Source organism: Shewanella gaetbuli (assembly GCF_023284065.1).
GTDB classification, from domain to species: domain Bacteria; phylum Pseudomonadota; class Gammaproteobacteria; order Enterobacterales; family Shewanellaceae; genus Shewanella; species Shewanella gaetbuli.
On the sequence record NZ_JAKIKP010000010.1, the window covers coordinates 1 to 115,343 of the forward strand.

72 protein-coding genes, 8 tRNA genes, 1 other RNA gene and 2 pseudogenes (1 of these 83 running past the window's edge) are annotated in these 115,343 nt (G+C 39.9%); 49 read left to right on the plus strand and 34 right to left on the minus strand.

The genetic code is table 11. The features are described 5' to 3' along the window. The 3 genes and pseudogenes from L2672_RS12815 to L2672_RS12825 all read right to left on the minus strand — a co-directional run. Nucleotides 1–382, minus strand: a pseudogene (locus L2672_RS12815) (hypothetical protein); the annotation flags it as partial. Between the two features lie 97 nt (nucleotides 383–479). Beyond that, complete coding sequence (locus L2672_RS12820) at nucleotides 480–4,805, minus strand: EAL domain-containing protein (RefSeq protein WP_248996250.1); 4,326 nt, start codon at nucleotides 4,803–4,805, stop codon at nucleotides 480–482. A 275-nt stretch (nucleotides 4,806–5,080) separates the two neighbouring features. Beyond that, on the minus strand, nucleotides 5,081–7,867 hold the full coding sequence (locus L2672_RS12825; protein WP_248996251.1) for an insulinase family protein: 2,787 nt from the start codon (nucleotides 7,865–7,867) through the stop codon (nucleotides 5,081–5,083). 191 nt (nucleotides 7,868–8,058) lie between these two features. On the opposite strand from L2672_RS12825, the gene sixA reads away from it, so the two are divergent. Continuing rightward, on the plus strand, nucleotides 8,059–8,526 hold the full coding sequence (gene sixA / locus L2672_RS12830) for a phosphohistidine phosphatase SixA (protein WP_248996252.1): 468 nt from the start codon (nucleotides 8,059–8,061) through the stop codon (nucleotides 8,524–8,526). A gap of 409 nt (nucleotides 8,527–8,935) precedes the next feature. On the opposite strand, the gene smrB is transcribed toward sixA, so the two are convergent. Continuing rightward, the gene (gene smrB / locus L2672_RS12835) at nucleotides 8,936–9,463 is read right to left on the minus strand and encodes an endonuclease SmrB (RefSeq protein WP_248996253.1); all 528 of its coding nucleotides are present in this window, start codon (nucleotides 9,461–9,463) and stop codon (nucleotides 8,936–8,938) included. 79 nt (nucleotides 9,464–9,542) lie between these two features. On the opposite strand from smrB, the gene prmB reads away from it, so the two are divergent. The 6 genes from prmB to L2672_RS12865 are packed head-to-tail and all read left to right on the plus strand — an operon-like array spanning nucleotide 9,543 to nucleotide 14,881. Next, nucleotides 9,543–10,487: a 50S ribosomal protein L3 N(5)-glutamine methyltransferase gene (gene prmB / locus L2672_RS12840; RefSeq protein ID WP_248996254.1), complete on the plus strand. Its 945-nt coding sequence runs from the start codon at nucleotides 9,543–9,545 to the stop codon at nucleotides 10,485–10,487. 60 nt (nucleotides 10,488–10,547) lie between these two features. After that, nucleotides 10,548–11,642 (plus strand): chorismate synthase, encoded by a 1,095-nt coding sequence (aroC, locus tag L2672_RS12845; protein WP_248996255.1) that lies wholly within the window; start codon nucleotides 10,548–10,550, stop codon nucleotides 11,640–11,642. Then, the gene (locus L2672_RS12850) at nucleotides 11,643–12,851 is read left to right on the plus strand and encodes an MFS transporter (protein WP_248996256.1); all 1,209 of its coding nucleotides are present in this window, start codon (nucleotides 11,643–11,645) and stop codon (nucleotides 12,849–12,851) included. It begins immediately after the preceding gene. After that, complete coding sequence (locus L2672_RS12855) at nucleotides 12,848–13,993, plus strand: ATP-NAD kinase family protein (RefSeq protein WP_248996257.1); 1,146 nt, start codon at nucleotides 12,848–12,850, stop codon at nucleotides 13,991–13,993. Before L2672_RS12850 ends, L2672_RS12855 begins: the two co-directional genes overlap by 4 nt. A gap of 4 nt (nucleotides 13,994–13,997) precedes the next feature. Beyond that, nucleotides 13,998–14,276, plus strand: a complete 279-nt coding sequence (locus L2672_RS12860; RefSeq protein ID WP_248996258.1) for a YfcL family protein — start codon at nucleotides 13,998–14,000, stop codon at nucleotides 14,274–14,276. 14 nt (nucleotides 14,277–14,290) lie between these two features. Further along, entirely contained in the window at nucleotides 14,291–14,881 is a 591-nt protein-coding gene (locus L2672_RS12865; protein WP_248996259.1) for an RNA methyltransferase, read from the plus strand. Between the two features lie 678 nt (nucleotides 14,882–15,559). Here L2672_RS12865 and L2672_RS12870 read toward each other — a convergent pair. The 3 genes from L2672_RS12870 to L2672_RS12880 all read right to left on the minus strand — a co-directional run bounded on the left by L2672_RS12870 (nucleotide 15,560) and on the right by L2672_RS12880 (nucleotide 15,901). Next, nucleotides 15,560–15,636, minus strand: a tRNA-Met gene (locus tag L2672_RS12870). A 32-nt stretch (nucleotides 15,637–15,668) separates the two neighbouring features. Next, nucleotides 15,669–15,745 (minus strand) — tRNA-Met (locus L2672_RS12875). A 79-nt stretch (nucleotides 15,746–15,824) separates the two neighbouring features. Continuing rightward, nucleotides 15,825–15,901: transfer RNA gene (locus L2672_RS12880), tRNA-Met, on the minus strand. 310 nt (nucleotides 15,902–16,211) lie between these two features. Here L2672_RS12880 and rlmKL point away from each other — a divergent pair. The 5 genes from rlmKL to rmf all read left to right on the plus strand — a co-directional run bounded on the left by rlmKL (nucleotide 16,212) and on the right by rmf (nucleotide 22,809). Continuing rightward, nucleotides 16,212–18,347, plus strand: coding sequence for a bifunctional 23S rRNA (guanine(2069)-N(7))-methyltransferase RlmK/23S rRNA (guanine(2445)-N(2))-methyltransferase RlmL (gene rlmKL, locus L2672_RS12885; protein WP_248996260.1), 2,136 nt, complete (start codon nucleotides 16,212–16,214; stop codon nucleotides 18,345–18,347). Continuing rightward, nucleotides 18,337–18,567, plus strand: a complete 231-nt coding sequence (locus tag L2672_RS12890; protein WP_248996261.1) for a glutaredoxin family protein — start codon at nucleotides 18,337–18,339, stop codon at nucleotides 18,565–18,567. The genes rlmKL and L2672_RS12890 overlap by 11 nt, the downstream gene beginning before the upstream one ends. A gap of 1 nt (nucleotide 18,568) precedes the next feature. After that, nucleotides 18,569–20,485, plus strand: coding sequence for an ABC transporter ATP-binding protein (locus L2672_RS12895; protein ID WP_248996262.1), 1,917 nt, complete (start codon nucleotides 18,569–18,571; stop codon nucleotides 20,483–20,485). A 26-nt stretch (nucleotides 20,486–20,511) separates the two neighbouring features. Next, the gene (locus tag L2672_RS12900; protein ID WP_248996263.1) at nucleotides 20,512–22,413 is read left to right on the plus strand and encodes a DUF3466 family protein; all 1,902 of its coding nucleotides are present in this window, start codon (nucleotides 20,512–20,514) and stop codon (nucleotides 22,411–22,413) included. 219 nt (nucleotides 22,414–22,632) lie between these two features. Further along, nucleotides 22,633–22,809 (plus strand): ribosome modulation factor, encoded by a 177-nt coding sequence (gene rmf, locus L2672_RS12905; RefSeq protein ID WP_248996264.1) that lies wholly within the window; start codon nucleotides 22,633–22,635, stop codon nucleotides 22,807–22,809. Nucleotides 22,810–22,892: 83 nt separating this feature from the next. Here the strand turns inward: rmf and fabA are convergent, their stop codons facing one another. Both fabA and L2672_RS12915 read right to left on the minus strand, forming a co-directional pair. Further along, entirely contained in the window at nucleotides 22,893–23,408 is a 516-nt protein-coding gene (gene fabA / locus L2672_RS12910; protein ID WP_248996265.1) for a bifunctional 3-hydroxydecanoyl-ACP dehydratase/trans-2-decenoyl-ACP isomerase, read from the minus strand. A 75-nt stretch (nucleotides 23,409–23,483) separates the two neighbouring features. Next, nucleotides 23,484–25,229, minus strand: a complete 1,746-nt coding sequence (locus L2672_RS12915; RefSeq protein WP_248996266.1) for a S16 family serine protease — start codon at nucleotides 25,227–25,229, stop codon at nucleotides 23,484–23,486. A gap of 267 nt (nucleotides 25,230–25,496) precedes the next feature. Between L2672_RS12915 and L2672_RS12920 the strand changes: the two genes are divergently transcribed. From L2672_RS12920 to L2672_RS12940, 5 genes are all read left to right on the plus strand, one after another. Next, nucleotides 25,497–25,587: transfer RNA gene (locus tag L2672_RS12920), tRNA-Ser, on the plus strand. Between the two features lie 98 nt (nucleotides 25,588–25,685). Further along, complete coding sequence (locus L2672_RS12925; RefSeq protein WP_248996267.1) at nucleotides 25,686–27,077, plus strand: tyrosine-type recombinase/integrase; 1,392 nt, start codon at nucleotides 25,686–25,688, stop codon at nucleotides 27,075–27,077. Nucleotides 27,078–28,514: 1,437 nt separating this feature from the next. Further along, nucleotides 28,515–31,100, plus strand: coding sequence for an N-6 DNA methylase (locus L2672_RS12930; protein ID WP_248996268.1), 2,586 nt, complete (start codon nucleotides 28,515–28,517; stop codon nucleotides 31,098–31,100). Between the two features lie 1,792 nt (nucleotides 31,101–32,892). Beyond that, nucleotides 32,893–33,720, plus strand: coding sequence for a leucine-rich repeat domain-containing protein (locus L2672_RS12935; RefSeq protein ID WP_248996269.1), 828 nt, complete (start codon nucleotides 32,893–32,895; stop codon nucleotides 33,718–33,720). A gap of 491 nt (nucleotides 33,721–34,211) precedes the next feature. Continuing rightward, nucleotides 34,212–35,405 (plus strand): cation:proton antiporter, encoded by a 1,194-nt coding sequence (locus L2672_RS12940; RefSeq protein WP_248996270.1) that lies wholly within the window; start codon nucleotides 34,212–34,214, stop codon nucleotides 35,403–35,405. Between the two features lie 113 nt (nucleotides 35,406–35,518). Here L2672_RS12940 and L2672_RS12945 read toward each other — a convergent pair whose 3' ends face one another. Next, the gene (locus L2672_RS12945) at nucleotides 35,519–37,459 is read right to left on the minus strand and encodes a S9 family peptidase (protein WP_248996271.1); all 1,941 of its coding nucleotides are present in this window, start codon (nucleotides 37,457–37,459) and stop codon (nucleotides 35,519–35,521) included. Nucleotides 37,460–37,666: 207 nt separating this feature from the next. Between L2672_RS12945 and L2672_RS12950 the strand changes: the two genes are divergently transcribed. The 5 genes from L2672_RS12950 (at nucleotide 37,667) to L2672_RS12970 (ending at nucleotide 43,286) form a co-directional block, all read left to right on the plus strand. Then, nucleotides 37,667–38,560, plus strand: a complete 894-nt coding sequence (locus tag L2672_RS12950; RefSeq protein WP_248996272.1) for a hypothetical protein — start codon at nucleotides 37,667–37,669, stop codon at nucleotides 38,558–38,560. Between the two features lie 147 nt (nucleotides 38,561–38,707). After that, a tRNA-Ser gene (locus tag L2672_RS12955) sits at nucleotides 38,708–38,798 on the plus strand. Between the two features lie 98 nt (nucleotides 38,799–38,896). Then, a complete protein-coding gene (locus L2672_RS12960; RefSeq protein WP_248996273.1) occupies nucleotides 38,897–40,288 on the plus strand; it encodes a site-specific integrase in 1,392 nt (463 codons plus the stop codon). 907 nt (nucleotides 40,289–41,195) lie between these two features. Further along, the gene (locus tag L2672_RS12965; protein WP_248996274.1) at nucleotides 41,196–42,548 is read left to right on the plus strand and encodes a hypothetical protein; all 1,353 of its coding nucleotides are present in this window, start codon (nucleotides 41,196–41,198) and stop codon (nucleotides 42,546–42,548) included. A gap of 456 nt (nucleotides 42,549–43,004) precedes the next feature. Beyond that, nucleotides 43,005–43,286 (plus strand): hypothetical protein, encoded by a 282-nt coding sequence (locus tag L2672_RS12970; RefSeq protein ID WP_248996275.1) that lies wholly within the window; start codon nucleotides 43,005–43,007, stop codon nucleotides 43,284–43,286. A 148-nt stretch (nucleotides 43,287–43,434) separates the two neighbouring features. Here the strand turns inward: L2672_RS12970 and L2672_RS12975 are convergent, their stop codons facing one another. Further along, nucleotides 43,435–43,614: a DUF6435 family protein gene (locus L2672_RS12975; protein ID WP_248996276.1), complete on the minus strand. Its 180-nt coding sequence runs from the start codon at nucleotides 43,612–43,614 to the stop codon at nucleotides 43,435–43,437. 176 nt (nucleotides 43,615–43,790) lie between these two features. Between L2672_RS12975 and L2672_RS12980 the strand changes: the two genes are divergently transcribed. After that, nucleotides 43,791–44,327: a DUF924 family protein gene (locus L2672_RS12980; RefSeq protein ID WP_248996277.1), complete on the plus strand. Its 537-nt coding sequence runs from the start codon at nucleotides 43,791–43,793 to the stop codon at nucleotides 44,325–44,327. A gap of 167 nt (nucleotides 44,328–44,494) precedes the next feature. Here the strand turns inward: L2672_RS12980 and L2672_RS12985 are convergent, their stop codons facing one another. The 5 genes from L2672_RS12985 to L2672_RS13005 form a co-directional block, all read right to left on the minus strand. Continuing rightward, complete coding sequence (locus tag L2672_RS12985) at nucleotides 44,495–45,571, minus strand: alanine/ornithine racemase family PLP-dependent enzyme (RefSeq protein ID WP_248996278.1); 1,077 nt, start codon at nucleotides 45,569–45,571, stop codon at nucleotides 44,495–44,497. Beyond that, nucleotides 45,568–46,773: an N-acetyltransferase DgcN family protein gene (locus L2672_RS12990; RefSeq protein WP_248996279.1), complete on the minus strand. Its 1,206-nt coding sequence runs from the start codon at nucleotides 46,771–46,773 to the stop codon at nucleotides 45,568–45,570. Before L2672_RS12990 ends, L2672_RS12985 begins: the two co-directional genes overlap by 4 nt. A gap of 254 nt (nucleotides 46,774–47,027) precedes the next feature. Then, complete coding sequence (gene ilvN / locus L2672_RS12995) at nucleotides 47,028–47,522, minus strand: acetolactate synthase small subunit (protein ID WP_248996280.1); 495 nt, start codon at nucleotides 47,520–47,522, stop codon at nucleotides 47,028–47,030. Continuing rightward, nucleotides 47,522–49,240 carry an acetolactate synthase 3 large subunit gene (locus tag L2672_RS13000; protein ID WP_248996281.1) on the minus strand — a complete coding sequence of 573 codons (1,719 nt, stop codon included), beginning with the start codon at nucleotides 49,238–49,240 and terminating at the stop codon, nucleotides 47,522–47,524. Before L2672_RS13000 ends, ilvN begins: the two co-directional genes overlap by 1 nt. Before the next feature lie 434 nt (nucleotides 49,241–49,674). Then, nucleotides 49,675–50,841, minus strand: a complete 1,167-nt coding sequence (locus L2672_RS13005) for a multidrug effflux MFS transporter (RefSeq protein WP_476707520.1) — start codon at nucleotides 50,839–50,841, stop codon at nucleotides 49,675–49,677. A 387-nt stretch (nucleotides 50,842–51,228) separates the two neighbouring features. Between L2672_RS13005 and L2672_RS13010 the strand changes: the two genes are divergently transcribed. The 10 genes from L2672_RS13010 to L2672_RS13055 all read left to right on the plus strand — a co-directional run bounded on the left by L2672_RS13010 (nucleotide 51,229) and on the right by L2672_RS13055 (nucleotide 58,718). Then, complete coding sequence (locus tag L2672_RS13010) at nucleotides 51,229–52,905, plus strand: SulP family inorganic anion transporter (RefSeq protein ID WP_248996282.1); 1,677 nt, start codon at nucleotides 51,229–51,231, stop codon at nucleotides 52,903–52,905. Between the two features lie 255 nt (nucleotides 52,906–53,160). Next, complete coding sequence (locus L2672_RS13015) at nucleotides 53,161–53,784, plus strand: 2OG-Fe(II) oxygenase (RefSeq protein WP_248996283.1); 624 nt, start codon at nucleotides 53,161–53,163, stop codon at nucleotides 53,782–53,784. Between the two features lie 121 nt (nucleotides 53,785–53,905). Then, complete coding sequence (locus L2672_RS13020; protein ID WP_248996284.1) at nucleotides 53,906–54,310, plus strand: hypothetical protein; 405 nt, start codon at nucleotides 53,906–53,908, stop codon at nucleotides 54,308–54,310. A gap of 143 nt (nucleotides 54,311–54,453) precedes the next feature. Next, nucleotides 54,454–54,882, plus strand: coding sequence for a secondary thiamine-phosphate synthase enzyme YjbQ (locus L2672_RS13025; protein ID WP_248996285.1), 429 nt, complete (start codon nucleotides 54,454–54,456; stop codon nucleotides 54,880–54,882). A 194-nt stretch (nucleotides 54,883–55,076) separates the two neighbouring features. Next, nucleotides 55,077–55,721, plus strand: a complete 645-nt coding sequence (gene uvrY / locus L2672_RS13030; RefSeq protein ID WP_248996286.1) for a UvrY/SirA/GacA family response regulator transcription factor — start codon at nucleotides 55,077–55,079, stop codon at nucleotides 55,719–55,721. 60 nt (nucleotides 55,722–55,781) lie between these two features. After that, nucleotides 55,782–57,614 (plus strand): excinuclease ABC subunit UvrC, encoded by a 1,833-nt coding sequence (uvrC, locus tag L2672_RS13035; protein WP_248996287.1) that lies wholly within the window; start codon nucleotides 55,782–55,784, stop codon nucleotides 57,612–57,614. Nucleotides 57,615–57,658: 44 nt separating this feature from the next. Next, nucleotides 57,659–58,207 carry a CDP-diacylglycerol--glycerol-3-phosphate 3-phosphatidyltransferase gene (gene pgsA, locus L2672_RS13040; protein ID WP_248996288.1) on the plus strand — a complete coding sequence of 183 codons (549 nt, stop codon included), beginning with the start codon at nucleotides 57,659–57,661 and terminating at the stop codon, nucleotides 58,205–58,207. A gap of 217 nt (nucleotides 58,208–58,424) precedes the next feature. Next, a tRNA-Gly gene (locus tag L2672_RS13045) sits at nucleotides 58,425–58,500 on the plus strand. Nucleotides 58,501–58,514: 14 nt separating this feature from the next. Beyond that, nucleotides 58,515–58,588: transfer RNA gene (locus L2672_RS13050), tRNA-Cys, on the plus strand. A 44-nt stretch (nucleotides 58,589–58,632) separates the two neighbouring features. Further along, nucleotides 58,633–58,718: transfer RNA gene (locus L2672_RS13055), tRNA-Leu, on the plus strand. 670 nt (nucleotides 58,719–59,388) lie between these two features. Here L2672_RS13055 and panP read toward each other — a convergent pair. Beyond that, nucleotides 59,389–61,050, minus strand: a complete 1,662-nt coding sequence (panP, locus tag L2672_RS13060) for a pyridoxal-dependent aspartate 1-decarboxylase PanP (protein ID WP_248996289.1) — start codon at nucleotides 61,048–61,050, stop codon at nucleotides 59,389–59,391. Between the two features lie 187 nt (nucleotides 61,051–61,237). Further along, nucleotides 61,238–62,374 carry a glycerate kinase gene (locus L2672_RS13065; RefSeq protein WP_248996290.1) on the minus strand — a complete coding sequence of 379 codons (1,137 nt, stop codon included), beginning with the start codon at nucleotides 62,372–62,374 and terminating at the stop codon, nucleotides 61,238–61,240. A gap of 478 nt (nucleotides 62,375–62,852) precedes the next feature. Here L2672_RS13065 and L2672_RS13070 point away from each other — a divergent pair, with 478 nt between their 5' ends. Together L2672_RS13070 and L2672_RS13075 are read left to right on the plus strand one after the other, a co-directional pair. Beyond that, the gene (locus tag L2672_RS13070) at nucleotides 62,853–64,820 is read left to right on the plus strand and encodes a BCCT family transporter (protein WP_248996291.1); all 1,968 of its coding nucleotides are present in this window, start codon (nucleotides 62,853–62,855) and stop codon (nucleotides 64,818–64,820) included. 123 nt (nucleotides 64,821–64,943) lie between these two features. Continuing rightward, nucleotides 64,944–65,297: a YajD family HNH nuclease gene (locus L2672_RS13075; protein ID WP_248996292.1), complete on the plus strand. Its 354-nt coding sequence runs from the start codon at nucleotides 64,944–64,946 to the stop codon at nucleotides 65,295–65,297. A gap of 82 nt (nucleotides 65,298–65,379) precedes the next feature. Here L2672_RS13075 and L2672_RS13080 read toward each other — a convergent pair whose 3' ends face one another. The 3 genes and pseudogenes from L2672_RS13080 to L2672_RS13090 form a co-directional block, all read right to left on the minus strand. Beyond that, nucleotides 65,380–66,330 carry a Wzz/FepE/Etk N-terminal domain-containing protein gene (locus L2672_RS13080; protein WP_248996293.1) on the minus strand — a complete coding sequence of 317 codons (951 nt, stop codon included), beginning with the start codon at nucleotides 66,328–66,330 and terminating at the stop codon, nucleotides 65,380–65,382. 769 nt (nucleotides 66,331–67,099) lie between these two features. Next, nucleotides 67,100–78,478 (minus strand): Ig-like domain-containing protein, encoded by an 11,379-nt coding sequence (locus L2672_RS13085; protein WP_248996294.1) that lies wholly within the window; start codon nucleotides 78,476–78,478, stop codon nucleotides 67,100–67,102. A gap of 640 nt (nucleotides 78,479–79,118) precedes the next feature. Then, a pseudogene (locus L2672_RS13090) lies at nucleotides 79,119–79,337 on the minus strand (DUF1289 domain-containing protein); the annotation flags it as partial. A 128-nt stretch (nucleotides 79,338–79,465) separates the two neighbouring features. Between L2672_RS13090 and L2672_RS13095 the strand changes: the two are divergent. From L2672_RS13095 to L2672_RS13125, 7 genes are all read left to right on the plus strand, one after another. Beyond that, on the plus strand, nucleotides 79,466–80,839 hold the full coding sequence (locus L2672_RS13095; RefSeq protein ID WP_248996295.1) for a methyltransferase: 1,374 nt from the start codon (nucleotides 79,466–79,468) through the stop codon (nucleotides 80,837–80,839). A gap of 299 nt (nucleotides 80,840–81,138) precedes the next feature. Next, on the plus strand, nucleotides 81,139–82,188 hold the full coding sequence (locus L2672_RS13100; RefSeq protein ID WP_248996296.1) for a 3-oxoacyl-ACP synthase III: 1,050 nt from the start codon (nucleotides 81,139–81,141) through the stop codon (nucleotides 82,186–82,188). 77 nt (nucleotides 82,189–82,265) lie between these two features. Beyond that, nucleotides 82,266–83,153, plus strand: a complete 888-nt coding sequence (locus L2672_RS13105) for an alpha/beta fold hydrolase (protein ID WP_248996297.1) — start codon at nucleotides 82,266–82,268, stop codon at nucleotides 83,151–83,153. Between the two features lie 90 nt (nucleotides 83,154–83,243). Continuing rightward, the gene (gene oleC, locus L2672_RS13110) at nucleotides 83,244–84,926 is read left to right on the plus strand and encodes an olefin beta-lactone synthetase (protein ID WP_248996298.1); all 1,683 of its coding nucleotides are present in this window, start codon (nucleotides 83,244–83,246) and stop codon (nucleotides 84,924–84,926) included. After that, nucleotides 84,926–85,990: a 2-alkyl-3-oxoalkanoate reductase gene (gene oleD / locus L2672_RS13115; protein WP_248996299.1), complete on the plus strand. Its 1,065-nt coding sequence runs from the start codon at nucleotides 84,926–84,928 to the stop codon at nucleotides 85,988–85,990. The genes oleC and oleD overlap by 1 nt, the downstream gene beginning before the upstream one ends. Before the next feature lie 219 nt (nucleotides 85,991–86,209). Next, entirely contained in the window at nucleotides 86,210–86,719 is a 510-nt protein-coding gene (locus tag L2672_RS13120; RefSeq protein ID WP_248996300.1) for a hypothetical protein, read from the plus strand. A 141-nt stretch (nucleotides 86,720–86,860) separates the two neighbouring features. Further along, on the plus strand, nucleotides 86,861–88,048 hold the full coding sequence (locus L2672_RS13125; RefSeq protein WP_248996301.1) for a trans-sulfuration enzyme family protein: 1,188 nt from the start codon (nucleotides 86,861–86,863) through the stop codon (nucleotides 88,046–88,048). 263 nt (nucleotides 88,049–88,311) lie between these two features. Here the strand turns inward: L2672_RS13125 and L2672_RS13130 are convergent, their stop codons facing one another. Beyond that, entirely contained in the window at nucleotides 88,312–89,055 is a 744-nt protein-coding gene (locus L2672_RS13130) for a tRNA (adenine(22)-N(1))-methyltransferase (protein WP_248996302.1), read from the minus strand. 153 nt (nucleotides 89,056–89,208) lie between these two features. Between L2672_RS13130 and L2672_RS13135 the strand changes: the two genes are divergently transcribed. Continuing rightward, nucleotides 89,209–92,427, plus strand: a complete 3,219-nt coding sequence (locus L2672_RS13135) for a DEAD/DEAH box helicase (protein ID WP_248996303.1) — start codon at nucleotides 89,209–89,211, stop codon at nucleotides 92,425–92,427. A gap of 92 nt (nucleotides 92,428–92,519) precedes the next feature. Then, a complete protein-coding gene (locus L2672_RS13140; RefSeq protein WP_248996304.1) occupies nucleotides 92,520–92,843 on the plus strand; it encodes a hypothetical protein in 324 nt (107 codons plus the stop codon). A 98-nt stretch (nucleotides 92,844–92,941) separates the two neighbouring features. On the opposite strand, the gene L2672_RS13145 is transcribed toward L2672_RS13140, so the two are convergent. Further along, a complete protein-coding gene (locus tag L2672_RS13145) occupies nucleotides 92,942–94,411 on the minus strand; it encodes a capsule assembly Wzi family protein (RefSeq protein WP_248996305.1) in 1,470 nt (489 codons plus the stop codon). 250 nt (nucleotides 94,412–94,661) lie between these two features. Here L2672_RS13145 and L2672_RS13150 point away from each other — a divergent pair, with 250 nt between their 5' ends. Beyond that, on the plus strand, nucleotides 94,662–95,153 hold the full coding sequence (locus L2672_RS13150) for a tRNA-uridine aminocarboxypropyltransferase (protein ID WP_248996306.1): 492 nt from the start codon (nucleotides 94,662–94,664) through the stop codon (nucleotides 95,151–95,153). Between the two features lie 153 nt (nucleotides 95,154–95,306). Here the strand turns inward: L2672_RS13150 and L2672_RS13155 are convergent, their stop codons facing one another. The 5 genes from L2672_RS13155 to L2672_RS13175 form a co-directional block, all read right to left on the minus strand. Continuing rightward, nucleotides 95,307–97,394 carry an MtrB/PioB family decaheme-associated outer membrane protein gene (locus L2672_RS13155; RefSeq protein ID WP_248996307.1) on the minus strand — a complete coding sequence of 696 codons (2,088 nt, stop codon included), beginning with the start codon at nucleotides 97,392–97,394 and terminating at the stop codon, nucleotides 95,307–95,309. A gap of 12 nt (nucleotides 97,395–97,406) precedes the next feature. Further along, entirely contained in the window at nucleotides 97,407–98,393 is a 987-nt protein-coding gene (locus L2672_RS13160; RefSeq protein WP_420833163.1) for a DmsE family decaheme c-type cytochrome, read from the minus strand. 95 nt (nucleotides 98,394–98,488) lie between these two features. Next, the gene (locus L2672_RS13165) at nucleotides 98,489–100,462 is read right to left on the minus strand and encodes an OmcA/MtrC family decaheme c-type cytochrome (protein ID WP_248996308.1); all 1,974 of its coding nucleotides are present in this window, start codon (nucleotides 100,460–100,462) and stop codon (nucleotides 98,489–98,491) included. A 237-nt stretch (nucleotides 100,463–100,699) separates the two neighbouring features. Continuing rightward, nucleotides 100,700–102,892, minus strand: a complete 2,193-nt coding sequence (locus L2672_RS13170; RefSeq protein ID WP_248996309.1) for an OmcA/MtrC family decaheme c-type cytochrome — start codon at nucleotides 102,890–102,892, stop codon at nucleotides 100,700–100,702. Between the two features lie 329 nt (nucleotides 102,893–103,221). After that, nucleotides 103,222–103,971, minus strand: coding sequence for a porin family protein (locus L2672_RS13175; protein WP_248996310.1), 750 nt, complete (start codon nucleotides 103,969–103,971; stop codon nucleotides 103,222–103,224). A 314-nt stretch (nucleotides 103,972–104,285) separates the two neighbouring features. Here L2672_RS13175 and ffs point away from each other — a divergent pair. Then, nucleotides 104,286–104,383, plus strand: an RNA gene (gene ffs, locus L2672_RS13180) — signal recognition particle sRNA small type. 70 nt (nucleotides 104,384–104,453) lie between these two features. On the opposite strand, the gene L2672_RS13185 is transcribed toward ffs, so the two are convergent. From L2672_RS13185 to dinG, 6 genes are all read right to left on the minus strand, one after another. Beyond that, nucleotides 104,454–104,729: a late competence development ComFB family protein gene (locus tag L2672_RS13185; RefSeq protein WP_248996311.1), complete on the minus strand. Its 276-nt coding sequence runs from the start codon at nucleotides 104,727–104,729 to the stop codon at nucleotides 104,454–104,456. Nucleotides 104,730–104,803: 74 nt separating this feature from the next. Continuing rightward, a complete protein-coding gene (locus L2672_RS13190) occupies nucleotides 104,804–105,721 on the minus strand; it encodes a histone deacetylase family protein (protein WP_248996347.1) in 918 nt (305 codons plus the stop codon). Next, complete coding sequence (locus L2672_RS13195; protein ID WP_248996312.1) at nucleotides 105,721–106,425, minus strand: DUF2057 domain-containing protein; 705 nt, start codon at nucleotides 106,423–106,425, stop codon at nucleotides 105,721–105,723. Before L2672_RS13195 ends, L2672_RS13190 begins: the two co-directional genes overlap by 1 nt. A 9-nt stretch (nucleotides 106,426–106,434) precedes the next feature. Continuing rightward, nucleotides 106,435–107,097, minus strand: coding sequence for a primosomal replication protein (locus L2672_RS13200; RefSeq protein ID WP_248996313.1), 663 nt, complete (start codon nucleotides 107,095–107,097; stop codon nucleotides 106,435–106,437). Next, complete coding sequence (locus L2672_RS13205; protein ID WP_248996314.1) at nucleotides 107,094–107,867, minus strand: sulfite exporter TauE/SafE family protein; 774 nt, start codon at nucleotides 107,865–107,867, stop codon at nucleotides 107,094–107,096. The genes L2672_RS13200 and L2672_RS13205 overlap by 4 nt, the downstream gene beginning before the upstream one ends. Nucleotides 107,868–107,874: 7 nt before the next feature. Beyond that, nucleotides 107,875–109,950: an ATP-dependent DNA helicase DinG gene (gene dinG, locus L2672_RS13210; protein WP_248996315.1), complete on the minus strand. Its 2,076-nt coding sequence runs from the start codon at nucleotides 109,948–109,950 to the stop codon at nucleotides 107,875–107,877. Nucleotides 109,951–110,029: 79 nt separating this feature from the next. Between dinG and L2672_RS13215 the strand changes: the two genes are divergently transcribed. The 3 genes from L2672_RS13215 to L2672_RS13225 form a co-directional block, all read left to right on the plus strand. Next, the gene (locus L2672_RS13215) at nucleotides 110,030–112,450 is read left to right on the plus strand and encodes a DNA polymerase II (protein WP_248996316.1); all 2,421 of its coding nucleotides are present in this window, start codon (nucleotides 110,030–110,032) and stop codon (nucleotides 112,448–112,450) included. Between the two features lie 210 nt (nucleotides 112,451–112,660). Then, complete coding sequence (locus tag L2672_RS13220) at nucleotides 112,661–113,839, plus strand: porin (RefSeq protein ID WP_248996317.1); 1,179 nt, start codon at nucleotides 112,661–112,663, stop codon at nucleotides 113,837–113,839. A gap of 595 nt (nucleotides 113,840–114,434) precedes the next feature. Then, nucleotides 114,435–115,343, plus strand: partial view of a TonB-dependent receptor plug domain-containing protein gene (locus tag L2672_RS13225; RefSeq protein WP_248996318.1) — the start only. The gene runs 1,977 nt beyond the window's last position; the window shows 909 of its 2,886 coding nt (coding positions 1–909); it begins with the start codon at nucleotides 114,435–114,437; its stop codon lies beyond the right edge, outside the window.

The following is a 115,343-nucleotide window of genomic DNA, read 5'->3' on the forward strand; positions in this document are numbered from 1 at the left end:
GTACTTTAATGTTTGGGAAACCTGCAGTTTGGGTGTCGAGTACTTTAATGTTTGGGAAACCTGCAGTTTGGGTGTCGAGTACTTTAATGTTTGGGAAACCTGCAGTTTGGGAGTCGAGTACTTTAATGTTTGGGAATCCCGCAGTTTGGGTGTCGAGTACTTTAATGTTTGGGAAACCTGCAGTTTGGGTGTCGAGTACTTTAATGTTTGGGAAACCTGCAGTTTGGGTGTCGAGTACTTTAATGTTTGGGAAACCTGCTGTATGAGTTCCTATTACCTCTGATTTCGGTAATGTCACACTTTGAGTTTCACTTACCATATTTGCAGAAGTTGAAACAGAAAAGGCCGATAGAATTGAAACCGCAATAATAGTTTTAATCATTTTGATACTCTCTTAATCTCAGGGTTAAATGTAATCATTATTTTTGACGTCTAAATAACTTTTAGCATTTAACGTGCCAATGCTGTGAGAGTGTTGGTTATTTGTTTGTTTTTTGTTTGTTCCTTTTATCGGAGTCTAAAGCAAGTAACGCTTCAAAATCAAGTTCTGGCACAGGCTTGCTATAGATATATCCTTGTATTTCCTCACATTTTAAGGCTTTTAATATATTCAATTGTGCAGTTTCTTCAACGCCTTCACCCACTACAGATAGCCCCATGTTGTGCGCGATGGTAATAATCGAGTCAACCATTTTTAAATCACGGTCAGATTTATCAATATCGTCAACAAATGATTTATCAATTTTTAAGCAGTTGATTGGAAAGCGCTTAAGGTAAGATAATGACGAATAACCCGTACCAAAGTCATCTAAGGCTAAACTAATGCCCATTTTAGCAAGCTGTTGCATGACTTTTATGGCGTTTTCTGGGTTTTTAATGACGGTTCCTTCAGTTATCTCTAGCTCTAGGTGATGCGCGGGTAATTGTGTCAGTCGTAAAATTGACTCAATACGTTGCTGAAGATCTGCGAGGGCGAACTGACGTGACGATAAATTGACAGCCACTCGGCCTGAAAACACCCCTTGATCTAACCATTTCTTGGCGGCAAAACAGGCTTTTTTAAGAACCACATCACCGATGTCAACAATAAGACCGTTTTCTTCAGCTAATGGGATAAAATCATTCGGTGGTATCAAACCAAATTTTGGATGGTTTAGTCTCACTAAGGCTTCCATGCCAGCCAGTTGGTCATGTTTAACATCAATTTTTGGCTGATAGTAAACTTCAAATAAATCATCTTTTAATGCTTCACGAATTAAGTTTTCAATTTCTAATTGGCGAATAGCATTTTGGTTGAGTGATTCTGAGAAAAATTGATAACGATTTCCACCTGCAGATTTAGCATGATACATGGCGATATCTGCTTTACGAAGAAGCGCTTGTTCATTTTGCTCATCTTCTGGATACAATACAATCCCAACACTTATGCCCAACACAAGGTTTTCGTTGTTAACAGTAAATGGTGGTTTTAATGCTTGAATGATATTGGACGCGATAATGGCACTGGAGCCGATATCAGGGTTTTGGTCAATTAATATTGCAAACTCGTCGCCGCCTAAACGATATAAGCTGGCATGATCAGGCATAGAGGTATTAATTCGGTCAGCGACAGAGATCAATAACTCATCACCCACTTGATGCCCAAGAGAATCATTAATACGTTTGAAGTTATCTAAATCTAATACCATCAGCGTATGGTGAATATCTTTTTTCACGAGGTTGTTCAAGGTCACTTGTAAGCTTGAACGGTTTGGTAAGCCTGTGAGTAAATCATTGTTGGTGAGCTTCCGGAGCTCTTCTTCTTGTTGTTTCCGACGAGTGATATCAGAAAAAACGCCAACATAATGACTGGTTTCACCTTGTTCATTATAAATAGCGTCAATATTGAGCTCCATTAAGAAATAGCTGTTGTCGCCTTTATTGGCCTCAATTTCGCCATTCCATCGACCATGTTGGCATAAAGTGGTTCTAATTTGCTCTGAATACGATTTAGGGTAACGGTCGAATTCGAGCTTTTGTTGTAAAAATTGTTCGCGGGTACAAAGCGCGATGTCACAACAGGCTTCATTTACCTCAACAAATTGGTAATTCTGGTCAAGAATAAACATCCCTTCAGAAATATTTTCAATTGCTCTGGCAAACAGTTTTAACCGCTCTTCAACAACCTTGATATTGTTAATATCTTTAATCGTACCAGTCATCCGAACAGGAACATCTTTTTGATCGCGCTCAACAATTTTAGCTCTGTCTAGAATCCACATCCATTGGTCATTACGACCTTTCACTCGGTAAGCAATTTCAAAGTGGTCAGTGACACCACTGAAATGGTCGTTAAGTGCCTTTTGTACTCTGGGCTGGTCTATAGGATGAATATTACTTTCTTCTCCTAATTTTCCTGAACGATGCCCATCTTGTGGGAAATCTAATGTTCCCCATATATTAGATCGGAAGATTTTGCCGGTTTCTATATCCCAGTCCCACATTTCATCGCCGCTGCCCCAAAGGGAAAGCTTGAGCCGCTCCTCACTCAAGGCAATTTGTTTTTGAATTTGTCTTTTTCTTAATACGGCTTTTACAATTAATGCACAAATTATAAAAATGATAATCCCATAAATCATTTTGGCTTGGTTGGAAAGCCACCAAGGCGGGCTGATTATGATATCAAGAGTCTCAGTTTCGGATTTCATACCCGTGTTGTTATCAATAACATATGCACTAAATGTATATCGACCATGTGGAACACTTGTGTATGTTGCACTATTATTTGTATAGCTTGGTAGCCACTTAGCATCTATGCCCTTTAATTTGTAAAATGCTGAAAATTCATTTGTACTCTTTCCAATTACCCCAAATTTAATCGTAAATGGGTACTCTGAGTGGCTTAATATTAAATCATTTTTATACTTTAATGACTTGCTGAGTTTTTCTGTACCTATTTCTATTTTTTTATTAAAAATTGATAGGTTGGTAAATGTAATTATTGGGCGCTCGGTATCTTTGAAGGATGACATTATGGTGCTTGGATTGAGGTAGCTTAAGCCGTAAGGGCCACCAATATATATACCCTTAGAGTATATTGCAGTAGATTGTGTAGTGTAATCGGCAAGAGCACCGTGCTTTTGAGACAAGCTAAAAAAATTATTATGTAAACTGTCGATGAGGTATATGTTGTTACTAGAAGGCGCTACGATAGTCTTGTCTATTAAGTCTAGTGAATAAAGTACTTGACCATTGTTGAATATTTCCTCTAATGATTTGTTTTTCAAATCATAGGACATAATTGAAGCTCTTGCGCTAAAAAATATTTTCCCGTCAAATGAAAGAATGCTGGTAACCAATTCATGATCGTAAATATGTTCAACCTTATCATCTACAAACTTAAAAAGCCCTTTCTGAGATGCAATGTACAAGGCATCTTCAACTTGTAGGAAATCAAATATAGGGTGGTTAGTATCAGTATCTATTATACTTTTAGTGTTATTTTTAATGTCATAAAATATTATACTTCCACTATAAGTACCTACAGCAATACGATTATCCTGCATTAGTTTTATTTTAACTAAATGTTCATTGAAAATCATTCTTGATTTACCAGTATCTAACTCAACTTCCTCTAAACCATTTGATGTAGCAATATATAAATGTGATTCAGTAGCTAATACGCTTTTATAACCGGGTGACGTTTGGAATTTAATATTACTAACTTTATTTGTTTTTATATCAATAGAGCTTACTTCTGGCTCATTGGTCGCTATAAAAATATATCCATTATTTTTTGATATTGACCAAATGTTTGAAATATCATTGTTTATTTTTTTTGCTAAATTTGAGTTTGTTGATATTGAATTTACGCCATTAGAGTAGCTTGAGATATAGATATTTTCATCAGTACTTTGCATCATTATCATTCCATTTGTACTTTTTATTGTAAATGGTAATGTTCCGAGGCTTCTTATTTTTCCCAAATCTTTTATTGATAACAATTCTGTTTTGCTTAAACCAAGTAGAATGTTATTGCTTTTACTTAACCCGAGTATTTTATCTGAGCTTATCTTTTCATCGTTTAAGTACAATCCATCTTGTTTAGTATAATAAATGTCACTATTACTAATTTCGAAATCAGTAGTTTCTACATAAGCTTTATTAAGTTTTTGGTCTTTTAAAAATAAATCACCATCAAAGTTTCTGATATAAATCCCTGCTTGATTAACTCTGATTTTTTTGACTTCTTTAATTCTGTCGTCATTAATGTGTTCGATGATATTTTGAAACGAAGCGTCAAATACAAACACTTCATTTTTTAAGCCGACATAGTTTAAGCCGCTGTCATGATAAATGGCCCAAATAATATCTGTTGAAATGGGATGGTTTTGAAGTGCTGGGGTGAAGGTTTCAGTATATTTATCATAAATGACCAATCCTTTGTCGGTACCTACAATTAATTGACCTTTACTATCTAACATTAGATTACGAATAAATGAGCTAGGTAATCCTCGGTTGTTGTCATAAGCATAGAAGTGGGTGAAATCTGTACCATCAAATCGATTTAAACCGTTTACAGTGCCTATCCAAACATAACCTTCGCTGTCCTCAACAACACTAGTTACTGTGTTTTGAGATAAGCCATTCTCAACAGTATAGGCTTCATAATTGAGGACAATATCAAGCTGTTCCTCATTAAAAGTTGAAAATGATGCTGCAAAGCTAACTGAAGTTATGCTCCAACATATAAGCATGAATAGGATTGAGGAGAGTTTCGGCATAAGATTATTGTTGTTTTCCAGTTGATGCCACATGAAAGCCATTAATTTATCTACTTTTTCAGATTATGTCTGATTTGTCAAAGCTATGTTAAGCTAAAAAATCGATTTGTTAACTGATTGAGCATTGTAACATCTGTAAATGCAATACGGGTTAGCGTTTTGTTCTGAAATTTTGATGTATGCAGGTTTTTTATCTGCCTGATTTCATTTGTTTGGTAGATTACGACTAACTTGTTATGTTGGGATAATTGACATAACAAGTTGCTTTTTTAGGCTTGAGCGCTAATTGCCAGCAACAGAGAGATACAACGGGCTCATTAAAAGTGAAATTTCTCTGCTTTATGCTTAAATGCTTTTAGATCTACAATCTTATTTTTGCCATTAAGTTGCTGTTTAGTGTGTTGTTCACCACAGCTAAACAGAACTAGTCTGTCGCAATGTTTACTTCGCATTCGTTGCATCATGAATTTAATCAAGTCTGCTCTAGTTAGTTGGGCAACTTGTGATGCAACGCTTTCGCGTTGATTAAATTTATAATCTCGATTACCTAGGCTAACCCAATAACGTTGCCCACGCGTTTTCAGGTTTGAATCGTGCTCCATTATTTGATTAATCAATCCGTGCTTAGTGCTTTCCCATTGTTCATTGGTTATTTGCATGACAGCGTAGCTAAAGTCTGCGATAAACTCGTCTATCGCTTCAAGTAATACTCGCGGACCATTTGAAGGTGATTGAATATAAAAAATCATTCCAGGATGTCGGTTTAAAGGCAGGTAGCCCGTGCCAACCATATAGCCTAACTGTTGTTTGGTTCTAAGCTCATGGAAAAATGTCGACGACATGGTGTGGTTTAATAAACTAAATAGGGCCATTTTGTCGACAGAGGCTTGGCTTGACTGATAATACACGATTATTGCACTGTCTTGATGGTTGATACTTTTTTCGCGAAGCAATGTGCCATGCCCTTTTAGATTAACCAATTCACGTGAAGACTCACTACTAGGTTTAGTGACTAACGAAAGTAGCCGCTGTAATCGTTGACCTAATTGCTGTGCTTCAGAAACTAGCCAATCTCCGTAGACTAAACCTTCAAGGTATATTTTTTCATAAAACTCTCGAACATGGTTATGAAGGTCGTCTAATGTGATGGACTCGAGTTCCTCAGCCATTCTGGCTGGCTCAAAGCTGCGTTTTTGTAAGGTTACAGTCAAACTCGTAAACAGTTGAGAAATGGGTTTTGCTTGAGTGACGTTATTCCAGCTACGTAAAATTTGTTTGCGAATAATGTTGAATCGCTCTTGGGTGAACTTGCGCTCTCGGGCTTTTTCTATAATCAATTCAAGTAATGATTCTTGATTACCTGTAAATCCGGTTAAATGAAGAGTTATCCCACCCTGATGGGGATAAATGTTGTAGTTTAATCCGGCAACTTCAGCTTGATATGTTGGTTCTGTTAAATAGTCTAAAAGCATTTCTACATATAAACGCGTTAACGTGGCATGTCTTGGTGTATCGCTGGCTTTTTGCGAGTCCATTGATAAAAATAAGTGGCCTTTGGGAACGTTAAATTCATCGTCTTTACGATGCCAGATTCGATATCCATCTCCTTCATCAACGATAACAGGTACTGGATATTGACATTGCTCATCTCTTGCTTGTGGATTTGCCACAATGAAAGGGTTCGCTTTTGGAAGTTGTAATGCAGTTCTAACTTCTGTTTGTTGCCAGTAGCCGACCCTGTCAGAAGTGATTTCGGTTACGCGATATGGGGTAAAATACCAAGCCGCTTGCTTATCGGTTTCTAGGTCTTGTGACACAACTTGCAGACGCATATTAGTTGGGTTCATAAGGTCGAGAAGGTCAGCGGCTTCAGAGACATCTAAATTGTCCATTCGGTAATCGCCATAGACAATATCTTCAACTTCATAATGATGCATATTAATGCTTAGGTGACTTGCCAAATCCAAGGCTTTTATTTGTTCTTGGAATCTAAATGCTGTGTCGAGTAAATTTGCTCGTTCTTGATAACGCCAATTTTCAAGCCCTGTAGATTTAATCAGTTGTATGTATTCAAAAATACACTTAATTACTTCATCGAGTTGCTCAAAACCTTTGTCGGTTAACTGAATGCTGACAGAGTAGTCTTTAAAGTTAAACCCGTTAATCCCGCCACCTGCAGAGAGGTTATTCGCCAAGCCTTGCTCCTTTAAATAGGATAGCAAGCTACCAGGACTTTCATTGCCTAACAAATGACTGATAAAAGTTAACGGTTTACGTTTATAAAATTTATCTATTCCAGGTAACGCAAAATTAACACTGACCCTTTTTTGCTGCTTTAGAGGCACAATCGAAATTTGTTTTAACTTTTCGGCTTCGGTTACTAATGGTGCTTGAGAATATTGCTTGGCAATGTTTCGATTAATCACTTCACCAAAAAAGTGGTTTGCCCATTGCTCTAATTGTTCGAGCGGGAAGGGAGCAACTAAGCAAAGTGTCATGATATTTGCTGAATATTGTTGCTGATAAAAGGTCAGTAGCTCTTGTCTTAACTCTGCTTCAGAGCCTGCTAAGGTTGCTAAGTTACCAACAGAGAATTTAGAAAAAGGATGGGCCTGATTTGTAGTTTCCTTTTGTACTTGATAAACCCGTCTAACATCATCTTTAAGCTTTAAACTATATTCTGACTCAATGGCATGACGTTCTCTATCTACTAACTCTAAGTCAAATTTTGGGGCAATAAAAAATTGACTAAATCGGTCAAGTGATTCATCAAAAACTTCGGGACTAATAGTATAAAAAAAGTTGGTTTGTTCTGTGCCAGTCCAAGCATTGTTGTTACCACCATGTTGATTAATAAATGCATGGTATTCACCAGAATCAGGGTATTTTTCGGTGCCTAAAAACAGCATATGCTCTAAGAAATGAGCCATGCCAGGGCGCGAAACCGGATCGTCAAAATGGCCAACCCTTACAGCCATAGAAGCTGCTGCTTGGTTGGATTGATTATCTTCGACTAATAGTACCTTTAATTGGTTAGGCAATTGGATATATTTATAACGTCGATGATCATTTTGGCTTTTTCGGATTGCTGGAAAATCAGACAAGTAAAGGCTCCAGATAAATGTTCTTGCTATATATTGATATTGTTATCAGTTTTTAGCAAATTATGTCGTCAATTATTTATTGCGGTCATCGACTAAAGTTGAGTTAAATTTTGTTTGTGAATGGTTTCAGTACTCCGCTAATGCAGTTACAATTACAGTATTATTCGCATAGGTTTATTATTGAGTATTTTATGCAGTTATTTTTGATGCGCCATGGCGAAGCTAGTTTCGATGCTCCATCTGATCGTGAACGTACATTAACACATCATGGTCGCTACCAAAGTGGTCAGGTTGGCGAGCAATTAAATAGTCGTATTAGTCAGTTAGACTTAGTATTAGTTAGCCCGTATTTACGCGCTCAACAAACTTGGCAGGTTGTTAGTAAGCATTTACCTAAAGCACAAAAGTGTGTTGTGTTAGATGATATTACTCCATCTGGAGATCCGAAATCAGCCGCCGATGTTATCCTTGCATATGCTGAGCAATATAAAGCTGAAACTGTGTTAGTGATTACTCACATGCCTATTGTGGGTTTTCTTGTCAGTGAATTAGTTGCAGGTGAAGAAGCGCCAATTTTTGCCACTTCAGCATTTGTTCAAATAGATAAACATATGGAAAATGCTAGCTTAATCGATATGAATTTACCACAAGTGAGTTAAGCTATATTCAGACACTGTACATCTCGTATTTTAGGGACATCCCGGCAATGCTTCTCTTAACGTCATTCCGATGATGTTTCGCACATCGTCATTCCAGCGACCTTTCTCTTCATCGTCATTCCGGCAATGTTTTTTGGGCCGGAATCTGATTTGATGTTTTATGGCTAGCCAAAAAGCAGATCCTCGATAACAGATCTCGAGGATGACACAGTTAGCAGAGTCATTCCTAATGTTTCCCTTCACCGTCATTCCGGCAATGTTTTTTGGGCCGGAATCTGATTTGATGTTTTATGGTTAGCCAAAAAGCAGATCCTCGATAACAGATCTCGAGGATGACGAATTAGCACCGTCATTCCGGCTGCATTTATCTTTCCGTCATTCCGGTAATGTTTGTGGGCCGGAATCTGCTTTATCGCCTATGAGGCTGGTCACCAATATCAATTAATACAAGTAAAGCCGCATCTCCACCCCATTCTTTAGGCGCTTGATGAAAAGCTTTAACTTTAGGATGTTGAGCCAGCCACATTGGAATTTGCTGTTTTAATATTCCACTACCGTAACCGTGCATTACACTGCAACAAATACTGTTTTGTTTAACACAGGCCTGAATTAAAGCGGCCAGTTCCAGTTTTGCCTCTGCTTGTCTTAAACCGTGTAAATCGAGTAATAAATCTGGTACATAGTCACCACGACGTAATCTTTTTAACTCTAGTTTATCAACTCCGTCATTGGTCCAGCGCATAGGGCCGTTAACGGGGAGCAAGGGTTGATAGGTATCAGAAAAATAGCTGCTAACATGTAGTTGCTGCTCTTTAATTTCGACTTGCTGTCTTGTTTTTACCGGTTGTTTAAAGTGATGCTTTTGTTGCTGTAACGGTTTTACTCCGGCAACTAAATCACTAAACGACTCGAAATCAGTGATATTTTTATCTTTCATGACGATATTGTATTGAATTCTAGGCCATCTTAATAGACATCAGTTACAATGTTGGCGAACTATTTATTAGGAGTGTGTTTTGGATAAGATCTTTGTAGATGAAGCAGTCACTGAACTGCGTACAATTGGTGATATGTTACGCTGGGGTGTGAGTCGATTTAATGATGCTGGTATATATTATGGTCACGGCACAGACAACGCTTGGGACGAAGCTATCGCTTTGGTTTTTCATGCACTACACCTTCCTGAAGAAATTGGTCAGCAAGTTATTCATACAAACCTCACCAGCAGCGAAAAGCATAAAATTGTTGAATTGATTATTCGCCGAGTACGTGAGCGTTTACCTGTACCTTACCTAACCAACAAAGCTCGTTTTGCTGGGCTTGAGTTTTTTGTTGATGAACGTGTACTTGTGCCACGTTCTCCAATTGCCGAAATGATTAATAACAACTTCAGCCCTTGGTTATATAACAAGCCGGTTAATCGTATTATGGACTTATGTACTGGCAGTGGTTGTATTGCTATTGCCTGTGCTTATGCATTCGAAGATGCTGAAGTTGATGCACTTGATATTAGTGAAGACGCTTTAGAAGTTGCCCAAGTCAATATTGAAGGCTTAGGGGTAATGGATCGTGTTTTCCCAATTCAATCTGATATTTTCTCATCTATTCCTAAAGGGCCACAGTACGACTTAATTGTTTCAAACCCTCCTTATGTTGATGAAGAAGACATTGGCGATATGCCTGAAGAGTATCACCATGAGCCTGAAATTGGTTTAGCTTCAGGACGCGATGGCCTTGATTTAACCAAGCGTATTTTAGCTAATGCGGCAGATTATTTGACCGAAAACGGTGTCTTAGTCGTAGAAGTAGGTAACTCAATGGTTCACTTAATTGAGCTATTCCCAGATGTACCATTTACCTGGGTTGAGTTCGAATTTGGTGGTGACGGTGTATTTGTATTAACTCGTGATCAGCTAGTTGAAAATGAATCACTTTTCGCCATCTATAAAGATAGTGAATAATAAGTACGTATTAGTGTAGCATTACACTTGGTCATTTATTAGAAGAGGTAAAGAGGGCGCATGTCAGGAAACAGTATAGGGCAAAACTTTGTTGTCACCACTTTTGGTGAAAGTCACGGCGTGGCGCTTGGATGTATTATTGACGGTTGTCCTCCTGGACTTGAGCTAAGTGTTGAAGATATGCAGCATGACTTAGACCGACGTCGCCCTGGTACCTCTCGTTACACTACCGCACGACGCGAAGCTGATGAAGTACGCATTTTATCTGGGGTATTTGAAGGTAAAACGACAGGTACTTCAATTGGTTTATTGATTGAAAATACTGATCAACGCAGCCAAGACTATTCAAATATTAAAGACCTGTTTCGTCCGGGGCATGCCGACTATACCTATCAGCAAAAGTATGGACTACGTGATTACCGTGGCGGTGGACGTTCTTCTGCCCGTGAAACGGCAATGCGAGTTGCTGCTGGTGCAGTGGCTAAAAAATATTTAAAGGCTGTGCATGGTATCGAAATTCATGGCTATATGTCACAACTTGGTCCCATTTGCGCTGAAACCATTGATTTAGCACAAATTGAGCAGAATGCGTTTTTCTTCCCCGATGCCTCGAAACTAGAAGCGCTAGATGAATATATGCGCGATTTAAAAAAATCGGGTGATTCAATTGGTGCAAAAATTACCGTTGCAGCAACAGGGGTTCCTGTTGGATTAGGTGAACCTGTATTTGACAGACTAGATGCTGATATCGCCCATGCACTTATGGGGATTAATGCGGTAAAAGGCGTTGAAATAGGTGACGGTTTTGGGGTGGTAACTCAAAAAGGCTCTGAAGGACGCGACTTAATGTCTCCAGAGGGATTTGAGTCAAACCATGCCGGTGGCGTACTTGGTGGTATATCTTCTGGTCAGCCAGTGGTTGCGCATATTGCTTTAAAGCCGACTTCAAGTATCAGTGTGCCGGGTCAAAGTATGACCGTACAAGGTAATGTTGCTGATGTTGTTACCAAAGGTCGTCATGACCCTTGTGTTGGTATTCGTGCCGTACCCATTGCCGAAGCCATGTTAGCTATAGTATTGATGGATCATTTACTACGTCATCGCGCTCAAAATCAGGATGTAAACAGCCAAACCCCAGTTATCGGAATGCGCTAAATGCCAATCAGTTCTAGCCCTGAGTTTCAGCTTCGCTGGCTCAGGGCTTGTTATTTCTTCTTCTTCGCTATTCTTGGCGTATTAGTTCCTTACCTTGGCGTGTTCTTCGACTCTCGCGGTTTTAGTGCTCAAGAGATTGGTTCCTTACTTGCTATTTTAATGGCCACGAGGATTATTGCCCCTAACATTTGGGCGGTGGTCGCTGATAGAACCGGCATGCGGGCGGGGTTAGTTAAGCTAGGTGCCTTGTGCGCCGCAATTACTTTTATCAGCTTTTTCTTTGAAGGTAGTTTTTGGTATTTAGCTATTAGCCTGACCATTTATACCTTCTTTTGGAATGCTATTTTGGCGCAGTTAGAAGTGATCACCCTTGAAACCTTAGGGGATAATGCTAATCAGTATGGCGCCATACGCAGTTGGGGCAGTGTCGGCTATATCGTATTGGTGATACTTGCTGGCTGGGGCATTGACCAGTTTGGCGCTCAAGTATTACCTTTCATAGGTATGGCACTGTTTATCGGCTTGTTGTTGAGTTCATTGCCTCTGCCCTCAACCAAAGCTTCAGTGTTAGACAGTAAACAAAGGCCAAAACTTCAACTTGATAAATCGATAGTGTTATTTTTACTTTCGGCTTTATTACTGCAAATGAGTGTTGGGCCATTTTACGGCTTTTTTGTTTTATACCTTAAACAAGTGGGTTACTCAGAAACCTTTGCTGGTGTCATGGTGGCTTTGGGCGTATTAGCTGAAATAGGTATCTTTTTGTATGCGTCTAAATTAATTGGCAAATATGGTTTACGCCTGTTACTTATTTTTAGTGTAGGGGTAACTGCACTGAGGTGGCTTATTTTAGGCTACTATCCTGACTCAATTGTCATGTTGGTTTTTAGCCAAGTGTTACACGCATTTACTTTTGGTTTAACTCATGCCGTGTCAATCCAGTTTATACATCGTCATTTTGGTGTTCATCACCGAAGTACAGGCCAAGCTTTATATGCCAGTTTAAGTTTTGGTGTTGGTGGTGCAATAGGTACATGGATTAGCGGTTATATATGGGGTGACGGTTCAGGAGCCGTTTATGTGTGGGTATTTGCCGCAGCATGTGCAATTGCATCAGCTGTCGCTGTTATCTTGATCCCCAATATGAATGGTAAAAATCAACAATTGGCAGAAGAAGTATCGCAATTAACGACTAAGGAGCAAGCGTGAAACCGTTTCGTTTAGGTTTAGTGATTAACCCGTTAGCAGGTTTAGGTGGCAGTGTTGGGCTGAAAGGTTCAGATGGTGTTGCACAACTAGCGATTGAAAAAGGCGCAGAACCTAAATCACATTTGCGAATGCAACAAGCATTAGAGGTTATTCAACCGTTTAAAGACCGAATTGAAGTGATAACCGCAAATGATCAAATGGGTGAAACACTTGCCAAGCAGCTCGGCTTTAACACGCAAGTTGCTTATATAAGTGAGCCAATGATTGAACAAGACGGTTTTAGGACTAGCGCCCAAGATACTAAAAATGCTGTCCACGCCATTATAAGCCAGCCGTTAGACCTGCTATTATTTGCCGGTGGCGATGGCACCGCTAGAGATGTCTATGCAGTGGTTCAAGATACGGTTCCGGTATTGGGCGTACCAGCCGGGGTGAAAATTCATTCTGGTGTTTATGGTATTACTCCACATGCATCAGGTTTAGTGGTCAAAATGTTACTTGAAGGCGAATTAGTTAGTCTAATGAGCGCCGATGTAATGGACATTGATGAAACCGAATTTAGGCAAGGAAACGTGAAGGCCAAGCGCTTTGGCGAAATGTTAGTGCCTGCTGAGCCTCGATACGTACAAGCCGTTAAAATGGGCGGTAAAGAAGTTGATGAATTGGTATTAGCCGATATTGCCGCTGATGTTATTGAGTCAATGGAAGACGAATTATTTATTATGGGTTCGGGCAGTACCGTTGCCGCAATTATGGAAGATTTATATCTTGAAAACACCTTACTGGGTGTTGACGTTATTCAAGATAAACAATTGCTAGCTACAGATGTTACCGCACAACAATTACTCGAACTAACACAGAATCAACCGACTAAATTAGTGATTACATTAATTGGTGGCCAAGGCCATGTGTTAGGGCGAGGCAATCAGCAATTGTCGCCAAGTTTGATAAAACAGCTTGGAAAAGACAATATTTTGATTGTTGCAACAAAAACAAAGCTAAAAGCACTTGAAGGTCGTCCATTAATTGTGGATAGTGGCGACCCAGAATTAGATAAAGCCCTAAGTGGTTATTATAAAGTTATCACTGGTTACCACGATTACGTCATGTATCAGGTAGCCAACCCAGATTTGGTGGAATAAACCCATGTTAGAAAAGTATGATGCAGCAATAGAGTCTTGGATTGAAGAAACCGTAAGCCATGGTGATGATGATGCACTATTTGCCAGCGGTTACTTACAAGGTCATATCGCGGTTGTATTAGCAGAGTTAGAAGTTGAAGCAGAGCAGGGAATAGACGCTTTAGACGCTAAAGTTGCCAACTGTTTAACGCTGGCCAATGAAGAGCTTAATGACGACGATTATCAGCTTGTAACCCAAGCTTGGCAGCAATTGCGTGGTCGCATTGTTAGTGCCGCGGCATAGGTTTTAAATTAGTCATGACCAATGTTGAATCGAAATTAAATACCCAGTCAGAACCTCATGAGTCTACAGAAGATTCGACCTTTGTCAGTTTAGGCCTTGTTAACCCTAAAACACCTGTAAACGTTGCTGGTATTATGCGCGCTTGTGGCTGTTATGGGGTAAACCAAGTTTTTTATACTGGAAATCGCTATGACTTTGCTGTTAAAGCTGAGACCCAATATGAAGTTGATAAAAAACAAGCGGCTAAAACCATTCCGTTAAAAGGGGTTGAATCTTTATTAGAGCAAGTCCCTGAAGGAAGTAAAATTATATGTGTCGACTTAGTTGTAGGAGCAACGCCTCTACCTGAGTTTACCCACCCTGAACAAGGTTTTTATATTTTCGGCCCAGAAGATGGCTCTATTCCACAACAACTTATTGATGCCGCTGATGATGTGGTATACGTCCCCACTAAAGGCTGCATGAATTTAGCCGCTTCAGTTAATGTTCTGTTGTATGACCGACTCGCCAAATCTACTGTTCATCAAACAGATGACCAACTAATCCAAAAAAGTCGCGATACTAACAACCGCACTCGTGTAAAACATTGGTTGAAAAAATCTTAAATAAAAAAGGGAGTTAACCCTCAATGTCTAATAGGGTTAAAAGCTTATTCCCCTTGGAACTTTCGAAACCAATCCTAAAATAACTTTGCCCTTATCGAAATCAATCTTGTCATCCTCGAGATAAGTTATCGAGGATCTGCTTTTTGTATCTCAACGAAATCTAAAGTGGATTCCGGCTCAAAAGCCTTGCCGGAATGACGTTGGATAGAGTACGGAGTTATGGGAAGTTTAGTACGGAATGACGCAAAACCTCGTCATCCTCGAGATCTGTTATCGAGGATCTGCTTTTGTGTCTTTCGATGAAAACCAAAGCGGATTCCGGCTCAAAAGCCTTGCCGGAATGACGTGGGATAGAGTACAGAATGACGGTGATTCAAAAGCACGGAATGACGTAAAAACCTCGTCATCCTCGAGATCTGTTATCGAGGATCTGTTTTTTGTATTTCAACGAAAGCCAAAGTGGATTCCGGCTCAAAAGCCTTACCGGAATGACGTGGAGTTTAGTACGGAATGAGGGTTTGATTAGACCATTACAAATGACAGAGATTCTAGCGTTGGGTCTGTAAATAAAACATCTTCGTTAAGCGATTGAATTGGTGTGTAAGAATTGCATATAAAAAACAAGGAAGATTTGTAACTAGGAAGATTTGTAACTAGGAAGATTTGTAACTAGGAAATTGGTTGCGGGAGCCGGATTTGAACCGACGACCTTCGGGTTATGAGCCCGACGAGCTACCATACTGCTCCATCCCGCGACTGAATTTTTTGTTTGCGTTTTTAATCAAATTGGTTGCGGGAGCCGGATTTGAACCGACGACCTTCGGGTTATGAGCCCGACGAGCTACCATACTGCTCCATCCCGCGACTGATTTGAATCGCTACGTTTATCTTTATTTTAGAACTCACTCTTAAACTGATTGCATTTAATGGTTCATTCTTAAATTGGTTGCGGGAGCCGGATTTGAACCGACGACCTTCGGGTTATGAGCCCGACGAGCTACCATACTGCTCCATCCCGCGTCCGATAAACGCTGCTTTGTATTCTGCATCTAAACGTTGCGTCCTTCAAAGCGGGGCGAACTATAACGACTGGGCATGGCCTTTGCAAGTCTATTTTATAAAAAAAGGTTTAACTGGTGATAAAGTGGCCTAATGTATGATTACTGCTCGCCTAAACGCATAAAACTGAGCCTATTTAAGTTCACTCGCCTACTTTAATAGCGGGGTATCAACATATATCTAGTGGCAAATTCGATAAGTCGTTGGGGATATGGCTGTGAACAGGTATAATGCGCAACAGAATTTTTACCTTAAGATGATGCGTTAATCCATGTTTAATTTTTTTGCTGCCGCCCCTAAAGGGTTTGAATATAGCCTTGCTTGTGAACTTAAAGCATTTGGTGCACATGACGTTAAAGAAAGCGTTGCTGGTGTGTACTTTTCTGCTCCTCTTGAGCTTGCTTACCGTATAACTTTATGGACAAGGTTAGCGAGTCGAATTGTACTGGTTATTTATAAAGGACCATGTGAGTCACCTGAGCAACTTTATAATGCGGCCTACTGCATTGACTGGACATCGCATTTTTCAAATAAAAATACCTTTAGTATCGACTTCCATGGTACTGGAGGTTTTATTAACAACACCCAGTTTGGGGCGTTAAAAATTAAAGATGCGGTTGTTGACCGTTTCCGTGATGACGGTGAAAACCGCCCTGATGTTGCTCGTATCAACCCTGATTTTAAAATTGATGCCCATTATAGAAATGGTCAAGTCACCATTTCAATGAACTTCTCGGGTTCAGCTCTGCATCAACGTGGTTATCGCTCTACCACTGGTGAAGCACCATTAAAAGAGAACTTAGCAGCCAATATGTTGGCTCGTTCAGGCTGGCAACAACAACCTACCACCTTGTTTGACCCATTCTGTGGTAGTGGCACTATTTTGATTGAAGCAGCTTTGATTGCAGCAGATATTGCTCCAGGTTTACAACGTGAGCGCTTTGGTTTTGAAAACTGGCGTAGTCACAATGCGACGATGTGGCAGACAGTGTTAGATGAAGCTAAAGCTAGAGCATCATTAGGTAAAACACGTTGCGACATTAAATTTTATGGTTCAGATATCGATTCACGTTTAGTGGCGCTGGCTAAACGCAATGCACAAAATGCTGGTGTGGCTGATTTAATTGAATTTACGGTTAACAATGCACTAAACGTTGCACCTCCTGCATCAGAAGGCTTTATGATTTCAAACCCGCCTTATGGTGAGCGTTTAGGTAGCGTAACCGAGCTATTACAACTTTATTACCAGTTAGGTGATAAATTCAAAAAAGAATTTGGTGGCTGGAAAGTGGCCATGTTGTGTAGCGACGTTGAGCTAATTTCTTCATTAAAGCTTAAAGCTGATAAACAAATGAAAATGTTTAACGGCTCATTAGAGTGTGCGTTTAACCTTTACACTTTACACGCTAAAAGCACTCGTCGTACTGCACCTGAATTACCAGATGGCGTTGATATTGCAGATATTGCACCAGCGTTTGCTAACCGCATTAAAAAGAATATCAAACAGTTAACCAAGTGGGCGAAAAAAGAAAATATCGATAGCTATCGTATATATGATGCTGATTTACCTGAATATAACGTTGCGATTGATAAATATGTCGATTACGTGGTTATTCAAGAGTATTCCGCGCCTGCCAGTATTCCTGAAGCGGTTACTAAGCGCCGTGTGAGTGATGTATTGTTATCGTTGCCACACGCTTTAGGTATTAGTCCAGATAGAATCACCCTTAAAACCCGTGAACGTCAAAAAGGCACTAATCAATACGAAAAACTGGATGATAAAAAGTTAGAAGTGATTACCCAAGAATATAATGCGCGCTTTAAGTTAAATTTAACCGGTTACCTAGATACCGGGCTATTTTTAGACCACAGAGTAACGCGCAAATTAGTCGGTGAAAAATCACATAACCGCAATGTATTGAATTTATTTTCATACACAGGTTCAGCCTCTGTTCACGCGGCATTAGGTGGCGCAAAGTCAGTTACCACTGTTGATATGTCAAATACCTATATCAATTGGGCTAAAGAAAACTTCGACTTAAACCAGTTATCTGGCAAGCAATACCAGTTTATTCAAGCTGACTGCTTACAATGGATAAAAGAGAACAGCCAGCAAAAATATGAGCTGATATTTATTGACCCTCCTACGTTTTCAAACTCAAAACGTATGGAGGACAGTTGGGATGTACAGCGCGACCACGTCAATATGCTAGGTGATTTAATTAAGTTATTAGCGCCTGATGGCGAGATTATTTTCTCGAACAACAAACGTAAATTTAAAATGGATATCGACTTGTTGACCAAAATGGGCATGAAGGTCGTTAATATTGACGATAAATGTTTGCCATTGGATTACAAACGAAACCCACATATTCACAATGTATGGTTAATTACCCATGCCAAGTAATCAAGGATATGTGCTGTACCACACAGACGGGTGTCATTTGTGCGAACTAGCTAAAGCGCTAGTGGATAATGCACAACTGACTTATCAGCACATTGATATATGTGAAGACGCTGAATTAGCCGAGCGATATGGAACTTCCATTCCGGTATTGGCCCATGGTCAAAAACAATTGTTTTGGCCTTTTGATGCGTCTGAATTAGCAGATTTTTTAGGAGAGTAGAGTGAGTCTTGTTCGAATTAATAATGGTTCTTTAGCCTATGGTTACACGCCATTATTGCAAAACGCAGATTTTACAATCGAGCCAGGTGAGCGAGTGTGTATTGTTGGCCGAAATGGTGCTGGCAAGTCTAGCTTAATGAAAGTGTTAGCGGGCGAAGTACTGCTTGATGATGGTGAGTTTAATATCAGTAATGATGTGAATGTAAGCCGTTTACAACAAGACCCCCCTAAAGCGGAAAAAGGCACGGTTTATGCCTATATTGCCGCCGGTTTGAAAGAAATTGGTGAAGCACTTGAGAAATATCACCAGCTTTCACACGATATCGCTGATGCGTCGCCAGAAAAAATGGACAGCATGCTCAAGCAAATGCAAAAGCTACAAGAAGTACTTGATCATAACAATGGCTGGCAGCTTGACTCGCGCATTATTCAAACCTGTGAATTATTAAGCTTAGACGCTGATAAACCATTAACTGAATTGTCGGGTGGTTGGCAACGTAAAGTCGCCTTAGCAAAAGCGCTTGTGTGTGAACCCGATCTATTATTGCTTGATGAGCCAACAAACCATTTAGACATTGATACCATTGAATGGCTAGAACAGTTTTTAATGAACTTCAAAGGGGCAATTGTATTTGTCAGCCATGATCGTGGCTTTATTCAACGCATGGCGACTCGTATTGTTGACTTAGACCGCGGTGTTGTTACGTCTTGGCCGGGCAGTTATCAAGCTTACTTAGACGGTAAGCAAGAGTGGTTAAGAGTTGAAGCTGAAAAAAATGCCCAGTTTGATAAAAAACTTGCAGAAGAAGAAGCTTGGATTCGACAAGGCGTTAAAGCCAGAAGAACCCGTAATGAGGGTCGAGTCAGAGCCCTTAAAGCATTACGCCAAGAGCGTATGGAGCGTTTAAATCGTCAAGGAAATGCCAAAATGGCCGTGTCGGATGGACAACGTTCAGGCAAGTTGGTATTCGATATTCAAAATGTTGACTACAACATTCCAGAAAAAAATCTGGTTAAAAACTTCAGTACCACGGTAATGCGCGGCGATAGAATTGCATTAATTGGCCCGAATGGCTGTGGTAAGTCGACATTAATTAAGTTATTAATCGATCAACTACAACCTCAAGCGGGTGAGATTAAAGTCGGCACCAAGCTAGAAGTTGCTTACTTTGACCAATACCGTGAAGCACTTGATCCTGAAAAAACCGTAGAAGAAAACGTTGGTGAAGGTAAAAGTACCGTTACTATCAATGGCCAAGACCGCCACATATTAAGTTATCTTCAAGACTTCTTATTTTCGCCTATGCGCGCAAGAACGCCGGTAAAAGCGTTATCTGGTGGTGAGAAGAATCGTCTATTGTTAGCAAGGCTATTATTGCGCCCAGCAAATTTAATTATTCTTGATGAGCCAACAAACGACCTTGATATTGAGACCTTAGAATTGCTAGAGTCTCTGCTAACTGATTTTGAAGGCACATTATTAATTGTCAGCCATGACAGGGCATTTATTGATAATACCGTAACAAGTAGCTGGTGGTTTGCGGGTAATGGCCACTGGAGTGAATACGTTGGTGGCTACCAAGATGCTGTTTCTCAGGGGGCTAAATTTTATTCTGAGGAACCTGTAGCTGAATCTGTTGTCGAAACCCCAGTTGTTAAAACGCCAAAACCAGCTAAACCTGCAGAAAAACCAGCCAAAAAGCTGTCATATAAAATGCAGCGTGAGCTAGAAGAATTACCTGCAAAAATGGAAAAGCTTGAGCAGGAAATAGAATCGTTACAACAGCAAGTTAATAACGCTGATTTTTACAATCAACCACAAGAGATTGTGAATGAAACCTTACAGTTATTAGCGCAAACCGAACAAGATTTGGAAACATGCTTTGAGCGTTGGGAAGAGCTTGAGTCATTAAAGTAAAGAATAATAAAACAGGAATAGTTTACATGAAGTTAACGTTAGACAAGGCTTTATCGCTAGTCGCCATGGGTGTATTAGGGGCTATAGGTAGCGCACAAGCCGCTCCTGTGTATGAAATTGTCAACCTCGATGAAGCAACTTACGACTTACGAGGCACCATCGCTGCAACCCGTACCGGTTATGGTATGGGCGTCAATGCTAATGATGAAATGGTTGGGATTTCAAACGGTAAGAAAAACTTATCTGAAGAAGATATCGAAAATGGCATTATTGATATTGAAGATGCACTAAATGGAACTGAAACCATTACGTACAGCATTTTTAGGCCCATTGAAGCGAATAACTTTACCTTTACTGCGGCGGCTAATGCTGCAGAAGCTTGGAAACCTGAGTTTTTTAGTATTGCAGGAACAACACCTCCTGATGAAATTGATGATGAAGGTGAGCAAGTTATCAACTCAGTTGATTCATTTTTTTATGCGATGAATAACAACGATATTAAAGTCGGCGCATATTCAGCTCCAGAAAAAACACTTGAGTATGTTGGAACAGATGAAGACCAAGAGTATTGGTATTATCGCGACTTTGAACTTCGTGGAGTTGCAGTTAGTACCGCACAAGACCCAGCAATAGAGCTGCCTCTTGTGCCACCTTACACCACATTTTCACGTGAGGAAGATGGCGACAAGCCTGCCGCGACTGTTGAGCTAGGTGGCTGGTCTGCTGCTGCTGATGTTAATGAATCTAATATTGTTACCGGCTATGGCAGTACTGAGCTGTCTTCTTTTGCTGAAGATAACGTTAATTCATGTATCGACAATTACGACCCAGATGCAGAAAACCCTGTTCCTGTTGATATCTGTGTGCAAGCCAATCAGTTCCCTGTTAATGGTCGTCGAAATATTCAATATCAAACCCGTGCATTAGTGTGGGATTTAAACAATATTGTCAGTGACGGTAATGCAGCCGTAACCGAGTTACCGCTTGGCTTAACGCCTCCAGATGACTCTAATTTAGTGTATACCGCTCAAGGCTTAGGGATTAATAATAATGCCGATGTGGTTGGACGCTCGCATGTTTACCGTTACGGCGATACTGATAACCTGCGTCAAGATGCCGCTTATTGGAAAAAAGATGCCAATGGTGAGTATCAATATAATTGGATAAACTTTAAAGATAACGACATATTATCGTCAATAGCCTATGACATTAACGATGACGGCTTATTAGTCGGTAGTTACCGTAAATACATTGGCGGCTATTTACGTGATAAATTCTTTATCTTTGATACCAATAACCCTGAAACGTTGCCAATTACCCCAGAAGATTTTAACCCTGGAATATCTGATCTTAGTAGTAAGGCAAAAGATATTAACAACCAAGGTCAAGTAGTGGGTTATATTGAAGCCACTTATGAGAAAGAAAAACCGCGTCCTAAGGTGGGTTTCTTATACAATCATAATGATCAAGAATTCGTCAATATAAATGACCAATTAGTATGTGAGTCAAAAGGTTACGTTTCAACTGGTGATAATACCTGGGAGCGTCATAAAGTCTCAGTACAAGATGGTACCGGTGAAGAGTTAACCTATAACTCTGAAATTTATATTGTTGAGGCTACCAGTATTAATGAAGATGGCACTATTACCGGTACAGCCTTTATTCGTAAGCCCGGTTATCAATATGACGATGAAGGTAACTTGTTAGTTAATGAAGAAAACGGATTACCGTACTTCGCTTTAGATGGCAATGGTGACCCTGTAACGTCATTTTTACCGCGCATGGTAGTTTTAAAGCCAACCAGTGGTGAAGCTTGTACTTACACAGACGTGCCAGAAGAAAAACCCTATGAGCGCAAAGGAGCGGCTAGCTTCGCTTGGTTATTAGCATTGCCGCTATTATGGTTTAGACGACGCTTGGCGAAATAAACTTGGCAGTATTGTTTATGTGATCCATAGACTATGAACTTAAAAAAATCGAGAAAATATTCTCGATTTTTTTTTGGTTTCTGTCTCAATAGTTTAATAATTCTTCGCTAAATTGAAGGTTTTTTTGTGTTGATTTTGGTTAAAAAAGCAGCTATTCATATTGTCCTGAGTTACTAAAACGTAGCCTCAGATTGGATAAATAATAAAGAGGACGCTTGCATGAAAAGACAAAAGAGAGATCGTTTAGATAGAGCTTTTTCAAAAGGATTTCAAGCAGGCATAGGAGGACGCTCTAAGGAACTGTGTCCCTATGCTGGTTTAGACTCTCGTTCACAATGGCTTGGCGGGTGGCGCGAAGGTGTTGATGGAAGGATGAGTGGCCTATTTAATAAATGATCTGCTTTATACGATGTTTATTCAACCACTAGAATTAAAAATGCCCTCAATTGAGGGCATTATTTGAAATGCAAGATTGTGAATTAGAATGTTGAGGTATCGCTAAAAATACCTACTTTTAAATCCGTCGCAGAATAAATTTGACGACCATCAACTTCCATTACCGCGTCAGCAATACCCATAACTAACTTACGATGAATCGTACGCTTAATGTTAAGCTTGTAAGTGACTTTTTTAGCCTCAGGTAACACTTGTCCGGTAAACTTAACTTCACCTACGCCTAAAGCACGTCCTTTACCTTCAGCACCTTCCCAACCAAGGTAAAAGCCTACTAATTGCCACATCGCATCTAAACCTAAACAACCTGGCATTACTGGGTCAGTGACAAAGTGGCAATCAAAAAACCATAAGTCAGGGGTGATATCAAGTTCAGCAACAATCTCACCTTTACCAAATTCACCACCATTATCATTAATGGTTACAATACGATCCATCATCAACATATTATCGACCGGTAAACGAGGACGATTTGGCCCTAATAAATCACCGTGGCCACATGCGATAAGTTGTTCTTTGGTAAAACTGTTTGCTCTTTCCATTTGTCTTGATACCACTATAGCTAATGTAAGTGGTGACAAGATAGCGAACACGTGTACGCTAAACAACTCCGATCACTAAATAATTCGTAGTTTTGCGAGACATTTAGCCAAAAAGGTTAATTCTACTTCTTCATCTTGGCCAGCTAATCTATCAAGGCGTTGTTGAACCATGCCGTATAAGGTTTCTGCTGGGAAGTCATTATCATCATTCGCTTCACCAGCAGGAATAGCCATTAATAGCTCGACAGCCTGATCCATATGCTCAATAGCATGAATAGTAAACTTACCCTCTGTAACCGCACTAATCACTTCAGGCTCTAAATTGAGTTGCAGTACATTCGCTTTAGGAATGATTACCCCTTGGTTTCCTGTTAAGCCTCTACGTGAACATAAATTGAAAAAGCCTTCAATTTTTTCATTAACGCCACCAATCGCCTGTACATTACCGAACTGATCTAAAGCGCCGGTTACCGCCAAAGATTGCACAATAGGTTGCTCAGCAATTGCCGACATTAAGCAACAGTATTCGGCTAATGAAGCACTGTCGCCGTCGATTTCTTGGTAAGATTGCTCAAACACAATATTGGCATTTAGGTGTAATGGGGCATCACGACCAAAAATTCGGTATAAACAAGCCGATAAAATCATCATCCCTTTAGTGTGAATATTACCGCCAAGCTCTGATTTTCTTTCAATGTCAGCCACTTCACCGTCACCATAGTGAACAGAAGTGGTAATTCTTGCCGGTTCGCCATAAGCATAGTCATTGCTATCAATAACAGTTAAGCCATTAATTTGCCCAACCATAGCCCCTTCAGTTGGCAGATTAATAAATTTATCATCAAAGTTTTGCGCTGAATAAAGCTCTGAACTATTGTGGCGTACTTTTAACTGATGAATCGCTTTAGCCACATGGCTGCTGTTAATTGCACTCGTAGTGAGATTAGCTGCCAAGGCGTTAGCCTGAGCCATCAAATTACGCATGTCTACCATGCTTAGGGTTAACCTTTGTTGATGCTCTACTTGCCTTGCACTAAACCACATTAATGGTAGCAAACTTGATGGCTCAAGAGTAATGCCTTGAGTATTGGCTAAGGTGGCTAACCATTGGCTGTACTGAGTTTCTGTATGTTTGGTTAAGTCAAGCTCGTAACTCATTTCAGCCAGTAACGGAAAATGCTGATTAAATAATCTGTCTTCGCCCTTTAAGTGGCTGAATGAAAAAGCTGAGCCAACTAGAATAATTTTACAGTTGACCGGAATAGGGGCTAACTCTTGATTAATGCGATATTGTCCATCAGCCAGAACTTGTAATAACAGCTCCCAAAGGCCTTCTCGTTTCCAGATTGACTGCAAACAAATAAATACATAATGGTTAGACGCCAGTGCACCAGCAACGTATTGACTACTCTTATCTGTTTTTTGCATTTTACCAATCAAATCATGGCGACGAATTGAGCCGTGCAGGTAGGTAAACAACGAGGTTTGTTTCGCAATAACGCCAACATTTTCACTTGGACGTTGTGGTTGCCATTTAAACTTTATGGCTTGTGGGTCGTCAGTGTTTTTAACGGCAACCAAAAATTGATCACTAGGCGTATCAGCTTGAGAACACAATGCATTAATGAATAATGGTCTGTCTACACCCGGGAAGTCAGCTAAAAATAAGTGTTGATGAGTTAATTTAGTCATCAATTTAAAGCTATCGACAACCCTTTCTTGGCCAAGTAGTAAATGGCTCGAATAATAAGTGCTTGGTAATTCACTGGGCACATTAAATTGAGGTGCAAGTTTCGCGCTAGGAAGCAATGTTAAATTCATAAAGTGATAATGAAAGGTTTTCAGAAAGAATCATAATTGAAATAGTAGCATAAAGCGCTATAAAGTCTTTAAATCTATCGGTATATAAATTATCTGTTTATGGTTACAAATCACGCTTTGCAAGCGCTTTAAGCCACTACTGCGGTATGCATGGGGATAATAATTACCCTAAAACACCACTTAGCGGTTAAATGGTGAACATTCGCGCCATTTTTTTCAATTTATAGTTTACAAGCAAACGAGATACTTATATTATTTGCCGCGTTCGGAGAGATGGCAGAGTGGTCGAATGCACCGGTCTTGAAAACCGGCACGGGTTTGTAGCCCGTCTAGGGTTCAAATCCCTATCTCTCCGCCATATTCTAAAGTGAAAAAGCCATTGATAATCAATGGCTTTTTTGCTTTCTAGCATTTGAAAAATCATATTCTCAGGCCAAAAACAGATGACTGAGACATATGTACTTATTTCGCGCCACAAATTGTACCTATTACACCCGCATGGTGTTGCCTACTTATCTACGTGATAAAGGCTTTTCTGCCGACATTAAAGTATCACTTCTTACTAAGCAACGATCTATCGCTATTGGTCGAAACTTAGTGATAGCTGGCATTTTACGGCCTTTAATCAGTAGCTTAACTCCACAATCTAATGCCGATGAGTTTAAAGCTTTAGTTAACATACAGATTAATGATGCCCGACAGGGCTTTATTAGCAAAACTGATACACAAGACGAGCAGGCTAAAGCTATTAGTGAACTGACCTCGTTTATCCCAACTCGACCCACCGAATTGACTGAGACAATTGACTCACATCCCTATCGCACTAATCCAAAGTCAACTAGGGTGGGTAATAGTAAAAATACAATTAAATCAGTGCATAACGTTTCATTGAGTGAGGCGCTAACAAAGTTTATCGCCTCCAAACAAAAGCAGATTGTCTCAGCCTTAACGGTCAAGCAGCTTAATCAACGTATTGGTCACTTTATTGAACGCACTCATTTAGATGATGTCAGTGCGATAACAAGTGCTGAAGCAATGGAATACAAAGACTGTTTATTAGAGGAGGGCAGAAGCCATAAAAGTAACAAAGACTACCTGGCAGCAGTGTCGCAATTCTTTAAATGGTGCAAACTCATGCGCTATACCACTGAAAACCCGTTTGATGAAGTCAAGCTGACTAAACCTGCTAATCAGGCTGGTCACGATTTAGCGCGTCTGCGCTGGCAACCGAGCCAGATTAAGCAGGTTTTAAATTCAACCGCCTTTATCGACAAAAGCCATGACTTTAAATGGATAACGCTACTCATGATGTATGGCGGCTTACGCCCAGCGGAGGCATGCCAGCTACATATTCATGATATTGAAGTTAAAGGCGGTATCGACTTGATGAACATTACTAACGCCAGTGCAGGCCAACAACTTAAAACTGAGCAATCAAAACGCAAAGTACCAATACACCAGCAACTGATTGAACTTGGGTTTATGGATTTTGTAAAAAGTCGCACTGACCGGACATCAAAAACAAAGCCGATATTTAACTATAAACCCAGTCATGATGGTAATTGGTCACATAGCTTTTGCCGTGAGTTTGGCAAATTGCTTGACCAACTTAACTTCACAGCAGGCAAACGCCCAACAGCTTATTCATTTAGACACACCTTTATTGATGAGCTTAAACAAGGGCAAATAGAAGAATCATTAGTGGCACAAATTGTCGGTCACGCTTATCAAAACATCACTTACGGACGTTACGGCAAAAAATTCGATGTCAAAACGCTCAAACCAGTTATAGATAGTATTCAATTTGAGCTAATTATTTCGCCAGAGTTCTTAAAATTAACCTATTAATCGCAAAATCTGAGCGAATTTAAAACCATAAATATGCTCAAAATCACGCAAAGAAAGCGCTGAGAAATCATATTGACGGTGATTTAATAAGAGCAGTTTGTAATCTCTACGGGCAAAAATAATCACTGAAAATGGCTCAAAAATACCTATCCGACACGAAATTAACGACATTAGCGCAAAATGTGACTGTAAATGGCCTTTATCGGGTATAGGGCATCAGACAGGTACGAACAACTGTCAACATTTCACTACAGCAGAGAGCGAGCTGTTTTGGGAATTATTATTTCTCGCTCTCTGGGAGAGTAAAAAATATACAAAAATTGCAGTGTTTAATTACTAGGCTTTTGATGCCCATAAAAATGCAATTAAGCGCGTACAGGCGCTGTTTTTAGGCCATAACTGGCAGGTTTATGACCTTGACAGAGTGTTAATTGAATATTGATAACAACAATAAAAAGCTTTCAAGATTAGCCCACTTAAAAAGTGGGACAAGATAGTAACCCGGTACGCTAGTATCCCACTTTTTGTTCCAAAAAGGTGGGATACTACCTACGGGCAAGGGGAGTACCCCTTAACCCCAACAGCCACACGCTGCGCATGTGAAAAATCAAAAGTGTTAAAGACAAAAGAATCATCACCACTTTCTATATGGTCTGCACTGTTTTTATGAACAGTTATAATGGTGTTTCATCAATTTCTGATAAAAATGGATTGAAAATCGTTCATTAGTTGCATCGTATTAAAAATAGATAAATCATAATCATCTGATTTTATTTGCTTTAATTTTTATAGCTATCAAGGCATATCTTACTTTACGCGCAACCTCGGTTTGTTTTTGTCTGCTTGATACAATTAATTGCTTTACATCAATAAGATAGCAAATGTAGGATGTTATTAATCAATAACTTAAACGGCCGACATTGAATGATACGCCGCTGAATAAGCGTTAGCTGTATAAAGTAATTACAATGGATTCAGTAAAAGAGTATCAAGCTAAGAGAGCCATTTTTATAAAGGTTATTCCACTGTGTTTTACAGTTTTCTTTATATCCTTGGTACTCTCATTCTCTAGCAGTAATTTTGAAGGAACTGGTTCTATTCTAGCCGTTGTCACTATGGCAATTGCGGTGAGTACTCAAATGCTTATAAACAAATGTCCAAATTGCGGTAAAACTCAATTTGGCTCAATCAATTATTATAAATGGCAAAATTATACGTACCAGAGGTTAGGCTTTAAACCCCATGTCATGCCCTTGGTGTAAAGCAAAATTAAATGAGCCGCATAGGCACAGCTAACAAAGCGCTCAAGCTTTGTTAGCTATGAACTGCGTCCAAAGCTTGAGCGTTATACGCTTCAATTGGCAAATGGTGAAATTAAGTTATAATTTCATTCCGTCTAAATTCAGAACTAATAATAAATAAGAGATATTACAGAGAATGGCTAAAGCAAGAAGTATTGAAGAGCAAGTAGAGGATATAGCCAAGAAGCAACTTGACGATATAGGTTATTTTACTAAAACAGAAGACATTAATAGTGAAATTGACAATGCTTTAATGGCTGGACCTAGTAAAAGTGGTGGTTCTGGTCGTAACTTTCCTGATATAAAACTATTAATTGATTTTGGTGACTTAAACAAAATACCAGTCATGATTGAGGTTAAAGGTAGTAAAGGAAAGTTAATTAAAACTGATAAAGATGGTGGAATAGAAAATAAAAAGAAAGATATGACACCTAATTTTAGTAACATTCAGGGATATGCCGTTAATGGTGCTGTTCATTATGCAGAAACAATAATTTCTTTTTCAAAATCTTTTAAAGAAGTAATAGCTATAGGCATAAATGGATATCAAAGGGAGGGGGAAGGAATAGTTACAGAGTATGGTGTCTATTATTTATCATCCGAGAACTTAGGTATTCCAAAAAAAATTGCAGATTATTCAGATCTAAGTTTTCTTAATGAAGAAAACTTAGATGATTTAAAAAGTAAAATTGAGAATATTGGCTTATCAGAGGATGAAATTGAAGCAAAAGCGTTTGAGTATGAAAATCAGATCGAAACCAAGCTAAAGGCTCTTAACCAAGTAATGCAAGATGATCTTCAGGTGTCGGTTGGCTCAAGAGTTGAGATTGTCGCTGGTTTGATAATGGCAGGATTAGGGGTAAAAGATGTAATCTCTCCACTTCAAATTACAGAGCTTAAAGGTGAAAAGGGGAGTAAGACGCATGATGGGTGTGTCATTATTAATAAGATTGATTCTTTTCTAGAGGAAAGAAAGCTTCCTGTTGAAAAGAAAGATATGATAATTAATGATTTGTCACGAGTATTTATCTATTCAAAATTGTGGGAGCCCAAAAATGGTGAAAGCAAGCTAAAACGCATTTATATAAGAGTATATGAAGATATTATACCAATATTTAATACTGCAAGGCATTTGGATTTTACTGGGAAATTATTCAATGTATTAAATGAATGGGTTGATATTCCTGATAGTGATAAAAATGATGTTGTACTTACTCCTAGGTATATAACTCAACTCATGGCTAAATTAGCTTTAGTGAATAAAGATAGTTATGTGTGGGATTATGCGACTGGATCAGCTGGTTTTTTAATTTCATCAATGAAACTAATGATTCAAGATGCACAAGAAAGAATTAAAAGTAAAGCAGAGTTAGATAAAAAAGTTGGACAAATAAAGTCCAAACAACTATTAGGAATAGAGAAGCGCTCAGACATTTATATGCTTGCAGTTCTTAATATGATTTTAATGGGAGATGGTTCTTCTAATATTCTGCATAAGGATAGTCTTAAATATCGAGGAATATATGAACAAGGTACCGAAAAAGACACCAAGTTCCCTGCAAATGTTTTCCTGCTTAACCCCCCTTACTCTACAGAAGGAAAGGGATTTATATTTGTAAAAAAAGCACTTAATAGCATGACTTCAGGTAGGGCTGTAGTGCTGATACAGGAGAATGCTGGCGGAGGATATGGCTTACCTTATACAAAAGAAATATTGGAAAAAAATACACTAGTGGCAAGTGTTAAGCTCGCTGACATTTTTAAAGGAAAAGCAGCAGTACAAACAGCAATATATGTATTTGATGTAGGCATTCCACATAATACAAAGAAAATAGTAAAGTTTATCGATTTTACTAATGACGGTTACCTAAGGTTAAACAAGAAAAAGTCTAACCAAAGTAGGAACTTAAGAGATACTGGTAATGCTATTGAAAAGTATGAGGAAGTTGCTAATTTAGTTTTGTTTGGAGCATCTTATTTGAACTTATTAGATAAGACTGAATATATCGAAGATACCATATCGCTTAATGGTGATGATTGGACTTTTAGCCAACACGTAATTCATGACAGCAAACCAGATCTTTCAGATTTTGAAAAATGCATAGGTAATTTTCTTTCATGGAAGATTAACCAAATGATAATGGGTAAAATCATCAAACAAAAAGTCGATATATCACGCTTAACCGCACAAGAAAATGAAGCTATTAAGGCTATAAGTACTGACAATTTAAAGTATTGTGATGTTGAAGTTAAAAAGCTTTTTGAAGTTAAGCCCACTAAAACTTATGGTTTAACAAACCCCGACCTTTATCGAATAAAAGGTACTACGCCTGTATTGTCTAATGCTTCAGTAAATAATGGCATTGGTGGCTATAACGGAATGGATACCAATGAAAAAGGTGGGATATTAACTTTTAGTGATACAACTATTGGTGCAGAAACCATATTTTACCAACCATTTGATTTTATTGGTTATTCTCATGTGCAAGGTATGTATCCCTTAGATGAGGAAAAATGGACGGAAGATTCACTTCTTTATTTTGTTGTTGCTCTAAAAAAAGCTTCAGGTGATCAATTCGATTTTAATAACAAGTTTACAAGGCAAATCGTTAATAAGATCAAAGTTAAACTTCCTATTAATAACAAAGGTGAAATTGATTTTGTAATGATGGAAAACCTAGTAAGAGCAATTAAAAAAGATTCGCTCAAAGGTATTGTGTAGAGATGCGTATCAAGTCGTTTAAAAGGACAAAAACAGTTGGTTTTGCTCCTTCGTTGCTTATTTTAGCCAACTATTTTGTTGCCTGTTAACAGGGTGTTAATCATTGACAACCTACTCAATAAATACTTAAATATCATATATCGACTACGAATGTTCACTACCTGAAACGTGATTTTTCGATTAGTTATTGATTTTAATGTATTTTAAATTTTATTTATGGCGAAGTTCTGGGGTTCAAATCCCTATCTCTCCGCCATATTAAATACGAGAAAAGCCGTTGATTATCAACGGCTTTTTTTGTTTTTGATTTCAAAAAGGCTTTCTGAGAGGATTGACTCAGACAATGTACCTGCATTTTACATGAGCAGAGCCCTCAATACTGTGTATTTCACACGTATCTGTTTAGCCAAGTCACTTCGTGATAAAGGCTTTCCTTTTGATGTTAAAGCGCATTACTCGTTGCAATAGAATACTTTATTGAATCAGGAACATTAACTTTGTAAGGGACTCTATATTGCATAATTGTCTTTCAAATTCCTGTTGCAGTCCTTGCGATTCGGCACTGGATGAGATTAATTAAATATTCTTTTATAAATTAATTATTTTGAATCCAAAGCCTCGCTAGTCGGGGCTAGAGTTAAACCAACGCAGCAATATATTTGCTCTCAAATCTAAGGCAATGGAAGCCTGTTTTATTGTGCTCTATGAAAATACTCGTTTGGCACCAAATTCAATTGAGTGAACTGATCAGGACTGACGCCGTGGCAATTCAGATTGATGTTTCGTTGGTAAATCATTGGCGGAATACTGGTAATGTTTCATCGGAAGCGTGGAAGCTTTGTTGTGGACAATGGGTAAAGCAGGTGAGGAATATACAGTATTTATTAAACACTCCCTATTGCTAGTCGCTCACTACAATTGAAGAATATAATTATGATCGGCCACATGAATCTCTGAATGATCTACCGCCCAAGCATTATGAACGGTTAAATGATGAAAACTCTCAAAAATATGATTGATATAAGGGATGATGACAGTCTGTATTCATTGTCCACTAGCCATTTTTGTTTTTTGTGCAGTCAATATAATTACAGAGTTTTTAGCTATGACAAATGTGATTAAGGTGATAGGAACAATGTGTTTTTAAATTCCATAAAAACTCATTGTTAATTAGTTAAGAATAAATTTTTATGCTTGGGTTTAATTATAATAAGCGGCTTCATGAGCTCGCTGATGAGCCGAACACAAGGTGCCATAACAAATGCAAACGTGTTGATAAGGTATTTTGGGTTTAAAACTAAATATTTGACCTTTTAAGCTTATAAAATATGTGACCACATGATTATGATTTTGTTGGTGCATTAAACTTGCGGTGCAAATGGGTAACATCGACTTATTATTGGTACCTTTTTGCAACAACGCTGTGTAAGTAACTGTTTTTTTTGTGGCTTTAAGCTTAACGGTGCGCAAACAATTTTCACACATTATTCAATTTGTTAATTCCACAAATTAATTATTGTGTAAGTTGATTTTGATCACATATATTCTTCCTCGTTCTTAGTGTTGAACAAAATAATTAAATAAAAATAATGATTTAAAAGGAAGTTATATGAAAGTCACAGTTGCTGTTCTTACTGCGGGTCTAATGTTGTCACCTTTCTAAATGTTTAAGATTTTAATTCAGACTAAACAGGTTTATTTGCTTGAGGGCTAGGTTGCTAAATTTGCTTTTAAAAAACGCAAGTTTTTGGCCTTAGTTCATCTAGTTTTGTGCATTCAATTAAGGAAATTTATGAAAGCGTTATTCGTTAGCTTTGTGGTATTTTTGTTGTCAGCTTGCTCTGAGAATGATTCTGGTGAAAAGTATTGGTACAGTGACATAGAATTCGAGCACCCTGCAATGAAGAAATGCTTAATCGGTTGGATTCATGAGTATGGCTATGAAAAAGTTGAAGATGTTACTGAACTCTTTTGCTCAAGAAATGGTATTGACTCCATAGCCGGTATTGAACAGCTATATAATCTTAAAGAGTTTGGCTTGTCATATGTTGCATTAACGGAGTTAGCTCTTCCGGGTAACCCAAATTTAGAGTCGATAAATATTCGCTTTAGCCCATATTTAAAATCTGTGGATTTATCTCATAATCAACAATTGAAAGTAATTTTTTTAAATTATAATGCAATTGAACATGTAAATTTGTCTAACTTGCCAGATTTGAGAGTGGTCGATCTAACGACTAACATGTTGAAAGAAATCTCTCTTAGTGGAACGGATGTTCAGCATCTTAACTTAAGTGGAAATTTGCTAGAAGAGCTTCATTTTGATGGTGTTAGAAATATTAGTGATTTACGAGTTGATGGGAATCCTTTAGTAAAATTAGAACTCAGTAATTTATTTGAATTGACATCACTCTTTATGAGGGATACAGACATTTCAGAACTTGACCTAACAAATAATTATGAGTTGAGTGGTTTGGTTGCTAATAACAGTAATATTACTTCAATCAGATTCGATAGCAATCCCAAAATGAATGCAGTGCATTTATTAGATAACCCCCTAGATGAAAATACCATTAAATATTTAGATACCATAGATTGGATACCTATTCTTCATTATTAAAATTAAATATATTTAAAATTGTACTTGTTGATGCAATTTGAGGGGGAAAGCTTATAGTTTCTATTACTTCCCCCTCAACAACCTGATTTATCTTAGTGTAAGGCGTAAAGAACTTATTAATCATGGTGTTACGTTATTGGCGTTAAACAGATTTAGTTATAGTTTTCGCCTTTGGATGTCTAATGACGCTGTTTTAAATCCAACTATAAAATTATCAAAGAGTTCTTGAGCTGCCACCTGTCCTATATGTCTTGTTAAATAGAAAATCTATCATGAGGTTATTTTAAAAAGTTTAAAATACTCACATCTTATCAATAAACCCATTAAATTCGGCTTGAAGGTCGGAAGTTAGTACCGTTCGACCTGCTTGAGAGCCTTTTTCGGAAAATACTAAATTACATTAAATATTAATTCCTATTCAACGACTTGGCATGTAATGTAAACATAAGTTAATGTTGAATGATATTCTGAGTAAAAGGTGGGATGAGTTAATGTATATCGAATTAGCGATTTTAGCTGCGTTTACCCTGTGTTATAGCCTTGTGGCGGGGCGGTTTGAGCGCTCAATGATCTCAGGGCCTATGGTGTTTGTGGTTGTGGGTTTTGTATTGGGGCCTTCTGTTTTAAACTGGATTGGTCAAGGTATGGATGGTATGGCGATTCGTATTTTTGCAGATATTACTTTGGCCATCGTATTATTTTGTGATGCATCAAATTCTAACCTTAAGGTACTGAAAAATCATATTAATTTGCCTACGCGAATGTTGTTATATGGGCTACCGGGTTCCATTATGCTGGGTTTTGCGGTGGGGTATTTATTATTTCCTGATCTCACTATATTTGAAATAGCCGCGTTAGCTACGATGTTAGCGGCAACCGATGCTGCGTTAGGTAAAGCGGTGGTTTCAAGCCCGGTTGTACCTGCTAAATTACGTGAAGGGCTAAATATTGAAAGCGGATTAAACGACGGTATTTGTGTGCCTATTTTATTGGTGTTTCTTGCTCTTGCTGCAGGGAGTGTCGCAGAAGGTGAAGTATCTGAACTTGCAGTGCACTTTTTGGTTGAAGAACTAGGTATAGGCCTAGCGGTAGGCTTAGGCGTAACGTTTATTGGTGTTAAGTTAATTAAATGGAGCCATAGTAAAGGGTGGATTACTGATGTATGGAGCCAAAATATTGTATTGAGTTTGGCGCTTTCAGCTTTTGCGTTATCACAGGAGTTGGGTGGTAGTGGTTATATTGCTGCATTTTCTGGTGGTTTATTGTTTGGTTATTTGTGCCAAGAACATAAGCATAAGCTTTTGCTTCCTACCGAAGGCATTGGCGAGATTATGGCATTGTTAACCTGGTTCTTATTCGGCGCTTTAATTATCGGCAAAGCATTTCATGAGTTCACTTGGACCATGTTAATTTATGCTCTTTTAAGCTTAACCATTATCCGTATGTTACCTATTTTTTTAGTGTTGGGTAAGAAAGGGGGCAACGTGTCATCTAGGTTGTTTTTAGGTTGGTTTGGCCCTAGAGGACTGGCATCAATTGTATTTGTGATTATTATGCTGGATAAAGACTTGCCAGGCGGCGAGTTTATTGCAATGACGGTAATGTGTACCGTATTTATTAGCCTGATTGCTCATGGTATGTCAGCACAGCCGCTGGCAAAATGGATTAGTAAACGGGCTGATTAACCATAAAATAAGAGTTGAGAGAGGATCTCAACTCTTAATACATCATAAATTTAACTGTTTACCTTTAAGCCTGTTGTGCCAGAATGAATTCGATTAAACCTGTTAACTTCACGTTATAAATGCTGTTCTAAAAATTTTGCTAATTCACGATAAAAGGTTATTCGATTTTCCAGCTTACTAATTTGATGGCCTTCATCTGCGAACCTTAAATAAGTAACAGGGATATTTTTCTTCCTTAATGCTTGCACCATTTCATCTGACTCTGTCACTGGATCTCTAGGATCATTGACACCATGCTGAAAAAACATTGGAGCGGTTATTTTATTCACCGTGTTAATTGGAGAGTTAGCTTCATAAAACTTCTGCCATTTTGTGTCACGAATGTCGCCATATTCAATAAGATCAGAAGCCTTAAGTGATGGATGAGCCGTTTGTAATGCTCTAACCCAGTTTGATACCCCCACGAATGAAGCTCCGGCTTTGAAGCTGTTTGAATATAACCCCATTACAGCATTCACCATATAACCACCATACGAACCACCTATTGCTGCAGCACGTTTAGCATCAACTCTGTCGTCATTTTGAAGGTAATTTAGCGCATCTACTAAATCTCGAACACTGTCTAAACGCTTTTCTTGATTATCAAGGCGGGCATAAGTTTTACCGTAACCCGTTGACCCGCGGACATTTATATCAAGTACGGCAATACCTTTGCCTAATAAATATTGAGCCAATGGACGCCAACCTGCAACAGCTTGGGCGGTTGGACCACCATGAATGCTGACAACCAGCGGTGCTTTCGCCTTTGTTTTGTTGTGAGGAATATAAAGTAGCCCATGAATAGTCACCCCGTCCTGAGCAGTGAATGAAATGGCTTCAGCTTTAATCATTTCATTAGCAGCAATGCCTGCCAGTTGCGATTGAATTAATATTGTTGATGACAGTGTGGTTAAATCTACAATATAAACCTCACTGGGTGATTGGTAACTACTGGCATTGACCACAAGTTGATTATTGTTGTCACTACAGTCAAAGCCATAAGTTCCTGCCGGTAAGGGGATTTTTCGTTTATTACTGGGTTGCTGTAGGTTTTTCACATATAGGTTATAAAAGCCGTTATCATTTTCAGTCCAAACAATAAATTGATCGTTACTGCAAACGGCTAGATTCTCAATTTCATGATCACTTTGTTCAATAACGGTAGTATTTTTTGTTTTTACATCAACAAAAATAATGCGCTTTTTATCAACATCTAAGTTGGTTGAAGTATAAAAGCCGCTGCCTTTTTTATTCCATTGAATACTGCCAAAATAGGCTGAAATATCAGGTTTGAACAACGTGGTGACTTCACTGGTATTGGTATTAAGTAAATAAAGGTTATTGGCATCTTCGCCTCGTACTTCCGACATAATGAAATTATTAGCTTTGGGCTGCCATGCACTGGGGTAAAAGCCAAACTCTGACTGGAACACTAATTTAGTCGAATTATTGTTGAAGTCGTATAGGTATAAGTCAAAATCTCGGCCATTTCGTTCTGTTGAGGCATAGCTAAACTTATCGCCTGACTCATTAAATGTTCCCATAACACGATAATCTTCAGAATGGGGCAAAATCACCGATTCTTGCTCGCCATCAATACTAATGAAATAGAAGGCTTCTTTTTCATCACCATCATTATCTGAACTGTACAGAATATTTTGTCCATCAGGGTGCCATCGATAACTTTGAACACCATTACCAAAGGTTAACTGCTTAGTTAAACCCGTTTGTAATTGCTTTACCCACACTTGCGGTTGGCCGGTCACTCGGTCTATATAGGCAATATGAGACGCAGGTTTATTAATCGAAACCTGATAAACACCACGAGTGAGTAAAAAACGAGTGATATCAATAGGACGTTGGCTTGCGGTACCAATCTTTAAAGGCACCGAATCTGGGGTGTCTTGTGGATATGGCCAAGGGTCTTTATTAGCTTCATTAGCCGATAACGAAGTGGTTCCAATCATTGATATTATAAAAATAAAATGATGGAATTTATTGTGCAGATAAAACATAAAAAATCCTTTTCAATGAGGAGCCGTAGCCATTTGGCAATAACTATAGACCAGTAATATGATTTAGGCGTAAAAGGTTCTACCTAGCTAAAACATTCTATTAAACTATCATCGCTAAATATCAACGATATTTTGAATTTTTTATGTCATTTTGTTTGTGTAAAGGTATTGTTTTATCTTGGTGTTTTAGATCATTAGGGAGATTAGATGAACAAAGGAATTAGTAAACAAAAACAACCACATTTGAGTGTAGTAAAAGCCGTGCTACTTGGGTTATATCTGATTTCGGCCTGCTTAAATGCGAATGCTGGGGTTAACTCTCGTCATTATTTCACTATACAAGGTGAAGTCTTTTTTGGCCATTTTACAGCTCAGCAAGGGCTGAGAGTTTATAACTATTCATATTCGCCACAAGACGACATCGTGAAGAATAAACTGGGCAAACATTTTATGACGCAAAAATACTATGACGGCATAAACCAAGATAATATTGTTATGCCCTTCGGGGTAGAGCAAGTTAACACCTTAGCCAGTTATGAATGTACGCCAGAATGTGGCGCCACTGTTGAGTTGGCTAAAAATGCTCAACCTCCGTTATTGATGTGGACTGGAAAACTGGATGTAAAGCTAAATGCAGCAATACAGTGTTATGTGAATGAACAACAAAATGAAGCTATAACTAAACAAATAGACGCCGCCGTAACAGATTTCTTTAAACCATATTTTCCAAAAACTCCCGCTAATTACGCCTATAAAATAGTTGAACAAACTTGCCACAGTTTTAAAACTAATGAAGGGGAGGTGAGCGAAATTACCGTTGCCATTAATGTACACCATCAACCGCACCAAGATATTTACCAAGATTTACAATCCTTTACTCCTGTTTTTATTTTTAAAATTATAAACAATCAGTTATTCGCAGTGAATACGGTTCTATCAAGGGAATGTTGTGGCTTTCACACTGGCGAAAACAGCTTTATAAATTCAATCGTATCTATAAACGACTATGAAGTTGTTGTCTATAAATGGGTAGGATTAGAAAATCAAGGATACTCAATGGAGCCACTGGCAACATATTTTAATACTAATACTAAAAAATAGGGCGGTGAGTTTTGCGCATTTATTGAGTTGCTTAAAGTGCTATTGTTTGAATAAAAAACAAAATGCACCAATTTTAATCACTTGATAATAAAATTATAAATAACCACTTTACAGCAAAAGGCCACTGTCTTATTATCAGCGCCGTTCGGAGAGATGGCAGAGTGGTCGAATGCACCGGTCTTGAAAACCGGCACGGGTTTGTAGCCCGTCTAGGGTTCAAATCCCTATCTCTCCGCCATATTATAAAGTGAAAAAGCCATTGATAATCAATGGCTTTTTTGCTTTCTAGCATTTGAAAAATCATATTCTCAGGCCAAAAACGGATGACTGAGACATATGTACTTATTTCGCGCCACAAATTGTATCTATTATACCCGCATGGTGTTGCCTGCTTATCTGCGTGATAAAGGCTTTTCTGCCGACATCAAAGTATCACTCCTTACTAAGCAACGTTCTATCGCTATTGGTCGAAACCTAGTGATAGCAGGCATTTTACGGCCTTTAATCAGTAGTTTAACCCCACAATCTAATGCCGATGAGTTTAAAGCGTTAGTTAACAAACAGATTAATGATGCCCGACAGGGCTTTATGGGCAAAACTGATACACAAAACGAGCAGGCTAAGCCAGTTAATGAACTGACCTCGTTTATCCCAACTCGACGCACCGAATTGACTGAGACAATTGACTCATATCCCTATCGTTCAAACCCAAAGCTAACTAGGGCTGATGGCAATAAAACGTCAATTAAATCAGCTGAAAACATCACATTAAATGATGCACTAACAAAGTTTATCGCCTCTAAGCAAAAGCAAATTGTCTCAGCCTTAACGGTAAAGCAGCTTAATCAACGTATTAGTCACTTTATTGAGCGCACTCATTTGGATGATGTGTGCGCTGTGACTAGCGCTGAAGCAATGGAATACAAAGACTGTTTATTAGAGGAGGGCAGAAGCCATAAAAGTAACAAAGACTACTTGGCAGCAGCGTCGCAGTTTTTTAAATGGTGCAAACTCATGCGCTACACCACTGAAAACCCGTTTGATGAAGTCAAGCTGACTAAACCTGCTAATCAGGCTGGTCACGATTTAGCGCGTCTGCGCTGGCAAACGAGCCAGATTAAGCAGGTTTTAAACTCAACCGCCTTTATCGACAAAAGCCATGACTTTAAATGGATAACGCTACTCATGATGTATGGCGGCTTACGTCCAGCAGAGGCCTGTCAGCTGCATATTCATGATATTGAAGTTAAAGACGGTATCGACTTGATGAACATCACTAACGCCAGTGCAGGCCAACAGCTCAAGACAGAGCAATCAAAACGCAAAGTACCGATACACCAGCAACTGATTGAACTTGGGTTTGTAGATTTTGTAAAAAGTCGCACTGACCGGACATCAAAAACAAAGCCAATATTTAACTATAAACCCAGTCATGATGGTAACTGGTCACATAGCTTTTGCCGTGAATTTGGCAAATTGCTCGACCAACTTAACTTCACAGCAGGCAAACGCCCAACAGCTTACTCATTCAGGCACACTTTTATTGATGAGCTTAAACAGGGGCAAATAGAAGAATCATTAGTGGCACAAATTGTCGGTCATGCGTATCAAAACATCACTTACGGGCGATACGGCAAAAAGTTTGATGTTAAAACGCTTAAACCAGTCATTGATAGCATTCAATTTGAGCTAATTATTTCGCCAGAGTTCTTAAAATTAACCACTTAATCGAAAATCTGAGCGTATTGAGTGCCCATAAATAGGCTCAAAATAACGCAAAGAAAGCGCTGAGAAATCATATTGACGTTGATTTCTTAGAGACTTTTGTCATCTCTACGGGCAAAAATAATCACTGAAAATGGCTCAAAAATACCCATCCGACACGAAATTAACGACATTAGCGCAAAATGAGACTGAAAATGGGCTTGTAGCGGGTTTAAGGCATCAGTCAGGTTCGAACAACTGTAAACATTTCACTACACCAGAGAGCGAGCAGTTTTGAGAAATGAAATGTTTCGCACTCTATGAGAGTAAAAAATATACAAAAACTGCTGTATTCAATTCTTAGCTTGTTTATGCCCATAAAAATGCAACTAAGAGCGTAGAGGCGCTGTTTTTAAGCCCTAATTGGCAGGTTTATCTCATCGACGGGGTGTTAATTGAATATTGATAACAACAATAAAAAGCTTTCAAGATTAGCCCACTAAAAAAGTGGGACAAGATAGTAACCCGGTACGCTAGTATCCCACTTTTTGTTCCAAAAAGGTCGGATACTAGCTACGGGCAAGGGGAGTACCCCTTTGAACCCAACAGCCACATGCTGCGCATGTTAAAAATCAAAAGCTTGAAAGACAAAAGCTTCGCGTTTGATGAAGAGTATGGTGCGCTAATAAACCGCTTAAGAGCCATGTTGAGCCGTAGCGTTAACATGACTTCTCGTTATGTAAATCAAAAAATTCTCGGTTATCTAGGAACTCGGTTGCACCTAGCCAAAAGGGTAATTGATTTACAATGTTTAAGCTGGTAAGTTGCTAAAATTATTAATAAATCTGAAAAGTGGTTTGTTACTGATTGATACCTATGGGTGCTTATCGGAATTACCGCTAATACGCTGTTATGCTCTAAGAGGGAACCGATGAACCAAAATCAATTAAATCAAGTAAAAGGTCATATTGAGACGTTTTCAACTATAGATATAGCTAGGCTAGTTGCATCTAAATATGGCAATAACGCAAATTTGTCAGATGTTAAAATTGGTGAATATTCTGCAAAAGAATATGTGTCGGTCTTAAGAAAAGTTTTTGCCCAATTTAGAGAAGAAATTGATAGTTCTTACGCAAAGGCATTACCATTCCAGTATCACTTCCAAAATGAATATGGTAATGGAAATTTACATCAAGACCTCGCAAATCTTTTATCCCAAATAAATGCCCAAAATTTTCCTGCAAGTATTCCTGCTCTTAATAAGCTTATTCATTACCAAGCAGTAAATGGATTTTGGGAAAAATCAAAGCGAAAATACTTTCGCTCGTCAGAAGTTAGCGTGCAAGAAGATAAAGATCGTATCGATCTCGTTTCTAAGCATGTAGAAGAATCCTCCGATAGGTTATCTGATTTAATATTGGAAATAGATGATAAAAAGGATGAGTTAACTAGATTCATTAAATCTAAAGCGAGTGAGCTCAGTGAAATAGAATCTTTATTAACTTCAGCTAGGCAGCACACGAACGAAATTACGGAAATACATACTAAATCGGCTACTCTTGAGGAAAGAATAAACTCCTTGCTGGAGCAAGCAGAAGACAAAAAAATATCTATTGATGATCTGGTCGACAATATGAAAAAGTTGTTGTCGGAAATGTCTACTCTTTTAGTTGACAGTAAATCATCAAATGAATCTCGTCAAAAATCGTATGATAAATTAGAGAAGGCTTTCACTGAAAAATTATCCTTCGTTGAAGAAAAACGAGAATATTTTGAGGAGAGAAATCAATACCTTGATGACCTCATCGAAAGGGAAGTTGGTGCGTCTTTATTTGAAACATTTAAGCACCGAAAAACAGAATTGATAAAATCAATAGTTTTTTGGAAATGGGCAGTGCCCATAACAGCAATTGCTACAATAGTGTGGATATTCGTTCTTTTCGGCAACGGTGATTTAAATGGATTATCTTGGCAGGTTATTGCAATCAATTCTCTGAAGGCTCTACCTGCCGTTGGTCTACTACTATTTTCCATCTCGCAATATGTTAAAGAGCGTAATTTTCAAGAGGAATATGCCTTTAAATCTGCTGTAGCTCTAACTGTGAATTCCTATGCTGAGCAGCTAGAGGACGCAACAAATAAAGACAAAATGATAATGGAGTCGGTTGGTCAAATATATGCGAGCCCAATCCATCATAAGAGCAACTCAAAAAATGAAAGTTCGATATCTTCTGCAACAAAAGAATTGGTTGACGCAGTGAAATCGGTATTACCATCAAAATGAACATAACAAACGCGTGTAGTCGGACTGGTTTACCGTTGCTCCCCAAGCCAGTCGCAAATGCGAGGGTTAATCATTGACAACCTTCGCATAAAATACTTAAATGTCATATATCGACTACGAATGTTCACTACCTGAAAGGTGATTTTTCGATTAGTTATTGATTTTAATGTATTTTAAATTTTAATTATGGCGGATTTCTTGGTTTCCTCTTTCTAAGTTCGCTATCTCTCCGCCATATTAAATACGAGAAAAGCCGTTGATTATCAACGGATTTTTTTGTTTTTGATTTCAAAAAGGCTTTCTGAGAGGATTGACTCAGACAATGTACCTGCTTTTTAGCCAACAATTGCAGACACTTCAATGGGCGCTATATTTATCAAGGGAATGATGAAAAGTAATCTAATATCTATTTCGATTGTGATCGGGTGTATTATCCTCGGAGGCTATGCCTATGACATGCATAAATTCGATGAACTGTTGCAAGTCAAAAATATGCAAAAGTCTCAGTTACTTGTAAATACCATTAATCTTGAGTTACACCTTTCGCTCAAAGAGTCTTTAAATAAAGGTGATATGCAAGAAATATCAGATACTGTCGATTTACTCATCACCAACATGTCTCAACATCTTGAAGACCAAATGTCAGAAGTTGACTTATCTCCAAAGCAAGAAGAGCGTATAAAAAATGCTCTTAACGGTGTTATTTTACCTTGTGAACAGATAGAACAAGCAAATTAACCTGATTAGAGCTTAGGTCTGTATTACTTCGTTACTCAGTTTAACCAAGTATTTACCCGCCTTTTTTAGGGGTAACATTTGATGCTCACACTTTCTCCGCCATATGTATAGATAAAGCCCCATCAGAAATGATGGGGCTTTTTTGCGCTTAACTGGTTTTGCTGTTTTCTAGTTCGGTTAACTTATCGGCTATAGCTTCTGCCTCAGCCGTGAGCATCGAATAAGATTTAATATCCCCCTTTCTTTGTGCATGCATGGCTTGTTCAAGCTTGGTTTCGTAAGCTTTGGTTAACTTTTTTATGGGATTCGTTTTAAATATTGAAAACATGTCAATGACTCTTCAACTGTGGTGGCTTTACATTACGTAACGTATTGCATGCTGGTTTAGTTTATATTGAATGTTTTATAAGCTGTTTAATGAGTTTATTGAGCATTATGCTTACCAGTCGCACAGTGGAATTATGCTTGCTACTTAATAAATGCGTTATTTGAAAGGAGTGGGTTATGTATAAGGACGTAATAGATTTTTGGTTTACTGAATTATCACCTAAGCAATGGTGGCACAAAGACCCTGAGCTTGATTCAATCATTCAGCAGCGGTTTGAAAAGTTACTGTTAAAGGCTAAGGCAGCGGAGCTGTTTTCTTGGCGTGATTCGCCTTTAGGGAGTTTGGCTGAGGTGATAGTGCTCGATCAATTTTCGCGTAATATTTACCGTGATAAAGCCGAGGCGTTTGCCTGTGACGCTATGGCGTTAGTCTTGGCGCAAGTTGCTATTTCAAAAGGGTTTGACCAGCAGTTACCGGATGAACAACGGGCATTTTTATATATGCCATTTATGCATAGTGAGTCTGCAATGATTCATGTTGAAGCGGTTGAGTTACTTAGCCGTTTATCGAATAAAAATAACTTAGCGTTTGAATACCAACATAAAGCAATTATTGATAAGTTTGGTCGTTATCCACATCGTAATAATATTTTACAGCGTCAATCAACGGCGTTAGAACTTGAGTTTCTTCAGCAACCTAATTCAAGTTTTTAATGTTCATTAAAAGTTCTATTGTTACTCGTTTAACGTTGTAGCAAGATTGGTTCTATAGAATTGATTTATCGCGTTTTGTGTTAATAACTAACACAAGCCGCGATTGTTTTTAGAGATGCATTTAGTACTCACGATTTAGCATTCACACTTTGGCATTTATGCCCAAATTACTGCGACACCTTGATTAAATTAAACGACTTTCTCACAAAGCATGATGACATTGCTGATAAAAGCCCACTGTAATCAAGATTGAATTTCACCGTTTGCCCTACCATAACTGATTCTGTTGATGTTTCAATAATCAAGTGGTCACTGGTTGATGACATGATGGTCATTCCGTCTGGTGGCGTTAACCCTGCTATACATACGTCTTGTCTGCCTAATGCGACAATGATTTGTGATACACAGCCTCTATCTAAAATCTCCTCTTTTTCGCCAAAGGCATTGGTTCCTCTTTTTCCCCAAGGTAAAGATGGTTTTATTTTAGATTCAATCACTTCAGCGGTTAAGGTAATGGCATTAGTGTGTAAGCCTGTAATCTGATGTTGTGTTAATGAATCAAAGCCAAGAAAGATGGCTTCACCTATTCTTAGATGGTTAATTCTGGTTGCTCGGGTGTTATTGAGCGCCCAATCAATCGAAGCCGTATTTCCGCCTGAAATCATCTGGAATTTGAGTTTGAATTTAGCCTCAAGCTCATCGGCGATTTTTGAAAGTAATGCCATTTTTTCATGGTCAGTTGCAATACCATATCGACAAGCGAGGTTAGTACCAATGCCCATTATATTGATATTAGGTAATGTGACGATCTGCTGAATAAAGCCAATCAATCGTTCTGGCATAACGCCTTCTCTTAGATCGCCGAGTTCAACCATGATGATTATTTTGTGGCAGGTATTAGTTAATTTGGCGGCTTCAGATAGCTGTTGAATAACATCGACTTCTGAATTTAAACTAATATCGCAATACTTTACCACCTCTGTCACTTGGCTCAACATAGGGGTTCGTATCAGCATTTTAGGTTGTGTAATACCCGCTTGTGCTAACCGTTGAATGTTTTCTAATCTTGAGTCTGCAAATGTTTTCGCTCCGGCCTTAATTAATATCTCCGCTATAAGTGGGTGGCCTAAAAACACTTTAGTCACAGGGGTAACCGAGATGTTCTTTAATCCCAATTGGGTTATTAGACACTGAGCATTATGGAATATTTTGCTGCAATCGATGTCGACTTTGGGAAGTGTCATTCCGTGTTAGCCAGTTTGTCGTTAATTTGAGGATAGGCCTGTTTCACTATGTGCAGTAGTTGTGCTATCGGCTGTGATAATGCATCGGTGACGGGGATGTCAAACTGTTTACTATAGCCGTCTATAAAGGTTAACACTTCGTCTGTTGTCATATCTTGGTGATTAAGAGTAATGCCAATAACTTTTGTGTCCGCAAATGTCTCAATAAGATTGATTTCAGTCGCCGGTGTGGGCATTGGCATATTAGGAAAATCGATTCGGTGTTGGCGTTTGGGCGCGTGTTGTAAAATCACCCCTGTTGGACAACTGCCTCGCAAAATAAAAGAGCTGGTTGAGAACGCAGGATGGCTCAGCGCTCCTTGACCTTCAATAATAATAATATCGGGCTTTTCTACTTGATAGGCTTTGACGATGACAGATTCTAACTCGCCAGCACAAAACTGAGAGGGCACCGCATCCAGTGCAACGCTGTAGGGTGCGCCTTGCATAATACCGGTTTGGCCGGTGGCAATCATTACCACTTTCAGCCCCCTTTTTTGTAATGCATTTGCCAAAATTGTTGCTGTTGTGCGCTTACCTAATGCGCAATCTGTCCCCATAACCGCAATTCTAGGGCAATCAACACTGTGTATGTCGCCGGTAAAGGTATGTAGCTGATGCTTGGTGTTGGGCTTACGTATATCTAAAATGCTGACGCGATTATTCTTACTCGAAGCAATGAATGTTGGGTCATCATTTAAAAACTCATGCAGTCCGTTAATGATATTCATTTTAAGTGACATCGCATTTAAAATAATGTCTTTGTCTTCATTGGTTAACAAACCACTTGAGGGAGCAATACCGTAAATAAAATAGTCTGGGGTGGTTTGGGAATGAATCATGGCCTGCGTTATATTGGCCACTACGGGTATATTATTTGGCGCATTATCTAGCACTTGTCCTGAGTCTAATCCGGCACAATGGCTGTCTATAACCGATAAAATTCGGTAATTTTGAGAATGTCTCACTAATCCATTGGCGGTTTTTCCATCGACTTTGGCGAAGTTAGCTTCGCAATAGATTATCGCGGTGGGTAATTTATGCGGATGAAGCAAGGAGGGGGATTCTTGCTTTTTCAGCTGTGGAACTGTATTCGTTTCTAACGGTTGAACATTGTTAAGTTGATTTAAATTCACTGTCGATTTTGAAAGTGGGGTAAACATAAGTTAAGCCTTGCTGTATGGCTTAGAAGGGCAACTAAGGAGTGCCGAGATGCAAGTTCGGAAAGGAAAAGAAGTCCCTACTAAGCGGTAGGGAGAGATGCCACAGTAACACAGTTAGTGGATAGGTGTTGGTATTTAACCGCAACTCGGGTAAATGAATATATTTAAAAGTTGAGCCTTTCACGAACCCAATAAAAAAGAGCCATTATATCAAATGGCTCTTTTGGTTAATATTATTAGGAGTATTAGTAGGGTTAGGCTTTCATCGATTTCTCGCCTCTAGAAAGGCCCACTACGCCTGAACGTGATACCTCAATAACCTTTGTTACTTCGGCCAATGCATTAATAAAGGCATCAATCTTTTCACTTGGACCTGCCATTTGAATGGTATAAAGGCACGAGGTAACATCCACAATCTGGCCTCTAAAAATATCGGCGGTGCGTTTTACTTCTTCGCGAATATCGCCAATGGCTTTCACTTTTACTAAAGCAAGTTCACGTTCTATGTGGGCGGCTTCAGTAATATTGGCTACTTTTAGAATATCAATTAGCTTGTGCAGCTGTTTTTCAATTTGCTCTAAAATACTTTCATCTGCCAATACGGTAATGTTTAAACGCGATAAGGTGGTGTCTTCTGTTGGTGCTACGGTTAAACTTTCAATGTTATATCCGCGCTGTGAAAATAAGCCAACAACTCGAGAAAGCGCACCAGGTTGGTTTTCAAGTAATACTGAAATAATACGACGCATTAGCTTTTCTCCGTTTTGCTTAACCACATTTCGTTCATCGCTCCACCCCTAATTAGCATTGGGTAAACGTGCTCGGTTTCATCTACGCTAATATCAACAAATACTAAGCGGTCTTTCATTGCTAATGCTTCAGCTAGTTTAGTTTCTAATTCTGCTGGGTCACTGATGGTCATGCCTACATGTCCATAAGCTTCGGCAATTTTTGCAAAATTAGGCACTGAGTCCATATAAGAATGTGAATGGCGACCAGAGTAAATCATGTCTTGCCATTGTTTAACCATTCCAAGGAAACGGTTGTTAAGGTTAATAATTTTAACTGGCGTGTCATATTGTAGTGCTGTTGAAAGCTCTTGAATATTCATTTGAATTGAACCATCACCAGTAACACATACTACGGTTTCATCAGGGAAGGCCATTTTAACCCCCATTGCGGCAGGCAAGCCGAAGCCCATCGTGCCTAAACCGCCTGAGTTAATCCAACGACGCGGTTTGTCGAACGAATAATATAATGCGGCAAACATTTGGTGCTGACCAACATCAGAGGCTACATAAGCATCACCGTTAGTCAGTTTATGTAGTGTTTCAATCACTTGTTGTGGCTTAATTCGGCCAGAGTTGCGGTCGAACTCTAAACACTTTTTCTCACGCCATTGGTTAATATCTTGCCACCATTGTTCAAGTGCTTCAGTGTCGTTACTTGTTTTTGATTCTGCTAACAGTTCAAGCATGGAATCTAAAATGTTTTCTGCCGAACCTACAATGGGAATATCCACTCTGACGGTTTTAGAAATTGATGCAGGGTCAATATCAATATGCAAAATAGTGGCGTTAGGGCAGTACTTTTCAACATTGTTAGTGGTACGGTCATCAAAGCGCACCCCAATACCAAAAATAAGGTCACAGTTATGCATGGCTGTATTGGCTTCATAAGTGCCGTGCATACCTAACATGCCTAAACTTTGTTTATGAGAACCCGGAAAAGCGCCTAAACCCATTAAGGTGCTAATAACGGGAATGTTAAGCTGTTCAGCAAGGGATAAAATTTGTTTATCACATTCAGAAATAATGGCTCCGCCACCGACGTAAAGTACCGGCTTTTTAGCCGCTAGCAGCGCTTGAAGGCCACGACGAATTTGCCCTTTATGGCCTGTTGTCGTTGGGTTATACGAACGCATTTTTACACTTTCAGGGTAAACATAATCATGCAGAAGTTCAGGGTTTAAACAATCTTTAGGTAAATCGATAACCACAGGGCCAGGGCGGCCAGTTGAGGCAATATAAAACGCCTTTTTGACGATCTCAGGAATTTCAGCCGGATTTTTAACTAAGAAGCTGTGTTTTACCACAGGTCTTGAAATGCCAATCATATCGCACTCTTGGAAGGCGTCATTACCAATTAATGAACTTGGTACTTGACCCGATAACACCACCATTGGAATAGAGTCCATGTAAGCGGTTGCAATACCAGTTATGGCATTAGTGGCACCAGGGCCCGATGTTACTAGCACAACACCGACTTTACCTGTCGCGCGAGCATAACCATCGGCCATATGAACAGCGGCTTGCTCATGACGAACAAGAATATGTTCAACACCTGCTATTTTATGAAGGGCATCATAGATGTCTAACACTGAGCCGCCGGGGTAACCAAAAATATGGCTAACACCTTCGTCAATAAGAGAGCGCACAATCATACTGGCGCCAGAAAGCTTTTCCATAAGTAGAATCCTCTTAAGTTACCGTTATGGTAAACAGTATCTTGCATACAACGACGGTAATCGTTCTAAAAAATAAGCTTAAAGGGTTATTTAAGCCTGCTGCTTGAGTTAGCTGTCACTAAACTCAATTATCCGCTCTGCAGAACGCGGTAGGTTCATAATATGTAAATCAATATTTACTTCAAGTGTTTTATTTAAATTTTCATAAGAATTGAAAATTATTCATAAATACTCTAGTGGGAAACCGTTACTGATTAAATTTTATTGTGCTTTTATAAGGCGACTCATAATCTGTTGGACGTTTATTTTTAAGCAAAGAGTTGCAGCGAAAAGCAGACTTGGGCTTATGGAAATAAAAAAGCCATCAGACAATGTTGATGGCTTATGATTGTAAGGCGTTGAAGCGGTTTACGTTAGGTTGATAACTGCTGGAGCTATTCTTTGTATGACTTACTTTGGTAGTTTTGTAATGTTTGACACAAAGCTACCAGTAAAATGGCACTTAGCATTAACATCGCAAACGGCACCGCTGTGCCGGTATAAAAGTAAGCCATTAGTGGGCCAGCAGTCGCCCCAAATCCGAAACGTAACGTCCCTATGACGGCTGTGGCTGTACCGGTTTCATGCTTAAATTTCATCAATACAATGGCGTCAGCATTTACCGACATTACCCCAAGCGCACCCATCAAAGGTATAAGCATTATTACCGTAAAATGGTAGCTTAAATCGAGTAGGTTAACGGCAACTAACCCTATTGACGCTAAGGTGGCGAAAAAGGTGCCAACATGTAACATTCTTTTTGAACCATAGCGGCTAACAATGCGTGAATTAACAATGTTAGCCAGCATGAGCGCACCGACATTCGAGCTAAACAAAATAGCAAATAATGATTTATCTAAGCCAAACACATCCATATAAATAAAGGGTGAGGCGGTGAGATAACAAAAGAACGCAAACGACGTTAATACACCGCTGGTGATGTGCAGTTTGACCCCTTGTCTAGAAAAGACCGTGTAATAAGATCTAAAAAATGACTTATTACTGCGTTGAAGTTTGTCATTATCGCTGGGCATTTTAAGTTTAAATATAATCAAAACAAGCAGTAACGCTGCATAGGCACTTAATACAAAAAAGATTAAATGCCAGTCGCCTAATTCTAAAATTAAACTCCCAATGGTGGGTGCCAGTAAAGGAGCCAGCATCATAATTAAGCTGACATATGACATCCCTTTAGCGGTATTTTCGCCGTAGATTTCTTTAATATATCCGGGAACCACAACCGTTGCCGCTGCGCCAATAAAGGCTTGTAAGAATCGTAATGCTAAAAAGTGTTCGATTGACTGAGTGATGGCAATTAAAAAACTGACAATACAGAATCCAATTAATCCGGTGATCACCAAGGGTTTGCGGCCCACTTTATCGGCAATCGGCCCAAAAACTAACATGCCCAGCGCATAACCGGCTAAATATATACTTAGCGATTGTTGCACCATGGTGACGTCTGTTGAAAACGACACTGCAATGATAGACATGGCAGGTAAATACATATCGATTGCCAAAGGTGTGATGGCAACAATGGCGGCTAACATGGGAATTAGCATTGCTAAATGCGGAAAAGACGTTTGATTGGCAACAGTAGAATTGTGAGACACAAAAACCTCAACACGGTAATTAATAGAAGACGGAAAGATTAGCCAATGGACTAGACGAAACAGTCGATCATTCTACCATGTATTTTTCTAATTCAATGGGGATTTATTGTAATCAAAAGTATCAATTTTTCTCATGTGAAATGGGTGTTTGAGTTAACTTGTATTGGTTTTAGCAATAATTGAATGACGCATTTTGAATCATTTGTTTTTTATAAAAGACTATTGTTAATTAGGTGTAATTTCATTAATAACCACATAATATTAAGCACCTTTGCAATTCGGTTAAGGATTTACTGTGTTGTCTCGTTTGAATGATTTTCCCCTGGCTTAGCCACCTTGTTAAAGTATGAACGTCAATGGCTGGCAGATGATGTGAAAGCGGCATTGTCAGTGGCGGCGGTAGCCTTACCTGTCGCCATCGCTTATGCACAATTAACTGGAGTTAATGCTGCTGTTGGGCTGTATTCTTGCGTGTTGCCGATGTTGGTTTATGCATTATTTGGCACGTCTAGGCAATTAGTTGTTGGCCCCGATGCGGCAACGTGTGCGGTTATTGCCGCGGTAGTGACCCCTTTAGCGGCTGGAGATAGTTTAAAGCATTGGCAATTAGTGATGACCATGACCGCAATGACGGGTGGCTGGTGCTTAATTGCCAGTCGTTTTAAATTAGGCGTGCTGGCTGATTTTTTATCTAAACCCATTTTGATGGGCTTATTAAATGGTGTTGCCATTACCATTATTGTGGGGCAATTTTCTAAAATTTTTGGTTTTACCTTTGATAGTAAATACTTACTTGAGCGAGTGAGTGGCGCGCCAAGTTATTTAACCCAAACTCATTTACCCACCTTATCAATGGCTTTGCTAACGGTTGGGGTTTACTTTGCCATGAAGAGGTTTAAACCGACTTGGCCATCTTCAATGTTTGCTATTGCGTTTGGTGCCATATTGGTTTGGGGATTCAATTTACAACAATTCGATATCAAAACTATTGGCTCAGTGGCGGGTGGTTTACCGGTATTTCAAACACCTGACTTTAACGTGGGGATTATTCGTGAATTAGTGATGCCAGCATTAAACTTAGCGGTGGTGAGCTTTGTCAGTATGATGCTTACCGCAAGAAGTTTTGCAGCAAAAAATGGCTATGATATTGATGCTGATAAGGAATTCAGAGCCTTGGGTCTGGCTAATATTGCCTCGGCAATATCGCAAGGTTTTGCGGTTAGTGGAGCCGATTCTCGTACCGCGGTGAATGACGCAAATGGCGGGAAAACGCAATTAGTGTCAATTATAGCGGCGTCTATTATTGCTATTATTGCAATATTTTTTACCAAGCCACTGGAGTTTATTCCTAGTGCAGCACTTGGAGTGGTACTGGTTATTGCCTCAATTCACTTACTCGATTTTAAAGCAATATGGCATTTACGCTTTAAAGACAAACAAGCTTTTTATTTAGCCTTAACCACCTTATTGGCCGTGCTATTTATTGGGGTCATTCCCGGAATTACCTTAGCGGTATTGTTGGGGTTATTTCAGTTTATTAGAACGGTGATGCGCCCCACAGACCAAATTTTAGGTGTCGATGCTAAAGGGGTCATTCGCAGTGTAGATACTAGTGACAAAGCCCAGCCTGTTGCGGGTATTTTTATATATCGGTTTAATTCACCTTTGACATATTTTAATGCGGCTTATTTTAAGCGCCGTATTTTAGAGCAATATGCGAAACAAAATGGTGATATTCAATGTGTCATTATTGATGCCGTGCCATGTTTTACCCATTTAGATTTGAGTGTCATGTCAATGCTAGCGGAGTTAGATAGTATTTTTAGAAAGCGAGGCGTCAGGCTTGAATTAGCTGGGCGTAAACGGCAACTTCGCTCTTGGTTTGACCAAACTGGAATCAAGTCCGGTAATGAGGGCATTTATATTCGTTCTGATTTGTATTTAGCATTAAAAATGAACCAAAGCCAGTTGGCTTCAAATACGGTTGCAACAACTGAAGTGATCGCACAGTAAGTCAACCTGCGATTTTATCGAGTTGAACATGACTATTTTCAACAATGGTATGATAAATGTTGTTTGAATAGTCATGTTCGGCTACTATCCGCTCACGTTGAGTTAAGCCTCTTTTAGCTCAATTAGGTCAAGCTGATAGCCTTTTCAGTTTGTGGTATTTATTAGAAAACGCCCCCTCGAAATTCAGACTCCCTCACGGTTATATGAGTCCTAAAGTACAGTAAAAAGCGTCGTCTCTTTTTGGATGTAGCATGTATGGTTTCGCAATTGAGTGAAGCAATGCTGGATGTGATCGCAGATGCGTTGGTCGATAAAGGTTACATACTTTTATCTGACATCATTCCCACCTTTGTAAGCTTGGCTTTGCTTGAAAAAATGCAAGCTAAGCAAGATGTTGATTTTAAACTTGCGGCCATTGGCCGAGGCTCTGAGCAACAAGTAAATACTGATATTCGCTCAGACAAAATTAGTTGGTTAGATAATCAAGACCAGATTGATAATGGCTTTTTGTCAATTATGGAGCAACTTAAAGATGGCCTTAATAGGCGATTGTTTATGGGGTTATTTGATTACGAAAGCCATTACGCCGTTTATGAGAAGGGTGCTCATTACAAAAAACATGTTGATGCGCTTAAGGGCAGTCAAAATAGAATTTTATCTACCGTGTTCTTTTTGAATCCGTTATGGCAGCAAGCAGACGGTGGAGAACTGATTATTTATGATGAAAATGACACCATAATAGCCACAGTCCCGCCATTAATGGGAACCTTGGCAGTATTTTTGAGCGAACGTTTTCCTCATGAGGTTTTACCCACTAACCGTACCCGAAATAGCATTGCCGGTTGGTTTAGAGTCAGTAATGCTAATCATGGTTTTTAATCTATTTTGCTTATGTTGCCGGTATTCGTTGATAAAGGGTTTTTATTGACGGCAAACTTCTTTAAGGTAATGTATGTCAAAAAAATTACTTTATTGTGACCTCGCGCAGACAGGATGGATTATGTTTTTAAAAGGAAAGTGTCTTTTAGCAGTAATGATGTTGGGTTCTAGTGTGAATGTAATGGCGCAAGATGCGGCAGAAAAAGCGTTTACGGATGAAGTTATTCAATGTGCTGCTTATTATGAAATTGCATCAGATGCCATTGGCGCAATGAATGCGCCACAAATGCAAGCGGTGGGTGAAAGACTTAAAACCTCTGCTAACGATGCAGTTTTGCTTGCTCAAAAATACCGTACAGCTGAACAAGTAACCCAAGATTTGAGTGCTGAAAAAGCCAAACAGCTTGAAAAACTGGGTGGTTCTAAAAGCTTAAGGGACCTAATGGGTAAGTATAAAGAGCTTTGTAAGTCTGTGGTTTATGAGCCGCAGAAAAGACTTGATTACTGGTCTATGGCAACCATGTAACCCTAGCGGTAACGGTATTGAATGCTAATAACGCACTGTTCAAGGTGCGTTTTTTTATTGGGGGAATATAGGGTACTGAATATGATGTATTTCAAGTTGATTTCAAAACTAATATTTTTAAACATTAGCTGGTGGACATTGTTATGTGGTTGCAAAAACAAATATATTTAAAGGCCAAAAGGCGAGGTTTTCATTTAATTGACAACGAGTTATTTGCTCAATTACCAGAAATATCAAACTATAAAATTGGCTTAGTACATTTATTTATCCAACATACTTCAGCTTCTTTAGCGATAAATGAAAATGCAGACCCTACCGTTAGAGGTGATTTCGAACGTCATTTTAATGTGATGGTGCCTGAAAACGCTCCTTATTATCAGCATACCTATGAAGGGCCAGATGATATGCCTGCCCATATAAAATCGACCCTAATTGGGGCTGAACTTACTTTGCCCATAACCAATGGACGGTTAAATGTTGGTACATGGCAAGGAGTGTATTTATGTGAGCACCGTGATCATGCATCAGCACGTTGTGTCGTTGTGACGATTAATGGCCAGCTTTATGAATAGTGAGCTATCGAGCGAATTATTCATTTTATTTGCTGATATTTAGCCAGCTGTTGCTTGTGTGCTTTAACGGATTAGTGATAAATTTGAATAATCAATAATTGCAAAACTTCAACGATAACTTATGTTAATGTTTTGCAATATAAAAATAGCTTTTATTCAGGATGAATGGCTGATTATAAAAAGGGTGGTTGAAGTTGATTTCTGTATATTTAGTTGATGATCACGAGTTAGTTAGAACAGGCATTCGTCGCTTATTAGAAGATGAACGCGGGATTAAAGTGGTTGGCGAAGCTCACGATGGTGAGATGGCTGTTCAGTGGTCACGCCAAAATGAAGCTGACGTGATATTAATGGACATGAATATGCCAGGAATGGGTGGTTTAGAGGCAACCCGTAAAATATTACGTTATCAACCTGATGCTAAAATTATTGTGTTAACGGTGCAAACTGAAGATCCTTTTCCCACCAAAGTGATGCAGGCAGGGGCTTCGGGTTATTTAACCAAAGGAGCAACGTCTCCTGAAGTGGTTCGTGCGATTATGCAAGTCTCTCGTGGTCAGCGCTATTTATCGCCCGAAATAGCCCAGCAAATGGCGCTAAGTCAATTTAACAGTAATGATGAAAACCCTTTTAGTAGCCTTTCTGAAAGAGAGCTGCAAATTATGCTGATGATCACCAATGGTGAAAAGGTCAATGATATTTCTGAAAAGCTCAATTTGAGCCCTAAAACCGTGAACAGTTACCGTTATCGGCTGTTTGCTAAATTAGGCATTAATGGGGATGTGGAATTGACCCGCTTGGCTATCCGCTACAAAATGTTAGATACGGGTTCTTTTTAAACTGACATAACAACTCAAACGTATGGGGTGTTATTGGGTTTTGTTTAACAGTAGTGACTTATGTCTAACGCATTTCAAGCTAAAGTATTTTTAAAAACAGTCACCTCTTCACCTGGCGTTTATCGTATGTATGATGACCAGAGTGAAGTCATTTATGTGGGCAAAGCGAAAGATTTAAAAAAGCGCTTAAGCTCATATTTTCGTTCCAATTTACCCAATGTTAAAACCCAAGCTTTAGTCGCCAACATTCACCATATTGATGTTACTGTTACTCACAGTGAAACTGATGCACTGATTCTAGAAAATGATTACATCAAACAATACATGCCTAAATACAATGTATTGTTACGTGATGATAAATCTTATCCTTATATTTTACTTAGCGAGCATAAGCACCCAAGGCTGGCTTATCATCGAGGCGCTAAGCGCGAAAAAGGCCATTATTTTGGTCCTTACCCCAATGGTGGTGCGGTACGCGAAAGCCTTAATTTAATGCAAAAGCTGTTTCCGATCAGGCAATGTGAAGATGTGTACTATAAGTCACGGTCTCGCCCGTGTTTACAGTATCAACTGTCACGTTGTAGTGCACCCTGTGTTGGCATTGTGTCTGATGAAGATTATCAAGAGCAAGTTAAGCTAGCGACACTATTTCTACGTGGAAAAGACCAACAGGTTATTAGTACTTTGGTTGGTAAAATGGAGCAAGCGGCTATTGATATGGCTTATGAGCAAGCAGCCTTATATCGTGACCAAATTAGTGCGCTTCGTAAAGTGAGTGAACAACAAGAAGTGTCAAACAGCCAAGGTGATATGGATGTTATTGGCGTTCATTATGCTTCAGGCATAGCTTGCTTTCATTTGCTTTTTATCCGAGAAGGCAAAATTTTTGGTAGTCGCAGTTATTACCCCAGTATTCCAGCCGAAACAGAGCTTGATGAAGTGTTGTCCTCTTTTGTTGGCCAATTCTATTTAAATATCGATGTGCAAAGAACCGTGCCTAAAGAAGTAATATTAAGCCATGACTTTGAGGGTAAACAGTTAGTTGCCGATTCAATTGAGCAAGCATTACAAAAAAAGATTGCTATAAAAACTCAAGTGCGTGGGGAGCGGGCAAAATTTTTAGCCTTAGCAGTGACGAATGCACATAATGCAGTGCAATCGAGGCTGTCGCATAAAAATACCATTGAGCAACGATTTGCATTACTGGAGGAAGCATTAGAACTATCAACTCCAATAGCACGTATGGAATGTTTCGATATCAGTCATACCATGGGAGAAAGTACCGTTGCTTCTTGTGTGGTATTTAATCGTGAAGGGCCTTACAAAGCGGATTATCGACGTTATAACATTAGCGGCATTACCGGCGGTGACGATTATGCTGCAATGAATCAGGCTATTTCTCGACGTTTTGACAAAATTAATGAGTCAGGCAAAGTACCAGATTTGCTGTTTATCGACGGTGGTCTTGGCCAATTAAGGGTGGCACAGCAAATTGTTGATGAGAAGTGTGCCCATTTACCTCAACCTCCCTTACTGATTGGAGTGACTAAAGGTGAGGGCAGAAAAGCGGGGCTTGAAACGTTTGTGCTGGGTGGCTCAGAAGAAACCATTAATATAGCCAGTGATTCACCTGCATTTCATTTAATTCTGCATATTCGCGATGAATCTCATCGTTTTGCGATAACCGGGCATAGAAATAAGCGTCAAAAGACCCGTAACACATCTACACTTGAATCGATTGCCGGAGTTGGCCCTAAAAGACGTAAAGCATTGTTACAACACTTGGGTGGTTTGCAGGAAGTTAAAAGTGCCAGTGTGTCTGAGTTAACAAAAGTGCCCGGAATTAGCTTAGAAATGGCACAAACAATTCATGATTCGTTGCGAGGGGGCTAAAATTAAGGCAAGATTGGCGCTGCTTTTGAATAATTGGTCTATTTATGCCGTTTAATTTACCTATTGCACTAACCCTATTTCGTTTAGTGTTGTTACCTGTATTTGTTTTTTTCTTTTATCTTCCATACACTTGGGCGCCATTTGCTGCTGCGTTTGTGTTTTGGTTGGCCGCAGTTACTGATGCATTAGATGGTTATGCCGCTAGAAAATTAGGCCAACTAACTCGCTTTGGTGCTTTCTTGGACCCCGTAGCGGATAAAATTATGGTGTCTACCGCACTGGTATTGCTGGTTCAGCAAAATGATAATATTTATCTTACCCTTGCAGCACTGTTTATGATCGGTCGTGAGATTGTTATCTCAGCCTTACGTGAATGGATGGCTGAGATTGGTAAAAGAGGCGTTGTGGCAGTGTCTTGGATTGGCAAATATAAAACAGCAGCTCAAATGATCGCCATTATCGGCTTAATATGGAAACCTACGCCATTTTTGACTGATGTGGCATATGCATTATTTTATGTCGCGGCGCTACTGACATTCTGGTCAATGATTAGCTATATCGCGGCTGCATGGAATGATTTGACCGAGGAATAGCATATAAATAGTTCAATAAGATTATTTAGTGTGCAAACGATCATTTTTAATAAAAACAGCAATTGACACATCGGCAGAAATCCGTAGAATGCAACCCCGTAGACAAGACGCAGTCACTAAAACGAAAGTTTCATTGCTGTGAAAAGATACAAGATTAGCTCAGTTGATAGGTTGAAAGAATAAACCTTGTTGATTGTTTTAATAGAGTATTAGAGATGCGACATTAGCTCAGTTGGTAGAGCGATACCTTGCCAAGGTATAGGTCATCGGTTCGAACCCGATATGTCGCTCCAATTATCTACAAAGTGGCGCGATGGCAGAATGGCTATGCTGCGGATTGCAAATCCGTCGACCTCGGTTCGACTCCGGGTCGCGCCTCCACTACATTGTTTTAATGGATATTAATCGGTTAGAACGACACTTTTGCCCGAGTGGTGGAATCGGTAGACACAAGGGATTTAAAATCCCTCGCTGAATAAGCGTGCCAGTTCAAGTCTGGCCTCGGGTACCATTATTAAGTTCGTACTTTTAAAAGTCGAATGATGGATAAACAAGCCTCAACGTTAAGTTGGGGCTTTTTTATTGGCTAAAATTTATGATTTACCTTGTCACCTTTGAAATCACTCACTTCGTTATCATTGAAGCCACTTAACTTCGTCACCTTGAAGCCACTTAACTTCGTTATCATTGAAGTCATTTAAGTTCGTCAGCTTGAAGTCACTTAAGTTCGTCATCCTCGAGATCTGTTATCGAGGATCTTTAGTTATTGGAGCTGACAGATTCCAGCCCAAAAGCGTTGCTGGAATGACGGGTTTGAGAGACGTTGCTGGAATGACGGGTTTGAGAGACATTGCTGGAGTGACAAGGTTGAGAAGTATTTCTGTAATGACGGATGTTGAGAAGTATTTCTGTAAAGACGGATGTTATGAAGTATTTCGGTAAATACGGATGTTGAGACGTGTTCTGTAATGATGAGAGTTGAGGGGCTTTTTGGCGAAGTGATTACAATAACCATCTGCTAGGTGTTGTTAAAGCTACATGAAACTATGTCACCTCAACAACGTCACCTTTAAAGTCACTTAAGTTCGTCAGCTTGAAGCCACTTAATTTCGTTACCGTTGAAATCACTCAACTTCGTCATCCTCGAGATCTGTTATCGAGGATCTTTGTTTATTAGACCATTACAAGGCTGCCGATTCCAGCCCAATAGCATGGAGTTGCGGATAAAATTCGCTGTCTAGTTTGGCTATTTCAACTTGTTCTTCAAGTACTGACATTAATATCGTATGAGTGGTCAACGGGTTGGCTAGAACAACTCTAAATACTGTGGTTGTTTGACGATAATATTTCAGTGGGCGGATTCTGGTGCGAGACACAAAAGACTTGCCTTGCTCACGTTGATGTTTTTGAATAAATTGGGTTAAGCCATCAAGTAACGCATTTATATGGTTAACTTTTTCCAAGTCATTTGCTGCTATGGCTTTTTCAATAGCCTCTTGTACACCACTAGGGACATAACGATAGGTCAGTAAACACAACTCTGGCTCGGTGACTAATTCAAATTCGCTATGCTGTTTGATTAATGTGGCAAAATGGCGCGCTTTTTCAAGGCTATTGTTGATGAGTATTTCGTAACCTTCTTGGCCGATGATTTGTAAACAAGCATGGACTAACATGGCCATACCTGGTCTGGAGCCTTCTAATGTTTGGCTTCCTAGATCTTTCGAACCGACTCGTAAAATATATTCTGCATGGTGGGCGATATTGTTGGCTAGTTCAGGATCTTTAAATAACACCATGCCTGCGCCCATGGGCACATACATTTGTTTGTGTGCGTCAATGGTTACTGAATCTGCACGTTCGATACCGGCTAATAAGTGACGGTATTTATTTGATAATAAACTCGCGCCTCCCCATGCGGCATCAACATGGAAATGACAGTTAATTTCACTGGCTAATTCGGCTAGTTGACTCAATGGGTCGACATTGCCTGTTTCTGTTGTGCCAGCAACGCCAACAATGGCCATGACTTTAATATTTTGTCGCTCAAGTTGTTGAGCGATTTTGCGCATAGCATCGACGTCAACTTTATTATTGCCATCGGTTGGCACGCTGATAATATTATCTCGGCCAATGCTTAATAGGTCTGCAGCTTTTCCTAGGGAGTAATGACCACGTTCTGACACTAATATTGCCAAGTCGTCATAGCCGTAATGTCGTAAGGCTTTTAACATTCCTTCCCGGGCAATGCCTTTAAATTCGCCTTGCGCTTTTAACAGTTGATTGCGTGCTATCCATAAGGCGGTAATATTTGCTATTGTGCCACCGGAGCAGAAAGCGCCTAATGAATGGTTCGCGCTGTGCATCCACTCATTATAAAACGTATCGTTTTGGTCATATATTAGGTTGTGCATCATGCCTAGCACTTGGCGTTCAAGTGGGGTGAAGGCTTTTGAGGTTTCTATTTTGACTAAGTTTTGATTGAGCCCAACCATCATTTTTGACAATGGTAAAACAAAGTAAGGTAGTGCGGATGTCATATGTCCAATAAAGCTTGGAGCAGAGGTATGTACCGAGTGTGCTACCAAATTTTGCATTATCTCGTCGGTATAATCAGAGACGAAACGAGGGGCTGCTGGAATTTTAAATGACTTAAAATCAGTTTCAATTTCAGATAACGGCTTTTCTAATGCTGCAATACTATTTCCTAAAAAACCGGCAAGATCTTCAGACAATTTTTGTTCAATGATACTTAATGTTGAATTGGTATCTTCTGGAACAGTAAATATGCGCAATAAACTTTGCTCGGACGCATCTGCTTGTCTGTTTGGTTTTAAGGTCATTTTATTAGCTAGCCGTTATAGTCAATTTAGCGCCCGTATAATAATAAACTAATCATTATTATACGGGTTGAAATAAGGGTGCTAACTTTACTTTAAGCGTTTAGTCGCTTCAAGTTTTATCAAGGTTTGTTTGGCTATTCTTGCTTGTAAGTTTTGAGGGTAAACCTTCGTGACCATCAACCTCTATTTATAGTGACATGTTAAGTGTTGCTGCGATATTTTGAGAAGTATTGATGAGGTTGGTTTCAGCTTCCTCTAGCACGACTTCTAATGGCGCAACACCCGGAATAATCGCGAATATGGCTTGCATGCCTTTGGTTAAAATGGCATTGGCGTTGTCGCCTAAACTCCCTGCAATGCCGATAGTGGGGACATTATATTGCTGCGCGACCTGTAAGACTCCCATAGGGGTTTTACCAAAAATAGTCTGGCCATCAATTCGGCCTTCGCCGGTGATCACTAAATCTGCATCTTGGCAATGTTTTGCTAAACCCACGGTTTGAGTCACTAAAGTGATACCAGGTGTTAGCGTTGCATTTAAGTAAGTTAATAGACCAAAACCCATGCCGCCAGCTGCGCCAGAACCTTTAACGGTGTGAAATTGCTTTGATGGAAACAACGATGAGCTAACTTGAGCAAAATGATTCAGTGCGTTATCCAGTTCATTAATCATTTCAGTTGTAGCGCCTTTTTGTGGACCAAAAATGGCTGAAGCACCAAGAGGTCCACATAACGGGTTGTCGACATCACAGGCAACATCTATTTTGCATTGAGCTAATTTAGGGGCGCACTGACTCATATCGACTTGTACTAGTTCTGATAAACCTGCGCCACCAGAGGGAATAGGCTGCCCCTGTGCGTTAAGTAGCTTTATGCCCAGTGCGGTTAGCATACCTGCGCCAGCGTCATTTGTTGCGCTGCCACCTAAGCCAATAATAATATGCTTCATACCTCTGTTTAAGGCATCCTTTATTAACTCTCCGGTGCCATAACTACTGGTGGTTAATGGGTTTCTTTTGCTTCTTGGTACGTGATGCAAGCCAGATGCGGCGGCCATTTCAATTACTGCTGTTTTGTTATCTGCCAAAATACCGTAAAAAGCCTCTACTGGTTCACCCAGTGGGCCTGATACTTTTAATGTAACTTTTTTGCCGTTAGTGGCATCAATCATCGCTTGGACTGTGCCTTCACCACCATCGGCCATAGGCACTTTGCAATATTCGGCATGGGGAAAGATAGTTTTGAACCCTTTCTCAATCGCATTGGCGACTTGCATGGCTGTTAAGCTTTCTTTGAATGAATCTGGGGCGATAACAATTTTCATACTTTGGCCTTAATAAAGGTTAATGTATTGAGTTTTATCTAGTTTAGGAATAGTTAGCTGGTTTGTATATCTTAATTGGTATAGAGCAAATTATTTCATGTTAAAAATCTGACTTCAGCATTAATGTGAGCCCATTGTTGCGCTATGAAGCTTCAATATTTTAGTGGAAATGGGAAGGGGGGATGGAATGAAAGAGGGGGGGATTATTGTATTGATATTGCGATGATATTTTGCTGATACGTTTTGTTTTGTTTGTTGGGGTAATTTGTTTTTGGTTTGGCCTGTGTTTCGATTGTTAATCACTGGCGGTGAGTTGGCGGCTAAAGTAAATAATTCATTGACAGTTAAGCCATGTTTTTTATTCTGTATGCTATGATGTTCAATTAATTTTGAGTGTTTTTTCAACTTTATTAATTTCTTAACCGTCTTGAAGCGGTGAGTTATTAGATTATTTTCGTTGTATTGAAAGGGAGACATTATGTCTTTTAAGACTAGTATCAACCCGCCTGTATTTTTTTCCTCAGTTATTCTGATCACATTGATGGTTTTACTTTGTGCCATTGTGCCAACAGAGGCAAGTCAGTTTTTTAAATCAGTTCAAGGCTGGTTTGAAGCTAAAGCTGGTTGGATGTACATTTTAGGCGTGGCAATTTTTTTAATTTTTATTATTTTTGTAATGGTAAGCCGTTTTGGCGACATTAAATTAGGCCCAGAGCATGCGGTGCCTGATTACAGCTATAAAAGCTGGATTGCCATGTTGTTCTCAGCAGGAATGGGCATTGGATTAATGTTCTTTGGTGTGGCTGAGCCTGTTATGCATTTTTTGGCGCCGCCAGATGCCAGCCCTGAAAGCCTTCAGGCTGCAAAAGATGCATTAAAGATTACCTTTTTCCATTGGGGTATTCATGCTTGGGCAATTTACTCTGTCGTTGCGCTTTCTCTGGCATATTTCTCTTATCGACATAAATTACCGCTGTTACCTCGCTCTGCTCTTTACCCACTAATCGGTGAGAAAATATATGGCCCGATAGGACATGCTGTTGATACCTTTGCGGTATTAGGCACCATGTTTGGTGTGGCAACATCGCTTGGTTTTGGCGTTTTACAAATCAACTCAGGTTTAAGTTATTTAATTGAGTCGTTACCAAATAATGTAATGGTTCAGGTTATCTTAATTGGCATTATTACGTTAATTGCGACTTTATCGGTGTTTTCTGGACTTGATAAAGGGGTGAAACGATTAAGTGAACTTAACTTATTTTTAGCCGTTTTCTTAATGTTAGCCGTGCTACTGCTTGGCCCAACTGTCGTGTTACTGCAATCTTTTGTACAAAATACCGGTGGTTATTTAAGTGATATCGTCACTAAGACTTTCAATCTTTATGCTTACGAGCAAAAAGATGATTGGATTGGTGGTTGGACATTACTTTATTGGGGCTGGTGGATTTCATGGTCTCCTTTTGTGGGTACCTTTATTGCGCGTGTAAGCCGCGGTAGAACCATTCGTGAGTTTTTAATTGGGGTATTGTTTGTCCCATCAGCTATTACCTTTTTATGGATGACGGTATTTGGTAATACTGCAATTGATGCGATTATGAATCACGGTGCAAGCTATTTATCAGAAGCCGTGTCTACTGATGTTTCGATTGCGTTGTTTAAGTTTTTTGAACACATGCCATTTTCAACCCTATTATCTGTTATTGCAGTCTGTTTAGTGGTGACTTTCTTTGTCACATCATCTGATTCTGGTTCACTGGTTATTGATAACTTAACCTCTGGTGGCGACAATGATGCCCCTGTATGGCAGCGTATTTTCTGGGCGCTATTACAAGGTGTCGTTGCCTCAGTTTTATTATTAGCAGGTGGCTTACAGGCTTTACAAACGGCGGCGATTGCCAGTGCTTTGCCATTCTTAATCATTATGTTGTTAATGTGCTTAGGCTTATATATTGCGCTTAAAGATGATTGGCTCAAAATTAATAGTGTGCAATCGCATAACACATCTGTGCAGTATGTTAAGGCGAATATGACATGGCAAGATAGGTTAGATGTATTGGTATCTCAACCATCACGCGATGATGCGCAGCACTTCATTGATGATGTAGCTGAACCCGCGTTAAAAGAGGTCAGACAGACTTTAATTGATAAAGGGTTGCTCGCTGATATTGTATTGCGAGATGAGCGTGTACGTTTAGTGGTTGGCCCTGATGACCCGTTATCTTTTGTGTACGGTCTTAGATTACGAGCCTATACCGTAACAGGCACAACAGAAGATAATATGGACAGTGAAGATGTCTATTATCGTGTAGAGGTGTTCCTCGAGCATGGTGGCCAGCAATATGACGTTATGGGCTATACCCAAGAACAGATTACCGCTGATATTATTACTCAATATGAACGCTATTTACATTATATTCACCTATCTCATGCAGAGTTAGTGGATTAATTTTTAGCGAGTAGCAATAAGGCTATCGCCCTAATTGTACTCATGAGAGTGATATTCTCTAGTTGCCTCAAGTGATAAGTCTTATTATCCTTGGGGCAATTTTATTTCAGGAACAAATTCATTATGGCTGGCGAAAGCAAATTAGATCGAGTTCTGGCAGAAGCTCGTGACTATAAAGCAAAACGTGAAAAAGGTTACCGTGAGCAGGCTTTGAAACTTTACCCCTGGGTATGTGGTCGGTGTACTCGAGAGTTTACCCATAAAAACTTGAGCGAGTTAACGGTGCATCATCGTGATCATAACCATGATAATAACCCTTCTGATGGCTCGAATTGGGAGTTGTTATGTTTGTATTGTCACGACAATGAACACTCTCGGTTTGAAGAGCTTATTCGCTACGGGAGTACGACAGAGACTAAGCAAGAGGCGGCTACTTACAACCCATTTGCTGATTTGAAAGCGATGATGAAAAAATAATAAATGCTATAAATATAGTTATTAACATTTACTGCTTTATATCTGTTTATCCTTTTTGAGCTGAGATAGTCATGTTTCAGCTCTACTGCTTGCAAAAATGTCTGATGAGTACGAGCATTGTTGCCAACATAGCACCTAATAAAGTGCCTAAAACACAAATTAATGCACGCTTAGGGCGGGTTTTAACCTCAGGTATAAATGCAGGGTCTATTGTTTTGAATATATATTCATCACGTACTTTTGCGAACATAATTATTTTAGCCTGCTCTTCTATAAGTTTAAAAAGAATGGTGCGAATATCTGCAATATTGGTTTGTTGTATTTGAGCTCTTAAAAACTCGATACTTTTATTGGCTTCTGCAACATCGCGTTCTTTCATTATGGTATTAATATCTTGAATTAATAGCTCTGTCCATGCTTTAGCGATAAAGGGAGATTTATGCTCTACAGATAATAATATCATTCCATTTTCTTTATCCGTTTGTATGTTCACAATTCTTTTGAATTCTTCATATGCTTCTAGCATAGAGGGTTCAGGCTCAAATGGGGCCGTTACTTTACGCACCCACTTTTTTGTTTTCGCATCGTATAGTTTCTTGTTAAATTTGAGGCGGTTGGTAGATAAATCCCAATGTTCAACCGCTAATAACTCAGGCAGAATTTGATGCTTTTGAACAAATTCACTGGTAAATTGCAATGATTTTAATACTTCAATTCCAACTTGTGTTTTGTCGCTACTGCCACTGCATAAGTTGATCCCTGAAGCTAACCCCGAAAACTGGCCCGTTAGTGCAGCAAGCCTGCTATTACTTTGATCTGAATCAACAGGTGCTAATAAGGTCGTTGATTTGTAGATGTTGGGTTGCTTGATAGCATAAGCGACGGACCCAGCGGCAAAAAATGCTGTGATGATAATAATGATCCATTTTCCTTTCCAAATAACAGAAAATAACTCAAGTAGATCTATTTCATCATTTGGGTGTTGATTAGATATTGTTTCACCGATTTGGACTTTTTTGATTTCATTGAACATTTGTTCACGGTCTCTCTTGGGTATCGATTATTATTGTTCATCATTGTCCGTGAGTATTTGCTTTTTAATTGCCTCTTTGGAGTGAATGCATATATGTCTTACTATAATGGTGTTATCGCTTTAATTTGTCTGAAAAGTGGCTTGATATATTTGAATTATAACCAATATCGGGTTGACTAAAATGTCTATAAAACGGGTTAAGGTGAATTTAAAATTAGAATTGATATTATTTAATTTTTAATAATCTATAGAATACCTAAACTTGCTATAAGTCATTGATAAGTTTGTGTTTAGGTATTGAAGGCTGATTATTTAAATGAAACTTTTCTATTTATATATCAGTATTAATACGATTATTTATAATTTTTAATACTTACAGTAGTTTTTATGCAATGCTTTGTTCAATGTGAGGTAAATTTATCCACTTTAAACATTGTAATTAGTCACAAAGTTAAATCTTTAGATAAGAAGACGGTAACAACCTTTATTTGCCTGTTTAACGAATAGGGGAGAGTGGTGGAAGTTAGTATTTTAGGGGGATTAATCTCGGCTTGAGTTGGTTCATTTCAGACTATATATGAACTCATGATTAACAATCTATTATCAGTTCACATTCCATCTGTTGGGTGACTAAACCACGACACCACTACAATATATCAGCCTACAATTATTTTAATGAAGAATGCGAGGTGTTTCGTTGAGTGCGTCTATATTAGACATAAAAACAGGCGCATATAGCGCCTGTTTTATGTTGAGTAAGCTTTACTGCCTAGAAGTGATACTTAAACCCTAAAGTATATAAGTTGGCGTTATTAGCTTCGAAATCAATCTGCTCCCAGTTCAAGGTTATTGACCAGTTAGGCGTAAAGTCATATTGCAAGTTTGCGCCATAAAACAGGTCTTCGCCATTAATCTCATCATAGCCTCTTAACAGCTCACTTGAGTAGGTATTAAAGTGACCTTCCCAAATGAAGTAACCTGCTTGTAAGCCTAGTGAAAAGCGATCATTAAAGTAGATATTATACCCAAGTGAGGCATAGTAGCCTTTGCCTGACTCAGGGTGAACCTCTTCAATCGCATCAAAAAACGCACTAGGATTAATATAGGTTCCTGAAATATCAATTGTCACTCTTCCGGCATCTTTATAGCCCGCTTCTAAATACCAACCTTTAGTGAAGCGGTATCCAAAGAACAAATTACCGGCCGTGTCCTGAGTATCAATGTCAGTAACATGAGCATTGAAATTGGCTGCCACAAATTGCTTATCTATATCCATTGCTGTGTAAGCGTAATCAACTACGCCTAACTCAGCCCCAACATACCAATGATCAAAACTGTCATCAGCGTGAGCCTGTTTAGTCGTTAACGGTGACACCGCTAATAAAACTAAAGGTATTGACATCAATTTCATCATAGTATTTGGAGTCCTTGTTCTAAATAAAGAGAGTAGCATTAGGCCAAATAAGCTGATAAATCCTAATGAGCCACCTTTACCACCACCTTCAGTGGTAATGGTTTCATCAACAATGATGGCAACTTTAGGTTCAACCACTACACTCACTTTGGCAGTTGCTATCCCCCCTTGACCATCGCTAATACTGTAAATAATCACATCATTACCGATAAAGTTCATTGGTGGGGTGTAGGTGATACTGCCATCTTGCTCAATCACAACTTGACCTAAGTTTGCCGCAGCACTGAGTATTCTGATCGAGTCACCATCAGAATCAACATCGTTATTTAATACTTCAATATTGGTTGAGGTATTTTCTTTAACGGTAACAATGTCGTTTTGTGCTTGTGGTGAAACGTTATCACTGACTGGAATTGCGACACCACTAGGGTCAACTATTTGACCGTTCGCAACCCCATCATCATCGTTTGGACCGCCATCTTGAATCCCTAATTGTACACACCAGTAACCAGGCATTAATCCATCAACCCACTGGCTTCCACCAGGAGGAGGACAGAAACCGTTATCACCGAGTGCACTCTGTACAGTATTCATGCTGTCTTCAACAAAGTCAATCCAGCCCAATTGAGGGTGATATTTACGATAAAGCGCGCCGTCTGGAATCACCTTAGTTTGCGGGATCACGATATGATAAGTCTGACCAATAGTTGGTAAGTCTTTCACGGTGATATCGTAAATACCGCTGTGATTAGTTGCCTCAAGATCTTCCGGTAACTCATCAGCTAGCGAGTTAATGTTACTGTCTGTTAGACCGGCTGCAGCATTACTACTAATCAGGCCGAAGAAGCCAACTTGTAGACACGAACCAGGTTCACCTTCAACTAAGAAGCTATCTTGTTCGTTACTGATACCTAATATGACATTACATTCGTCATGACTATCAAGATAGTCAGGTATGCCATTATTATTGCTATCAGCATAGCCTTCATTAGCATCTGACAGTAAATCGCCGTCAGCATCACCGTTATCACTTAGCTCAGTTAGCGTTTCTACGACATTGATGTAAACCGATGCACTGCTAGACAGTGGGGTGACACCGTTATCTTCCACTTCCAGTGTAATAACATATACACCCGTGTTTAACTGACTCGGATCGATAGTGTAGCTGGTAAACAATGAGTCGACATCCATCGCTTCACCACGAGTGACTTTCCACTCATAAGTATGACTGTCTTGTTTGTTTTGATCTCGGACTTGGCTATAAATCACCACGTCACCCTGATCTTTCGCTACGGTCATACGGCTTACACCGTCTTGACGTGCAGTCAGTTTCACCGTTGGGGCAATATTGCCTTCACTAATGGTAAACACTTGGTCAAAGTTATTACCTCTATTGACTTCACTAGACAAGGTAACAATGAGTGACTCGTCATTTTCCATTTGCATATCTGCTAAGATATCAAACGAAATATTGGCTGAGTTACCTTTAGTTACCGTGATAATGCCTGATGTAAGCGTGTGGTCATTGCCATCAGATGTTCCAGATATCGTGTAAGGAATATCAAGCGGATATATTGGCGACATACCATTTAGATATACGCTTAATTTGGCTTGACTATCTTCGATTACAGCGGTGTCTTTACCTAATGACACTAATGGTCTGACATTCACTTGCTGCTTAACTACGGTGACATTACCGTCATCATCTACAGCACGCCATAAGGCATAGTTTTGTCCAGGCTCAAAGTAGTTCACATTATCAACCAATGAAACAGGCAGTGGGTGACCAAAACGGTCTACTGCTGTGGCTACGCCTAAATCAACTTTTGTATATAATGCTTGCGCGTCTACCCAAACTGTTCCTGGTGGGATAATAACTGGGCCATCAGGATTGGGTTCGACATTAATAATGACTTGAGCACTATCGAAGCTACCTAGGCCATTACTGGCAACATAATTAACGATAACCGTACCACTGAAACCCGCTGGAGGTGTGAATACTAATTCACCATTAATTATGTCAACTTCACCTGTTGTAGCGGTTGCAGAGGTGACTGAAAGCGAATTACCTTCTGGATCATTGTCGTTATCAAGTACGTTAAGTGTAATACCGACATTTCCAGGAATCGTAAATTCATCATCCACAATGTTGATAGGCTCAGGTATGCCATTGATTACTATGTCAACAAAGGCAATTGCTGAATCGTATTCACCATCGTTTACACGGAAACTAAATCTGTCAGAACCATTGTAATCTGCATTGGGAACATAGATTAAGTTAGGTGCATTACCCTCTAACGTACCATTTAGCGGCTGACCTTCGATGCTGTAAGTGAGTGCGTCTCCGTCGTCATCATTACCGATTAAGGTTAACGGTAGTGAAACGTCTTCGTCGGTCACAAAGTTCATCGAAACGGCTGTTGGAGCATCATTGGTATTTAATACCGTAAATGTCACCTCAACAGGGTCTGAGTCGACTTCGCCATCATTAACCGTAAAGATAAAGCTATCTTGACCGTCAAATCCTGGATTGGGTACATAGGTTAGGCGAGGTGCCGTGCCTGTTAATACGCCATTGGCTGGTTGACTTACTAAGGTGTACGTTAAGGTCGCTCCTTCAATATCAGAACCTGTTAGGGTGAATTGTACGCGACTGTCTTCATTTAATGTGTAGCTAGCCGCGTTCGCAATTGGAGCGTCATTAATAGGCATGATGCTCAATGAAACGGTTGCCATATTACTTTCTAAGCCAGTGCTATCACTCACTTTATAAGTAAAGGTATCGTAACCGTTGTAATTTGCATTCGCCGTATAAGTGACTACGCCAGAGCTGCTATCAAGCGTGATGCTACCAAATGCAGGTGTGTTAACTATTGTTACACTGGCCACATCAAGCATGCTATCAACATCTACATCATTGCCTAAGATGTTAATCAATTTCGATTGCTCATCTTCAAGCATTGTGATGTCGTCATCATTGGCAACAGGTGCGTCATCTACTGCCGATATCGTTAAGCTTACTGTCGCGATATTGGAGAATACTGCAGACTCTGTCGCACTACCGTTATCACTAACAATGTAGCTGAAGCTGTCACTACCATTGAAGTCTTGATTAGGCGTATACGTAACCAGCCCTGTAGTAGTATCAATAGTAACTACACCATTTAATGGTTGTTGGGTAATCACAACTGAGTCAACGGCAACCTGACCATCTTCAATATCCGTGTCATTTTGTAAAATATCAATAACGACTGCGGTATCTTCTAAGGTAGATGATGAATCATCTACAGCAACAGGTGCGTCGTTAATACCAAGAACACTGATAAACACGGTCGTCACATTACTGACCTCGCCATTTTTATCTGAGACTTGATATTGGATGAAGTCTTTACCCACATAGTTTTTCTCAGGTATGTAGGTCAGTTTTCCATCTATCACATCAACACTCAGAGCGTGGGCAGGTTGCTGAACAATAACCACACTACTTGGGTCTAATTCATCTCCATCAACATCAGTATCATTAGCTAATAAATCAACCGTGAAACTAACGTCTTCGTCAGTTTGAATTGTATCATTTACCCCAACAGGAATATCGTTCACTGGTGATATGGTGATATCAACAACAGCAATATTTGATTCCGCATTAGCGTTATCGGCCACTTTATAACTGAACGTATCCGTACCGTTATAATCAGCATCAGGAGTGTAGTACACCGAGCCAGATGTTGGGCTAATAGATAATTGACCATGACTTGGTTGCTGCATAATCATGACATTTGACGCCACTATGCCGAACTCTTCATCTATATCATTTGCCAAGATATCAATAGTCACCGAGACATCTTCGTCTGTTGTAGCCACATCATCTGTTGCTACTGGTGCATCATTGGTATTGGTAATGGTAAACACCACCACGATGGTATTCGAGTTAGCGACACCATCTGTGGCTTGGTAAATAAATGAATCAGTGGAAGATTCACCTCCATCATGAACATAGGTAAATGTACCATCACTGTTAAGGGCTAATGTACCGTGGGTGACGTCATTAACCAGTACAGCAGTCATGTCATTACCGTCTAGGTCATAGTCATTACTTAATACGCTCGCACCCACAACGGTATCACCTTCAATCAGTGAGTAAGTTGGATCGGCTACGGCAACAGGCGCGTCGTTAGGACCAGGGTGAAGTTCAGTATAATCCGATACTCCATCACCATCACTATCGATGTAATCTGCACCATTGTTTGGATCGGTTCCTTCGATTATTTCAATGTAATCAGGTACGCCATCACCATCGGTATCTTTAAAGTTGAACTCATCATTAGGATCCGTTCCTTCAATGATTTCTTGGTAATCAGGAATACCGTCGTTGTCACTGTCTTTAAAGCTATTTTCATCAAGTGGGTCAGTACCATCAACAATTTCTTGATAATCTGGCACACCATCGCCATCAGTGTCTTTAAAGTCAGTTGGATCTAGAGGGTCAGTACCATCAATATTTTCTTGATAGTCCGGTACACCATCACCGTCTGTGTCTAAGAAGCTAGTTGGATCAGTTGGGTCAGTACCATCAATCTTTTCTTGATAGTCCGGTACACCATCACCGTCTGTGTCTAAGAAACTAGTTGGATCAGTTGGGTCAGTGCCATCAATTTTTTCTTGATAGTCTGGTACACCATCACCGTCTGTGTCTAAGAAACTAGTTGGATCAGTTGGGTCGGTACCATCAATCTTTTCTTGATAGTCCGGCACACCATCACCGTCTGTGTCTAAGAAGCTAGTTGGATCAGTTGGGTCGGTACCATCAATCTTTTCTTGATAGTCCGGCACACCATCACCGTCTGTGTCTAAGAAGCTAGTTGGATCAGTTGGGTCAGTTCCATCAATCTTTTCTTGATAGTCCGGTACCCCATCACCGTCTGTGTCTAAGAAGCTAGTTGGATCAGTTGGGTCAGTACCATCAATCTTTTCTTGATAGTCCGGTACACCATCGCCGTCTGTGTCTAAGAAGCTCGTTGGATCAGTTGGGTCGGTACCATCAATCTTTTCTTGATAGTCCGGTACACCATCACCGTCTGTGTCTAAGAAACTCGTTGGATCAGTTGGGTCAGTACCATCAATATTTTCTTGATAGTCTGGCACACCATCTCCATCAGTGTCTTTCACACTGGTTGGATCATTCGGGTCAGTACCATCAAGACCTTCTTGATGATCGGGAACGCCATCTCCATCACTGTCTTTAAAGTCAGTTTTGTCGTTTGGATCAGTTCCGTCTTGTATTTCTTTATAATCAGGAACGCCGTCACCATCGGTGTCTTTAACACTGGTTGGGTCGTTCGGGTCAGTCCCTTCAAGTCCTTCTTGGTAATCAGGTACACCATCGCCGTCAGAGTCGATATTTTCGTCAATATCGGTAATGGTAATACTGATATTTTGTACGACATTTAAGCTTGGTGTACCGCTGTCTGCTGCGGTTACCGTGATGTCATACGTATTGTTTGCACCACTGTCTAACGGGGTTTCGTAGTCAGGAGCCACTTTAAAGGTGACCTCACCGGTGGCACTGTTAATGTTAAACAATGCGGCATCGGTGCCTGATAACGTATAGGTTAAGCTATGGCCATCTTCGTCTGAGGCATTAACATCAATCGCATTGACGTCATTCTCAAGTAAGCTAACACTTGATGCACTGATCATTACAGGCGCATCGTTAACGTCGGCTACTGTAATAGCGATTGACTGAACATCGTCTAAGCTACCGTCGTTTGCGGTGACAATAATGTCATAGACATTATTACCGCCATTGTCGCCAGGAGACTCGAAGTTAGGTGCAGCTTTAAAGGTTACAATACCGGTGTTGACATCGATATTAAATAGTGCCGAATCTGTACCACTTAAGCTATAGGTTAGCGTATCACCATCGGCGTCAGTTGCATTTACATCTATCGCAGCGGTTTGATTTTCATTAACCGTTGTCGTTGCAGCACTCGTAATTACCGGTGCGTCATTCACATCAATAACGGTCACAGCAATGGCTTGACTGTCAGTCAGTATTGGGGTGCCGTTATCTGTTGCTGTGACGATAACATCATAAATATTATTGCCACCAATATCGGTAGGGGTTTCAAAGTCTGGGGCAATAGCAAAAGTTAATACACCGGTGGCAGGATCAATGGTAAATGCCGCTGCATCAGTGCCAGACAGGGTATAAGTAATAGTGTCTAAGTCTTCATCGGTTGAAGTGGCCGTAGTTACCGCTGTGGTATTTTCTGCCACACTCACAGCAGCAGTCGCTAAGCCACCATTACTGGTAATAACAGGATTATCATTAACATCGGTAACCGTAATATTGATTGCTTGGGAGTCAGAGTAAGTTCCGTCTGTCACACTGACGATAATGTCATAAACATTGTTAATGCCACTATCAATAGGAGACTCAAAGTTAGGGGCAGCTTTAAAGGTTACTACACCACTAGCAGGGTCAATATTAAATTTAGTATCATCAACACCACCGCCAAATGAGAACGTTAGTGTTGGGTCATCAATGGCATCGACATCAATAGCGGATGTTTGATTTTCTTCAACGGTTGCATTGTCGAGACTACTAATGACTGGCGCAACATTATTGGCTGCAGTCCAGCTCGAGAAGCCATCAACTCCTGTTAATGTAAGCTTATTATTAGCCGTGCTAAGCGTTGCGGTAGGTTGTTTTGTCCAGGTTGCTTGGCTATCGATTGATTTATAAAGGGTTAATGTCGATTCAGTAATGCCATTTAACTCAGTATCGTAGTAATTAAATGCTAAGGTGGCATTTAAACCGGCATTAGTTGTTGGTGTAATATCAAACTGTCTAATTGTTGCAGTGGCATTGGTTAGATTTTTATGAGTACGAGTCACAACAGTGCTGCCCATATTGGCGGCTGTGGTGAGTGTTGCACCTAAACCGGCCACATTGTCATCAGTAATATTACTTAATGTGCGAGTGGTTGTTAGCTTACCGGTTTCTAAACTGTCGCTGAACTTGCCATCTAGCTCGTAAAGGGTGGCATTGTCGTCAAAGGTAAGGGTATTACCGTTAATGTCTATGTCACTATTTAAGAATAGGTGACCACCAATATTGACATCAGATGTAATGGTAGCTGCCACACCTTGGTCTATGACCATATGGTTAACGGTCGGCGTTGAGGTAATAATAGGGGCCGTTGGAGCTGCGGCATAAATACCCACGTTATCGGATGGTGCAGGTAACGTGTATTGACTCCAGTTATCGGTGTTTGCCCAGTTATCATCTAAACCACGCCAAGTGTTAAATGCACCAGAAATTACCCAATCAGTATCGTCCATGCCAGTCAAGGTGCCATGATTACTGCCAGAGGTGAGGTCAAATAGGGTCGTGCCTTCAATTTGGTCAAAATTATAGTAGGCCACTAAGCTGGTATCGTTTATTGGCACCGAACGCATCATGGTTTTACGAATATTCTCTGGACTCAGTGCTGTATTCCATATTCTTAACTCATCAACGTTGCCCTCAAAGAAAGGTGCTGCAACAGTATTACCACCAATATTTAGAGTTGAAGTGTTATAAACAGTGACAGCAAAACTACCTGTCATTTCTTCTACACCGTTAACATATAAGCGATAAGTTGAGCCGTCATAGGTACCAGCAATATGGTTCCATTCATTTGCAATCAGCGAATCCCCCGTGGTGACCGTTTGACCTGAAAGTTTAGCGATAACAGCAAGGTTATTATGGAATAACGATGGGGTTTGACTTGAACCATCCACATCACCGAAAATCATTTTTTCAGTACTGTTTTGGCTGCTAGCTGGAATAAATACCCAAGCCTCTTGAGTAAATGTGCTGCCGTAATTGGCGACAGACATTGACACAATATCATCAATACCGTCAAATTCTAAAGACTGAGATTTGGGGGAAATATCTTCACGATAAATGGCATTATAATTACTAGAATAGGTTAATCCTGTTCCATCAGAGTTATAAAATAATCCGCCAAATTGGCCAGCAATTAACGCAGCAACACCTGTACTGTCGTAATAGTTACCGGTATATAGTTCAATACCACCACCAACTCCGGTTGCAATTTGCCCAGAGCGATACACGATATCACCACCAGATTCAACTCCACCAGCAAAGCTGTCACCAGCAGAAATGGTAATAGCAGGGACAGAGGTTGAAGTGGTTAATAGATTCGCATCGATGACAATATCGCCACTTTCACTGGTTAAGGTAATATCACCCAGTCCAGCATCAAGTGGTGTGTTAAGTGCAATAGCATCGACGCCATCAAGGTGATCGTTTTTAATGACGGTATAGTTAACATCACCATTGGCGGTCACGGGCATGTTTTGAACAATAGTACCGCCCCAAATAGTGACGAAACCATCAATATTAATAGCTTCTTCTATGAGCACATTTGAATCATTTGAGCTTTTACCAATGGTCAGCCCTGTTGCGGTATTGACTAAGCCTGCATTTTGATTTGAAAAGTCAGCAATGAAATTCGCATTTAATGGTTCAAACGTCACTGTTCCATAGGTTGATATTTGTTGACCAGCATTAAATGTAATCGTGTCGGATTGATACAACACATCCCCGCCAGAAGAGGTAGAACTACTGGTGACTGAAATCCCCGCATTTTGAACAACGGCAGTATCGCCGTGAAGGGTAATATCTCCGCCGGTTGAGGCACTAGATAATAAGTTATTCGCTAAGGTCACCGTGCCACCATACAACCCAATCGGTCCGTTAACCGTAATCGGGTCAGTGACGGTGATATTACTGGTATTGGTAAAGTTGTAGCCAGTGTCTGTGGCGATTCCCGTGCCTAAGTATTCACCAATAACAAGGCCGCCCATGTTTGCGACATTTTTTAAACGAATATTATTTGAATGGGTGTTACCGGGGATTTGAGTTAAATAATCAGGATTAGCCGTTGTGCCAGTCCAGTCAAAATCTGCTATGAAAGCATTGTTATAAGGGGCGAGAGTTAATTTTCCTGTTGTGGTTATTTGAAGCTCATGTGAAGCATTGTTATAACCTTCAATTTCGTCAGCAATAATGGTGATATCACCAGTGCCAGCATCAAGATAGTTGTATGAAGGTGCTAAAGAACTACTACCGTCTAGCCCTAATCCGCGCTGGCCACCAGAAGCAAAAGTATCACTTGCCCAAATAAAAATATCACCACCGTTAGTCGTAATACCGTCTTCAAAATCTACTGGGCTATGCGTACCGTTACCTGAACCCACTGCGGGGCCATCCCCCACATTTATTCCATTCCAAATTTGATTTACAGTACCAGAGCTGTCATCGGTGGATGAACCACCAATCCAAACGTGACCTCCATTAGTATCAACGGGCCCTCGAATAGCAACACCGCCACGGTTTGTGTTCATAAAGTCAGACCAGAACACGACATTGAGTGCAGAGTTAGTAGCTTGAATTTTACCTGTATCTTTTACCTCAATATCACTGTTTGCTCTTAATGTCAGTGTTGAGGTAGCTCCGCCAGTTTTTAGAATATCAGAGTTAATAATAAGTGGGTCAGTACCCGCAGTTCCAGCAAATCGAGCTTGCAGTAACATGTCGCCAGCACTGGTACCTAAACTGATTAGTGGTTTGTTTATTTCAATTCTATCAGCATAAATATTAAACCCTCCGGTAACTTCTAAGCCATCTATACCGGGTAAGTTGTTATCATAATTATGAACAAATGTATGGACGTTATTAGGTCCACCATAGTTAAAATTACGTGGAGGAGTGTTAAACTTAAACAAATCTGAATAAGCGGGGCCTCCCAGGTTCATATTGCCAGTATCCGTGGTTAATGTGCCACCATCTGACCACCAAGTGAAGTCACCTTTAACGGTGAGGTTCATTGGCATATTCCAAGTAAAACGTCTTCCGCGTAAGGTCACACTACCAGTATTGGTTGTAATACTGTTGAAACCTGGCCAACCATGAATACCTTCACCACCAGTGTTATTGGCACCGCCCCATAAATACACATCCCCACCACCTGTTGCTGATGAAGTATCAATATCTTTGTATAGGTCAATGGCATTACCGGTAACTTGAAAGCCAATTTTTCTCGCGGGTTCATGGCCAACGGTTAAGCCATTCCAAGTTTGGTCAGTACCGCCACCACCAACCCATAAGTGGCCGCCGTTGGTCGTGATTTCAGGGACTTGTACCCCATGATTATCAGCTCCGCCGACACGAGCCCTAAGTACAACGTTTAAAGCACCGACGGTAGAAGTAATAGATCCGTTTCCCTCTCCTGATGCATTAACATGCCCTGTAGCGGCAATAGTAAATGTGGCGTCTGCCCCTCCGGACTTGACAATATCTACAGCATTGGCAATGTAAACTTCTTCATTCGCTCCTGTAGATTTAACGGTAACATCAGTACCAGCACTAAGTAGGGCGTTGATGTCAGCAACATTTATTTGGCAATTACTGCCACTGAAGTTGCCTCCCACCTGTGTACAAGCTGTTACTGGAGCTGTGGACTGTATATCGACTCTAGCGTAAGAATTAAAGCTTAATGCACATAAACTTGAGAGCATTAAGGTCTTGACGACAAATAAAGGCTGACTAAATTTATTAATCGCCTTCGTTTTACTATGTTCACCCATACACAATGTGTGATGGAGGTGTTGATTGACCTGATAGTTCAATCTTTTAGCGCTTGATCGTTTAGATTTAAACATACTTTAATTCTCACATTTGGTCATATTCCGATGACAGTACAACACGCAACAAGTGCATATTCCTTACATTTGTCCATATGTATATGGATAAGCAGTCAACATGGAGGGGGAATTAACTAATAATATAGTCAGTTCTTTGAGGTCTGATTTCTCTATAATCTAGTTAAACTAGGCTTTGAGGAGGGGAACGCTACAGTCTTTGTTTTTACAACTTAGTGAGTCCCTTTTTCAATGCCTTGTCCATTTTTTGCTTTGCGTCTTTAAGCATTAATTTATTTAGTACCATTCACATGTGGTAAATAAATCAAAAGCTAATGACATTCTAAAACATTGTTTGACCGCTATAATAAAGGTAGACCATGTAACTAGTTGTGCAATATTTGTATCAAAAAATAGTTGTTTTTGTGAGGCTTAGGTGACTTCAGCCGCTTTAAAAGCTTGGGGATAAATGAGTGTGTATTTTTAATGCATTGTTTTAAAGGTAAATTTTATTTTAGTGCGACCTTTCTGTTTAAAGTTGGAACATGTTTTTCATTTTTTTTCTTGGCGCGCTAATTGTTGGTGTTTGTTTGATTTTTTGTTGTGATTGTGTTGGTTTATTGTTTTGCTTGTGTTTTGCTTGTGTTTTATTTTGCCTGTTGAGGTTGGTTTCAGCGGCTAACCACTTCTTTCTACTGAGTGTTTGGCTGTTGTTAATGCCTGAGAAATACTTTTTGCGTTCATCAAGCTGTAACAAAATTTGTTGTTTATCTATGTCAGTGGCTGATGACCAACTAACAATTTCATTAATATGTCGATAACACCCCATGCAATAATCATCTTCATTTAAACCACAACGAGCAACACAAGGGGAGTGCATATGAAACGTCCTTTATTATTTGCAGTATCAGCATTTAAGTATTTTATTAAGCTATAGAATACCATGACTATTTAAGGGCTGTTACAATTAGCATTAATTTGATTAAGCTAATTTTGCGGCACGAGTTGATGAGCAACAAAAACACTGCTGATGTGGAACAACAAATGATATTAACTGGCCTCTCAGAGCAAATGAAAGGCGACGCGGAACAGTTATCTCAGCTCTCTTCTTTATTATTTCAAACTCAGTCCTTATGGAAAGTGGTTGCGTTTGACTATAAAGACTTACCCTGGAAGCAAAACTTTCCAGCCTTGTGTGATGCATTATGGCAAATTGACGATAACGAAATTGAAGCCATTGATACTTGTTCAAATACTTTAGTGGCAAGGTTGTTGCCGTATCTGATTAAAGATTATAAAGCGCAGCACAATGAGACGCTTATTCCATTATTAACCTTGCTTGACGATGATATTAATAAAACGGTGGCTAAAACCAGCTCGGGTTTATGTTCCGCACCGCAACCAGTAAACCCAACAATAACTGAAACCGAAATGAGCCATTTTAATGCAGGCATTAAAGCAAGGAAGTGGCAACAGATTCGACGCTTTACTCAAAAGGTTTTTGTGCCCAAAGATAATTTACCAGTCTTGGAGTGGTGTGCTGGAAAAGGGTATTTAGGCCGCTGGGTGGCAAAGTCACAACAGGTGCCTGTTACTAGCTTAGAATGGCAAAAGTCTTTGTGCGAACAAGGACGGATATTTGCCCAAAAATGGCAATTGCCGCAACAGTTTATTTGTGCTGATGCATTTGCGCCTATTGAGCTGAATAACGAGCAATCAGCAATAAAAAAACATCAACATGCTATTGCGCTGCATGCTTGTGGAGACTTACATGTAAGGTTGTTAACGCTTGCCAGTAAAGTGGGCACTCAACAAATTTCAATTTCCCCTTGTTGCTATCATTTGATTGAACACCAGTATTACCAAGCTTTATCCACAGTGGCTCAGGACTCGAGGCTTCAATTGTCCCGTCACGATCTGCAACTGCCTTTGCAACAAAGTGTTATTGCTAACCGTAAACAAAACGATTTAAGAAAAAAAGAAATTGCCTGGCGCTTAGGGTTCGACTGTTTACAGCGTGATATCAATCAAGTTGACCGTTATTTACCGATACCCACAATAAAGCAAAGTCAGCTATCAGGACGCTTTAGTGATTTTTGCTTATGGGCCGCAGAGCAAAAAAACGTGCCTTTAACAAAAAACATATTGAATGAAGCCCAATATCAAGACTATTTACAACAAGGGTTATCACGTCAAAAGGTGACTCAACGAATCGATTTAGTAAGACATTTGTTTAGGCACCCTATTGAGCAATGGTTATTGTTGGATAGGGTGTGTTTTTTGCAGCAACATGGCTATCAAGTTGAGTTAAGTGAATTTTGTTCTGAAGATATTACCCCAAGAAATGCATTAATCCATGCCAAGAAAGTTGATTTGGTTTGAATTTTGCTATTAAGCGATTGTTTCAACAGTTTTATTTTAGAAAAACTTGATTGATTCAACTATCTAGCAAGACACTAATCATTAACATAGTGTGAATTAATTAGTAAAACAAAGCGGCTTTTTAGCGTTTTTTATTGCAGTTTTAAGTCATTCTTGTTCAAATGTCGGGTTAATAATGAATTACAACAAATCAACCCCTCAAACAGCGCTATAGTGTCAATTAAGTTGAGCTTAAATAGTACTGTACTTTAGAACCGTTAAAGTTCGAGTGGATTGAGTTAAAGTGAACAAATGGTTTAATGAAATACTCTCGCGTGTTTATCAATAGTCTAGCGTATGAGCTAGCACCTCAAGTTGTCTCAAGTCTTGATTTAGAATCTCGCCTTGCGCCTTTATACAAAAAGTTTCGTATTCCTATGGGGCAACTTGCTGCATTAACAGGAATTAACGAGCGTCGCTGGTGGCCTAAAGGCCATCGTTTATCTGATGGCGCCATTGCTGCAGCAAATAAAGCGGTTAACGAAACCGGTATAAACGTTGCTGATTTAGGCGCGGTAGTTTACACCGGTGTTTGTCGTGACCAACACGAGCCTGCAACAGCGTGCCGAATAGCCGCTGAATTAGGCGTGTCTAAAGACACCGCAATTTACGATATCAGTAATGCTTGCTTAGGTGTTTTATCAGGTATTCTTGATATTGCTAACCGTATCGAGCTTGGCCAAATTAAAGCGGGTATGGTGGTTTCGTGCGAATCAGCTCGCGATATTGTTGAGGCAACCATAGACCATATGTTAGCTGAGCCGACGATGCAAAATTTTGCGCAGTCGTTAGCAACCTTAACCGGTGGCTCAGGCGCAATTGCGGTGATATTAACGGATGGAAGCTTACCGCTTAAAAATACTCGTCAGCATCAATTGTTAGGGGCGAGCCATTTGTCTGCACCAGAACACCATAATTTATGTGAATGGGGCTTACAAGAAGCTGGTCATATGCTTTATCGTGAGTTTATGCGTACAGATGCGGTTGCTCTATTAAAAGAAGGTGTTGATTTAGCCAAACACACTTGGGACCATTTTCTTGCTCAGCGAGACTGGGTTGTGGAACAGGTCGATAAAGTCATTTGTCACCAAGTGGGGGCTTCAAATCGCAAGCAAGTATTAAACGCATTGAATATTCCACAAGAAAAAGAATATCCGACGTATCAAACCTTGGGCAATATGGGTACGGTATCTTTACCTGTAACCGCTGCTATTGCTCATGATGAAGGTTTTTTACGCCAAGGTGATCAGGTGAGCTTTTTAGGTATTGGCAGTGGTTTGAACTGCATGATGTTAGGGATTAAATGGTAGGGATAACGGGTAAACTTTATTTATCCACCTTTAATGATTAACTTACTGAAACAAATCAGTATTCGATTGGAAACATCATGACGTCGTACACTAAACAATTACAATCATTACTGCCTTTTGAGTCTCACTTTTTAGACCGTAAAGGTATAAAACTGCATTACATTAATGAAGGCCAAGGCGAACCTGTAGTAATGGTGCATGGTAACCCAAGCTGGAGTTATTATTACCGCAATTTGGTCAGTGCATTGAGCGAAAACCATCAATGTATTGTACCTGATCATATTGGCTGTGGATTATCAGACAAACCTGACGACCCACAATATGACTATACCCTTAAAAATCGTATTGATGATTTAGAAGCGCTATTGGATAGCTTAGGTATCGACAGCAATATCACTTTAGTTTGCCATGATTGGGGCGGGATGATTGGCACGGGTTTCGCTGCGCGTCATCCAAAGCGAATTAAACGATTAGTGTATTTAAACACCGCCGCATTTCACTTGCCAGAGTCAAAGCCATTTCCACTGGCATTGAAAATTTGTCGTGATACCGTGCTAGGTACGGTGTTAGTGCGTGGTTTAAATGCGTTTTCTTCCGCTGCATCATACGTAGGTGTTAAACGTAAACCAATGGATAAAGCGGTAAGAGAAGCCTTTGTGGCGCCGTTTAACTCTTGGGAAAATAGAATATCTACTTTACGTTTTGTGCAAGATATTCCACTTAAACCCGGTGATAGAAATTACCAGTTAGTGAGCGATATTGCCGACAGTTTGTCTGAATTTGCCAATGTACCCACATTAATTTGTTTCGGCCTGCAAGATTTTGTATTTGATAAGCACTTTTTAGCCGAATGGCGCAAAAGAATGCCTCATGCCGAAGTCCATGAATTTGCTGATTGTGGTCACTATATTCTTGAAGACGCTAAAGATGAAGTTATTGAGCTAATTCAAAACTTTATGAAATAGCGCCATAACAATAAAAGCTCTTCGGAGCTTTTTTTATGTCAATTTGTGCTAGCTTTTACCTCTTAATCGAAAGCGAATATTAACAATATTATGTCTGAATCATCTTTATTAAACGCTAATTTATGTCGACACTTACAGGACGCCGCTGAGCATTCGACAGACTTACTTGCCGTGGCGGTTCAACATGCCAAAGGCCAACATTATTCCTATGAAGAACTGACCTTTGGCCAACTGCATCAGCAATCAGACCATATGGCTTTTCAGTTGAATCAAGCGGGTATTCAAAAAGGCATGAAAGCGGTGCTTATGGTGACCCCCAGTATTGCCTTTTTTAATTTAACTTTTGCTTTATTTAAAGCTGGAATCGTGCCTATTTTGGTCGACCCAGGTATGGGCATTAAAAACTTAAAACAATGTTTTGCAGAAGCCAAGCCAGATGCATTTATTGGTATACCCAAAGCGCATATTGCCAGGCGAGTTTTAGGCTGGGGCAAAGAAACCGTAAAACACTGTATTAATGTTGGCGGTAACGGGTTATTACAAGCGTTAGCGGGCTGTAAGACATTACCTTCTACTCCTTCTGCAACCACTAAACCTTACCCTATGGTTAAATTGGCCGAAGACGACATGGCGGCCATTTTATTTACCAGTGGCAGCACTGGCACGCCAAAAGGGGTGGTTTATAGCCATAAGATGTTTGAAGCTCAAATCAGCGCTTTAAAGCAAGATTATGGCATTCAAGTGGGCGAAAGAGATTTGGCGACATTTCCATTGTTTTCATTGTTCGGCCCCGCATTAGGCATGGCCTCAATAGTGCCAGATATGGATGCCAGTAAACCCATTAAAGCAAATCCGCAGCATTTGTTTGCCGCCATCGAGCAGTATCAATGCAGCAATATGTTTGTTAACCCTGCGTTGTTAGAGCGTTTAGGTGCAGCGGGTGAGCAAACACAACATAAATTAACCAGTATTAATCGGGTTATTTCAGCAGGCGCCCCAGCCACTATTTCGTCTATTAAGTGTTTTAGCAACATGCTTCACCCAGGTGTTGAGGTGCTGAATTCATACGGTGCTACAGAGTCTTTACCTATTAGTAAAATTCAAAGTAGTCAATTATTTACCACTACAGATACCACAGATACAGGTGGTGGTATATGCGTTGGCCACGCTATTGAAGGTGTTGAAATTGCGATTATTGATATCACTGAGTCTGTGATTGAGCTGTGGGATGACAGCCTAACATTACCGGCAAATCACATTGGTGAAATAGTGGTAAAAGGCCCCATGGTCAGCCAGCAATATTATCAACGTGATAGTGCTACCGCGGCAGCGAAAATAGCGGATAACAAGGTGATGCGCCACCGCATGGGTGATGTAGGCTACCTTGATGAGCAAGGCTTATTATGGATGTGTGGTCGAAAAGCACATCGAGTTGACGCAACACAACAAGGTGAGTTTTTAAAACGCTATTTTTCTATTCCTTGTGAGCGCGTTTTTAATACCTTACCTGAGGTGAAACGCAGTGCATTAGTGGCGATTAATATTAATAACAATGTTGTACCGCTACTGTGTGTTGAGCTTAATCAGTCGGTAAACTGCTCAAACTCAAAAGCATTATATAAAGCGCTAAATGATATTGCTGAGCAATATGAGCATACCAAGGGAATTGAGCGGTTTTTAATACACCCTAAGTTCCCTGTGGATGTGCGCCACAATGCAAAAATATTTCGTGAAAAACTGGCGGTTTGGGCGCAAGTAAAGTGGAAAGAATAATGAGTAATTTAACCAAGTCGTTAACTGATTTTAGTGAATTAGAACAACAGGCTTTATTAGCATTAAAACAGCAAGTGTCTAAAGTTTTTGTTACTGGGGCAGGCGGTTTTTTAGGCTACGCCATTTGTGAACGCTTAAATGCGGCAGGTATTGAAACCGTTGGCTTTGCCCGTAATCAATATTCAAGCTTAACTGACCTTGGCATTAACAGTGTGCAAGGTGATATAGCCAATTTGCAGCAAGTTACGGATGCTATGCAAGGCTGTGATTTAGTGTTTCATGTGGCATCTAAAGCTGGTGTTTGGGGCAGTAAACAAAGTTATTTTTCACCCAATGTAGATGGGGCAAGCAATATTATTAATGCCTGCCAAGCTCTAGGCATTAAATCCTTGGTTTACACCAGCACCCCAAGCGTGACTTTTAGTGGTGAAGATGAAAATGGCATTGATGAAAGCGCTCCTTATGCGCATACATTTTTAAATCATTATGGTGAGTCTAAAGCCCGTGCTGAAAAAATGATGCTTAATGCAAATAGTGCTAGCTTGAAAGTCACCGCACTTCGGCCTCACTTGATTTGGGGGCCTAATGATCCTCATCTTGTGCCACGGGTTATTGAACGTGCCAAAGCCGGCAAACTGAAATTAGTCGGCAAACAAGACAAACTGGTCGACACCATTTTTATTGATAATGCTGCTTATGCCCATATTCTAGCTGCAGTAGATTTAACCCAAACCGCAAAATCGGCAGGCAAGGCTTACTTTTTAAGTAATGATCAACCTATTACCATGGCGCAAATGCTCAATAAAATTTTAGCCTGTGTCGATTTGCCGCCAGTAAATAAACGGGTTCCAGCTAAATTGGCTTATGGTGTGGGAGTATTGCTTGAAACCATTTATGGCGCGCTTAATAAGCAACAAGAGCCGATAATGACCCGGTTTGTGGCTAAACAGCTTTCTACTAGCCACTATTTTAATATTAGTGCAGCAAAGCAAGATTTAGGCTATCAACCGATTGTTTCAATTGATGATGGAATGGAAAAACTTGCTCAGTATTTGGCGAAATAACAGCCATTAAATTCAAGACTTTTTTACCACAAGTCCCAAGCATAAACATCAGCCACAGACTTTAGTGTAATAGACAGCTTTGTCGTCTTAGTTATGATTGTGGTTAGTGTTGAATTTTAAAGTATAACGTTAGCTATAAAGCTAATGTATAAAAATAGGTCAGCAAATTGCTGACCTATTTTTTATGGATTTATTTCAGATTTAAAGGATTAAAAATTAATGCTTTACTCGTATCCAGTTGTCATCGCTACCTCAGTGTTAATGTTTATTTGCGCGACTATTTCGCCGCTAACCTATTCGCCGCTAACCTATGCAGCAGAGCACAATAATGGGCGATCAGGTGTTTCATCTGCTTCAATGAAGACAGAACAGCAAGCCAACCCAATACAAGGAACATGGCAACTAGTATCAGGCCGATATTTAAATGAGCAACAGCAATGGGTTGATTATGCCAGTTTAAACTTATCGGCCATTAAAATTATCGCTGCTTCGCATTTCAGCTTCACTACCGTGCAACAAACTGCAACCGGTCCTAAATTTTGGGCGGCGGGAACCGGCACGTACCAACTCACCAATACGACATATACCGAACAACCTAGCTTGAACTCGTTTGGGGCGGTCGTAGGTCAAGAGTTTGTATTTGAATACCAGCTTAAAAACAACCAACTGCATACTCAGCGTGTTGAGAATGGAGACCTGCAAGAGGTAGAAGTATGGCAGCGTTTGTGAATGTGCGTGGCGTAACATTGTATTTACAATTGGGCCGATGGTTATTTAGTCTACCCGCATTGGTTATCTTACTCAGCAAGGTATCTTAAGTCTTACTCATCAATGAAAAAATCAAAATAACAAGGTGAGAAAGGAGACCCAATGCAATCAAATCAACAGGCTAAATGGAATTTAGCCACTTTAGCGATTCACGGTGGACATCAAGAAGAAGCTTTTGGTGCGCTAGTGACCCCATTATATCAAAGTGCCACATTCACCTTTGACAATGCTCAACAAGGCGGTGCTCGTTTTGCTGGTGATGAAGCTGGGTATATTTATACCCGTTTAGGTAACCCCACAACGGCAGAGCTTGAACGAAAAATGGCTTTATTAGAAAGCGCAGAAGATGCAGCAGCATGTGCATCTGGCATGGCGGCGGTATCAAGTGCCTTACTTACTCATTTACAAGCCGGTGATCACATAGTGGCTTCTAAAGCCGTATATGGTTGCACATTCTCGTTAATGACCGCGCAATTAACTCGGTTAGGTATTGAAGCCACCTTAGTTGATTTCACAGATATGCAAGCGGTTGAGCAGGCGATTCAGCACAATAGCAAAGTATTATTTTGTGAAACACCCGTTAACCCCCATCTAGCGGTGTTTGATATCGCTGCCATTGTTGCACTGGCGAAAAAACATCAATTAATTTCTATAGTTGATAACACCTTTATGACCCCATTGCTGCAAAAGCCGTTAACCTTGGGAATAGACATGGTGATTCATAGTGCGACAAAATACTTAAATGGCCATGGTGATGTGATTGCCGGAATGGTTTGCGGCAGTGCAGAACATATTCATAAACTCAAATTTGAAGTATTAAAGGATTTTGGCGGGGTGATATCGCCCCATGATGCTTGGTTAATTTTACGCGGTTTAAAAACCTTAGATGTCAGACTAGCGCGTCATTGTGATAACGCAGAAGTATTGGCTCAGTATTTAGAACAACATGCCGCTTTTGGTAAGGTGTTTTATCCTGGGTTAAAAAGCCATCAAGGTTACCCACTGATTGGTCGGCAAATGAAACGTGGGGGCGGAGTTATTGCATTTGAGCTAAAAGGAGAAAAGCAAAATGCCATTGATTTTGTTAACCGCCTTAAGTTATTTACCATTGCGGTGAGCTTGGGTGATGCAGAGTCATTGATACAGCACCCCGCATCAATGACTCATTCCCCTTATAGTCCTGAAGCCAGACTTGAGGCTGGGATCAGTGATAACTTATTGCGTATTTCTGTTGGGCTTGAGCATGTTGATGACTTAATTGCTGACATTGAGCAAGCGCTGTCTTGTTAACCTGATCTGCGGATAACAACTTGCTTTCTAGAGCCTATTTTTACTGATAACTGCGTTAAATTTGTTTGCAATACGACCCCATGGATGGGGGAGGTAGAGCGACGTTGGAACCAAAGCCGAGACTAGCTATTGACGCACAAATTTGCCTTGTTCTAAGCAAAAATATCTCTCTAGAAATATATTTTAAAGTACACCTTAAATAAATTAGTGTGTTAGCTAATCTCTTATCCACACCTCAGGTTAGTTAACGAGAGGCAGCAACATTAACTTAACTGCTGTAAAACATGTTGGTATCCTGCAACAAGGTTATCTACTTGCTGGCCTTTGTTGTGGGCAACTTTTTGATAATGGTTAATCGTAACGGTTAAGTATCGCTGCAAATCGGCTGTCTGTAATGTGGATGCTGGATGACTGTTACGAGGCAACTGCCAGATTTTGTCACCAAACAAACTGACTAAAGGGTTGTTTAGTGGTTTTGATGCAGCCAAACCTTCAGCTTGATAACGCACATAAACCAGTTCATAAAAACGCTTATTTTCAGTGACTAATAGCTCATCTAGTAGACTACATCGATGTTGAATTAACGTTGAACGTAAAGTCGCCACCTGAAGCACAGGGCAAAGTAAAAAGTCGAGAGTTAGTTGAGGGTTATTTTGAATCAAGCTATTGACCATAGAGGCCATTAGGTCACCACCAACACCAGCAATAACAATAAGTTGTGTACCGTTATAATCAGCTAACGGCAGTTTTGCCACATCTTGGGTGTGAACACTCCATTGGGGTAAGTGGGCATTAGAGTCTGTGGCGATAGGGTAAAAGCGTTGCAGCTTTTGCTCAACTGTCGCCATTAGATCGGGCACTATATCAACAAAATGAATCTGTTTAGCCAATTGTCGGTTAAGCATTTCGGCCCCAAGTAAGCCATGATCGCAACAGCAATCCCATATGTGTTGATATTGCATGGGGATCATATCAACGATGCTTGATAACCTGTGACCGAGTTTCATAACTTACCTGAAGCTGTTTGAGTGAGCATAGAGTTACGTTGTAAATGAATATAGCGGCGAATTTTATAGATATTCCAGTCAATCTTCCATAAAATGATACGTTAACTTTTTTGCCGTTGTTTCCATTAATCACGGCGCAAATAGGTATTCTGAATGTCGGCTAAACTGTTTAATCTTCCTATCAAGTTGTCTCATGAGCTATTGGCTAAGTTATTTACCGCCACTCAGCTGCAAAAAGCACAAAACTATTTAATTCAAGGAAGAGTATTAGAAGTCAGTGCCAGTAAAGATAATCATAATATTGAAGCTTACACTCAGGGCGCTGCAGAAGAGCCTTACCGACAAGATATTAGTTTAGTTAACGTAAACCATAAAGTGATTATGCGCTCATACTGTACTTGCCCTGTAAGGCGAGACTGTAAGCACGTGGCTGCCGCTATGTTGGCGTTAATTGATAATAAACCTGTAGAAGAGCAGCGGGTATCTCAGTGGTTAACCCAACTAACCCATTTAGATCAATTTCAGCAAGCTGTAGATGAAGATAACCCGCCAGAGAGAATTATTTATAGCTTATCTAGTGACCCTCAAGGGGTATATGTTGAGCTTAAAAAAAGTAAATTAAATAAAAAAGGCATGTATAACCGAGGTAGCAAACAAACGATTAACGACTTCCGTTTACACTTACCTTGGTGGTTAGGGCCAGAAGATAAACAAATTATTGGGTTACTTTTTGCCAATAATTTACAAGGCAATAAAGTTTATCTAGACGGTGAAATTGGCTACTTAGCATTAATGAAAATGATTCAAGCAGAAGTGGCCTTTTGGGAAGATAACCGTTTTCCGTTAACGGTTGGAGATAGCGTTGCTCCCGAGTTTGTTTGGGCTGAAATGGATAAAAACCATACCCAAATGCAAATGACCATGCCTGGGCTAGAAAACTGGGAGTTTATTGCCACTGAGCCGCCAATGTTTATTGAACTAGACTATTTACGTTTAGGTCAAGTAGACACAGATTTAACGGCCAGCCGATTAGCATTATTACAAAAAATGCCGCCGGTACCTAAGAATAAATTAGATCATATTAGCCATGCATTGTTACAGCATTTTCCGTCTAAAGTTGTGCCAATTCCCACTGAAATAGAATTTAAAGAAATTAGCCAAATGCTAAAAACTCGGCTGACGTTTTGTTTAATCGAAACCACTGATAGCGTGAGTTTGCAGCCTGCTATTAGAGTCGAATTTCAGTACGGTGAAATCAGCTTTGATCCTAAAACACAATTTGAAGCTATTAGCTTAATTAAAAAAGCTAATGTGCAATATCAAGTACACCGCCAAATTAGCGCTGAACAAAGCAGTTTATCCACCTTAAACACTCTGCAATTACAGCCTCTGCCGCCACAAAGTTTATTGCCTGAGCAACAAGGTCAATACTGGGTGTCTTTGGGGTATCTACCAGAGCTAATTAACGACTGGTCTATATTAACGTCAACAGGTATAGAAGAATTACAAGCCCAAGGTTTTGAGGTCAGTTATTCAGCTAATTTTGACTTGAATATTGTTGATGCCGAACTGGATGTTGATATTGATGATCAAGATGAGTCTGGCTGGTTTTCCTTATCGTTAAATGCCGACATAGACGGCCAGCGAATTTCATTATTAGCGCTGGTGGCCCGTTGGTTGCAACAACATGGTGAGCCGGATGATGAACAAGAGCTTATTCTACCCAGTGAAAATGGTCGTTTTATTAAAATTAAAGCTAAATCCATTAAGCCTTTAGTGTCAGTGATTCAAGAGCTTTTTCATCGTCACTCAACAGATGTGATTGAAATTCCGAGAAATAGAGCCCACTTACTTAATGACCTCAGTGCCAGTGAAGTGCGCTTGCTTAATGGCGAGCGCGTTAGATTGCTTGCAAGCAAGTTAGCGTCATTTAACGGCGTCACGCCGATTGAGTTACCCAACGGCCTTAATGCCACATTGCGAGATTATCAAAAGCAGGGTGTCGACTGGTTGTGTTTTTTAAAAGAGTTCCAGCTAGGCGGCATATTAGCGGATGATATGGGGCTGGGTAAAACCATTCAGGCATTGGCTTTTTTATTGTATATCAAGCAAATAACACCTGTGTCTGAGCGTAAGCCAAGCTTGATTGTATGTCCTACAAGTTTAGTGGGTAACTGGAGTAAAGAGGCAGAGAAGTTTACCCCAAGCTTAAAAGTGATAGTGATTCATGGAAGCCAGCGACACCAGTGGTTATCGCAAATTGGTGACTATGACTTGGTTGTCACCACTTATCCATTAATTATTCGCGATGAAGAAATTTATCATCAGCATGTTTTTGAACATATTATTCTAGATGAAGCACAACAAATTAAAAACGCTCAAGCTAAAGTCACTCAGGTGATTAAAACCTTAAAAGGTCACTTTAGATTGTGCTTGTCTGGCACTCCGTTAGAAAATCATTTAGGTGAGTTAAAGTCGTTAATGGACTTTTGTTTACCTGGGTTATTAGGACAACATACTTATTTTAATAAAGAGTTTCGCTCACCTATTGAAAAACAAGGTGATATCGAAAAGTCTTCTTTGCTAAGCCAACGTATCGCGCCCTTTATGCTTAGACGTACCAAAAAACAGGTTGTGGCCGAACTGCCTGAAAAAACAGAAATAATACAATCCCTTGAACTTGAGAAAGACCAACGTAACCTTTATGAGTCTATTCGATTAGTGATGGAGAAAAAACTTCGTGAATTATTTGCTCAAAAAGGGGTTTCTAGTAGCCACATCGAGTTTTTAGATGCGCTATTAAAGTTAAGGCAAGCTTGTTGTGACCCTCGGTTAGTGAAGTTAGAGCAAGCTCAGCATGTGCACGATAACGCAAAACTAAATTGGCTAGTGCAAAACTTGCCAGAAATGCTTGAGGAAGGCCGCAACGTATTAATTTTTAGTCAGTTTACCTCTATGCTGACGTTAATTGAACAAGCATTAGCTGAGCAAGGTATCAGCTATAGTAAGTTGACTGGGCAAACTAAAAACAGACAAGCACAAATTGACGCGTTTCAAGAAGGCGATAACCACGTGTTTTTAATCAGCTTGAAAGCGGGTGGAACAGGGTTAAACTTAACCGCCGCAGATACCGTGATTCATTATGACCCATGGTGGAACCCAGCTGCTGAGCGCCAAGCCACAGACCGAGCCTATCGCATCGGCCAACAAAATCCGGTGTTTGTGTATAAATTAATTGCCCAAGGGACAGTGGAAGAAAAAATTCATGCCATGCAACAACACAAACAAGGCTTAGCAGATTCGATATTGGCTGATGGCAAGCAAGGACCTTGGAAAGGGACTGCTGATGATTTACTGTCGCTATTACAGTAAGCAACAGTAAAACAGCAGTGGCTCTAGAGTTGGTGTAAGAGTTGAATAAGCGCTGTTCAAGAATTGAAAAAAATTTAATAGGATAATCCACAATGAAATATAGCCAAACTAGTTTGTGCGTATTGCTTCTGTCATTAATGAGCCTAAGTGCATGTAATAACTCAGACTCAGCAACAACTTCTGTTGAAAGTAGCAGTACAACTCCGTCATCGTTGTGTTCAGAGGCGTGGTTTAAGCAGGTTGAACAGCAAGTGATGTCTGGGGACGGTCAAGGTCATGGGCCTGATTTAGGCAGTGAAGAGTGGCAAAGTGTAATTGAGTTTAAGTTAGGCGTCAGAGGGAATAGTGACGTCCCACAGCGCAACACTCCACAGTGGTGTGAATATATTGATGCGAAGCTTCTGGCATCAAAGTAGATTTTAGCGTCTTAAACTGAACAAACAGATATAAAAATGCCTGCAAATTTGCAGGCATTTTTATAGCTTAGATAGCTTAATAAAATTATCCGCTGAGATTAAAAGTCGCGTTCCCAGCCTGCATAAATGGTGGTTTCCCAATCATTACTGTCAGTGGTTTTAGGGTAAAGGCTATAGCCTGTCGTGCCACCGACTTTAAGCTCGCCATTAAATAATGGTCGATGATAACTGGTATCCAACTGGTACATACGTTCATAGCGGCCCGGAGACACCGGATTTCCACCGTATTCAGGATTTGAGTCAGTACCATCTACATTAAGTCTAAGTATGCGTAATTTTGTGCTGAGCGATTGCTGGTTGCCCAGTTGGGTAATGCCACCTAAAACTATGGTGACAGCATCATTATCATAAGTACTGCCTAAACTGCGGTCATAATAACGATAACCTGTTTTATAAAAGCCATGTTCATACAAACAATTATAGACTTTTGAATTCACTCCACAGGCGACTTTAGTGTCGGAGTATTCAACAAAAAAACGGGTGGCAACTTGTTCAATATAGAAATCGAATCCCCCCATGTTTGCTGAATTAATCAGCTTCTTTTTATCGTGGTGATAATCTTCGTGAGTACGTTCATAATAAATGCCGTAAGGGATACCAAAAGCGGTGTCTGACCATCTGAAGTCATAACCCGCTAACATATTCTCTTGGCCGTTCTTTTCTTCACCTTCACTTTTTCCGCCATTAAATATGCCATCCCACCAATCAGATAGGCTATTACCGTAACCTTCGCCACCCCATTGCATTGTCCACGAGAAACCAACTTCAAGTTTTGATATTGGGCGGAAGGTACCACGAGCGCCCCAGTGTTTGGTGTCTGGCACATAGCGGTCACTTTCCATTTCACTGAAACTGGTGGTGAATGTCCACGGGCCAATCCAATTTAACCAAGGAGTTTCGAATGCTTGGCTATTATTACGTGAAAAGGTAATGCCGGGTAAGGGACGAGCATTATTAGTTTGAATTAAGCCAGTGTCCCAACTAGGGCCCCAATATTTTTGAATTGCGCCACCTGATACAATCCAGTTACCCAGCTTAAAGGCGGCAAAACTATCGTCTAGACGGGTTTGATTACCGTCGATGGCATCATAATGATAACTAGCCGATAGACGGCCACTAAACCACTTTTTAGTGACTTCAGCGGTGACTTTCGCTTCGGCTTTGTCTCGGTAATCGTTGCCAAAGCCAATAAACCTTGCAGTGTCATTTGCGCCATTAAAACCCACATTCAAATTCACGCCTTTATGGTCTCGGTTGTAAGCACTGATGACTCTGTTATAGGCCGCTAACTGACTTGGGGTTAGCTGGTCTATTGCGCTATTTTCCAGGTCTTGTTTGATGCCTGCCCACATTAATGGGTAGGTAGTGACTGGTTGAACAATGATGCCGTGATCCGCTAATAATTGAATATCGGCTTTTAGCGATAAATCTGTCGGCTCTATCCACCAAGCTGATTGAGCACTAAAACTGGTGAGTATCGCTATCCCTGCCAACGGTAAAAACTTCATGATGATTCCTATATGATATTGGCTTTAGCCAATGACTTATTGCGGGTTAATGACGCTCATTTAATAACTGGATTAAATGTTTACTGGTATATTGTAGCGGAATATCACCGCTAATTAGTAAAAAATATTAACGACAATAGCGATTTACATCACTATTGCTTTTTATCCATATAAAGGTCGCAAACTTAACTGTTTTAATTAAATGTTGCTGTCGAATGTAACAAAAATACTGGAAGGACAGATTAAACCAATGAAGTTCATACTATTAACGCATCAACGTGAGTTATTAAGACCCACAAATAGCGGCAAATTAGCATTGGATTTGTTACCTGAGCAATCTTGTTTGATGGTGTGGGATAGGGTGAAGCCTAATGCGGATTTATTATCTTATATAGAAACAAGCCATGTTGGGCTGGTGTATCCGGCAGAACACTCCAACAGCAGTAAACATATAGTGTTGACTGAAATGAGTCATGCTCAATTACAGCTTTTCGAATATGTGATAATTCTTGACTCTACTTGGCAGGAAGCGCGAAAAATGGTCAATAAAAGCCCTTATTTACAGGGATTACCGACCATTGAAATCAATTGTGAATATGATTCAACTTTCGATTTACGCCGCAATCAAATTGAGGGTGGGTTATGTACTGCTGAGTGTGTTGCAATGCTGCTTAAATATAATAATCAAATTCAGCAATCTAGCGATGTGCTGAATTCATTACATCAATTTATAGTAAAATAAAACTGGGCAAGTTCCTTGTGCCCCAATCTCAATCACAAGATTATTCACTTGTTAATATAATGTTAAATGCTTGGCCGTTGCAAGGAGTTTATATAAAAAAAGCCGCTAATCTTCAAGATTAACGGCCTTTAGCACGGTTATAAGAATGTTAGCTTATAGCTTATAGCTCATGCTTAACATAATCATATGTGCTGTGTAGTCGTGACTGTTGCTACCAAAGCCAACAACGTTCCAAATAGCATCTGGTGCAATGTCATTTGCCGCATCGTTGTCTAGGTATTTTTCAATTTTATAATCTAAACGAAGCCCCATTTTTTCAGTGGCTTGATATTGAGCATAAAGATTGACATTGTGAATTTTGGCAAAATAATCGCCATAATCACCGGTAATACCTTGTCTAACTTGGGTCGTGCTGTCTGAGTCTGAATAAGTGTAATCAAGCCCTAAACGTAAACGACTGTCCATTAAGTTGTTGTAGCTTAATCCTGCACCCATAACATCAATGTTATCTTCAATATCAGCTTGCCATGTTGCAGTGGCAAAGTTGCTGCTGCCTGATTGAGCTGACTTGATGACTTGATGGTTATAGAACGCATTAAACATCACGTCTGCATTGAACATATAACTTAAATTAGCGTCGTAACTGGTATCTTCTGATTCAGTTAACCCAATTTCAGTGTTTTTGTAGTCGTCTAGCGCATAGCGTGCACCAAAATCTACCGTTAACTCATCAATAGGCGTGTAGCTAACACGTGCTTCAATTTGGCTGCGATCTCTATCTGCTAGATAGTACTTACGCAGTAATTGATTTTGCTCTTTAGACGTCCACTCAGAGGCTTCATAGTCAGAACCGTCACGATGGCTAAAGCTACCTTTAACCCACATATCCCACTTTTCAAAGCTGTTTACGCGAAAACGAGCCCATAGGTTGGTGTCATCGGTTACTTCACGGTCTTGATAGCTACGTTCGTCCCTTTTGAACTCGTAACCCGCATCTAACTTCATACCGTAATTGATTCGATAATCAGCACCCACTTTTACGCGGTGAGACGTATGGTCGTATGGCGTGTTATAAGCCACTTGACCATTAGTTTCATTAATACTGATTTGAGTCCACTCTTCAACCTGAGTATTGTTCTTGCGGTCGCTATAGTCATAGCTACCGTTAAGTCTTAACTCACGGTTGATGCGAGTGACGGCTTTTAGGTTCATGCCGGTTAAATCAACTGACGCATCTAGTGAGTCAGCAGGTAATTGATAACCATAACCAGAGGTTACAAAATCTTGGTCTTGGCTCATTTTACCGACCATTAAACGACCCGATACTGCGGTTACTGAGTCATTGAATTGACCCATTAACGACACGGTATGCGCTTCGTTGTCAGGGTCTAATGACATATAACCACGAGTTTGCGCGCCGAAGGTTGGGTTAAATGCATTGTCATAACTGAGTTGGCTATTACCATTTTTAAATGACGAACCATTGTAGTTAAGACTGGTAAACCAATTGTCACCTTTAAGCTTAATACCGGCTTCAAGGGTGTCAGTGGTGTAGTCAACGGGCTCAGCTAGCATCATTGATTGATTGAAGAAGCTACCTGAAGCCTGTTTGATACCGCTTTTTTCTTCACGTTGGTAATTTACAAACGTGGTAAATAGCGACTCAGTTTGATACTCAAAACCTAATCCAGCACGTTCACGGTGAAGTGAAAGCTCAAATGGATTCAAGCTAGAATACAGCATTGGCATTTGTGACGATGAACCGGCTGTGACCCAGTTATCAGGTAACGTTAAGTCATTACCACCAATACCTTGGTAAGGAGTCAGTGCATCATTTGACTTATAAGTAGCAATTGAGCGGTAGTTTAGGTTGATGTTGTATGTACCTTGTTTGCCGACATTAATGTCGGCACGGCCATTGTCCATTCCTAAATCAGTTGCTTCAATGCTAGCACGGTAACCTTTGTCGCCTTTATAGTTAATATCTGCATCTAACTTACCGGCAAACTCATTGTCACTTTTAAACGCATTGGCAGACTTAATGTCTTCTTCGCTGTTGTAGCCAACACCGACACCAATGCTACCAGTTGTGCCGGTTTCTACGGTACAACCCTTACAGACCCATTTATCAAACTTAACGTTTTCAGTATTGGCTTCAGCTAAACCATAACCTCCGGCCGTTGCCATAAAGCTGGCTGGGGCAAGTAGGGCTAGGGTAATTAGATTTAATTTATACTTCATAATGTTAACTCCCTAGCGCTGTAATAGCTTACCTGATGGATGGTTAGAACCATGTACCTGGCTGTGACAGTTTAAGCAACTGCGACCACCAGTAAAGGCGTTATCACCAACAGATGAACCCATTCCAGTATTGCCTAAATAAGCATTGCTAGCATGTCCGTCACTGGCGTGACATTGTTGACATAGCTGTGGCGCACGGGTTTTTAACATACCGTCATTGACACTTCCGTGAGGGTTGTGACAGCTCACGCAGTTTTCAGTTACCGGTGCATGTTCCCATAACTTAGGACCGCGTTTTTCAGCATGACATTCGTAACACGTTTCGTTAACGCTTGGCTTGACTAAGTCTGCGTCAGCTAAGCTACCGTGTGGATTATGACAGTCACTACAGGTCATTTGGTTCCATTTCATTGGGTGGCTAGAACGCTTGTTCATGTCAGTTTTTTGCTTGGTATGACAGCTGGTACAGACTTCCATTTCAGTTTGCTTGTCTAGCACTGAGTCTTTAGCAGCATGAATGTTGTGACAAGAAGCACAAGCGACATCGGCATTGTCATGGTGACTGGTGTTCCAAGACATACGTTTGTCATCTAAGTGACAGCTCATACAGACACTGTTTTGCTTGTCAGCTGGTAAGCTTGAGTCTGGGCCAAATGCGATCATTGGCTCGCGACCACCACGGTTGTGAGAGCCTTGTGGTCCATGACACGCTTCACATTGCAGGCCAGCCATTGGGCTTTTGCTTGAATCAATTGCACCATGCACGCCTTTGAATAAGTCCATGACTTTTTCAGAGCGTTTGTGACACATTAAACAAGAGTCAGCGCCTTTTGGAGAGTATTTACCTTCAGCAAACTTAGTATCAAGAGTGGCTTCTACTTCTGCTGGAGACATTTTTTCATCCCACTTTGCAGCGTGTGCAGGTGAGGTGATTCCCATGAATAACACCAGTGAAAACAGTGCAGACAGTAGCGGGAAAGTTGTCATTTTGGTCTTCATAAATAGACTTCCTAATTTGTCCATATAAAGCGCTTTAAATAAGCGCATTGCCTAGCAACAAGGGAGAAGCGATTAAGCTTCTCCCTATGGGCAAATTACATTTTTACTTGGCCGTGATTTTCTAGCGTTGGAGCATGACAGAAGAAACAGGTTTCTAGCTGTGCAGCATCGTTAGCCTCTTGGTAAGAACCATTCACGACAGCGCCTTGGCTTTCGGCATGGTTTTTGATGTCATCAAAGCCATGACAAGATGCACAAGTTGCAGTGATAGGGGTTGTGTAGCTATCGCCACCACCAGCAGTTGCTAACGCCCCTTTCACTTTAAAGGCATCTAAGTTGAAGTCATTATGACACTGTGCACAGTCACCAATAATTTTTTGCTCGCCATGGACACTGTGAAGTTTCATTTCTAGTGCACCTTGGTTTGCGCCAGAAGCATAAGTACCGTCAGGAGTATGACAAGTCACACAACCATCTACACCTACAACCATTTCACCTTCAGCATTTTCACGACCTAATTGCTCAGTCATGATAAAGCCTGCATGATATCCTTTATGTAATTCAAAGGTTTCGCCATGACAGTTTTGACAAGTACTAAAGTTTACAGAGTCAATGTGACGGAAGCTTGGTGCTTCACCTGATAAGGTGCCATGCACTAAATCAGCTTTCATTGATGTTGTAGCAACACCCTCAGCACAATCTACTGCTTGAGTACCATCGTTACAAATTTCTAAACCAATAAAGGTAAATGCGGTGTCAGTATCACCTTCGCCAAACGGAAGTGAGTCAAAAGTAAAGCTTAGATTACCATCGGTAACCACAACACCTTCTTCTAACTGACCCGCTTTAACAAGGTCTTTGATGATTTTTGCTAAACCTGATTCAGGATTAGGGTTGTAGCCCATAATTGGGAAGTTAGGCCCAACATTGGTAATCGTCTCAATACGTTGGATTTTGCTGATCATGCCTTGAGCGTCAACTGTATTGCCGTCTGCATCTAAAATAGACAGTGTCAGTGTAGCTGACATATCATTTTCATCTGCTTTATTCGCCACTAATGTCGCACTCATACCGTACATGTCGATGAAAGCTTTTTTCTCAACAAATGGGCCAGTGTGAATTTCTTCAGTCCAGCTTGCAGAGTGACATGCTACACAGTTTGAGTTGTCGTCTTGCTGAGAGTGACCTTGACCTGCTTTGAAGTCAATATTGGTATGACAGCTAGTACAGGTTTCCATAGTAGGAATACGTGACCAGTTGCCCCATTCAGTTAACTCTTCAGATTCAACGTGACATGCTTGACAGTTGTCTTGAACAATTGCATGTGCTGTTTCAGCAGTGTAGTCGTTGCGACCCCAAACTTTGTTTGAGTTATGCACGTTGTGCACTAAATGCGCAAAAGCCACTTCTGGTTTACCACGTCCATCTGCCCACTCTTGTGTATGACATGTGATACAGGTTTCAACGGTTGTTGCTTTGTGATAAATCTTTTCATCTTCAGCATGACATGCTGTACATGCTTCATGCGATACGATGTTTTTAGTGTATTTTGCTTGGTAGCCTTCGCCGTCGAAATCGCGAACGATTTCAGAAACAGGAACGGCAGTTACACCATCTTGTAATGTTGATGCGTCTGCAACCACATTAAAGCGTTGGGTTAGTTCAGCATTAAATTTTTCAGACTCGAAAGATTCAAAGGTAAACACATAGTTACCATTCTTTTGGTCTTCAAATGTTGAAGATGAACCTAGTTTTTGCCAGTTGGCACTGTTACCTGCACCAGAAGCACCCACAGGTACAAGTTGAGCGGCGTTTTCGATACCTAAATCTTTAAGGCCAACAACCGGTAAGTCTTCTTCATTGGTTGCAAAAACGGTCACAACAGGCTTACCGTCTTCATAGGTAACGTTAGTGACATCAAGATTTAAGGTTTGGATAGCCGGAGCGGGTTCGGTACCAGGGTTTCCTGGGTTACCGTCTTTACCGTCATCACCGCCACAACCAGTTAAGGCTACGGTAGTTGATGCAGCAAGCAATAAAGCTATTTTTGAGTATTTTGTTTTCATCATATTTTCCCTGCAAAATGGTTCATTGTTTTAAAAGGCAGTTTTCTGCAGGTGTACCTGTAAGGTACTTATTATTCAGTTAAAACAATGCTGGAAAATGCATTCCTGTTAACAAGGTTACTTCAGTTAAGGTTAAAAATCTTTAATCCTTAATTGAATGTGTGACCCTGTTCTAACTATTCCTTTAGGAGTAGTTAAAAGTGAAAGAGGAGACTATGTCTCCTCTCTTAATCGCACTACTTATTTGTATTCTACTGGGTGAACTTTATCGACACCGTAAGCTTTGCCTTCGGCATGACAAGTCGCACATGTTTCAGACCCCGGAATGTAAGTTCCTTCAGGATCGTTAGCTGCGCCACCCTCTGAGCGAATATGAGCAACTAAAGAGTCTTTAACACCATGACAACTTACACAAGTTGCTGCAATTGGAGAGAACTCGACACGACCTAGTTCAACATCAGTTGTTTGCGTGGCTGGAACTTCGCCTAAGCTGTCCATTTTCAACTGACCTTGATCATGACAGGTTGCACAATTACCATAATGCCCTGGGAAGGTAATTCTATCTTCCCCACCAGCTTCTTGGCCATCACGTTTGTTAGCATGCAAAGAGTGAATACGTACTTTGAAATCAATGTGTTCTACAATTGGCTTACTTGAACCTCTTGAGTAGCTCGCGTTGTGGCACATTTGACACTCAGCTTCAAAGTTGGTGTAAGAACCTGAATGTTTAATTTTCTCACCACCAAATTTAGATAAATATTTATCATCATGGCAGTTTGCACATGTTTCATTGCTTACCACGACACGACGTGCAGATACTTCAGCTTCACCAGATAAGTTGAATGGCACAATTTCACCCACAAGTGTTGCAGGGCTAGATGCTTCATCAGAACCTGAACCACATACGACACCAGCTAGTGTGTCACGATCTACACACATTTTAGTGGTCACTATAGCCGTTGCAGGGATAGCTACATTTGCAGATAAATCCATTTCAGAAACAGTATAAGTGAATACACCATCAGCACTTGATATTGGCGCAGTATTCAATAAGTCTACTTTTTTATAGCCACCAGCAAAGTCTGTACCATTACCAAAACCTAGCATGATATTGCTTTGAGTTAAGCGGCCATCTGTATCAGGGCTACTAACAGTTGTTTCATTGCTATCTTCAACTTTAACTGAGAATGTTAACTCATTTGTTGCAGAGTCAAAGCTAACACTTTCTGGTACAAGAGTTGCTGAATAGCTGTCTTGAGCGTTTTGTTTAGCAACAGAATCAGTGAAGTGATGCGCTGCACCTGGCATACCTTGATCAGCATGACAAGTTGTACAGTCTGTAGCTCCAATGTACTTCTCATGCATAGCATCTTTGATTGCGCTTGGGTCTGTAGCGTCGGTATGACATGAGCCACAAGCTAAAGCGGTATGATGTTTGAAGTTTGCCGCATCAACTGGGCTTTCTTCATTTTCAATATGACATGCTTGACAGTCATATAGATCAGCAGGGAAGGTGACTTCAGAATAATCATGAACGCTTCCTTTATAGCCCGCGACCAAGTAATCAGCTTTATGGATTTTATGTGCCATGTAAGCTAAGTCAATTGGTGACCCCGTTTCTGGATCTGCAGCATAATTCGTGTGACATACTTGACAGTTTTCAAGTGCAAATCGTTTGTTACCGTGAAGAATTAATTTTGGAGCCCAAGCATGGTCGTAATCGTCGCTATGACAACGAATACATGATTGTTCTAATGAGTTAACTAATCTTGTATCTTCATCGTTAACGGCTTCACCTGTAGTTGGTGCGAAGTCAAAATGTGTGTTTACAAGTTTGTTGGTATTTGAGTCTGCGCGAAGTTCCATGGTAATACGATGAGTTAAGGTTTCATCGTAAGTAAGGTCAAGACCTTCGATAGGCTCTAAAGAGTTTAAATTTAAATTGAACGTGTAGCTGTATTCTCCAGGCGCTTCTGTAGATAAACATTCTTGTTTACAATCAGATTCAATAGTGGCTTGGATTTTTGTACCCGCTTTATCTTCGTATCCTGGCGGGATATCACCTTCGACTGGTGCGACTACTTTGTTGTTGTAGTTTACCCATTGAGGCGTTTTATAGCCTTTACCACCTTGAGGCACTAACTTAGCAATACCTAAACCCAAAGTGTCGACGTTTGCATAAGTATCTAAGTCAGTAATCGCTACACCGTTTGCATCTTCAAGACTGAAGTTAACTTTAATAATACCGTCTGTAATGTCAGCATTTTGAAAATTAACATGCAAGCTGGATGCTGCACCGACAGAAAGACCTACTGGACCATTTTCACCGTCTTCACCATCTTTACCGTCGCTGCCACAGCCGGTAAGTGCAAAGGATAATATCCCTGCACTTAATACAGCTTTTGCTGTTGTATTAAATTTTAATTGTTTCATCATTATTCCCTGCAATTCTTTTTCACTCTAAATGTCTTATCAATCAAAGTGTCTGGTTTTAACCCACTAATATTTTATCTAACCTATTCTGTCAGTTAAGCGAATGACGGTAGAGTTGTGAAGTAAGTCCATCTATTCCTTTAGTAGTAACAATTGCCGATGGCTTTTTGTTAATCATGTTGGCTAAATGCCTAATACAACAACGTGTAAATGTGTAGGATGGCACCATTACTTAACAATGCATTCACAATAATAATAACAAAGTTTGTAAGGATTAAACTTTTCGTAGTGGCAATAATGGCATGATTGGTTGGCAAATGAGACTTGGATCACATTTTGTAACTAACTGAAATCAAAAGGAAGTGAGAATCAATATCATTTGTAGGGACGCGTCTATCGGTTAAATTGGTTCGAAGATTATCAACGGAAGGTTCATCTTTCATTATCCAGTCAAAGTTAACATTTAAGTTATTGATGACTTGATAATTGATATAGGTGTTTATAGATTGAGATGAAGTAGAAGTGAAATCATACTCATTTATTGATAGCTGATAGTTCATGCCGACAATCAGTTTATTATTCAATAAATTGTGTAACGTTATGCCGCTACCAATAAAGGCGTCTTGTTGTGCTTGCAACACATTTTCTTCAATTTGGTATGATTTTGAAATACTGTCAATTTGTGGGGCTAACTGATGCGTTAACAGGTCATTATTCAGTGAAGGACTAAGCTGATTGCCACTTAACTGTTTTATATAACTGTCAATAACGATGCTGTTAAACAATGCCCATTGAGAGTGAAGTCCAACAGCAACTTTTTGGCTAAATGGATAACGATTATTGATTTGCTCTACGGTATATTTATCAATACTTAACCCCACTTTTGGGGCCGTATTTGTTTTTAAATTAACTGCACTCATAGAGCCCAATGTTGAATGAAGTTGGCGGTCATTATGTTGACTAAACTTGGGGGGTAATTGCGACGAATTAATTTTATTTGAAAAATCAGCAGCAAAGGTATTGCAGCAAAGTACCAACCATATGAGTGAACAATATACGATGAGTTTGATTGCTTGCATCAGTACACTCCTTGCTGGGTTACTTTAAAGGTTATGGATGTCACCTAGTTAGCTATAAATACGCATTAATAGTGATATTGGATTCATTGGCAGTGAAATAGCCGACATTTTAAATTATAGATAGTGATTTATATCTTGCTTGAATTTTTACTAATTGTGCAATGATTGCTCATATAAGCCATTATTGTTGAAAATAGCGAGTTTGCTACTTGAATGAAGCGTAAGGTTAAGGGATAATCCACCGCGTTCTAGGTAATGACTTTTTTAAACGTTTGTTTTTAATCTCAGTGATTATATAGAAATCTATGGTGACCCTAGGGTCCCCCCGCAACGATAACTTGTGAACTCGGCCAGGCCTGGAAGGGAGCAACCGCAGCAAGCGACTCGTGTGCCGGGGTGTCGGCTCTAGGGGAACCTCCAAAACTTCCCCTATTTTTTGTTTCTTTTCTGTTTATTGTCGATGCTTTGTCTTTGGCAATGGGTCATTCAGTCAGTTGTGACTGTTTTAAGTTAGATTGTAAAAAGTCCTGCGAGCGTTCTAAGGCGATGTGAATTTCAGATTTCATTTGCTGGAGTTCATCGTACTGCTCAAAAAAATACGTATCAACAAGGTGTCGAATATATCGCACCGGAAGTTGGTTTAAGGTCAAGCAGCATAGGTCTGCTAAGTAATCTTCGGGAAGTTCATCCATTAGTCCCTCATCACGCAATATCTCCAGCAGCAGTACTTCATAGTAATTTCGGAATTCTAAGTGCATGGTTAACTCCATTTATTGATTCTTAATAATAAGACTTAGCATTTATTTATTGTGTGACAGCTTTTTCTATTTGTCTAATTTTTATGCCAAACTTGGTTGGCCGCCAGTAATAATTGACTGTGTCTTTGGGTCAAATGTTGTTGGTTGCGACTGTAACCGCCTCCAATGACTGCTGCAACGGGAATGTTTTGCTGCTTAGCTAAAGATAATATGAGCTTATCGCGTGCAAAAATACCAGCTGTTGAGATGTTTAAGTATCCAAGGTCGTCATCTTCATGTATATCCACCCCCGCATCATAAATAACCAAATCCGGTTTATGTAATTGGAGTAAATAGCTAAATACACTGTTAATGGTGTCTAGGTATTCGCTGTCACTACAGCCTCTGTCTATTTGAATATCGTAATCTGAGTGTGCTTTGCGTGAAGGAAAATTTTGTTGGCAATGCACTGAGCAACTAATAATATCATCTTCTTTTTGAGCTAATGTTGCTGTGCCATCGCCTTGGTGAACATCACAATCAAAAATCAGCACTTTATCAACTTTATGAGTGTCTAGCAGGTGTTTCGACGCGATGACTAAGTCGTTGAAAATACAAAAACCGCTGCCGAAATCGTAATGAGCATGATGATAGCCGCCGGTAAAATTGACAGCAAACTGATGTGTTAATGCGAGTTGGCAGGTTTTTAATGTACCGTTAAGCGCGTGAAGGGTTCGAGTGACTAACTGCTCGCTCCACGGAAATCCAATACGGCGCATCGCTTTAGCATCAATGTTACCGCTAATAAAAGCATCAACATAATCGGTTTGATGAACCTGCTTGATCAACGAAAGTGGGATAGGGCTAGGAATATGATGATGCTCATCCAGCACTAATTGTTGTTGCTTAGCAAATTCATAGAGGTTTTGATATTTACTGGTCGGAAATCGATGATTTGTGGGTAACGCCAGCTGTGAATAGCTGGCGTGATATACAAAAGGAATAGGCATAATTATAGCTGTTTAATTGCCCAACTCATGAACTCTTTTCTGGTTTCTTCGTCAGCCTGTAACCACCAATATTGCAACATTTGCTCTGCATTTGCGGGTGGTTGAGTGTTGGTTTTTGTTGTGGCGTCAGACGCTGCATTAGCGACAACCGCAGTTGCTGCCACCGCAGTGGTTGAGGCGACGCTTGCTGTCGCTGTTTCTGCTGCTTGTTTATTGGTAGGGCTGGTTGCGGCGACAGATTGCGCTGCCATTTCGTCACTATCACCAAAGAAGCTATCAAACAATGACGACTCTTTTACATTGGTTAGTTCAACCGAATAACTGACTTGGCCATTGTCCTCACGACTTATGACAACTTCAGGCTTTTTGGCAAATTGTTTTGGCTTTTTAACCACTTCGCCCTCTGCAGCTTGTAAGTGGTATTGATAATCACCGTCTACTGTTAATGTGACAATAAAGGGTGCCGATTTGATAAAGCTTTGGCTGTCAGTAAAGTCATCTTCAACCATTTCATGATATCGAATGGCAATTTTATGAGTGCCTTCGGTTAAGTTTAATTCAGCTTTATGACTAAACATATTGGTTTCAATTTCTTTGCCATCCATTGCTAAATATTCAAAAGACATCGGAATAGTGAGATTGGCTGCTAGCAGCGAGCTTGACGATAACAATGCAAATAAGGCACTAGTGGTCACGATCGATTTCATTGTTGCTCCTTAACGATAATCACTTCGGCGAGGGCGCTCAAAGTATTGAATCCGCTCTTCAATATAACTTATAGCTTTGCGGCATTTACCTAAACGACGATGCATCAAAAGTATGTCATTTTGCAATTTAATTTTATCTGCAGCATGACATAAGTCTAGATTAGATTCCATTTGTTGAATTTTAAATTCAAATTTCTTAGCCCAATTAAGATGCTTATTGAGCTCATCATACAATTGATGGCTGTTTTTCATTATGTTGCCAGCAAGCCAACCAAACTCACTTTGTTGCATGGAGGTTTGTTGTTTTTTGGCGTAACGAGCTCGATTACTGGCTTTTGCTTGGGCGACCGATTTTAAATTGATATTGGTTGTCAGTAAGGCTCTTTTTAACGCGGTAAACCTGTCTTGAATGCGTTGACAACTTAGTTCGATGGTACTCTTTGCAAGATTTAGCTTAATTTGTTTTTCGAGTTGATTCAGATCTTGGCGCAATTGTTCTACACAAGGTCGTAATGCTGCGCCTTGCTGACTAAAAACGTTATGATTAAAGCGTTCGACATTTTCAAGCGATTTTCTTTGCTTAGGGGCGAGCTGTTTGTCATGAATTAATACGTCTTGCTCAACTTGATGAAGTTGTTGTCTGAGCAAGTGAATGAGTTGTTCGGCATTCATACCCAAGCACTCCATGCTAAATGGGCCGCAATTGAAACCACTGAGATAATAAACAGCGGCTTAATAAAAGGGATACCAAATCGAATCGCACTGCGAGCCCCAATGAACGAGCCTGCCATCATACATAACCCCATCCATAACCCTAAAATCCAGTTTACTTGGCCTAAAAATGCAAATATGGCTAATGCCGTAATGTTGCTGATTAAGGTCATAATTCTGGCTAGAGCACAGCTTTCAAGTAACGGAAGTTTATGCAGTGAAATTGATGATACTGTCCAAAATGCCCCAATACCAGGGCCGGCAAAACCGTCATATCCACCCAATATTAACCCTTGAACTGATTGCTTTGTGTGGTCTGGTGATTCTTTTGGTGGAGTATAGGTTTTACTGCCCATGGCTTTAGGGCTAAATAAAGTATAAATAGCAATACTGATGATAAGCAGAGGCAAAAGCTTTTCTAACCATGCTGAGTTAATCAGAAAAACCAGCCCGCTACCTAAAATTGCCCCAACAAAAGTGGCAATGGCACACAAACGCCAAAACTTAGGCACAAATAGTTGTTGCTTATAATAAGTATAGCTAGACGTGAACGAACCAAAACAAGCCGCTAATTTGTTGGTGCCTAAGGCTAAGTGTGGCGGGATGCCCATGGTTAACAACGCAGGAATTGATAATAACCCTCCGCCGCCAACAATGGCGTCAATAAACCCAGCAATAATCCCAATAACGGCTAATAATAATAGCTGGCTTGGGTCTATCAATAATTCCAAAATTTACCTACTCAATGACTCGCCTAAATGGCGGTAGTGCGTCAATTAATGATTTTCCGTAACGTTTGGTGACTAAACGGCGGTCTAAAATAGTCACACGACCATAATCTTCTTCTTTACGCAGTAATCTACCACAACTTTGTACTAATTTACGTGATGCATCTGGAATGGTGAGCTGTAAAAATGGGTTGCCACCTTTCATTTTAACGTATTCTGCATGAGCTTGCTCAACCGGAGACGTCGGCACAGCAAACGGCAATTTAGTGATGATGAGGTTTGTTAAGTAGTCGCCGGGTAAATCTAACCCTTCCGAAAAACTGCCTGTGCCAAAAATAATACTTGGCTCTCCGTCGTCACAACGCTGTTTATGTTGGGCTAAAATTTGTTGTCTTGGTATTGTTCCTTGTACAAATAATTGTTGTTTTGGGATTTTTCCTTCAACAAGATCTGCAACTTTCTCCATTTGCCAGTATGAAGCAAATAATACCAGCGTGGCCATTTCACCTTCTATTAACGCTAAAATTTGGCTGGCTAATTCTTCGGTGTAATTATCATGGGTGGGTTCATTATCCATTTGTGGAATAAACAAGGTGGCGTTGTTTTGGTAGTCAAAAGGGGACTGTAAAGCTAAAAAACGACTGCCGTCTTGGGTTGTTAAACCAACTTGGTGCGCAAAATGGTTAAAGTTATTTAACGCCCTTAATGTGGCGCTACACAATACCACTCCCGCAGCCTTTTGCCACAGCATAGACTCAAGCATAAAGCCCACTTCTATTGGTGAAGCGCACACAAGATAATCTTGTTGTTTTCCGGTAATCAACTCAATCCATCTTGCCGTTGGCGCACCTTTTTTGCTGTCTTCTTTGGCGACTATTTTCCACAGTTTATGTAAGTTTTCTAGGCGTTGTAAGATAAATCCTGTTTCTGACAACAAACCCTCTGACTGATGCTTAGGCACTTCACCATCTTTAATGGCTTCACTTAACACGGCAACAACTTTATTAAATTGTTTTACGCCGCTACCGGTGGCGGTAGATAAGTTTTCAGCTTGAATGGTTAATGCTTCAGGAAGTTGCCCATGCTCGAAGCGCCAGCGAGTTTCTGGGTTAGCAAAAAACTGTGGCTGAGTGTCACAAAAGTGTGCCACTTGGTTTAACAAGCTAACAATATCAGTAATGTGATCCAACATCGCTTGTACGGGGGCGATAATATTATTGGTTTTAAGTTGGTTTTGTAATTTGCTACAGGTTTTACTGGCTTTTTCTAACCAATCGGTAGCGCCGCGTAAGGTGGCTTGAGCGCTGGAAAAGTCACGGGCAACAATGGGTAGATGATGCGCTTCATCAATAATGTAAAACATGTCTTCAGGTTCGGGCAAAATAACACCACCGCCTAACTCTAAGTCTGCAAAAAGTAAGCTGTGGTTTGCAATTAATACATCCCATGTATCAACATCTTCACGGGCCTTATGAAAAGGGCAATGATGGTGTGCCGAAACTTGCTTATGACAACTGTGTTTGTCACAACAAATTTGCTGCCATAAAAAGTCTGGAATCGGTTCTTTTAAGCTGTCTAATTCACCGTTCCACTTTTTCTGGTGATAGTCTTGATGCAACTGTTGTAATTGGTCTATTTGTGTTTGGTCAGGTTTGGTTTGCCACATGGCCATTTGCGCACTGTCTTGAGTGCCTATCATGGCTTCCAATTTAGCAAGACACACATATCGTTGGCGCCCTTTAACTAAACCAAATTTAAAATCTAAACCTGAATGCTGTAAAAAGAAGGGTAAATCTTTATGCAGTAATTGTTCTTGTAAAGCGACTGTTGCCGTGGCAATACAGACCTTTTTTTTACTGGCTAACCCAAGTGGAATAGCACCTAGAATATACGACAAAGATTTACCAATTCCCGTACCCGCTTCTACCACTATGATACGTCGGTGTTTGTCATATTCACCCGCTAAGGTTTTAGAGATCTCTGCTACCATATAATTTTGCTCACGACGGGAACGAAATTGCGGCATCGCGCTGGCAATGTCTTTATAGGTAGAGCGAATTTGCGTTTTTACCTTATCGGTGAGCATAAGTAGTGTCTATTCTGCTATGACTAAATTATGCTGTACATAATAACAGTGAATCCATGTGCTTAAAATAGATAAAAAATTGAAGCTAACTAATTCTACAGCTAAAAATAACTTGATCACCTTAAAGGGCCAAGTATTAACTCGCCATGCGATATATCGTCATGGTCAATTAGTCTTGCAATACTATATTAAAACGGCAGATGGCCCTGTTTTGGTCGAGTTAAACAATCAACATATCGTGTGTTTTTGTCGTCAGGTCGATGTGGACAAGCTAACGCCACACTTAGACAAAGTAACCGTAAAACCACTAACTATGGTTGATTTTAATCATCATGCTGTGTGTGGTCTGTATTTTTCATCTAATTCAGCTTTAAAACAATTAACCAGAATAGCGAACGATTTAGGCATAAATTTATATGAAGCCGATATTCGTCCTGAGCAACGCTTCCTTGTCGAGCGCTTCATAGCGTTTAATATTGAATGCCAAGGTGAAATTGGCCACAGTCGTCAAAATTTGCCTGTTATGCAGTGTTTTAGAGCGAGACAATTATCAGATGTGAATAATCGAGATGATGAAGTGCGGAAACCGTGTTTACGGGTTATTTCACTTGATTTTGAATGCAGCATGAAAGGGGAGTTGTACTCTGTTGGCTTGTATGGTGAACACTATCAAAAGGTCATTATGGTGGGCGAGCCATCACTTGAGAATGAATCTGCAGATTATATTAGCTGGGTAGCTAATGAAGTTTCCTTAATACACAAGCTTATTCAGTGGTTTAGCGACTATGACCCAGACATTATTATTGGTTGGGCGGTGGTGGTTTTTGACTTAGCGCTATTATATAAGCGTTGCCAATTACATAATATTGCCTTGAAAATTGGCCGAGGTGGGACTGAACTAACTTGGAAAGTTGAAAATAAATATCGCCCAGAAACGTTAAGTTTACCTGGAAGGGTGGTGTTAGATGGTATTGATTGGTTAAAAGCTGCATTTTATCAATTTGACAGTTTCTCTTTGGAAAACGTCTCAAGAGTGTTACTTGATGAAGGTAAAGCAATTCATGACGTAGAAAATCGAGGGGGAGAAATCACCCAAATGTTTCACTCAGATAAATTGCAATTGGCGCATTATAATCTTACCGATAGCCGATTAGTGTGGGACATTTTTGAAAAAACTAACTTACTCGCTTTTGCTATAGAAAGGGCAAAACTGACCGGCTTAGAGTTTGGTCGTGTGGGTGCATCAGTGGCAGCGTTTTATCACCTTTATCTTCCGCATTTGCATCGAAGTGGTTTTGTGGCACCACATATGCCTGCCAGTGATGGATTAGAGAGCCCTGGTGGTTATGTCATGGACTCTATTCCGGGGTATTACAAAAATGTACTGGTGTTAGATTTTAAAAGCCTTTATCCCTCAATTATTCGTACTTTTTTAATTGACCCCAAAGGATTGGTTGAAGGTTTAAAACTTGCAGAAACCTCGGGTAATAACAACCCTGAATTAGTTGAAGGTTTTTTAGGGGCTCAATTTCATCGTCAAGAGCCTATTCTACCTAAGTTAATTGCACGATTAGCAGCACAAAGAGAGCAGGCTAAACAGGATAAAAACGAGCCATTATCTCAAGCTATTAAAATTATTATGAACTCGCTTTATGGCGTGTTGGGCTCAAGAGGGTGCGTATTTCATGATGCCAAATTAGCCAGTTCCATTACCATGCGCGGTCATCAAATTATGAAATTGACTAAATTGTGGATTGAACAAATGGGCTATAAGGTGATTTATGGTGACACTGACTCTACCTTCGTTTGGCTTGGGGACTCACCAGAGTTAAGTGCACAATCAATCGGCCAGCAATTAGCTATAACTATGACACAAAAGTGGCAAGAGTGGTGCAAAGAACATTATCAGCTTACCAGTTTTTTAGAACTGGAATTTGAAAGCCATTTTCAGCAATTTATTATGCCTACCCTTCGCGGAAGTGAACTTGGAAGTAAAAAGCGCTATGTCGGAATGAAATTAGATAAACAGGCCAAACCGCAAATCATTTTCAAGGGAATGGAACAAGTGAGGAGTGATTGGACACCGTTATCTAAAAGAATTCAACTACAACTCTATCAACGATTTTTTAATCAGCAAGATATTACCGCCTTCTTATCTTCACAAATCAGTTTATTGAAACAAGGGCATTTTGATCAAGAGCTAGTCTTTACTAAGCGCTTAAAGCGAAATGTTGAAGACTATACCGCTAAATCAACCCCTCATGTAAAAGCGGCTAAATTGATGGCGGAGTATCAACAACAAGAGCAATGGCTTAAAAAAGGTGCAGTAATTAAATATGTGATGACCATCACGGGCGTTGAACCTGTATGCGACAAAAAGTGGCATTTAGACTATGACTATTACACTGAAAAGCAGATTAAACCGATTGCAGAACCCATACTTTTATTGCTAGGTGAGAGTTTTGATAACTTTTTGAACGGCCAAATGTTGTTGATATAGTGTTGAAAAATTATTGTTGACTGCAAACTTGTTAATTTTTTTTGGTTTTTTTTTGGTTTTTTGTGCTGGTAAATGTATTACTTTAGTATTTATTACACTGGTTTTGTCCTGATATTTTGAATGTTTGAAAAATTTCATGCTAGCCTTTGTGTTAAATAGAACACAAAAAATCACTCAAATGTGAGAGAAAATAAAAGAAGGTAAAGTTTGATGAACAAGACGATTATTGCTTCTGCATTAGCAGCGGCTATGTTTGTACCTGCAGCTTCAGCTGTCGAAGTATACAAAGATGAAAAGAACTCTATGTCAATTGGTGGCTTCATTGATGCCCGTGTTTACAACGGCCAAGGTGAAACAGAGTTAGTGAATGGCGCATCGCGTATTAACTTTGGTTTTGATCGTCAAATGGACAATGGCTGGGCTGCATTTGCTAAATTTGAGTGGGGTGTAAACCCATTTGGTAACAGTGAAATTGTTTACAACTCAGATAGCCGTTTTGAGTCAAGCAGTGATGAGTTTTTAAATAACCGTTTAGGTTATGTGGGTTTATCTCATGATGTGTATGGCTCGTTGAGCTTAGGTAAGCAATGGGGTGTTTGGTATGACCTAGTAGGTGCAACCAACAACCCTATCGTATGGGATGGTAATGCATCTGGTACTTATACTTATAACAAAGCTGATGGTGCAATTAACGGTACTGGTCGTGGTGACAAAACCATTCAATACCGCAACACTTTCGGTAAGTTCAGCTTAGGTGTGCAGATGCAACTTAAGCAAAACTCTTTTGATTTAGTTGTAGATGACCCAACTATTCAACCAATTAATGGTCTTGTTACTACTAGCTCAATTGGTTCAGTTGAATATGGCAACACATTCGGTTTATCTGCAATGTATCAAGTGACTGATAAATTCAATGTAGGTGTTGCGTTTAACACTGGTGAGTTTGATGCAGACTTAATCGGTGGTGCTTCATTTAAGGCGCGTGATGAAATTTACGGTATTGGCGTAACTTATGGCGGTTGGGATGAAAAAGGATTCCACTTCGCTGCTAACTACAACGAAAATGAATTTCATGATACAGATAACTTAGGTCGTATGATTGAAAGTGGACGTGGTTTGGAGTCATTAGTTGCTTATAACTTTGACAACAACATTCGCATCTTTGCAGCTTACAACGTATTAGATGCTGATACTATTATGACTGCTGAAGAAGGCGAAGTATTCAAACGCCAATTCATGACCGCAGGTGTTCACTATACTTGGGATAACAACATCATTTTATACCTAGAAGGTCGTTTAGATAACAGTGACTTCTCTGGTCCAAATGAAGCTGCACAGAAAATTGGTGAAGAAGACGGTATCGGCTTCGGTATTCGCTATATTCTATAAGGTATTGGCTGAGCTCATTTAACAAAGCAAAGCTGATAACGTACTAAAAATGCCACTCATATTTAATGAGTGGCATTTTTGTATTATGACTTATCGAAAAGTACCTAGCTTGAAAAAGACTGATTTAGTTACAGTCACTATTGTTTAAGAATAACAGTATTAATTCAAATGAGATTACATCAGTAAAACTTCACAGTGCACACTGAATTCATTGCTTAGAATGAGTGTTAATAGTAATAAATCACTTTAATTTATCGATATTAATTTTCGTAAATTCGACTATAAAATTCATCAACCCTCTTCTTTGTAAAACCTACGCTTTCCGCTTTTTAATAGAACTTCTTGTTTTTAGTGGCTTTAATTAATTTTAGGTTTTAATCATAAAAAATCATTATATTTAACTATGAGGTTGCATGGTAACCGCATGATTTTTATAACTTTGATCCTCATTGATAACAGTTTTTTAATGTGGTCTATTCCTTAGAGTTGCTAATCAATTCAGATAACTCTTGTCAGTTTTAATCTATAGCAACAAAACAATCAAAATATAAAACCATAAAAACAAGACAAAAAATTATGTCTAGGGAAAGAATAGATGATGAATACAAAAATATTAACTCAGTCTGTGCGATTAGCACTGTTAAGTGGTGCAGCGTTGGCTGCATTGAGTAGTTCAAATGTCATCGCAGCAGATGAAGAACGCACGGTAGAAAGAATAGAAGTTACAGGTTCTCGACTTTCTAGAACGGATCTTGAAACTGCTTCACCGGTAACTATCATCACAGCAGAAGAGATGAAATTGAAAGGGATTCAAGATGTCGGTCAATTTCTTCAACAAAGTGCGGTGATGTCAGGTTCCCCAGCCATGACGACAACTAATAATGGCGGAAATGGTTCTACATTTGTCGAATTACGTGGATTAGGGTCGTCAAGAACCTTGGTATTGATTAATGGTCGCAGGCCTGTTAGTTCAGATTTTCAAACTATTCCAAGCTCTATGGTGGAGCGAATTGAAGTCTTAAAAGATGGCGCATCAGCTACATATGGAGCTGATGCTGTTGCGGGTGTTGTCAATATTATCACTCGAAAAGACTTTGAAGGTTTAGAAATTACCGCTCAAGTTAAAAACTCATTTGAAGTGACAGAGAATTCGCAAAATAGTCTCAGTTTGGTTGCCGGTAGAGCATTCTCTGATGGACATATTGTTTTTGGTGCGGACTATGTAAAACAGGATGAAGTGTATCAAGGTGATACAAGTGTTGATTTCTTGAATCATCCTTGGCAAGTAGGAGATAAAGAGTCTGCTACGTCATTTATGAATAACGGATTAATAGGAACAGGGCCAAATGCAAATGTATTTGAAGCGGGTTCTGGTTCAGTTCCATGCGGAAACTTTTATTTTCAACATAAAAAAAATCAAACCAACGGTAAATGTGATGGTGGCATTGCCACTTTAGCTGATATGCGGGATTACGTTAGTTCAGGTAAGGTTAACGACACCTAT

Coding starts and splice junctions, on each gene's coding strand:
- L2672_RS12820 (WP_248996250.1), bottom strand. CDS start 4,805: ATGGCTTTCATGTGGCATCAACTGGAAAACAACAATAATCTTATGCCG.
- sixA (WP_248996252.1), top strand. CDS start 8,059: ATGCAGTTATTTTTGATGCGCCATGGCGAAGCTAGTTTCGATGCTCCA.
- smrB (WP_248996253.1), bottom strand. CDS start 9,463: ATGAAAGATAAAAATATCACTGATTTCGAGTCGTTTAGTGATTTAGTT.
- aroC (WP_248996255.1), top strand. CDS start 10,548: ATGTCAGGAAACAGTATAGGGCAAAACTTTGTTGTCACCACTTTTGGT.
- L2672_RS12850 (WP_248996256.1), top strand. CDS start 11,643: ATGCCAATCAGTTCTAGCCCTGAGTTTCAGCTTCGCTGGCTCAGGGCT.
- L2672_RS12860 (WP_248996258.1), top strand. CDS start 13,998: ATGTTAGAAAAGTATGATGCAGCAATAGAGTCTTGGATTGAAGAAACC.
- L2672_RS12865 (WP_248996259.1), top strand. CDS start 14,291: ATGACCAATGTTGAATCGAAATTAAATACCCAGTCAGAACCTCATGAG.
- rlmKL (WP_248996260.1), top strand. CDS start 16,212: ATGTTTAATTTTTTTGCTGCCGCCCCTAAAGGGTTTGAATATAGCCTT.
- L2672_RS12890 (WP_248996261.1), top strand. CDS start 18,337: ATGCCAAGTAATCAAGGATATGTGCTGTACCACACAGACGGGTGTCAT.
- L2672_RS12900 (WP_248996263.1), top strand. CDS start 20,512: ATGAAGTTAACGTTAGACAAGGCTTTATCGCTAGTCGCCATGGGTGTA.
- rmf (WP_248996264.1), top strand. CDS start 22,633: ATGAAAAGACAAAAGAGAGATCGTTTAGATAGAGCTTTTTCAAAAGGA.
- fabA (WP_248996265.1), bottom strand. CDS start 23,408: ATGGAAAGAGCAAACAGTTTTACCAAAGAACAACTTATCGCATGTGGC.
- L2672_RS12915 (WP_248996266.1), bottom strand. CDS start 25,229: ATGAATTTAACATTGCTTCCTAGCGCGAAACTTGCACCTCAATTTAAT.
- L2672_RS12925 (WP_248996267.1), top strand. CDS start 25,686: ATGTACTTATTTCGCGCCACAAATTGTACCTATTACACCCGCATGGTG.
- L2672_RS12930 (WP_248996268.1), top strand. CDS start 28,515: ATGGCTAAAGCAAGAAGTATTGAAGAGCAAGTAGAGGATATAGCCAAG.
- L2672_RS12935 (WP_248996269.1), top strand. CDS start 32,893: ATGAAAGCGTTATTCGTTAGCTTTGTGGTATTTTTGTTGTCAGCTTGC.
- L2672_RS12940 (WP_248996270.1), top strand. CDS start 34,212: ATGTATATCGAATTAGCGATTTTAGCTGCGTTTACCCTGTGTTATAGC.
- L2672_RS12945 (WP_248996271.1), bottom strand. CDS start 37,459: ATGTTTTATCTGCACAATAAATTCCATCATTTTATTTTTATAATATCA.
- L2672_RS12950 (WP_248996272.1), top strand. CDS start 37,667: ATGAACAAAGGAATTAGTAAACAAAAACAACCACATTTGAGTGTAGTA.
- L2672_RS12960 (WP_248996273.1), top strand. CDS start 38,897: ATGTACTTATTTCGCGCCACAAATTGTATCTATTATACCCGCATGGTG.
- L2672_RS12965 (WP_248996274.1), top strand. CDS start 41,196: ATGAACCAAAATCAATTAAATCAAGTAAAAGGTCATATTGAGACGTTT.
- L2672_RS12970 (WP_248996275.1), top strand. CDS start 43,005: ATGCATAAATTCGATGAACTGTTGCAAGTCAAAAATATGCAAAAGTCT.
- L2672_RS12975 (WP_248996276.1), bottom strand. CDS start 43,614: ATGTTTTCAATATTTAAAACGAATCCCATAAAAAAGTTAACCAAAGCT.
- L2672_RS12980 (WP_248996277.1), top strand. CDS start 43,791: ATGTATAAGGACGTAATAGATTTTTGGTTTACTGAATTATCACCTAAG.
- L2672_RS12985 (WP_248996278.1), bottom strand. CDS start 45,571: ATGACACTTCCCAAAGTCGACATCGATTGCAGCAAAATATTCCATAAT.
- L2672_RS12990 (WP_248996279.1), bottom strand. CDS start 46,773: ATGTTTACCCCACTTTCAAAATCGACAGTGAATTTAAATCAACTTAAC.
- ilvN (WP_248996280.1), bottom strand. CDS start 47,522: ATGCGTCGTATTATTTCAGTATTACTTGAAAACCAACCTGGTGCGCTT.
- L2672_RS13000 (WP_248996281.1), bottom strand. CDS start 49,240: ATGGAAAAGCTTTCTGGCGCCAGTATGATTGTGCGCTCTCTTATTGAC.
- L2672_RS13005 (WP_476707520.1), bottom strand. CDS start 50,841: ATGCTAATTCCCATGTTAGCCGCCATTGTTGCCATCACACCTTTGGCA.
- L2672_RS13015 (WP_248996283.1), top strand. CDS start 53,161: ATGGTTTCGCAATTGAGTGAAGCAATGCTGGATGTGATCGCAGATGCG.
- L2672_RS13020 (WP_248996284.1), top strand. CDS start 53,906: ATGTTTTTAAAAGGAAAGTGTCTTTTAGCAGTAATGATGTTGGGTTCT.
- L2672_RS13025 (WP_248996285.1), top strand. CDS start 54,454: ATGTGGTTGCAAAAACAAATATATTTAAAGGCCAAAAGGCGAGGTTTT.
- uvrC (WP_248996287.1), top strand. CDS start 55,782: ATGTCTAACGCATTTCAAGCTAAAGTATTTTTAAAAACAGTCACCTCT.
- pgsA (WP_248996288.1), top strand. CDS start 57,659: ATGCCGTTTAATTTACCTATTGCACTAACCCTATTTCGTTTAGTGTTG.
- panP (WP_248996289.1), bottom strand. CDS start 61,050: ATGACCTTAAAACCAAACAGACAAGCAGATGCGTCCGAGCAAAGTTTA.
- L2672_RS13065 (WP_248996290.1), bottom strand. CDS start 62,374: ATGAAAATTGTTATCGCCCCAGATTCATTCAAAGAAAGCTTAACAGCC.
- L2672_RS13070 (WP_248996291.1), top strand. CDS start 62,853: ATGTCTTTTAAGACTAGTATCAACCCGCCTGTATTTTTTTCCTCAGTT.
- L2672_RS13075 (WP_248996292.1), top strand. CDS start 64,944: ATGGCTGGCGAAAGCAAATTAGATCGAGTTCTGGCAGAAGCTCGTGAC.
- L2672_RS13080 (WP_248996293.1), bottom strand. CDS start 66,330: ATGTTCAATGAAATCAAAAAAGTCCAAATCGGTGAAACAATATCTAAT.
- L2672_RS13085 (WP_248996294.1), bottom strand. CDS start 78,478: ATGTTTAAATCTAAACGATCAAGCGCTAAAAGATTGAACTATCAGGTC.
- L2672_RS13095 (WP_248996295.1), top strand. CDS start 79,466: ATGAGCAACAAAAACACTGCTGATGTGGAACAACAAATGATATTAACT.
- L2672_RS13100 (WP_248996296.1), top strand. CDS start 81,139: ATGAAATACTCTCGCGTGTTTATCAATAGTCTAGCGTATGAGCTAGCA.
- L2672_RS13105 (WP_248996297.1), top strand. CDS start 82,266: ATGACGTCGTACACTAAACAATTACAATCATTACTGCCTTTTGAGTCT.
- oleC (WP_248996298.1), top strand. CDS start 83,244: ATGTCTGAATCATCTTTATTAAACGCTAATTTATGTCGACACTTACAG.
- oleD (WP_248996299.1), top strand. CDS start 84,926: ATGAGTAATTTAACCAAGTCGTTAACTGATTTTAGTGAATTAGAACAA.
- L2672_RS13120 (WP_248996300.1), top strand. CDS start 86,210: ATGCTTTACTCGTATCCAGTTGTCATCGCTACCTCAGTGTTAATGTTT.
- L2672_RS13125 (WP_248996301.1), top strand. CDS start 86,861: ATGCAATCAAATCAACAGGCTAAATGGAATTTAGCCACTTTAGCGATT.
- L2672_RS13130 (WP_248996302.1), bottom strand. CDS start 89,055: ATGAAACTCGGTCACAGGTTATCAAGCATCGTTGATATGATCCCCATG.
- L2672_RS13135 (WP_248996303.1), top strand. CDS start 89,209: ATGTCGGCTAAACTGTTTAATCTTCCTATCAAGTTGTCTCATGAGCTA.
- L2672_RS13140 (WP_248996304.1), top strand. CDS start 92,520: ATGAAATATAGCCAAACTAGTTTGTGCGTATTGCTTCTGTCATTAATG.
- L2672_RS13145 (WP_248996305.1), bottom strand. CDS start 94,411: ATGAAGTTTTTACCGTTGGCAGGGATAGCGATACTCACCAGTTTTAGT.
- L2672_RS13150 (WP_248996306.1), top strand. CDS start 94,662: ATGAAGTTCATACTATTAACGCATCAACGTGAGTTATTAAGACCCACA.
- L2672_RS13155 (WP_248996307.1), bottom strand. CDS start 97,394: ATGAAGTATAAATTAAATCTAATTACCCTAGCCCTACTTGCCCCAGCC.
- L2672_RS13160 (WP_420833163.1), bottom strand. CDS start 98,393: ATGAAGACCAAAATGACAACTTTCCCGCTACTGTCTGCACTGTTTTCA.
- L2672_RS13165 (WP_248996308.1), bottom strand. CDS start 100,462: ATGATGAAAACAAAATACTCAAAAATAGCTTTATTGCTTGCTGCATCA.
- L2672_RS13170 (WP_248996309.1), bottom strand. CDS start 102,892: ATGAAACAATTAAAATTTAATACAACAGCAAAAGCTGTATTAAGTGCA.
- L2672_RS13175 (WP_248996310.1), bottom strand. CDS start 103,971: ATGCAAGCAATCAAACTCATCGTATATTGTTCACTCATATGGTTGGTA.
- L2672_RS13185 (WP_248996311.1), bottom strand. CDS start 104,729: ATGCACTTAGAATTCCGAAATTACTATGAAGTACTGCTGCTGGAGATA.
- L2672_RS13195 (WP_248996312.1), bottom strand. CDS start 106,425: ATGAAATCGATCGTGACCACTAGTGCCTTATTTGCATTGTTATCGTCA.
- L2672_RS13200 (WP_248996313.1), bottom strand. CDS start 107,097: ATGAATGCCGAACAACTCATTCACTTGCTCAGACAACAACTTCATCAA.
- dinG (WP_248996315.1), bottom strand. CDS start 109,950: ATGCTCACCGATAAGGTAAAAACGCAAATTCGCTCTACCTATAAAGAC.
- L2672_RS13220 (WP_248996317.1), top strand. CDS start 112,661: ATGAACAAGACGATTATTGCTTCTGCATTAGCAGCGGCTATGTTTGTA.